The following is a 115,343-nucleotide window of genomic DNA, read 5'->3' as shown; positions in this document are numbered from 1 at the left end:
GGATGCGGTTGATGATCAGTTTAGGCGGTTCGATGTCCTCTTTCTCAAGCAGTCCGATGATGCGGTCTGCATCACGCACTGCGGAGATTTCCGGAGTTGTGACGACGATTGCACGGTCCGCTCCCGCTACCGCATTCTTGTAGCCCTGTTCGATTCCTGCCGGACAGTCGATGATGATGTAATCATAATCCTGTTTTAGATCCAGGACCAGTTTCTTCATCTGTTCAGGATTCACCGCTGACTTATCACTTGTCTGTGCGGCTGGCAGAAGGAACAATTTGTCTTCAAACCGCTTATCCTTCACAAGCGCCTGATGAATTTTGCAGCGCCCTTCCACGACATCGACTAAATCATAAATGATTCGGTTTTCGAGGCCCATGACCACATCGAGGTTTCTGAGACCGATATCCGTATCAATCAGACAGACTTTCTTGCCTTGTAGAGCTAATGCTGTACCAACATTGGCAGAAGTAGTCGTCTTACCCACTCCACCTTTACCTGAAGTAACAACTATGGCTTCACCCACATTAGCTTCCTCCTTTAAAACTCGTAATATTTGGTCTAAGATGCTTTAATACCTGAAGACGGTCAACCACGATCTGCCCGTGCTCATCAATGTAAGCACATTCCATATCATGCTGATCTTCATCGAGCGGCTGATCAGGGGCTCGATTCACACAGTCGGCGATACGAAGCTGTGTGGGGAGCATTTTCGAAGCGACGATGACCGCTTCTTCTTTCCCTGTGCACCCTGCATGGGCAATTCCTTTCAAAGCACCTAATATGTAGATATTCCCTCCTGCAAGGATCCTTCCCCCAGGGTTCACATCCCCCACGATCAGGAGATCCCCCGGTGTTTCAATCACTTGACCTGAGCGAATGACACCCGTTAAGGTTTCTATATTTCTTTCATTCATTAATTTCTCTGCTTCATTTTTTGTGACGACATTACTCCATACTTCATTTACTACGAGATTGCGTTTTTGCCTGACAATTTCCTTCAGCTCTTCAACTTGATCTTCTGTCAGATAACGGTTCCCCGTTTGGATATTTACAGTGAGCAAAGGGGTTCCCTCAGTTTCACGGTAATGTGCTGACAGCTTTTCGTCCAACTCTTTCTTAAGTTCATCAAACGAACATTGATCATTGAGATGAAGGGTGAGTCCTTCTTTAGTACCCTTGATCATTACATTTGGTTTCTTTTTCATGGCGCAATTTTTCACCTCAGTCGTCTATAAATTCGACATAAGCATGGTTATATCCTTTTTTCATAGGACAATTTTCGCGAATATCAAGCACAAATACGAATTCTCTTTTTCTTTCAAAATCCTTCTATCAATCTTCAAGAAGCTGCTTCTGTTTCCGTTGCAGAAACACTTTGAAGGGATAGGCAAAGATAATATAAAAAATCGCGTTCAGCGCGAGTGTCGGCCACAGGCGCAAATCGGCAAACTGAATGATCGTCATATCTGTGCGCTGTATGATGACATTGATTTGATAGACAAGGAACTCAAGCACCGACAGATTCACCAGTACAATAAGTGCGAACACGAACAAATTATTATGCAGGACCTTCATCATGGCATGCGCAAGAAAAACGACGAATGGAAAGAATACTAAATAAATCCCGTTGATTTCCGTGTAATAGATATCAAAAAGGAAGCCAAAGATGAATCCGTATAATAAGGCGGTTTTATATTGAAAGAAACCACATATAAATAGGATGAAAATGATCAGGAAATGAGGCACCAGAATACGCTGATCGATCATTTCCAAGTTGGGAAAAAGAATGACAAAAAGACTTTCACTGTAAAAGATAAGAAGGGTCACTAAAGGAAGGATGAGCCTGTTGATCATTGCTCTTCCTCCCCGCTATCCTCTTCCGGCGGTGCCTCGGTGACACCCTTCATTTCACGGTCGATCACCATCACATGCTCCAAATGATAGAAATCTGCTGCCGGTTTGACATGTGCTGTTTGTGTCAGGCCATATTGATCCGGCTTCACTTCTTTTACTTCACCGACTACCAGCCCTTTAGGAAATACCCCGCCCAGTCCCGAAGTGATGACCTTGGATCCTTTTTCCACTTTCAAGTCATTCGGAATCCGTTTTACCAGGATCTCTTTTTTATCACTGTCATAACCTTCAATCCAGCCATTGATATCCTGTTTTCCTTGTATGACGGTGGAGATGCGGTTCTTCGTGTTGTTGGTAGAGATGAGCTCCACGGTTGATGAAAATTCATTCACACTTTTGACCTTTCCAATCAATCCGGCAGAAGAGATGACGGCCATATCGGATTTGATCCCGTTGACTTCACCTTTGTCGATCGTTATCAGCTCCTGCCATCTGTCAGGGTTTCTGGCAATGACCGTTGCTTGAATCGTATCATAGCTTCTTAAATCTTCTTTTTTCTCTAATACGCCTCTCAGCTCTTCATTATCCTGTTTAAGGTCCCTTACCTGCGTTTCAAGCTTGACGAGCTCGTCAAGGCGGGATTTCAGTTTTTCATTTTCTGTGTATGTATTTTGAAGATCTTTTACGTTTTCGATGACTCCGCCTGTATAATTGACAGGTTTGGAGATCAATGATTGTCCGAATCCTACCATATCTTTCACGAACTGCTCGGGCCAGCTGATGCTGTCTCTTTCACGTAACGAAAATCCAATCAATGCTACGAGAACGATGATGCTTACAAGCAGGATGATTAATCGTTTGTTCAGGAAGAATTGTGGCATGCTGTACACCTCAACCTTTATTAATTCTTAGCCTGTTAAATACCGCTGTTCATTACCGTGCAAGACTCCGCTTTCCGCGGGCGGCCGGTGAGCCACCTCGTCGCTGCGTAACTGCGGGGTCTCTCCAGTCTCGCTTTTCCCGCTGGAGTCTCCGCCTTGCACTCCAATCAACAGCTAGATCGAGCTGATAACAACTGTAAGCTTTAACAGAGCCTAATTCTATTAAATACTATATCAAAATCTATTTGATATTGATATCATTCCAAATTATTTACTTTTTCGACATTCAGGAAGCGAAAAAAGAGGGGGACGCCTTAATGTACTATGGTGAAGTACTTTAAGGAACAGTCCCCACTTCATTTAAGTTGATTATTTACCACGGTTTTTAAAAAGATGGATATGGTCAAGTGCTTTACCTGTGCCGATTGCTACGCAGTCGAGCGGCTCTTCTGCGATAAGGACAGGCATTTTCGTTTCATCACTGATCACCTTGTCCATATTGCGAAGCAATGCGCCTCCGCCAGTCAGCACAATTCCTCTATCCATAATGTCAGCTGCAAGTTCAGGAGGTGTTTTTTCCAAGGTACTCTTAACGGCATCAACAATTGTATATACCGTATCATGAAGGGCAGAAGAAATTTCAGCAGCCGTCACTTCAATCGTTTTCGGAAGTCCTGTCAAAAGGTCGCGCCCGCGGATTTCCATCGATTCAATCCCTTCCGGATTTCCCGCTGAACCGACTTCCATCTTGATGGTTTCAGACGTGCGGTCACCGATCATAAGGTTATATGTTTTACGGATGTAGTTGATGATGCTGTCATCCATTTCATCACCGGCTACACGGATTGACTGGCTTGTTACGATCCCGCCAAGAGAGATGATCGCAACTTCTGTCGTTCCGCCCCCGATATCAACGACCATGCTTCCCGTCGGTTCCCAGACTGGGAGGTTGGCTCCGATGGCAGCTGCAAAAGGCTCTTCTATTGTGTAGGCATCCCTTGCTCCTGCTTGTCTAGTCGCGTCAATGACGGCACGCTCTTCGACACCTGTGATTCCGGACGGTACACACACCATCACATATGGCTTTCTGGAAAATAGACCTTTGTTTTTGGTCGCCTGCTTTATGTAGTATTTCATCATGGTAGCAGTCGTTTCGTAGTCTGCAATGACTCCGTCTTTCATCGGGCGCAGAGCCACTACGTTCCCAGGTGTTCTTCCGATCATATTCTTCGCATCGTTTCCGACAGCTACGATCTGTTTATTGTCAGTTTGAAGTGCAACAACGGAAGGCTCCCGTACAACGATGCCTTTTCCTTTAACGTACACCAACGTGTTAGCTGTGCCTAAATCAATTCCTAAATCTTTCGTTCCAAACATTAATGGTATCTCCCTTTCTGATACAAATTGGCTGGTCTCTATTTGGATAAACAGGAGAGTTGTCCAAACTCTTCATCCTCGAATTTTTTACAATAGTTGACACTTCATGACATAACGAAAAGACTCATTCTTTAGAGAACGACTCTTTTTTCAATGAGCTACGCTTAATGAATCAGCATATTGTGAGTAAAAATCATAAGCATAATTATATCGTAACCATTAAAAAAATCCTAGTGTCATAAATACCCTTTTTCTTTTAAACTGATAAATTTTTTCTCACCGATGATAAGATGATCGAGGATATCAATACCAATGATCCGCCCGCATTCTACCAATCTCTTTGTAACCTCGATATCTTCCCTGCTCGGGGTCGGGTCACCGGACGGGTGGTTATGGATGCAGATGATCGATGCTGCCGACCGGCGGAAGGCTTCTTTGAACACTTCACGCGGATGGACGATCGAAGCATTCAGACTGCCGATGAAAATGGTCTGTTTGTGGAGCACTTGATTTTTGGTATTGAGGTAAAGACAAACGAAGTGTTCCTGAGCTAAAAAACGCATGTCATTCATGACATAATTCGCTCCATCTTCAGGGGACCGGATACTGTAGCGGTCATCGAAAGCAAGGTTGCCGATCCTGCGTCCCAGTTCGACCGCCGCCATGATCTGAACAGCCTTGGCAAGTCCGATTCCTTTTGTTTTCGTGATTTCTTCCAGGGATGCATCCTTTAATAGATTAAGACCGTCAAAGCTTGTCAGGAGCCGGTTCGAAAGCTGAAGGACAGATTCCGATCTCGTACCTGTCCTGAGAAGGATCGCCAATAATTCCTGATTGGAGAGACTGGCAGCCCCGCTTTGGATGAGGCGCTCCCTCGGCCTCTCATCCTGAGGGTAATCACGTATCATCAGCTTGTTCTGTTTTTCCACTGTTTTTTCCATAGGTCCTCCTTTGTCAGTTAAAGGAGCCATTCTTATTGAAGGCAGCCCATTTCCCGGAGGGCCCGGTATACCTTGGAGATCGGCAGGCCGACCACAGAGAAATAATCCCCCGTGATTTCCTTTACCAGCTTTGCCCCGAGTCCCTGAATACCGTATCCCCCCGCTTTATCAAAGGGCTCTTCAGAAGCGATGTAATCGTCGATTTCTCCAGGTGTCAACTCCCAGAACGTAACATCTGTTTTTTCATAAAATAGAGTTTGTTTCTCACCTTTAAGAATCGCGACACCCGTATATACCGAGTGCGTTTTGCCGGACAGCATGCTGAGCATCTCTCTGGCTTCTTCCTCTGATTGAGGCTTTCCAAGGCTGGAATCCCCGTGGGCTACCACAGTGTCCGATCCCAAAACGTATGAATCAGGATGCATTGCTGAAATTTCTTTTGCTTTTCTGAGCGCGAGTTCCGTGACCACTTCGTGGGGTTTCAGATGAGACGCAACCGTTTCATCGACATTGCTGCTAATGGTGGTGAAAGAAAGTTGAAGCTGTTGAAGAAGCTGTTTTCGGCGAGGAGATTGTGAAGCAAGTATGAGGTTGGACATACCATACCAGTCCTTTCGGAGTATAGATTGGGAGATACAAAATAATAGTACCAAATCCTGCCTCCTTAAACAAGCAGAAGGCGACAAGCAGTCCGATACTTGTCGCCCCATCAATTATTTCCTAGAAAATAGTCGTAAATCAGTACTTATTGTAAACTGCTGTATGTTTCAAGGTATCCCAGCAGTTCTCCCTGGACAACCGCAGCATCCTCTGACGTCTTGAGGGAAAGTGTCTGACTAGCTGCCCTCTCAATAGATTCTTTCATTTGTACAATCGATTCATGCTTCACCTTGATCCCTTCTATTTCTTTCAGGCTGGTTTCAATGGAGCCGGCGGCAGATTCATTCACTTTCCCTTCCAATACTCCGCTGCTGCTCTCTTCGGCAAGGATGGCAAATAGGCCGTTTGCCTTTTCAAGAAACGTTTTTTCCCCATCAGTCGCCTTTATTTCTTTGACGCCAAACTGGAAGTCTTTGGCGTATACCTCGACTCCGTTTCCTTTCATGTCCTCCCCGAGAAGTTTGGCAGTCTCGACATCAGCCGATACCCCTAGCAACAGGAACCACTGACCGTCCTTTTCGATGGAGGCACTTTTGACTCCTTTGGAGGTCAGAGTGTCCTGCATCGCGGCAAGTGACTCCTGTGATGAAAAGACCCCTCCCTGCAGTACCGCCGTCGAAAGCTCTTTCAATTGAAGAGTCCCTGCCGCTTCGCTTCCTCCTGTCACGTCAGCCGCTGTATCATCCTGCAAGGTAGCAGCAGGCACAGCTCCCCCGTCTGTATTTGTGATGACCTTCAACGTTCCGAACCCAAGTACGGCACCTACAACCACCGCACCGATAATGGACATGAGAAGATTGACCGAATCATGGAAAGGATTTTTGAATGATTTCCGATTCTTCTTTTTCTTGGTCTTGCCGCCAACATAATTGATTTTTTTGTATTCCTTTGGAGGCTGAGGAGTTTCGTCCGGCAGGTTCCAATCAAAGCCCTGATCTTCCAGTCTCTCTTCACCCGCTGCCGTTTCCGCGTTTCCCAGCTTCCAATCGTGTACGCGGAAGTCTTCTTCAAACTTTGTACTCTCACCATTTATTTTGATGGAGATTTTTTTATTGCCGTTAGGTTTGTCCACCATCGCCACCCTCCTTCATCTATTTTTTTCCATGCTATCACATACCATAAAAAAAAGAACAAGACTTTTGTCGTCTCGTCCTAAGAGGTTTTCGTCAAATTTTTTAATAGAAAACTGATTTCCAATATTGTTGATTCTTGCTATAACCTAGTCCGTTTCATTGCGCTGCAGGCACTTGCTTTCCGCGGGGAGGAAGTCGAGCCTCCTCGTCGCTCGCGCTCCTGCGGGGTCTCGACCTTTCCTCTTTATCCCGTCGGAGTCAAGCGCCTTCCGCTCCATTACACTCAAGCTTTATCTATTGGTCTCCAGCTTTAAACTATTAAAAAAATTGGTTATTCTTTCTCCTTTTCCTCTGGGAATTGAGGAAAGGGATTCTTTTTCAGGGAGGGTGATGGGCTTTCGATTACTGGTAGTCCGTTTTTAAGATCGTTTAGTTCCGGGATGTAGAAGGTGGAAGCGATTACTTCAAAGGTGATGGTGTCTTCAGTATAGCCTTCCATGTTTTCTTTCAGTTCTTGTTCCCCTTCGAAATACAGCCCGTTGATTTCGACGATTCTTTCAAGGTTCTCGATTTCATCCAGGAACTTTTCCATTTCGAAATAGCTAGGTGATTCTACCATCATCGTCATCTGGATTCTTTTTAATAGAGTAGGAAGCTGGGTTTCGCCGGCTGGTGCCGCTTCTGTCTCTTCACTTTCATCTGGAGCCAGGGCTCCGTCGGTTTTTTCAAAGTTAATGGACTGAATGGTGCTCCCGGAGAGCAGTTCTGCTTTTTCGAGATCCAATATGATACGCTCGGTTAATGGTTCCACAGGGATTTTCTTTTGCAGGGAGGCGGAATCCGGTGTCTCATTTTCCTGGATGCTGTCTACTTTTGCCTCGACCGCTTCCTGTAACTTCACCTGAATCCCCAGCTCATCTTTTTTGTACTGCAGTCTTTTTTCCGCCGGCTGCAACGCAAAGAAGTTTACCCCCGCTAAGATGACCATTCCGGTGATTATCAGACTTATCAGTATTGTCCATTGTTTTTTTGTGAAATCCATTCTCATTCTTCTTCCCCCTCATCAGAAAGAATTGCTGCAAGCTTTTCTGAGTCGAAGTGAAGGGCATATACGGCGGAGTATCTCGGGAGGATCGTCTCTTCCTCTGACTCCCCTGCTTCTTCAGTCGTCATTTCAAGGATCTCGGCTTCCGCGAGCCACTCCACCATATGTAATCTCGAGAGGTAGTACGCTGCTTCCCTGGATGAATCAAACTGTACGGACAGATTGATGATCGTTCTATCACTATACTCAAATTCCTGGATAAATCCTCTCTCTGGTAATAGAGAGATCAGTTCATTTAATAGAGGAACGGTTTTCACTGGATAGTCCACCATGTCCTCGACCGCTTTGTTCAGCTCACCGATGCTGCTGGACGCTTCTGCCCCGAGGACTTTCGTCTGCTGGACCTCGATGATTTTTTTGGTATTCTCGATCTTTTCATCCGTCCTTTTCGTTTCGGTGATGGTGCCCTGCCATGACAGCATCATGAAAACGGCAAGGAGGATGATCATCCCTGCAGTACCGAGGACACTATATGTAAAAGCATTTCGTTTCGTTTCTTTTTGAGGTAATAGATTGATATCAATAAGTTTCACTGAGCTGCACCTCTTTTAAAGCAAGACCTAATGCGATGGCGTATCCTGATGGCACCTGTTCATCCTCGAGTGTCGGGACATTTTTCAACTGAAGCAATTCAACCGGTATCGGAATCCTCTCCTGCAGCTGTTCTTTGAGAAGCTGCAAGCGGGGATGACCTCCGCTGACAACCGTCTTCTCTACCGATTGCTCACCTTTATTCAAGGAGTAGCGGTAAAAATTCATTACTTTCTCGATTTCATTTATCTCATCCTGAAGCATATTCACTGGAATTCCATCCTCCGGTGCACGGTCTTCCAATTCACTTTCCAACACGATCGGTCTTGTGAAAATGGGTTCATGTTTATGAAAGATCGAGACCGTCAGAAGCTGCTCATCCATGTGAAGCAGCATCGTGTGTTCGTGAGGCGATGCCTTTCCTTCATGGAGAACAGAGCGATATAAGGCAAGAGGCGCAATGTCGGCGGCGACAGGCTTCACCTTCACTTCCTCAAGCAAATCCTTATAGCTGTCGACGATTTCTTCCTGTGATGCAACCAATAACACTTCTTGTTTCTCCCCTGATTTCCCCAATATGGAATAATCAAATACCGGATCTTCAAACGGCAAGTGTATGCTTGATCCTATTTCGAGGAAGAGATAACCTTCCATTTCATCTTCTCTTATATCAGAAGGGATCGATACTTTCCTCAGGACGACAAACGGATCCGGCACCACGAATCGGACAGAACGGCGCTTGATTTTCCATTCGTCGATACACTCTTCCAAAATGAACAGAAGGGTTTCCTCATCGACGATTCTCCCCCCTTTGATGACACCATCCGGGAGCGCACGCTCATCCATCGAAGCCACCAGCGGAGGGGAAGTCTGTTTCAACTCGAGAAATCGAATGCAATGGTCGGTGAATACAATATTTGCGGTTTTATGAGAACTTGAGAGAAACGATAGAAAACCCATGGATGAGATCCTTTCTTTGCATTACTTTAATAGAATAATGATAGATAAATAGAAATAATGGCGTCACCGAATAGATAAGCCAGAATTGTCCCGGCAGCGATGAAGGGGCCGAAGGGAATTGGCTTTCCTTTTTCGATCAGCTTGAATGCAAGAGCCGTCAGTCCGATGACCGCTCCCAGGAATGTGGCGATCATAAAGGAGAGGATGGTTACCTTCATCCCGACTGCCAGACCGATGACTCCGTAGAGTTTGATGTCTCCTCCGCCCATCCCGCCTTTGCTGATGATTGCGATAAGCAGAAGCAAGCCGAATCCGAGCGCCCCGCCTGCCAGGCTGTCCCACCATGGCGAAAGGGGGATGAAGAGGCGTTCAAAAATGATCAGTACCAGGAAAAAGAGAAGGACTCTGTCCGGGATGACCATGTATTTCAGGTCGGACACTGTAATGATGACGAGCATAGAAATCAAGGTCCATGCGACCAGGAGTTCCCACTGCATTCCCAGCTGCAGAAAAGCTAGTACAAATAGCCCAGCGTTCAAAGCTTCCATAAATGGATATAAAGGAGAAATGCGCCCTTTACACTGGCGGCATTTCCCCTTTTGGATGAGATATGAAACTACAGGTATGAGCTCCATCGCCGTTAATTGGTGACGGCAGTATGGACAGCTCGACCTTGGTTTTACGATTGATTTCTTTAACGGCACCCTCAGGCCGACTACGTTGTAGAAGGAGCCTAGGAGGAGTGCGTATATCAATATAAGTGTTATCATCTAATTATCGATAATTACCTATTCCGTTGGAACAGGAACAGTATGTGTTTCATCATCTGAATCATACTCATATTCATTAATTTGTGAAATTGTTGCATCATTAAAATTAATAACTACACTACCTTTGGTTCCAGCGCCATTTAACTGTAGTGTATTTGTATCTGGCACCTTAACAATTGTTGCATCAGACCAAATACTATCAGTAACATTTTCTGTAAGATAGTTTTCTAAATCATCAATAGTTAATTGATTTGCTGTGGTAGCATTATCAGTGGTTGGAACGCCTTCAGATGCAACAAATAATTTTGCAGCATTTAAAACCTGAAGTCCTTCTGCCTTTACTGCATCCGCTCTAGACTTCTCAATTATACTCCCAATACTCGGCACCGCAATCGCCGCAATAATCCCCAAAATCACAATAACAGCAAGCAATTCGACAAGGGTCAATCCTTTATCATTTTTCAAAAACTTTTTCAACATCTTTCTTCCTCCCGTTTTTGTTTTATGTAGTACTTTAGTACTCTATCAATCTACTTTCATTATACAGCAGAACCATCAAAAAAATAGTAAGAATGTGTAAAATTTTATCAGAAATGCTAGAAATTTTGAACATTGTTAAACATTTCAAACATCGGCACCATGATGGCTGTGACAATAGTCCCTACCAGGCCTGCGAGCACGACGATCATCAGCGGCTCGATCAGTGATTTCAATTGATCAGTGGTGTTTTCCACTTCTTTTTCATAGAAGTCGGCGACTTTTGAGAGCATGCCGTCGAGCGACCCCGTCTCTTCCCCTATGGAAATCATATGTGAAACGAGGGGCGGTATCGCCCAATGATCTTTCATCGGTTCAGTGAGCGATCCCCCGCTCTCAAGGGAGTCCCTTGATTCCATGATCACTCGGGCAATCACTTCATTCCCCACGACTTTCTCCAAGATCACCATGGATTGAAGGATGGGGACGGAGCTTGAAAATAATGAACTGAACGTCCTTGTCATCCTTGCAAGCACCGCTTTTTGAATGAGGCTGCCGAAAATCGGAATCCGTAAAATCGCATAATCCAGATAATATTTCGTTTCCTTCTTGCGCCTTAGCAAGGTGATCCCGACAGCTGCCAAAATCACGAGCAGTAACAAGATATACCAATACTTCTGCACCATCTCACTGGCGCCAAGAACTGCCCGTGTGATCAACGGCAGCTCGCTTCCCATATCGGCGAACATGTCAACAAAGGTCGGGACGACGGCAAGCAGCAGGAAGATGACGACGCCGATTGCGATCATCCCGACCACTGCAGGATAAGAGAGTGCTGCAATGACTTTCTGCCGGGTCGTATGCTGCTTCTCGTAGTGATCGCCGAGGCGTTCGAGCGTTTCATCGAGGCTCCCCGTTGCTTCACCGGCCTTCAGCATATTGATGAATAAAGGCTCAAAGACCTTTCGATGCTTGGCAAAAGCTTCTGACAGCGGATTCCCCTCTTTCAATTCCAGCTCCACTTCACCAAGTACCTTTGCTAGGGCTTTACTGCTTGTTTGAGCGGAAAGGATCCTCGTTGCATCAACGACGGTCACGCCTGCTTTTAAGAGCGTGGAAAACTGCCTTAAAAATACGACCATCTGCTGAAGCTTCACTGGGTTTCCAAGTGTGATTTCTTTCGTAAGAAGCGTCTCCGGAACTTCTTCGGCAGAGATGACCCGGATACCCTGATTCTTCAGTCTCATCATTGCTTCTTTTCTTGAAGGGGCTGTAATGACTCCCCGCTTCCTGCCGCTCCGGTCTCTTCCTTCATATTTAAACCGCGTCATACAGAAACGGTCTCCTGCATGTATGGCTGAGCGGCTTCACGTGAGACCATCCCCATGTCCACGTATCTCTTGACGGACGAATGAAGAAGCTCCATTCCCATTGCCTTCGAGGTCTGCATGACGCTTGGGATCTGGTGGATCTTTTCAGAACGGATCAGGTTTGCGACAGCTGAATTATTCAGCAGCACTTCGGTTGCAGCCACCCGCCCCTGCCTGTCTGCAGTCGGCAGAAGGCGCTGGGCGATGATCCCCTGAAGGACCGATGCGAGCTGCACCCTGATTTGCGACTGCTGGACGGAAGGGAAGACATCGATGATCCGTTCAATCGTAGACACCGCACTGGATGTATGCAGTGTACCGAGGACGAGGTGACCGGTTTCAGCGGCCGTGATCGCCGTATGGATCGTCTCGAGGTCACGCATCTCCCCAACCAGGATGACGTCTGGATCCTGCCTCAAAGCACTGCGAAGTCCATTTGCGAATGAGTTCGTATCAAAGCCGACTTCCCGCTGATCGATGATCGAAGAGCCGTGCTTGTGGAGATACTCGATCGGATCTTCAAGTGTGATGATATGCTTTCTCATCGTTTGATTCATGTATTGAATCATTGAAGCCAAGGTGGTCGATTTCCCGCTTCCCGTCGGTCCCGTCACGAGCACCAGACCTTGAGGCTTTTCGGAAATCCTCATCAGTACATCCGGAAGATTCAATTCTTCAAGCGTGGGAATTTTCGTCGGAACGACACGCAGTGCGATGCTAATGCAGGAGCGCTGATGGTACGCATTCACCCTGAAACGCGAGACTCCCGGAATCGCGTAAGAAAGATCAAGCTCTCCCCGTTCTTTGAAGTCACCCCAAAGCTCTTCTGGGATGACGGCCCTCGCCATTTGTTCTGTATCATGGGGCTTCAGGACATCCTGCCCGTACCGTTTCAAATCACCGTGTATGCGGAACACGGGAGAGGATCCGACGGTAAGATGGATGTCGGAAGCTTTTAATTCAAATGCTGCTCTTAACAATTGATCGATGCGTTCTTTCATCGTGATCACCTTCTTTACTCGATTGCAACCCGGAGAATTTCTTCTGTCGTGGTAATCCCCTGCTTCACTTTCAGCAAGCCATCATCCAATAGAAAGATCGTTTTCGATCTGTACGCTGCTTCCCTTAAAGCTGACAGCGGTTCATTGTTCATGATGATTTTTTTCATTTCTTCATTGATGACCAGCACTTCATGAATGGCAAGCCTGCCTTTATAACCGGTCATATTACAGGCAGCACAGCCTTGTCCGCGGTTGATTTTCTCGACAGTCAATCCTCTGCGTTTGAAAATATCGAATTCCCTCCTCGTCGGAGTTTCTTCAACTGCACAGTCACGGCACACCTTCCGGACCAGACGCTGAGCAACGATCCCGCTGAGCGAAGTCGCCACCAGGAACGGCTCCACCCCCATATCGAGAAGCCGGGTGACCGTCGTCAGCGAGTCATTGGTATGAATCGTACTCATGACCAAATGACCTGTCAATGACGCACGGATGGCCACTTCCACCGTTTCTTTATCCCGGATCTCCCCGACCATGATGATATTCGGATCCTGTCGCAGGATCGAGCGCAGTCCTTTGGCAAATGTCAGTCCTACATTTGCATTCACCTGGATCTGGTTGATTCCCTCAAGCTGATACTCGACCGGATCCTCGACGGTGATGATGTTGACTTCTTCACTATTCAGCTTGTTCAAAGCTGCATAAAGAGTTGACGATTTACCTGATCCCGTCGGCCCGGTGATGAGGACGATGCCTGTCGGCCGTTCGATCAGGGACTGGAATCGTTTCATATTCAGCGTATTGAAACCGAGCTGGGTCAGGTCATTAAGCGAAGAGCTCAAGTCCAGGATCCTGAGAACCATCTTTTCGCCATAAATAGTCGGCAGCGTCGAAACCCGCAGATCGATCGGCCGGAAGTCGATATTCGTCTTGATCCGTCCATCCTGGGGCACCCTGTGCTCAGTGATATCCAGCTGGGACATAATTTTTATCCTGGCTGTCAGCATGCTCTGCATATGTTTCGGGATCGCCCGTTCCGTCCGGAGGATACCGTCAACACGATAGCGTATCACGACCCTCGTTTCCTGTGGGTCGATATGTATATCACTTGCTTTCTGGGTCATCGCATTCGAGAGGATCTGATTTACGAGCCTGGCAATCGGCGAATCCTGATCCATGATCGTTTCATCCTGGTCGCCCTGGGGTTCGTTACCCAATCCTTTCAGCTCTTCAAAACTCTCATCCATGTCGTAGAATTTATTGATCGACCTGAGAATGTCATCTTTGGTTGCAATCGCTGTTTCAATGAAAAAACCTGTGGACAGCCGAAGATCTTCTATCACATAAAAATCCATCGGGTCTGCCATCGCGACAAACAGCTTGTCCCCTTCCTTTTTCAAGGGGATGATCAAGTTCCGCTTCGCCATATCTTTAGGAATCAGGTGAAATAGCTTTTGATCAAACGGATATCGGAATAAGCTTACATGAGGGATTCCCAGCTGAAACTCGAGCACCTCGATCAATTGATGCTCCGTGATGTACCCCTTCTGAAGGATGGCATCACCGAGTTTTTGATCCTTGCTCTTCTCTTTAAGAGCCTGCTGAAGCTTTTCCTCGGTCAAGAGTCCTGCTTCCACTAATAAGTCACCCAATCGTTTCCGTACTTGTGCCATTTTCATTACACCCTCTTCTTATGACTGTTACTTCATATTTGGATTGTGAATTTCGCCGTCTGTTGAAGGCTCCGTATCAGGACTTGCCTGCTGCGGATCTGTTTGTACATCCTGGTCTGTTTCATCGCTGACAGTCTCATCTTTCTCCTGGTGATTGGAATTCCCTGACTCTCCTTCACTCGTTACAGGTGAACCGGCGGCAGCCTCCCCTTCTGTTCCACGGGCCACATTGCTGCTGTCGGTATAGTCTTGGAGGCTGGCGAGCTCCTCCCTGTGTACAGGCGGATAATAATCACGTGAAATCAATTCTTCCTTCAACACTGCACCAGTGGAATCGAGCATGCTCTTCCATACCTCAATTTGGACACCCGCTTTCCCCTCGGTCTTTGTTTTAGTCTGACCCTTGTCGAGGTAAGGGGTGTATTGCTTGATCACCCGCGGTTTGACCGTTTGCTTATTCTGCAGCGAAATTTCCACTTCATACGGGAGTGTTCCTTCTAACACAAATAATAGAGAATCCCCAGTCATCTGAAAGCGTATTTTGTAGGATTTGCTGTCCGGATTTGCAAATATGAAATCCTGATTCAGCTCCCTGTCCACTCTTGCTTCATAGCCAAGTTCAGCAAAATCAGGCAGTGTATGGCCATGATGACGCTGTACGATCTCCATGTCGGAGTGAAGCAGGATTTCATATAATCCAGTGGAAATCAAGCTCAGTTCCTGATTTGTCAGGCTGCTTATATGCTGGTCTTCAACGAATTTCAAGATTGAAAAGGTTGAGACGGGTTCGATATCGATTTCTGAAAAAGAAGAGAAAAAATCCTCAAGTTCCGGAGTTGCTTCAACGGACCCAATCTCATTCTCAGCCAATACCTGCATTTTTTCAGGGCTGTTCAACTTGTCTTCGAGCTCCGGTTCCTTCTCCTCAACATTCTTCGTTTCTTTTGAGGTACCATCTTCCGAAGAGAAAACACGGTCATACAAATAGGTCCCTGCATACGCAAAGCCGAATAGATATACTGTGCATAACACTAAAAAAACGCTAATGGTATAAATTGATGTTTTCAATGAGGGACCTCCTCTCCGACTGTGATTTACCTTTTTATCCCGGAAAATAAGCGGTTATATTCTTCTTCCTCTTCATCCCTTTGAAAAGAAGAAGGATCGTTTACAGGACCAGGTGTCCTGTCCGTGATTGCCGGCAGTTCTTTTTCCGCGGCCGACTCTTGATTTTCAAATGCGTCTGGCACCTTCGCTTCATATGTAACCACGGGCTGTATGTCTTCCCAGTCCAATTCTTTTATGTAGTCCTGCTGATCTTCCTGAATAAAACCCTCCTCTTTCTCCTTATCGAGGTTTGCTTCTGATTCTGTTTCAGCCACAGACTCATCGGGATTATGTTCTTTGGTAGTTTGATAGATTTTGGGTTCACGATCCTGGGCGGCTGGAGGAAGAGGTTCTGGGTATGGTTCATCGTGCCGGGAAGGGTTCCCGTCCTGAATTCTTGACTGTGCTATATAGGCAGTCAGGCCTATTAATAGAACCACTATAGCAAGCACACTAATAAACGGAAGAAACTCACTTCCCAATAAAGCAAGTGTGGTTACGCAAAAGGCGGTGAAAGACAATGTTACTTTCTGTTTAAACGTTAGATTTACAGGGATGAATATCAGGAACGGAAGCAAGAGGAGATAGGCACCGGCAGCAAATAGTAAAGCGTTCATCACAGACCTCCTACTTTCAGACTAAAATCGCTGAATTCGTACAAATTTCGACTATTACTAGTTTATTACAAAGTAATTAAAATTGAAACAATATGATTGCATTAGGAGTGAGAAAAATAGGAATTTCGTCATTGTTTATACAAAAATACGAAATCAGCCAGGAAAAAACACCTTCCCCTGCAAAGGAAGGTGTTTCTATTTCACGTATTCAGCCACACGATTGCGTCCGGCCTGCTTTGCACCTGTATACAGCGCCCTGTCGGCATGGCGGATCAGGGCCATTGTATCATCGGCATCTTGAGGGGCTGTTGCGACTCCAATACTAGCGGTGATCCTGACCATTAATTTCCTGTTGGATGCCTGCAGCGAATCGTGGAGGACAAATGGTCGGTTGGCGATGATCTTTCTCACACGTTCCGCAAGCGGAAGGGCTTCCTCTCTTTCTGTATCCGGGAGGAGAATGACAAATTCCTCACCGCCATACCGAGCCACCGTGCCTTTTGTTCCGATCAGCTTGCACAATCGGTCAGCGAGCTGGATCAGGATTTCGTTTCCGCTCTGATGACCGTAGTTATCGTTGATGACTTTGAAGTGATCGATGTCGAGCATGATCAGGGATAAGGATGATCTTCCACCCTTTTCAAGCTCATTGAACTCAAGGGACAGCATGTCTTCGAAGTAACGGTAATTATAAAGTTTCGTGAGCGCACATCTTTCACTGTTTTGCTTTGTTTTTTCATGATGCCTTGCATTTTCAATGGCGACACCGAAATAAGAGCACAGAATTTCTACGATCATCAGTTGGAATTTTTCATAAGCCTTTTTTTTCGAAGAAGCCAGGAGGAGGATCCCCCTTACCTTCTGGCTTCTTACAATAGGCACGCACAGGACGCTTTCCACCCCTTCAGGCATATAGCCGTCTGCGAGTGCTCCCCATTCAGAGCGCGAATCATATATGACCGACTTCCCTGACTCCCATACCATGCCGCTGATGCCGCGGCCCTTTTTCAGTGCTGGAAACCTGTGCACGTTTTTCTCCTTGCTTTCGACCCTTCTTAAAAGGACCAGCTCATCTCCTTTACAATCCAATATGTATGCATATTCTACAGGCAAAGTTTCGATGATCTTTTTCAAAAAGATATCGAGAACCTCGTCCACCTTCAGACTCTCTGTCAGCTGATGCCCGATTTCCCCTGCTTTTTGCAGGTATTCATTAATTTTTTCAGACGAATTATACATTTTCAATATCATCGATAAGCTTATGAATGGAATACCTATCAAAAGCGAGGCGAATGGACCTATTTGGAATGTGAGGAAGTACAGTGAAAGCGACATCGGGAACATGATCATATTCGCAATGAAATCCCAGATGAAATCCTTGCTGTAAAAACGGATATCATTTACGACAACAAAACGCTGATAGGCTAATAGTACAAATTGATTGATCATGATGGATACAACCTGGTAGCTTAAGGCTGCCGGCAGGATTTCACCTATATTTCGCGCTCCGATTTCTCCGCCCAGCAGAAAATAAATCAAACCGCTTGAAACGGAAACGATAAAAAACATCAGAGAGTTCAAAGGCACTCTGTGCCAATCAGACCTGGCCATCCTGATGCGCAGAAGCAAAGGAATAATCGAAAATTGCATTAAAACGATTTCCACAAACAATCCATATTTCAAAAATCCCACAAGGGTCACCCATTGTATAAAGAAGATGGTGGACCCATTGATGACGATCGGCATGAGCGGGATGAATGTGGCGAATATTACGAGTGTGATCAGTTCCCAACCGTTTCCTTCCACATTTTGAGGAGGATAGAATTGATATGTATAATACAATCCGGCAGGCACAATCGCCAGCCATGCAAATAGGAGCCAAAGTCTCTTTTTAAGTGAAAGCTGCATATCTATCCCCCTTCATCTGCGGCATATACTAAAAATAGTTAAATAGTCACAAGTTTAAGAATATTTTATCAGAGTAAAAGGATAAAGTCACTTGTTTTTTCTAGAATTTTCTAACTTTTGAAGAAGCACTGGTTTGACCTCTGATAAAAAGTAGAGCGACCCTGTGATAAACACCACTTCATCTTCATCCATCGACATCAGTTTTTCTTCTATATAAAGCTGCCAGTCCCCTGCTTTGTGTTTTTCGGGATGATCGGACAAGGCAAATAATTCATCTGCACGAGCTACTCTCGGAAAAGAAAAAGAGGTGAAGCTTATCGCCGAAGCAGCTTCTTCCAGCATCCCTATCATGTGTTTCAATTCTTTATCCTTCAAAGCGGAAAAAAGGATCGTCACTTTTTTGGTTGAAAATCGTTCCTTGATCGTCGTCACCAGGGCTTTGATCCCTTCCGGATTATGTGCACCATCCAGAATGACAGCCGGCTTTTCGCTGACCACTTCCATCCTGCCCGGCCAGTAGGCTTTTTTTAATCCGTCAGTTAGGTGCAGTTCAGTATAAGTGATTTCATTTTGGGTTCGAAGTAACTCCGCTGCTTTTAAGGCAAGCGCTGCATTTTGTACCTGATGCGCCCCCAACATGGAAATTTCAAAAGTACCACTTTGTGCGGAGGATTCGAAATGAAATCTTTCTCCATGATCCAAAGCCGCCTCCCTGTGAACTAGAAAGTCCTTCCCTGATTGATAAACGGGACTTCCATTTTCCCTTGCCGCTTTACGAATGACCTTTATTGCTTCAGGCTGTGAAACCCCGGATACCACCGGAACACCTCTTTTGATGATCCCGGCCTTCTCGTACGAAATTTTCTCAATCGTATCCCCTAAAAAGTTCATATGATCCATTCCGATACTTGTAATGATTGAAACAAGGGGAGTGATTACATTGGTTGAGTCCAGCCTTCCTCCAAGTCCTACTTCATATAAAACAAGATCCGGCCTTGCAGTCTCAGCAAAATATACCATGCTCATCGCCGTGATCACTTCAAATTCGGACGGTTCTCCCCACTCGCTGTCTTTCATCCCCTCTGCGATCGGTTTTATAAGGGAAACAAGTGAAGTGAGGTCCTCATCGGGAATGGGAATTCCATTTACAGAGATCCGCTCATTGAAACGTTCGAAGTAAGGGGATGTAAATGTACCGACCGTATAGCCTGCCTCTTGAAGGATATTGCGTAAATACGTGACCGTTGATCCTTTCCCGTTTGTTCCGGCGATATGGACGGATTTTATTTTCTCTTGGGGATTCCCGAGCTCTTCTAATAAAGAATTCATCCGCTGGAGCCCGGGCTTGATTCCCAATCTCAGCCTGGCATGGATCCACCCTACTGCTTCTTCATATGTCATCATGTTTGCTTCACTCCCATCAAAAAAAGGCCGGAGGGGAGCCTAGCTGCTTAAGGGGTGGTTCCCTTTACAATTAGACTCCTGCTCCTTAGCCTTCTACATTTCTTTCTTATACGGTTTTCAATTCTTCTATTCTCGATTTAACCGTTGCCTGCTTTTCAAGATAGTCTTTTTCTTTGGCTTTTTCTTCGTCTACGACTTTTTGAGGAGCTTTGCTTACAAACTTTTCGTTATTCAGCTTCCCTTGTACACGCGCTACCTCTTTTGACCACTTTTCAAGTTCTTTTTCAAGACGGGCGATCTCTTCATCGATATTGATGAGTCCCTGTAATGGCAGGAATAACTCTACTCCTGTCGCAACTGCAGTCATCGCTTTTTCAGGAGGGGTGATATCCGTCCCCATATCCAACTGCTCCGGATTACAGAACCTTTCGATGTATGCTTTATTTTTATCCAGCATATTCAGGATCTTTTCATCTTTCGCTTTGAGGATGAGCTTGATCTGCTTGCTCATCGGCGTGTTCACCTCTGCACGGACATTACGTACGGCACGGATGATTTCTACAAGGAGCTTCATTTCTTCTGAAGCACCGGCGTCGGTCAGGTCTTCATTCACTTCCGGCCATGCTGCCGTCGTGATTGATTCGCCTTTATGCGGCAGGTTCTGCCATATTTCCTCGGTAATAAACGGCATGAATGGATGCAGAAGTCGCATTGTGTTGTCGAGTACGTATGCCAGAATCGAGCGGGTCGTCTTCTTGGCCGCTTCGTCTTCCCCGTATAAAGGAAGCTTCGCCATCTCGATATACCAGTCACAGAAGTCATCCCAGATGAAGTTATAAAGAATTCTTCCTACTTCACCGAATTCATAACGGTCGGCAAGACGCGTCACGTTTTCGATCGTTTCATTCAAACGGGTAAGGATCCATTTATCTGCAACGGATTTTTCTCCGCTCAAATCGATTTCCTCATAGGTCATACCGGCCATATTCATCAATGCAAATCGGGATGCATTCCAGATCTTATTGGCAAAGTTCCAAACAGATTCCACTTTCTCAAATGAGAAACGCAGATCTTGACCAGGTGAACTGCCTGTTGATAAGAAGTAACGAAGTGAATCGGCACCATATTTCTCGATGACATCCATCGGATCGACTCCATTGCCGAGCGATTTACTCATCTTTCGTCCGTCTTCTGCACGGACAAGACCGTGAATCAGGACATCTTTGAATGGACGTTCACCGGTGAACTCAAGTCCTTGGAAAATCATGCGCGATACCCAGAACCCGATGATATCGTAGCCAGTTACGAGCGTGTTCGTCGGATAGTATCTTTTGAAGTCTTCCGCTTCCGTATCCGGCCAGCCCATTGTTGAGAACGGCCACAGTGCTGAACTGAACCAGGTATCGAGGACGTCTTCTTCCTGGGTCCAATTTTCACTGTCTGCTGGTGCTTCGTTTCCTACATATACTTCACCGGTATCCTTATGATACCATGCCGGGATTCTGTGTCCCCACCATAATTGACGGGAAATACACCAATCGCGGGTATTTTCCATCCAGCGCATATATGAAGTCTCGAAACGGTCGGGAACAAAATTCACTTTTTCCCCTTCTTTATCCTGCAGCTTGACTGCTTCCTGAGCGAGTGGATCCATCTTGACGAACCATTGAGTCGATAGATACGGCTCAACTACCGCTCCGCTTCGCTCGGAGTGTCCTACTGAGTGCATATGCTCTTCGATCTTGAACAATACGCCAGATTCCTGAAGGTCTTTGACGATCTGCTTGCGGCAGTCAAAGCGGTCCATGCCGTTGTATTTGTCTGCCTTTTCATTCATGCTGCCGTCTTCATTCATCACAAGGATGCGTTCAAGATTGTGGCGGTTCCCGATTTCAAAGTCATTCGGATCGTGTGCAGGGGTGATTTTCACTGCCCCAGAACCAAATTCCATATCTACGTAATCGTCACCGACGATCGGGATTTCGCGTCCAACGATAGGAAGGATGACCTTTTTACCGATCAGGTGCTTGTAACGATCGTCTTCAGGATGTACAGCAACAGCCGAATCACCAAGCATTGTCTCAGGACGTGTTGTCGCGATTTCGATATGTCCGCTTCCATCTGCCAGCGGATATCTCATGTGATAGAAGGCACCCTGGACATCCTGGTGAATAACCTCGATATCGGACAGGGCAGTCTTCGTCGCGGGATCCCAGTTGATGATGTATTCACCGCGGTAGATTAAGCCTTTATTATATAGATCGATGAAAACTTTCTGAACGGCTTGGGATAAGCCTTCATCAAGCGTAAAGCGTTCCCGGCTGTAATCAAGGCCAAGGCCGATCTTTGACCACTGCTTGCGGATATGCTCAGCGTACTCTTCTTTCCATCTCCAAGTCTCTTCAACGAATTTCTCACGGCCCAAGTCATGGCGTGAAATTCCTTGGCTGCGCAGCTTTTCATCCACCTTTGCCTGTGTGGCGATACCTGCATGGTCCATTCCTGGGAGCCATAATACATCGTAGCCCTGCATACGCTTCATTCTCGTCAGGATATCCTGAAGCGTTGTATCCCATGCATGGCCGAGATGGAGTTTCCCTGTTACGTTCGGCGGCGGAATGACGATCGTATACGGTTCCTTTTCTTTTTCGCTTTTCGCTTCAAAAAACTTTCCTTCCAGCCACCATTTATATCTTCCCTGCTCAATGGCATTGGGATCATATTTAGTCGGCATCGATAATTGATCTTGAGTTTCCATTGTATATCCTCCTTAATCGATATAGGTTTTTAATCAAGTGATTTTATAGAACACAAAAAATCCTTCGCCCTGTAAAAGGACGAAGGATTCGTTTCGCGGTACCACCTTTTTTCTCAGAAGCCATACAGACCCCTGAACTCTCAATGAACAATAACGGCTTTTAACCGGCTTCTACTACTGTCTTCATAGAAGCAGCTCTTCAGGCGACCTTCCATCGTCTTCGCTTGGAAAATCTCTCAGCAAACGATTTTCCTCTCTGAAAGCGGGGGGCAATGTACTCTTCCTGTTCAACGCTTTTGAAAATATTTATGTACTCATTATAGTATAGGATTCATTAAACTTTCGTCAATCATTATCGCCCATTTTCATGAAAAATATTCTTCTTTATTCCTCTATGGTTAACACAAGAACCAATTTTCATTCTTTTCATAGGATATAGTAGTGAATCTACCCAGAAAGGTGAGTGAAACGCATGCGAAAGTACAATCCATACACCCTGCCTCCATGGCTGCGTAATGTTCGCTTGATCTGTAAGCAATTCATCATCCCTTTTTCTGTGTTTCAAGCCATCCGGACCATTCTGCTCCCCACCACATTTGATGTTCTTCTCTTGACCCTTTTCATCGGCATCGCCCTTGCCATCTACTTTGATTGGATTTAAGGACTGACGAAACATGGACTTTCGATTTTCGTCAGTCCTTTCTTTATGCCTCAGCCTCCGCCTCGGCTGCTTCTTTTTTCTTGCGCTCGATTTCGTCGAGCCGCATGACCACATATTCCGTGTTTTTCAGCAGCCAGTAATGACGCTGGAGTTTTTTCAGAGATTTACGCTCATTCCTTTTGCCTTTCGGAGTATGAAAATATTTTTCTACAATGGCGATCACGGAGCTTGGGTAGGCTAAATAACACATAAACAGGAGCCTCTCTTCGCTGCGGGCAGTAAAATGCTGAAAGTATGTCTCAAGCCACTCTACACACTCCTCATAATACTTGGGATATGTTTTCAACGTTCTTGAAAGGAACGGCAGCAAGTCATGAAAAGGAGAAGCGACTTTAGAGTTTTCGAAGTTATTAAAATACCCCAGACCCCTGTCATCGTATAAGAAATGCTCTGTTGACAGCTTGCCGTGAATGATGACCGTTCTGACCTTCTCAAGATCCTTCGTATTTTCATACCATTCATCCAGCATTTTTCTTGAAAACTTTAGAGCCTGGGACACATCCTTATAAAACATACAAAAGTGATATTGAAACGGTGACATATAAACAGCTTTCTCGCATTCCTCAACGTATTCATCCAGAAACTGTTGTTCCTTCTCCCAGCGTGAAGTCAGCTGTTCATAATGCGATTCTCTTTCTTCTTTGTTAATTTTCACATCCTGTGAAGAAATTGTATGCAGCCTGGCAAGTTCACGGAACAGCTTCTGATGTTTTTCGAATCGGTTTTCCTTCTCCTGGTTGTTCAGCCATGGCATCACATAGTATAGTTCCCCCTGATGCCAGACAGCATAACGGCCGTCCATTGTCGGATAGATGGGCACGATCCGGTTGTACCCCCGTTGAAACAGAGTTTGGACGTTCCGGACGAAATCAACTCCGGTCTGGGCGGATATATGCTTTACTGCAAGGGTCCCTTTGTTTGAGTACACTTTGCTTACTTTCCCTGTGTCTTCCACAAAAAAAGGCTCTACACCATACGGCTGCAGCACAGGTCTTAGACTATCGATGGTTTGCATGATTTTTTGCACCTCCCCGTTTTACTAAGTATCAACACCCGTTTCTTTAAAAGAGTACTATATTTCTACTGCAAATATTCGTTGGCATTCCACTGGTTTTACACCATAAAATCCTCCGAGTAAAAAAAGAACGGACTGGCGCCAGTAGGTTGGTGTCAGTCCTGATTCATCGTCATTATTCAATCGTTCTGCTTCATTTTTATGTTATACCTTGAATACCGGCTCTTCATTCGGGATGTAAAGAACCTGGCCGCTGTAAACATCCTGATTCGCTTCTAAATGATTGACCCGCAACAGCTGGGCAATCGTCAGATCATATTTTTCCGCGATGTTATCAAGGGTCTCCCCTTCTTGAACAATGCAGACTCTGAGCTTTGCGGCCCGTTCCTCTTCTTTACGTGCGAAGAAATCGGTCAGGGAGATAGATTCATATTTCTTTTTGCCTTTGAATTTTTTCTTTTTATCCGCCGCTTCTTCACTTTCAGCTTCCATTTCCATTTCCATCGAGGAAGATTCTTCTTCCTCCTGTTCTTCCTGGACCGGCGCCGGTTTTTGCATATTCATTTGTTCACTGGCAGGCTGCGTCACTTCCTGCTCCTGCGATGACTCGCTTAATTCATGCTCAGGAAGTTCAAACATATTTTCCTTCCTGTAGTAATTTTCTTCCTGTGCAGAATGTGAATCATACTGGATGTGAACAGGAATTTCATCTTCTTCCCCGGCAGGAGGGGTCCTTCCTTCAAGCGAGAATGGCTGATACTCGTCATCCTCAGGAGCATCTGCTGATTCATCTTCAGCGAGATCATATTCATAATCGTCCTGCTCATAAGATTCATTCTCATCATCATCATTATCGTAATATGGAGGCCTATCTTCTTCCTCTTCTTCAACAGGTGCATCCAGGACGTCAGCGGAGCGGTGCAGAGGGGCATAGAGCTCTTCTTCGCTGTATTCCACTTCAAGTGGTGTATGCGTCTGCTGTTCACCGTAGATGCCTGTGATGGTCAAATCTGCATTCAGTTTTAAACAGGCATTTTCAGGGACGACATAATCAAATGATTCCACATACACATCAATGTCCCCTAAATTGGCAATCCGGTTTTTAGGGATTGTCACATCTACAGGGAATCGGTGGACAAACTCATTCTCGCCTTTTTCCCTTTTTTCTACTGCCTGAACGAATTTACCGCTCGCTTCGAACTCATCTACACCTTCACCATCCCTGAGGGTGCTCGGCAGGTATTCACCGGATAAATCAAGTGTCCCCCTGATGAGTACATATTGTTCCTGTTCTTGAATCGTTATATGTGGATCTAAGGAGATAGATAGCAATTCTTCAACTTCCTGTCCTTTTTTGAACCAAATTGATTCTTCCAAAGAAAATCGCAGGCACGATTGTTGATCTTGTGACAAAGAAATTCCTCCTTTCAAGTTCCAAGCCAAAGAAATATATGACAATGTCATTATCACTTTATGATTTGGATTGGAGAAATATGATAAGGATGCAGAAGTTTTGATAAAAAGGGGGTTGAGTTTCAAACACCGCTTTTGATTTCCGTGTATGACTTCGCTTTCCGCGGGTAGCCCGTGAGCCTCCTCGGCTTTGCCTGCGGGAAGAAAAGCGGAGGGGCTTTGAAGAGAGGCGGGTGGCATAAGACGAATCGGCCTGGAAGGCGCTCTTTGCCTTCTTGGTCGGTTTGGCTTATGACATGTGCCTCTAAGGCCTGGAGCTGGACACGTCTCACATAAGCTACTCTTCCCGCAGGAGTCTTCGTCTTGCACTACAATCAATAGCTGGATAGTTCCTTTACGTAGGCATTACATGCATGCTAAAAAGTCATCAAGAATATTGTGTTTCATAGTGGCATATTCCATCATTTCTGCCCATTTCCTAATAAAAAAAGCCGACCTTCTAAAATCAAAGGTCGGCTTTCTCGTTTTATTTTTTTTCACTAATCTTCTCAAATGCCTTCTCAGCAGCTTCAATCGTCTTAGTGATATCTCCGTCGCTGTGGGCGGTGGAGAGGAAGAGTCCTTCGAATTGGGAAGGCGGCAGGAATACTCCTTGGTTTGCCATTTCGCGGTAGTAGTCTGCGAACATTTCCAGGTCGGAGGATTTTGCCCCTTCGTAATTCTTCACTTCTTCATTTGTGAAGAATAATCCGACCATTGAGCCTGCACGATTGATCGTGTGAGGGATTCCGAATTTTTCAGCCGCTTTCTTCAGGCCGTCTTCAAGAAGATCCGCTTTGCGTCCGAATTCTTCATAGCTTTCAGGCGTCAGTTGACTGAGTGTCTCGTAACCGGCCGTCATCGCCAGCGGATTCCCCGACAGGGTTCCCGCTTGATAGATCGGACCGCTCGGTGCAATCTGTTCCATGATTTCGGCTTTTCCGCCATACGCTCCCACAGGCAGGCCGCCGCCGATCACTTTACCAAGGCAAGTCAGGTCAGGGGTCACATCGAAATAGCCTTGTGCACAGCCGTATCCTACACGGAATCCTGTCATGACTTCATCAAAGATCAAGAGGGAACCGTGCTGCTCCGTGATTTCACGCAGACCTTCAAGGAAGCCTGGCTGAGGTGGGACGACTCCCATATTTCCGGCAACAGGCTCGACGATCACTCCTGCAATATCGTCACCGAACTGTTCGAAGGCATAACGGATGCTTTCTAGATCGTTGTATGGAACGGTGATGGTATTTTGCGCGACTCCTTCAGGTACTCCCGGACTGTCAGGGAGACCAAGGGTTGCTACACCGGAACCGGCTTTGATCAGCAGCGAATCGCCATGGCCGTGATAGCAGCCTTCAAATTTGATGATTTTATTCCGGCCCGTATACCCGCGGGCAAGGCGGAGTGCACTCATGGTTGCTTCCGTTCCTGATGACACCATACGGACAATCTCTATGCTCGGAACACGGTCGATAACCAGCTGAGCCAGTTTATTTTCGATTTCAGTGGGTGCACCAAAGCTTGTCCCGCTTTCCGCCACCTTCTTGATCGCTTTCACCACACGGTCATTGCTGTGACCGAGAATAAGCGGCCCCCATGAAAGTACATAATCGATATATTCATTTCCGTCGATGTCATAGATCTTGGATCCTTTTCCTCTTTCCATGAAAATGGGGTCCATCTTGACTGATTTAAATGCCCTGACAGGGCTGTTTACTCCGCCTGGCATTAACTTCTTTGCCTCTTTGAACGCTTCTTGTGATTTTTCAAATGAACGCAAGTCCGATCTCCTCCTTTAAGAATATTCAGGAATGTTGAACTGGTTTTTAAGACAGCCAGCCTGCAACGTCTTTTGCGAAATACGTGATGATCAGGTCTGCCCCGGCACGCTTCATGCTTGTCAGTTTTTCCATCACGATTTCCTGTTCGTTGATCCAGCCATTTTCTGCTGCAGCTTTGACCATGCTGTATTCTCCACTTACATTATAGGCAACAACAGGTGCATTGAAACGGTCTTTTACTTCTCTCATGATATCCATGTAGGAAAGAGCTGGTTTGACGATCAGGAAGTCTGCTCCTTCTTCGATATCGGATTGTGCTTCGCGCAATGCTTCCAATCGGTTTGCCGGATCCATTTGATACGTTCGTCTGTCACCGAATTGAGGTGTGGAATGCGCTGCATCACGGAAAGGTCCGTAGAAGCTTGAAGAGTACTTCACTGCATAGGACATGATCGGTACTTCCGTGAAACCTGCTTCATCCAAGCCATGACGGATTGCAGCCACAAAACCGTCCATCATATTCGAAGGGGCAATGATATCCGCTCCCGCTTCCGCCTGGCTCACGGCTGTTTTTGCAAGCAGGTCAAGAGTCGGGTCGTTCAGGATCTTTCCTTCTTTTACGATGCCGCAGTGACCATGGCTTGTGTACTGACATAGGCAAGTGTCTGCGACGACAACCATTTCAGGATAATGTTCTTTTACAAAGCGGGTCGCTCTTTGAACGATTCCATGCTCATGATAAGCCTGTTGCCCAAGTTCATCTTTTTCAGCAGGAACACCGAACAGGATGATGGATTTAATTCCCAATGAGACGATCTCATCCATTTCCGCTTTCAGATTATCCATGGAAATATGGAATACTCCAGGCATGGAAGGAACTGCATTCCGGATATTTTCGCCTTCTACAATGAATAAAGGATAAATTAAATCTTCTTTTCTAAGATGTGTTTCCCTTACTAAGGAACGCATATTTTCTGATTGTCTTAAACGACGATGGCGATTAAATGTTACTTCTTTCATTTTAATACCTCCAGTGGGATCGGTATGATCATGATTTATCATTGGCTGCAGCCGCATACTGTATGATTTCTGCGACCATATCATCTACAGTATACGTGTTTGGACAAATTTTTACATGAAATCCGTACTCTTCTGCCGTCTTTTTGGTGAGAGGGCCGATGCATGCTGCCGGAAGGTTCCGAATATACGCATGAAGGGAATATCTTTCAATCACCTTCATAAAATGATGGACGGTGGATGAACTGGTGAAGGTAAGGATGTCAACGCTTCCTTCCGAGATCACTTCTTTAAGATTTCCGATGCTTTCCTGCGGTAAGATCGTTTCGTACACGATCCACTCATCACAGTGGATCCCCGACGCGTTCAACTCTTTTGCAATGACATCTCTCGCCAGGTTCCCTTTTGGAATCAGCACTTTACCGCCAGGCTTCCCCTTGGTAATGAACGGCTGCACAAAGTCATCCCCTGTAAAATCTTCCGGCACAAATGAAACGGGCAGACCGCGGTTTTCACAGTACCTTTCTGTTTTAGTCCCGACTGCAGCGAATTTGGCAGACAGCGAAGATGATTTTATATTGTGTTTTTCTAATTGATCCAGAAAAAATGACACTCCATTTTTACTGGTGAATATGATCCATTCATAGTTATGTATTGATGATAACAGCGACGTTCCCCGTGGATCATCATATGATTTGAAGTCCAGGAGGGGGATCACTACAGGAACCCCTCCATTGCCCTCAATAAGGGAGCTCAAATCCTTGGCTCCCTCTTTTCCCCTGGTGATGAGTACCTTTATTTGATCTAAAGGCTTTTCACCGTTCATTATTGATCAAGCTCCTCTTTCACTTTGTCAATGAGTGCTTTGGCACCAAGCTCCGTCAAGCTTTCCGCTACTTTTTCACCAACAGTTTGAGGATCTGTCCCTGTCATATATTCCTTATAGATTGTGTGGCCGTCAGGAGAAGCCACAAGGCCTGTCAGCGCCACTTCACCGTTGTCTTTAAGCTCCGCATATCCGGCAATAGGAACCTGGCATCCGCCCTCCATCTTATGCAGAAAGGCTCTTTCGGCCGTAACGGTCTGAGTTGTTTCCTCATCAGCAAATTGATTCAATAAATCCAGAAGCTCCTCATCATCTTCTCGGCACTCGATTGACAGTGCCCCCTGACCGACAGCTGGAAGACAAAGATCCGGATCAAGGAATTCAGTCACGACATCACTTGTCCAGCCCATGCGTGAAAGCCCTGCAGCCGCCAGGATAATGGCATCATAGTCTTCATTTTGAAGCTTGGAAAGACGTGTGTCGATATTCCCGCGAATCCATTTGATTTCCAGGTCGGGACGCACGGAAAGAATCTGTGCCCCTCTTCGCAGACTGCTTGTGCCGACAATGGCACCGGAAGGAAGGTCCTTCAGGGCAACATGGTTTTTACTGATGAACGCATCACGGTGATCTTCACGTTCTGGTATACATCCGATCGTAAGGCCTTCAGGCAGAACAGCCGGCATATCTTTCATGCTGTGGACAGCCATGTCGATTTCTTTGTCCATCATGGCCTGCTCGATTTCTTTTACAAACAAGCCTTTTCCGCCTACCTTGGAAAGTGTGACATCCAGGATTTGATCCCCTTTTGTCACGATTTCCTTTACTTCAAAGTCATAAGAGGGATCGATTGCCTTCAGCTGGTCGATCACCCAATTTGTTTGTGTAAGTGCTAATTTACTGCGTCTTGAACCTACAATGATTTTTCTCATAATAACCTCCTGAAAGCTTATGAATACCAGAAATGAAAGGATGAAAGCCGGCTCCCCAAAAAGAAATTGATCAAGATGATCAAGAAAGCCGCTACATTAAGCATTGCCAGTGATTTTCCAAATACGTTCTTCTTAATTCTCAGATATAAGTAAGTACTGTATAAAATTAATAGAATGAATGATCCTATAATTTTCGGGTCATACAAAATGAAGTTTGGTAATTTAATAAAGGCCCACTGCATGCCCAGGATCAGACTGAGAAGAAGCATGGCGACCCCGATCGAGTTCGAAATATAAGATATCTTCTCAAGTTTGGACAAATCACTGATCCTCCATAATCTCTCCCCCCACTTTTTTTCTTTCAAAAGTTTGAATTGCAATAAGTAGAGAAGCGAAAAGACAAAGGACAATGAAAAGGCCCCATACGAAAGGATCGCCATCGTGATGTGGATCAAAAGCAGTTCCGACACCAGCTGTTCAGCCATCGCGCGTGACTCCACCTGCACGGGTGCAAACGTATGTATGGCCATGATGATGAATCCCAGTACATTGGTGAAGAAGACAGTGAAATCAACCCGCAGCAGCCGGTTGATCACCAATGACAGCGTAATCAATACCCAGGCATAAAAATAAAGCCCCTCAAAGATCGTGAGGACTGGGAACCTGCCGGTATTGATCATGTATAGAAATAAAAAAATTGTTTGAAGGACCCAAACAATTGCAAGTAACCAGAAGGCAAAAAGGTTTGCCTTCCGGTTTTTGTTTAAGAAATCTATAAAATAAAACAGGATACTAATAGCATACAGAACAATCATCAGTTCGTGCAGCCTAGTCATCGTTTGTTCAAACATAGACAATAACCTCACTTACGCATGAAAAGAAGGTTGTGGAGTGAAGCTCTCTTTGCTCTCACTCTTTTCATTGGCTGCTTTAAGTTGTGTCTGTTCCTGCACTTGTTGCTCGATGTTGAAAATCGAAACGAATAAATCCAATTTATCCTCGGCATCAGGCAGGGCAGCAAGTTCTTTCACTTGTGAAATCGGATCTTTCAGCAATTGATTAATGATGCTCTTCGTATGTTTGCTCAATACTTTCCGTTCCCTGTCGGTCAAGTCCGGCATTTTACGCTCGATGCTTTCCATCGTCTCCGCCTGGATTGACAATGCTTTTTGTCTAAGAGCCGAGATGACAGGTACGACCCCAAGCATATTCAGCCAGTCTTTAAACGAAACAATCTCCGCTTCGATCATCAATTCGATCTGTTCGGCTGCTTTTTTACGCTCAGCAAGATTGGCTTGGACAATGCCTTCCAAGTCATCGATGTCATAAAGGAATACACTTTCCAGTTCACCGATGGAAGGATCTAAATCACGGGGCACGGCAATATCCACCATGAAAAGTGGACGCCCTTTTCTCATGCGCTCCACGTAAGACATCGTCTCTTTTGAAATGACGAAGTCCTTTGCGCCTGTGGAACTGATCAGAATATCAGCTTCAACGAGTGCACAATTCAATTCCTGGAGCGTCTTCGCCTTTCCTTCAAAGCGGCCGGCAAGCGTCTGGGCTTTTTCAAAGGTCCGGTTGATCACGGTGACCTTTGTAGCTCCGCTGCCGTGTAAGTTCTTGATTGCAAGCTCTCCCATTTTACCTGCCCCAAGAATCAGTACGTGCTTGTTTTCAAGACTGCCAAATACCTTTTTGGCAAGCTCGACCGCTGCATAGCTGACTGACACAGCATTCGAACCGATTTCAGTCTCTGAATGGGCTTTTTTCGCCACGGTCACAGCCTGCTTGAACAAATGATTGAATACCGTTCCTGTTGTTCCAGCTTCCTGTGCAGTCAAAAAGCTTGTACGGATCTGGCCAAGTATCTGCGTTTCACCAAGGACCATCGAGTTCAGACCGCAAGACACTTTAAAAAGGTGTTCGACCGCTCCTTCTTGTTCATAAATGAACAAATACGGGGTGAACTCCTCTTTATCAATATCAAACCATTGTGATAAGAAATCTTTTATATAATAACGACCTGTGTGAAGCTGATCGACTACTGCATATACTTCCGTTCTATTACAAGTGGAAACGATCACATTCTCCAGAATGCTTTTCTTTTCCTTCAATGCTCTCATAGCAAATGGCAGATCAGTTTCATTAAATGATAAACGCTCACGAATCTCAACAGGGGCCGTTTTATAATTTAAGCCAACGACAATCGTATACATGCTATGCACTACACCCCCAATAAAATCATTACCCTTATTATAACATGTCCTTAAAGTTCATTTACCCGTAAATGTGAACAGAAATTGAAACATGGCTGTGTTATGATGTACCATATAAAAATCAACGATTGTTGACCATACATAAGGTCATCACATGAAAACCGTTTCATTTCTCTTAAAATTCGACATTTCCTACTAATGTAGGTTATCAAAACAAGCTGAAAGAATCAAGTAATGGAAAGGATTCACACTATTTTCGGCGTATATAGTATGAGGAAAGCTCTTATCTTTCATTTTTCCTCAATCCCGATAAAATAAACCTTAATCCTCACTCTGGATCGAGGAGAATATGATTTAATAACATTATTGGCTCTCATCCCCCAACTCTTATGTTGTTCATTGCGAATGAGAACGGGGAACCTCTAACTGTTTTTTTACGCAGATCTGCAAACTGGATTCAGCTTTCCTTGCAATTGGCAGGGTTGAAGTAACACCAGTTCATATAGCTTCCTTTGTACCATGTTCTACACAGAAATACTGCTTTAATGGAGGAATAACATGAAACAGCAAAGAATTTTCCCTGGTTTAATCTTGATAGGATTCGGATTATACTTTTATCTTCAGCAGGCGAATATTGTCTTATTTCAGCATTTTTTTACATGGCCTACACTTCTGATCATCGTAGGGATTGCATTTCTCGGGCAGGGATATAAGGGGCGTGAAAATGAAGCCATACTTCCGGGAACGATCCTTGTCGGCTTCGGACTTCATTTTCACGTGGTGAATAAATTGGAGATATGGCCTGATCATATGGGGACTTTCATCCTGATCATAGCACTAGGTTTTTTACTGCGTTACCAGAAGACAAGAAACGGCTTGTTCCACGGCATTCTTTTTCTCGTCCTTTCTATTATTCTCCTATTCTCTGATAAGGCAGCTGGCTGGCTTGGGCTGATTGAGGGAAGCGTCGGTTCAGCTTGGGAGTTCTGGCCGATTTTCATCATTGCGATTGGAGTATACCTCTTATTTATAAGAAAAAAATAGCGCTTTATCCATCATTCATCTCATATTCGGTACTAAAGTGGCTGACCCTTCGTTGTTAAGGGGAGGGGACATGCTGGCTGCAACATTAATGGGCCCTCCCTCAGTATTTACTCACTTTGATATCCTTTAATTTTTGTTTTTGATGGTCCGGCCACCATGCACCACATTCATTGGAAACGACACACGCGGCACATGTTTCTAAATCGAAAACCTTCATTCCTTCTATAGGGGGAGCATACAAATGGAGCGTGACAAGATTTTCAACATCTCCCCTCTGCATTTTATGAATTCCCCTTTTCGGTGCAAAAAAGCATGAACCTTTTTGATAGGTTCGGGTAAATAACTCTCTCGGCAGAAAACCTTCCTTCACTTCATAGACTATATTCAATGCCCCTCCATCCATGACTCTAATCCAGCCTAAGGAGCTTCCGTGATCATGCGGGGCACATTCGATATCCGACCAATTCATGACCAGCAGCTCTGCCTCTTCATTCTTATACAATAAGCGGCGGTAATATGGTTTTCCTTCCGGTGACTGAAGAAACGGCCTCAAATCTTCAAGACTGATTTCCAACGATTCCAGTGCTTCCTTCAGCTGCAGTGCGGAAGGGGACTTTATTCCATCCAAAATACTCACATTACGTTCATTCAATGTCATAGATATTCTCCTCTCATACATAGATGGATTGAGCTGAAAACTCCTGCATACTGCTCACTCTTCAGGGTGAACATGGATTACTTCCTTGCCCAAATGAAGCGGCGAATAACGGATACAAATTGACCATTCACCATGATCACTCCTAATATGATTATGAGTCCTCCCAATATACTTATGAAAAGAATCTTTTCATGCAGCAGAAGGACTGCCGCAATGAACGTGACCAGCGGCTCCAAATAAAGAAACATAGAAACCCTCGATGCTTCCATCACTTCAAGTGCTTTTGCCCAGTACCAATATCCGACACCTGAGACAAAAATCCCAAGAAACAATATATGTGCCCATTCTGTATTAGTAAGGAAAGTCATGTTTTCCCACCCCTTGCTCCTCAGCAGAAAAGGGACGCTCAACAGACATCCTAGCAGACTCATATAAAAAGTGACGATGAGCGAAGGCAGAGGAACTCTCAACCTTTTTAACAAGACGGAATATACAGCCCAATTCAACGTGCTGAGGACCATCAGTATATAGCCGAAATTCACTTCAAAACCCGGAGACTGGCCGCTTCTTGCACTTGTGACCATCAATACCCCGATGATGGCAATAAGCATACCCGCCGACCGGAGCCACGACATTTTTTCATGTAAAAAAAGCATCGACAGGATGACAGTGAAGACAGGCGAAAAAGATATCATCCATCCGGCAGCAGATGCATCTATGGATAATAAGGCCGTTGCCTGTATGACCTGATGTATAAAAACCCCCAATACAGAAAGCACAATCACATGCGGGATATAGCGTAATGGAAGGGTCAAAGGATAACGTTTTATGACAAGTACTGCTAATAAAAATAGTGCACCGATTGCAAACCGGAGTGCGAGAAGGGTATATGGCTCAATGGTATCGACTACAGCTTTGGTTGATACAAACGAGATTCCCCAGAAACTAATTGAAATCGCTGCATAGAAAGATGCGGCGATAGTCGCCTTATTCATATTCAATATTTCCTTTCAGGTATTTATACCATCTTATGCATGTCCACTTAGAAAATGAGAGTAAGACGAAGTATGAGTCACCTAAGACCGATGTTCCATATCCCAGGGATTAGGCATTGTTTTATTCCATAGAAAAAACGCCTCAATTTAATTGAGGCGCTTCTCTTCAATCGCGTTATAGTACAGAATCCAAAAATTCTTTGGTTCTTTGTTGTTTAGGATTGGAGAACATTTCTTTCGGATATCCTTCTTCCACGATTCTCCCGTCATGCATATATACAACTCGATCTCCCACTTCCCGGGCAAACCCCATTTCGTGGGTGACGACGACCATTGTCATCCCTTCAAGGGCAAGCTCTTTCATTGTAGCCAGCACCTCGCCGACCAGTTCAGGATCGAGTGCGGATGTGGGTTCATCGAACAGCATGATATCAGGTTTCATCGCAAGGGCCCTTGCGATGGCAACACGCTGCTTCTGTCCCCCTGAAAGTTTAGAAGGATAGACATTTTCTTTTTCTGCCAACCCAACTTTTTTCAATAATTCCTTCGCGCTCTTCTTCGCTTCTGCTTTCGGCACACCCTTAACGTGAACCGGGGCTTCCATTACGTTTTCCAAAACAGTCATATGCGGAAAAAGGTAGAAGTGCTGAAACACCATACCCACTTTCTGACGGATCTTGTTTAAATCATGTGTATCCTGATTGACTTCTTCCCCTTCAAAAACCACTTTGCCGTTGTCCTTCAGTTCCAGGAAGTTCAGGCAGCGAAGCAGGGTGCTTTTGCCTGATCCACTCGCACCGATCAAGCAGACAACTTCACTTTCCCTCACACTCATATCGATATCCTTCAGTACGTGCAAGTCCCCGAAGGATTTATTCAACTTTTCAACCTTGATCATTTCCTGACTCATATTCATCCCTCCAGAATCGATTTAATCACTGACAGACATACGTTTTTCGATGATGTTCACAATCGTTGAGAATACCAGGACAAGAACCAGGTAGTAGACTGCAACGATCAGCAGGTATGTCATGTAATCGAAGTTATTTGAACCCAATGTCGTGGCGACACTGAAGAGCTCAAACATTCCGATGAAGGAAGCAAGTGATGAATCCTTCAGCGCGATGATAAACTGATTCCCCAAAGGAGGCAGGGCTCTTCGGAAGGCCTGCGGCAGGATGATCCTTCTCATTGTCAGACCATTGGACATCCCGAGGGAACGGCCCGCTTCCATTTGACCGCGGTCAATGGATTGAATGGCTCCCCTGAAGATTTCCGCAATATAGGCCCCGTTATGGAAGGCAAGACCTAACACGACGGACCAGAATCCTGAAATGTGCAGGGCGGTCAGTCCGAAATAGAAAATAAAGATTTGTACGATCAACGGCGTACCGCGGACGACGAAAATGTATAAATCCGCCAAAAGCTCCAGCGGCTTCACCTTGGAAATCTTTAAAAAGGCAAAAAATAGTCCGATTACAATGGCGATCAGTACTGATACGATCGTCAATTGGAATGTCAACAGCATCCCTTTTAAAAATATGTCATATGTATCTGCAAAGGTTTCGAGAAAATGCATGAATGTCCCTCCATTCAACTATTTGCGGTATCTTAAGACCAAGCAGCATGGGATAAAAAAAGCGAATGTGCACACGAAGCACATTCGCTTTCCATCATGCTGCGCTTACTCTTCCGGGTCTGTTGTGATGTCTGTATTAAAGTACTTTTCACTGATTTTCTTCAGTGTTCCATCTTCTCTCAGCTTTTCAAGTGCTTTATTGATATCTTCCAGCAATGCTTCGTTTTCTTTTCCAACAGCGATTGCCTGTTCACTGCGCCCGATCAGTTCGCGTGCTTCCAGCTTCAATCCCGAAGCAATCGCTTCTTTACCTGTGACGAAATCGGTGATGACGGCATCATGTTTGCCTTTATTCAATGCTTCAAGTGCGACTACATCACTGTCGTATTGTTGAATACTGTCTGTTACTTCCTTCGCAGTATCTGCATAAGTAGAACCTTTGGAAACAGCAATTTCTTTCCCTTCAAGGTCAGATAGCGTCTCTACTGAACTGTCTGGACGAACGAAAATCTGCGGTCCGGAATAGTAGTAAGGAGTAGAGAAATCTACTTCCTTCAGACGGTCTTCTGTGATCGTATGACTTGCTACTGCTACATCAAATCGGCCAGACTTGACCCCTTCAACGATTCCGGCAAATTTGAATTTCTTCTGTTCAGGCTCGAGCCCAAGTTCCTTTGCAACCGCCTCAGCGACCTCGATATCAAACCCTGACATCGTACCGTCACCCTCGGTTACACTGAACGGCTTAAATTCTCCTGAAGCTGCATAAACCAGCTTTCCTTCTTCAACTAGCTCTGCTCCGCTCTCGGTTGTCGCTTTCCCTCCGCATGCAGAAAGGATAAGCACGAGTACCAATACTAATAAACCTGATAATTTCTTCACTCTTTGAAGTCCCCCTTTAGTATGTATTGTGTATATCTTTCACAATTGTATCAACAAAAGAGAAAATTCTCAAAATTCAAATATCCTTATAATTATTAATAATGACGCATAATTAAAGGTGACATGAACTGAGCTTGGGTATAAACAAGTATGCGTCATATTCCTTTTATATGCTTTATAATACTCCGATCACTTAGGTACTTCTGCCCTCTTAATGCTCTATAGACAAAAAAGAACTGCTTCAATAGTTTGTCTTTCACTATTGAAGCAGTTCTTTTTTATTAGACAAAGAGTTGATGGCTGTGATACACCGCTATTGATTTCCGTGCAAGACTTCGCTTTCCGCGGGCGGCCGGTGAGCCTCCTCGTCTTGCACTCCAATCAACCGCTGGAGAGGATTAAATATCAACAAGTGCCTTTAACAAAGTTTATGTTATAGGATCATTTATAAAACGATTTGATTGCTGACCATGCTTTGTCTTTTCCTAAGCCCGTTTCTGAGGAGAATAAGACTAATTCGTCCTCTTGATCCATTTCGAGTGTATCTCTTGTTACCTTAAGGTGCTTTTGCCATTTCCCTTTTGGAATCTTATCAGCTTTTGTGGCGATCACGATACAGGGAATGCCATAATGCTTTAGAAAGTCATACATGACTATATCATCATTTGTCGGCGGATGGCGAAGGTCGACGATGAGGATGACCGCTTTCAATTGTTCCCGTGAAGTGATATACGTTTCGATCATTTTCCCCCATGCTTCACGCTCTTTCTTGGATACTTTCGCATAGCCGTATCCAGGAACGTCCACATAGTAGAGCGTTTCTTCAATCTTATAAAAGTTAAGCGTCTGGGTTTTACCCGGCTTGGAAGATATCCTTGCCATCCTGTTCCGGCCGATCATTTTATTAATGAAGGATGATTTCCCTACATTCGAGCGTCCCGCCAGTGCAAACTCAGGCAGGTCTCCCTCCGGGTATTGCTCCGGACGGACGGCACTGATTACTAATTCAACTTGATTTACTTTCACTTCTTTTCACCTACTAATGCTTTCTCTAAGACCTCATCTATATGGGATACAAGAATGAAAGTTAATTCTTCCCTTACACTTTCAGGAATATCTTCAATGTCCTTCTCGTTATCCTTCGGCAGGATAATCGTTTTGATTCCAGCACGATGGGCGCTTAATGATTTTTCTTTTAGACCTCCGATTGGAAGGACTCTTCCGCGGAGGGTAATTTCACCTGTCATTCCCACTTCTCTGTTTACATATTTACCTGTAAGGGCAGAAACGAGGGCTGTAGTGATCGTGATTCCTGCTGAAGGGCCGTCTTTCGGGACCGCTCCTTCAGGCACATGAATGTGGATATCCCATTTCTCATGGAATTCTTCATCGATTCCGAGGTCTTTCGCTTTCGAACGTACATAACTGAAAGCTGTCTGTGCAGATTCCTTCATGACATCCCCAAGCTTCCCTGTAAGGACCAGCTTTCCTTTCCCTGGGGCGAGCGACACTTCAATTTGAAGCGTATCTCCTCCCACGGATGTATAAGCAAGACCGGTAGAAACGCCGATCTGATTTTCCACTTCCGCCTGTCCGTAGCGGAATTTTTTCTTTCCTAAGAAGTCTTCTATATTGCTGCTTGTAATCACGACGCGTTTCTTGTCGCGCGATACGATGATTTTTGCCGTTTTTCTGCATATGGAAGCCAGCTGCCGCTCCAGGCTTCGGACACCTGCTTCACGCGTATAATAACGGACGATATCGACAATTGCTTCATCCCTTACCTGCATCTGATTCTTGGTCAGACCATGGTCCTTGATCTGTTTGGTCAATAAGTGATGCTTTGCGATATTCATCTTCTCAAGCTCGGTATATCCGGCAATCGTAATGATTTCCATACGGTCTCTGAGCGGGCCTGGGATCGTGGACAGATCATTCGCCGTCGCAATGAACATGACTTTCGATAGATCATACGTCTCTTCGATATAGTGATCACTGAAATTGGAGTTCTGTTCAGGATCAAGGACTTCGAGCATCGCAGAAGAAGGGTCGCCCCTGAAATCACTGGACATCTTATCGATTTCATCCAAAAGGAAGACCGGATTGACCGTGCCTGCTTTTTTCATCCCCTGGATGATCCTTCCCGGCATGGCGCCTACATAAGTACGGCGGTGGCCTCTTATTTCAGACTCATCCCTGACTCCCCCAAGTGAGATCCTGACGAAATTTCTTCCGAGTGACTCAGCTACAGAGCGTGCAAGACTCGTTTTTCCGACGCCGGGAGGGCCTGCAAGACAGAGAATCGGTCCTTTTAATGATTTCGTCAGCTGCTGAACAGCCAGATACTCCAATACTCTCTCTTTTACTTTCTCCAGTCCATAATGGTCGCGGTTCAAGATGGCTTCTGAACGTTTGATGTCCAGCTGATCCTTTGTTTCTGTCGACCATGGCAGTGAAACCAGCCATTCGATGTAGTTCCTGATGACAGAGCTTTCCGCAGAACTTGAAGGAACCTTTTCATAGCGTGCCAGCTCTTTTAGAGCCGTCTTTTCCACTTCTTCCGGCATATCGGCCTGTTCGATCTTCGAGGTCAGGTCATCAATTTCACCGGCTTTACCTTCTTTATCCCCAAGCTCTTTTTGGATTGCTTTCATCTGTTCACGCAGATAATATTCTTTTTGGGTGCGTTCCATTGAACGTTTTACCCGCTGGCCGATCTTCTTTTCCAGGCTTAATACTTCTTTTTCATTATTAATGGTTTCGATCACCATCTGAAGGCGCTTCTTGATATCCAGCGTTTCCAGCACAGATTGCTTTTCCTTCATTTTCAAAGGCAGATGCGAAGCGACGATATCGGCAAGCCTGCCTGGTTCATCTATATCAGAGACCGTCGAATATGTTTCTGCCGATACTTTCTTCGATAACTTTATGTATTGCTCGAAATAATTCAAGAGTGTTCTCATCAATGCATCCGTTTCGGATTCTTTCTCGACAGGATCATGAAGCTCTTCCACTTCTACTTCATAATACTCTTCTTCCTCTGTGAATGCGGCAATCGAAGCACGATTCAACCCTTCCACAAGAACCCGGATCGTCCCGTTAGGCAGCTTAAGCATCTGCTTTACCTTGGTCAGTGTTCCCATCTCATAAAAATCTTCTTGTTCAGGTTCATCTATATTCATATCTTTTTGGGTTGTTAAGAAAATTAAATGGTTATCCATCATGGCTTTTTCCAAAGCCTGTACGGAGCGCTCACGTCCTACATCTAAATGCAAGACCATTGTCGGATATACGAGTAAGCCTCTTAATGGAAGGAGGGGAACCGTTATTTTATTTTGCTTTGCCAAATCTAACACCTCCAAAATTAGGCTCTTAGCCTTTGTACAATTCTAACTTATTTACTAGGTAGTGTCTATTAAATAGGTACGTCACAAGGCACATTATACTCAAAGACAAACCGATTCGGATAGACCCGAATCGGCCATAGTCTATACGCTTTTCTTATTCGATTCGTTTAACAATGCTGTCTCGCTTGTGCTTAATTGATCTTTCAGTAAAGCCAGATCCAGCACTTCCTTCAAGTGTTTAACCGGAATGACTTCAATTCCTTCGATTTCATTCATCATGGATTGCTGATTTTCATCTGGAATGATTGCGACCTCGGCACCTGCTAATTTCGCCGCTTTCACCTTCGGATAAACTCCTCCGACAGGTTTAACAAATCCATGGATACTGATCTCCCCGGTCAAAGCAAGATTGTGTTTGATCGGTATTCGGTAAATGGCCGAGTAAATACCGAGTGCCATCGCGATTCCAGCAGATGGTCCATCCACAGGGATCCCACCCGGAAAGTTCACGTGTATATCATATTGATCGGCCGGAACCCCCATAGAGCGAAGGACGGTGATGACATTTTCAATCGATCCTTTTGCCATACTTTTGCGGCGGATGGATTTACTCCGATCCCCGATGCTTTCTTCTTCTACGATACCAGTCACATTGATTTGTCCTTTTTCCTGTGCAGGAATAACGGTCACTTCGATTTCCAGCAGCGACCCGGTATTCGGACCCGTTACAGCCAATCCGTTCACAACCCCGATTGTTGCCTCTTCATTCTTGATTTTCTTTTCATAGCGCGGTGTCAACTGACTGGACTGAATGATCCATTCCAGTTCATGATCATACATTTCATTTCTATTTTCATTGATGGCAACCCCTGCTGCTATCTGAACCATATTGACTGCTTCACGTCCGTTACGGGAATAAGAGGCAAGGGTATTCAGACCTTTATCACTGATTTTCATATTGATTTTATCCACTGCCCGCGCAGCCACCTTCTTTACTTCTTCCTGCTCAAGCTCCCTGAAAAACACTTCCATGCAGCGTGAACGAATCGCAGGAGGAATTTCATTTGGAGTCCGGGTAGTGGCCCCGATCAATCTGAAGTCGGCTGGAAGGCCATTTTTGAAGATATCATGTATATGTGTGGGTATCTGATGATTCTCTTCGTTATAATAAGCACTTTCCAGGAAAACTTTTCTGTCTTCCAATACTTTTAATAGTTTATTCATTTGAATAGGGTGTAATTCTCCTATTTCATCAATAAATAGTACACCGCCATGTGCATTCGTTACCGCTCCTTGCTTCGGCTGCGGGATCCCGGCCTGCCCCATGGCACCGGCACCTTGATAGATGGGATCATGGACAGAACCGATTAAAGGATCGGCAATGCCTCTTTCATCAAACCGGGCAGTGGTAGCATCCAATTCCACAAATACTGCACTTGATTTGAAAGGGGATTTAACATTCTTTTTGGCTTCTTCCAACACCAGGCGGGCAGCTGCCGTTTTCCCAACCCCCGGAGGGCCATAGATAATCACATGCTGGGGATTCGGGCTGCACAGGGCTGCCTTCAATGCTTTTATTCCATCTTCCTGCCCGATGATATCATCAAAGCTCGTCGGTCTTACCTTTTCAGCCAGGGGCTCTGTAAGAGAGATGGATCTCATTTTTCTCAGTTCTTCCATTTCCTTTTTCGATTCACGGTCGATGGTCACTTTTTGATTACGTTGATTTTTGAGAAGGTTCCAGAAGTACAATCCAATGATGATTCCGAAGAACAATTGGATAAATAATGCGATGCTAGTAAAGCTCATTCGTCTCCCTCCAAGTAGATACAAGTTGTTACGGGTTAGTATCTCCTTGAGGTTGTGGGAATAAACAAAAAAATTTATGACTTAAGGCTGAGAAAAATGCATTATCGTTTCTACAAAGTCCGTTGATTTCCGCTCAACTCCGTACTACTATTTATACATCGAGTATAACTCACTAATTTTTTTGTTATTTCTCATTTATTTAACAGGAAATTATAAATACATAAAACAAAGCCCGGAATGATAAATCATTCCGGGCTTTGAGAAGCTATTAAGCAGATGTTTTTTCTTCGTTTGGATCGATGACTGTGCCGTCTTCGAGTACGAGCTGTGGAGATGCATCTTCAAGAATCGTTTCTTTTGTGATGATACATTTTTTGATATCGTCACGTGAAGGAAGATCGAACATCACATCAAGCATCATCGTTTCGATGATGGAGCGAAGTCCGCGGGCACCCGTTTTTCGCTCGATTGCTTTCTTCGAGATTTCAAGAAGGGCATCCTCTGTGAATTCCAATTCCACATCATCGAGTTCAAGCATTTTTTGATATTGTTTCACCAATGCATTTTTAGGCTTCGTCAAGATCTCAACCAATGCCTCTTCATCAAGCGGCTCAAGACTTGAAATGACCGGAAGACGCCCGATGAATTCAGGGATCAGACCGAATTTCAATAAGTCTTCTGGTACCACTTTGGATAGAAGTGACTTATCTTCTTTTACTTCAGCATTTTTAGGATCGGAACCGAATCCAATGACCTTCTGGCCAAGGCGGCGTTTGATGATTTGCTCGATCCCATCAAAGGCACCTCCGCAAATGAACAGGACATTCGACGTATCGATTTGAATGAATTCCTGATGAGGATGCTTACGTCCGCCTTGTGGAGGCACGCTCGCAACTGTCCCTTCAAGAATTTTCAATAACGCCTGCTGTACACCTTCTCCTGATACATCTCTTGTGATGGAAGGATTTTCTGATTTTCTTGCCACTTTATCGATTTCATCAATGTAGATGATGCCTTTTTCGGCTTTTTCCACATCATAATCGGCAGCTTGAATCAGCTTTAAGAGGATGTTTTCAACATCTTCACCTACATAACCTGCTTCCGTAAGGGATGTAGCATCCGCAATTGCGAATGGAACATTAAGGATGCGGGCAAGTGTTTGAGCAAGTAAGGTTTTACCACTTCCTGTAGGCCCGATCATCGCAATGTTACTTTTAGACAATTCTACATCATCCACTTTGCTGCTTGAGTTGATTCGTTTGTAATGATTGTAAACAGCAACGGCAAGAGATTTTTTAGCCTGATCCTGTCCGATGACGTATTCGTCGAGGATTTCACGGATTTCCTTTGGTTTTGGAACATCCTTAAACTCAACTTCTTCTTCGGTACCGAGTTCTTCCTCTACGATTTCAGTGCAAAGCTCGATACATTCATCACATATATAAACACCTGGTCCTGCTACTAATTTACGCACTTGATCTTGCGTTTTTCCACAAAAAGAACATTTTAATTGTCCTTTTTCATCATTAAATTTAAACAATGCATTTCACCCCTTCATAAATACTGCTTCAATCAATCATAAATTGATTATGGACGACCGAGTACTTGCTTCTTCTCACCACTAAGTTATGTATTGCATTTTAGCACAGTATATGTTTGTAAAAAAATTATACGATTCTTAAGAATCATCTTATTATGTATCGGACATTTTAGCAAATATTTTACTTAGATGTTTTTATGTATTGGTCAGTAAAAGAAGAGTTGCAAGTATGTTTTTGAAAATTTGTCCCTGCTATTAAGGTTTATCCATATTTGCAGGTTATTATTCTCTTACTGTGTGTGAAAAAAATTTTGTCCTTCTAATGCCGCTTTTGATTTCCGTGCAGGACTTCGCTTTCCGCGGGTGACCCGTGAGCCTCCTCGGCTTTGCCTGCGGGGTCTCACTTTGGCCACTTCTCCCGCAGGAGTCTTCGTCCTGCACTCCAATCAAAAGCTAGTAAGGCTAAATAACAATCAGATGCTTCAAAATATGTTATGTATGAAATACACCTTATTTTATCTCATACTATCTAAAGATGACTTCTTTTAATTGTACAAAACAAGGCGCGAATCGCGCCTTGTTTCTATTTATTATTATGCTTCTTTGCTGTTATCAACAAGAAATTCTACTGCTTTGCGTACTTTCAGGTCCGCTTTGAGTGTGTCAAGTCCGCCTAGGGCTTGCTTGATGTTGTCAGCAGACATGTTGTACTGTTCAGCCATTTTACTTACTTCTTCTTCTGCTTCTTCATCAGTCACTTCAAGATTTTCAGCTGCAGCGATTGCTTCTAACGTAAGGTTCGTGCGTACGCGCTTGCCTGCATCTTCTGTCATTTGACCGCGAAGATCTTCTTCTGTTTGACCAGAGAATTGGAAGTATAGGTCAAGGTTCATACCTTGCATTTGAAGACGTTGACCGAATTCCTGCATCATACGGTCTACTTCGCTGTTTACCATTACTTCAGGGATTTCAACTTCTGCATTTTCAGAAGCTTTTTCTACAAGCGTTTCACGAACTGCAGTTTCAGCTTCGTTCTTCTTGGATTCTTGAAGACGCTTTTCGATTTTTTCTTTTAGCTCTGCTAATGTTTCAACTTCTTCATCAGCATCTTTCGCGAATTCATCGTCCAACGCTGGAAGTTCTTTTGTTTTGATTTCGTGAATTTTCACTTTGAATGTTGCAGCTTTTCCTGCAAGCTCAGCAGCATGGTATTCTTCAGGGAATGTAACTTCTACTTCCTTCTCTTCACCCGCAGCCGCTCCGACTAATTGCTCTTCGAATCCAGGGATGAATTGTCCTGAACCAAGTTCTAGAGAATAGTTTTCAGCTTGTCCGCCTTCGAATGCTTCACCGTCAACGAATCCTTCGAAATCCATTGTTACTGTGTCGCCTTCTTCAGCTTTTCCATCTTCTTTCACAACAAGCTCAGCTTGCTTTTCTTGAAGTGAAGTAAGTTCAGCTTCTACGTCTTCAGCAGTTACTTCAGTATCCACTTTTTCTACTTCAAGACCTTTGTAGTCTCCAAGTTTCACTTCAGGCTTTACTTGTACTTTCGCAGTGAAGATCAACTCTTTGCCTTTTTCCATTTGCTCCACATCGATTTCCGGACGATCGATTGGCTCGATGCCAGTTTCTTCGATAGCTTGTGCATAAGCTTCTGGTAAGATGAAGTCTAATGCATCTTGGTAAAGAGATTCTACACCGAAGCGCTTTTCGAACATACCGCGAGGCATTTTTCCTTTACGGAATCCTGGTACATTGACTTGCTTTACAACTTTTTTGAACGCAGCGTCTAAACCTTCGTTTACTTTCGCAGCTTCTACTTCAATTGTAAGTACTCCTTGGTTACCTTCTTGCTTTTCCCATTTTGCAGACATACTGTTCCCTCCAACAATCTATATTTGATTCTAATTTTTTACGCATAGTAGTAGATAGTCCTGTGTGAATCTAGCACTATCATCGTAAATATATAAAAATCTATTCTATTGCAACCATTATATTATAACATACAGCCTCATTCTTTCAACAGAGAGCATTTAAATTATCGGTGAAGAAATTTCCTCTAGCTCTTTCAGCTGCGCAAGCAGGCTTCGGCGTTCCTCACTTTCCTCGATTTCCCCCTTCAATTCCTCCTGGTGGATCGTGTCGGCAAACATTTCCGCTGTATAGTACGCATACACGATGGAAGCACTGTGAGGGCTCCCCTGCAGTTCCAAAGGATACAGAAGGAAAGAATGCCTTTTTACCAATTCGAGGGCATGTTGATATAAGGTTGGATTCCGCTGTGATAATAGGTCTTCAAGCTCTTCTGATACTTCCATAAAAAAGTCTGTTTCAAATACATCCTGCAGGGAGGATGGAGTGACCGGCACCTCTTTATTCAGCTTCGTTATTAAAATCTCCTTATCATATCCATGTTCACGTAATACATTCAGAATCATGGACTGCAGAAAAGGATGAGAATCCCTGTCCCCTAAATAAGAAAGGAGCTCAGGCAGATAAGGACGGATATTTTGATGGACCAACTGAGCTGCAATCAGGGTCTGTTCCTCGAGGCTCTTATCTCTCAAGATGGAAGTCACCGGACTGTCAGCAGTTCTTTTCGTCTCGATATCGGGTTCTTTTCCATCTCTTACCTTTTCACTGAAGTGCAGAAGCTTCTTGAAATGCTCTTCCTTTTCAATGGGCACCTCTTTTTCGTCAAAAAGTGCGTGTATCGTATCAATCACGTCTTGATGCTGATGAAGCTGGATGAGGATCATCAGGTACATATCGACCACCTCGAAATACTCCCCGATCCCTTCAAGAAGCATTTCTTTGCAGATGACTTTTGCTTCATCATATTGTTTATTTTCATAAAGGGAAAGTACCAACGCCGTGTTGATATCAGGATTCTTCGGATCCATTTCATACGCTTGAGTCAAAAGGTCGGCCGATTCCTGAATATCGCCGTTTTCAAGGGACTGAACCCCTTTTTCAAGGAGCCTCTCCTTCAATCCCGGAAATTGCAGGATCTTTCCTTTTTCCTCATTGTTTTTCTTTGTCATGTTTTGTCCCCGCCTATACGTATTAAAGATGGTAATAGTGTAGCATGAGAGGTTGGAGAAAACAAAGATTATAAGGAGCCGCTCTATACTTCAATAATATGAAGAACGAAAAAAAGCCTGCCGATTGGCAGACTCGATGTATGTAGGTTCAATGGCGTCCCAGGAGAGATTCGAACTCCCGACCTACAGTTTAGGAAACTGTTGCTCTATCCTGCTGAGCTACTGGGACATAGTCTATTAAACAGGATAACTCAGTGTCTGTAAGTTATCAAGCAATATATTTATAAAAAAGAATACTCCCACAGGCTGATTATTAAAATTCATTGGTAAGAGTTCAATGTCAGAAGCACCTTTTGAGTCGCTGGCTGTGATCGGTACTATATCTTCACTGCTACAAGTTAGACATTTGTATTTTCTATGGAATATCACGATAATCCAAAGCATAATGAATATGTTCTTTTTGATTATTCTTCGGGACATCCACCCTTAAAGTCAGTGATTTCAGAAAGGATTTCGGGTCAAAGTAATAGCATTCATCTGTTTGAGGACAATATATACAATAGATATCAATCTCGTCTTTATTAACTTCTTTAGATTTAACACCTTTAGCAGTTGAATAATTAGAGCGAAATCTCACTTCCAGTGTCCCTTTACTATTAAGGTCTCTGTATTTCACTTGAACCCTTTTAAACACCCCACCTTTATAGACAACGATGTCGAACGGTGCATGTTCAGTTGCGGGATTAAGGATCATATATCCTTTTTGAAATAAGTCAACTTGAGCCTTTAATATCCCTAAATCCCCTTTGTCTTTTGTGTGATGGTTCATCATTAATCACCTCACAGAAGATTTTGGCATCTTCGGTATTAGCTTTTGCATAACTTGTTGTCCATTCTAATTCTACAGGTTTCTGTTTCCCTAATAAAGCTCAAATATTTGAAAGCTTCTGGGACATTATCTAATTTCAAACTTTTTGTTTTCTTCTTAATTAAAAAGGATTGCATTATACAAATTTAAAAAGGGATACCGGCACATTTTAATTATCTGTGTCAGTATCCCTTATCTGTTCAAAACCCTGTTAAACCAAGGTATGTATGTAATGATAATGGCGTCCCAGGAGAGATTCGAACTCCCGACCGACGGCTTAGCTTACCACTATGACTTTCGGCACCAGCTTGGAGTCGCTGTTTGTGGTCTGGACTATATCTTCACCGTTTCAGGTGCGACACGTGTAGTCTCTACGGAACCTCACGATGCTATAAGCATAATACAGAATTTCTACCGTTATACCATTCGAAATTCTTTCACCAGTTGGTCGTAAGTTTCCTCGGTATTACCATCAGCATTACCTGTTAAGGCTTCACCGATATAGTGTCGTCCACTCTATAGGTTTCTGTTTCCCTAATAGAGGCTCCTATACTTGAAGGCCGTTGCTCTATCCTGCTGAGCTACTGGGACATGTTTTGTTAAGGACAATATTTATTATATTCACATAGCATAAAGAAGTCAATACATTTTCAAAAAAAGTTTTCTAGAATACTGTTAACCTGATCGCTAACTTCTCTACCAATTTATTATATCCTTTGTCTTCCTGTTTGAAAAGCAAAAGAACCCTCTAAATAGAAGGTTCTTTAAATGATCGTTCATATGCATTTAAAATCAATTTCTAAAGCGTGAACTCCTGCTCCTCAACCACTTCATGATCATGAGCCAAAAACTGCACCTTGACCATCTCTTCCGAAGCCTCCACCAAAGCATATGTCCGCTCCTGTCTTCCACGGGGCAGCAAAATGCTTCCTGGATTTAAAAACAGCGTCCCGCCCGCCATTTCCGCTCCGAGTGTATGCGAATGTCCGAAGAAGACAAATTTAGCACCGGCTTCCTCTGCTCTGTAGCGAAGTTTCATCAATGACATTTTGATGCCGTACAAATGGCCGTGTGTAATGATAATGGTGTCTCCATCTAATTCTTCTATCAAATCATCCGGTAGACGGGCATCCATATCACAGTTTCCGCGAACCGCTAAATAGTTTGACAGTGCTTCATCATCGGCACTTAGTTCTGAGTCACCGCAATGGATCATCGCGTTTACTTCACCATCATATTTCTCAGCCAGTTCTGTAATTTCCTTTTTCGAACCGTGGCTGTCGCTGACAACTAAAAGCTTCATGATTTCCTCACCCTCTTAAACGAAATCTGTAATCATTGCTCCCAATTTTTTCAGAGCGCTGCCCCGGTGACTGATGCTGCTCTTTTCTTCCGGTGAGAGTTCCGCCATCGATTTCCCAAGGGATGGAACAAAGAAAATCGGATCATAACCAAATCCATTTGTCCCTCGTCTTTCCTGAAGGATCTGTCCTTCACAGGTGCCGTTTACTGTGCGTGTTTCCACTTCTGGACCTGCAATGGCAAGTACACAGTGAAACCTTGCGCTCCTGTCGCCATTAGGAACATCTTTCAATTCCCCGAGCACCTTGTCTATGTTGGCTTCATCGCTTTTTTCTTCCCCGGCATAACGGGCGGAATAAACTCCCGGCCTGCCATCCAGTGCATCAATTGCCAAACCTGAATCGTCAGCAATCACCAGTACACCCAATTCTTTCGCTACTGTTTCAGCTTTCAATATGGCATTTTCCTCAAAAGTCGTTCCCGTTTCTTCAACATCCTCTATATGAGGCAAGTCTAGTAATGTTTGTACCTCATATCCATAGGGAGCAAACATATTTTGAAATTCCTTTGCTTTTCCCTTGTTTTTTGTCGCAATAATTACACTTCTAGTCATAACTGTGTCATCCCTTTATCGAATTCTTTGCGCCAATTCGCCAAGCGCACTTTTTTGCATTTCGAATAGTTCCTGGATTCCAACTTGACCCAGCTCCAGCATTTCATGCAGCTGGTTCATGGTGAAAGTAGCTTCTTCTCCTGTTCCCTGGAGTTCTACAAATTCCCCTTCTCCGGTCATGATGATATTCATATCCACCAGGGCTTTACTGTCTTCAATATAATTAAGGTCGAGCACCGAGCCGTGATCCTCTATGATACCTACGCTCGTTGCAGCTAAATAGCTCTTAAGGGGAAAACGTGAAATTTTCTTATTATCCTGTAATTTTCCAAGTGCCAGGGCCATTGCCACAAAGGCTCCTGTAATGGACGCGGTCCTTGTACCGCCGTCCGCCTGAATGACATCACAATCGATCCAGATCGTACGCTCCCCAATGGCGTCCAAGTCAACAACCGCGCGTAAAGCACGTCCGATCAAACGTTGGATTTCCATCGTTCTGCCGGAAATCTTCCCTTTGGAAGATTCACGGATATTTCTTGTTTCGGTGGCTCTCGGCAGCATGGAATACTCTGCTGTGATCCATCCTTTACCGCTATTTCTCATAAAAGGAGGTACGCGTTCTTCGATACTTGCGTTACAAATCACTTTTGTATTTCCTACCGTGATCAGCACAGACCCTTCCGGATGCATGACATATCCTGTTTCGATCTTCACTTCACGCAATTGATTCTTTTCTCTTCCATCAGCTCTCATATTTTATCCTCCTGTTATACTCGTTTTCATTCATATGTAAATTGTCCATCTCAAAAAGAGAAGAGGCGGCATCAGCCAACCTCTTTTTCATGATTCTATAATAGTATATCAAAAAATGATCATTTAAAAACTAATTGCATTCACATTTTCGGGACGAGTGACAGGTTCTGTGACCGGTTCTCCGTCTTTGCTTACTGTGGTGGCTTCACCATTTACCAGAACTGACACACCTTTGATCCCTTTTTGTTCCGTCAAGGATAGAACCAGTGAATTCAGCATATGCTCGGAAACCATTTTTTCTTCCAGGCTTCCATACACGGCTTCATTAAAATTGAGGGTAACAGTCCCGTCTTTCAGAGATGGGTCTTCCAATAGTTCCGCTCCGGTAAAGTCACTGGCAAGGGACGTACCGTATCCAGGTCCCTCGATAAGTTCCTGTACGACCGCTTTCACTTCATCCGCTTCGTTTGAACTTACCCTTTTTGTTACAGGCACATAGTACGTCGAAGAATCCGTCTGCGACACATAATAGACCGTTACCGGTTTTGTACTGGTTGGGTCGGCCACTCCGCTAGCATCGACGTTGATACCCATTTTTCTGGATAAGCCGGATTCGTCGATCGGCGTGCCGTTAACCGGCATTTCCGTTAACGGATAGCCGTTTACACGCAGCTCCACTTTTTCGACCGAATCGAATTGAGTCAGCGTCCATGTGACCGATTGAAGGATTTTCTGTTCATCTTCAGGCTGATAATTATTGAATTCTGGTGAGAAGTCAGCGATAGCTTTTCCATCTTGGATGTTGACTGTGACTTGGGTATCGGCCGGCAGGACTGCTCTGAATCCATTTGGAAGGACATTCTGAACAGGGCCGTTAACCACCAGATACTCAAGCGCTTGTTTGGCGACACTTTCATTATTCGGAAGAGGTAACGATTGGGAAACCACATAGCCATTCTTGTCGATCAAATAAAGCTCTGTCATCACTGTTTTTTCTACAGCTTCATCATTGCTTGCCGTCTCTTTACCTTCTTCGTTCTTTGCCGTATCCAGTTTTTCACCTTCTTTTAAATGTGAAACTTCCTGCGGCGGATCGATCTTTTCTTTATCCCCAAAACTCAACAGTCCGCAACCTGAAAGATATACTGAAGATGCTAACACCGTTACAGCAATTGACACTTTCGCTTTTTTTGACATCGCGAAACCTCCTAAAAGACAGTTTGTACTACATGTATACGAGCCTTGGCTATGAAATAGACCGAAACTTTTTAGAAAAGCAGACAAACTTTTTCAGGAAGAAATAAAAAACCATCCAGCCAAGACACTCAGTCTTGAAGCCGGATGGTTTCAGCATGGACTTTCCCTATATTCAGCCAATCAGAGGCGATTTGTGAAAATAAGAATGATGATCCTGTAGTAAAGAATCTGTGCTCTGGCACTCTGACTCCGCGGTATAGGAGGTTGTAATAGTCCAGGATCGTACTGATTTCCCTGGCAGTCTCATCGCCGGAGCTGATGACACTGACCTCACTCCCCATGAAAGCCTGTATTTTTGACTGCAGCAGCGGATAGTGGGTGCAGCCCAGGATCAGTGTATCGATGTCTGTTTCTTTCATGGAAGCAAGCGTCTCCTTTACGATCGAATCAGCCGTAGCGCTGTTATACTCCCCGCTTTCAACCAAAGGGACAAACTTAGGACAGGCCAAGGGACTTACTTCCAAGCTTCCATGCAGCGAATGCAGCGCTTCTTCGTACGCACCGCTGTTTATCGTCCCGACGGTCCCGAGCACTCCGATTTTCTTATTATACGTATGCTTGATCGCAGCTCTGGCTCCCGGGTGGATTACACCTATGACCGGGATATCCAATTGAGTCTGGATTTCATCCAGCACGACTGCGGTCGCCGTGTTGCAGGCGATGATAAGCATTTTCATATCATATTGTAAGAGATACTCCGTCATTTGCCACGTGAATTTCTTCACTTCCCCGGCTGACCGGGGGCCGTATGGACATCTTGCGGTATCACCAAGATAATAGATCGTTTCTTTTGGTAATTGGCGCATGACTTCTTTTGCCACCGTCAATCCGCCAACACCGGAATCAATGATGCCAATTGGTTGAATCACATTATTCCCTCACTCTGGTTTCATTTCTTGATGGAGTTTAGCTAAATTACTTTTCAATCCGAGTACCTCTTCTTCTGAAAAATCCCCGAGGACACTCTGCAAATAATTTTGCCTTTTTTCAATAACTTCTTCAATAATTCTTTCGCCCTCTTTTAACATATGAATGCGGACGACCCGTCTGTCATTTTCATCTTTGACCCTTTCAACCAATTCATTTTTCTCCATGCGGTCTACAAGATCCGTCGTCGTGCTGCACGCGAGATACATTTTATTGGAAAGGTCCCCGATCGTCATGTCTCCATATTCAAATAACCATTGAAGAGCAATGAACTGAGGAGGGGTAAGTGTATATTGACTAAGGATCTCGCGTCCCTTTTGTTTAATGATGGAAGATATGTATCTTAAGTCTTTTTCAATATCCGCTACCACCTGCAGATCGGATTTCAGCTGGACTTCTTCTTTATTCATATAATAATTCTCCTTTGACTGACTAGTACTTATTTAATATCATCACTTATCATGAAGTGAACGTTATCTGTTTCTTGTTATTTTCGCAACTCGACCTACTAGCATTTTCTCCTTTTTCAAGGGAAATTTCAAGAAAAGTTCAGTAATAGGTTCAATATACCAAGCAAACTAAAAGAGACTGACTCTTAATGGCACAATAACGGTTTGTGATAACCGGTAAATTGTTCTTAAGAATCAGTCCCTTACTTTAAAGCTTGAGTTCCCCCATGCGAAGAAGCTCTACAACTGCCTGTGAGCGCCCCTTCACTCCAAGCTTTTGCATGGCGTTGGAAATATGATTTCGAACTGTTTTCTCGCTGATGAATAAATCACTTGCTATCTCTTTCGTTGTTTTATCTTGGACTAACAGTTCGAATACTTCTTTTTCTCTCTTTGTGAGCAACGGTTTGTGTGTAAAATCATTGTCCTTCAATTATGGTAACCCTCCTTGCCTTCGCCAGCTTTAAACCGCGGGGATGGGTATTGTCGGTCGTCAGAATATCATATGTGAAGGTACGGTTTAGAGTGACATAGAGAAGAAGTAAATTAAAAAATAGGCAGTGATTCATTCACACACGATTTAAGATGATGGGGACATGACTGAAGGACAGTCAAATTTCTTTCTCATCTCTTCTGTCCAAGGAACACCTTTACCCGTCTTACGTGAAATCTGTACCATCGTTCCTCTGCCAACGAAGCAGACATCTTGCTTTTCATTTACGCCCATATAATGCAGATCAACTGAAGAATTACCCACACTGGCTGCTTTGACAAATACATTCAGTCGTTCGCCGAAGTATACTTGTTTCATGAAGTCGCACTGCAGATCTGCTACAACCGGAATCGTATCATGATCAGGGCTTACCCAATCCTGCATGAATCCTTTGTATTTAAAAAAGTCGGTTCTCGCTTCCTCAAAATATGTAAATGGAATCGTGTTATTCAAATGTCCAAACATATCCGTCTCGGAAAAACGAACCTTTACCTCTATGGAGAAATGAAATTCTTTTTGCCATGTGTCTATATCTTTAATGTATGTAATATGTTTCAAAATGGGTCCTCCTTATGAGCAGTTTTTAAATGAATGAATATTCATTCTTTTTTGTTTATTATAATTGTTTTTTCTCGATTTAGAAACCGTTAAGCTCGAAAAACTTCTCAATGGGTTGATCCATTTATACCGCTTATTGATTTCCGTGCAAGGCTTCGCTTTCCGCGTGGTTAGCGGAGAGCCGCCTGAAATGAACGAAACCGTCAAGATACTCACTCCACTCTGATTTTGGATTTGTTTTTAGGCAACCCTAAATAGAGAAGCTTATCTCGACTTCTAAACTTATTTGATTCCATTCATCACCGCTATTGATTTCCGTGCAAAACTTCGCTTTCCGCGGGCGGTTGGTGAGCCTCCTCGCGGAAAGCAAATGCCTGCAGCGGAAAGAAACGGTCTGAGATTTCGAACAGACTATATTAAAGACCTGTTTAATTTAAACGAAAGAAAAAAGCACTTCCCCGAAGGAAAGTGCTTTTGTTATTAGTCTACCATATGGTCGCTTCCGAAGAAGTTTTTGAACATTTGGAAGGATGTTTCGCGGTTCAGTGCTGCGATTGATGTTGTCAAAGGGATACCTTTTGGACAAGATTGCACGCAGTTTTGTGAGTTACCGCAGTTGGCAAGACCTCCGTCTCCCATGATCGATTCCAGACGTTCGTCTTTGTTCATGGCACCTGTTGGATGCGCATTGAAAAGACGGACTTGGGAAAGCGGGGCAGGCCCGATGAAATCGGATTTGCTGTTTACGTTAGGGCATGCTTCCAAGCATACACCGCACGTCATGCATTTGGATAATTCATACGCCCATTGACGTTTCTTCTCCGGCATACGCGGACCAGGTCCCAGATCGTATGTGCCGTCGATTGGAATCCAAGCCTTTACCTTTTTCAGGCTGTCAAACATCCGGCTGCGGTCGACCTGCAAGTCGCGCACGACCGGGAATGTCTTCATAGGCGCCAGGCGGATCGGCTGTTCAAGCTGATCGACAAGAGCCGTACAAGATTGTCTCGGCTTCCCGTTAATGACCATTGAACAAGCACCGCAGACTTCCTCGAGGCAGTTCATGTCCCAGTTGATCGGCGTAGTCGCTTCCCCTTTTGCATTGACAGGGTTACGGCGGATTTCCATAAGAGCGGAAATCACGTTCATATTCGGACGATGAGCTAAATCAAACTCTTCTTCATAAGGGGCTGTTTCCGGGCTGTCTTGACGAGTAATGATAAAACGGACTCTTTTATTTTCACTCATCATTTATTTCCCCCTTTACTCTTAGAATAGTCGCGCTTACGAGGTGCGATCATGGATGTATCGACATCTTCATAATGGAATTCAGGTGAATTCGTGGATGCGTTATATTTTGCCATAGTCGTTTTCAGGAACTCCTCATCGTTACGATCAGGGAATTCCGGCTTATAATGTGCGCCGCGGCTTTCATTACGGTTAAGTGCCCCAATCGTGATGACACGCGCAAGCTGCAGCATATTCCACAGCTGACGGGTAAACATAGCCCCTTGGTTACTCCATTTAGCCGTATCATTGATATTGATATTTTTATAGCGCTCCATCAGCTCAACAATTTTGGCATCTGTTTCTTTCAGCTTGTCATTATGACGTACAACCGTTACGTTATCTGTCATCCATTCACCAAGCTCTTTGTGGATCACGTATGCATTTTCAGTACCATTCATGGACATGATGTTATTCCACTTTTCTTCTTCTTGCTTAACATAGCGGTCGAATACAGAAGAAGGTACGCTTTCGACTGATTTCTCAAGTCCGGAAATATACTTCACAGCGTTAGGGCCTGCAACCATACCTCCATAAATTGCTGATAGTAAGGAGTTAGCCCCCAAACGGTTTGCACCATGCTGGGAATAATCGCACTCACCAGCTGCAAACAGACCAGGTATATTAGTCATTTGATCGTAATCAACCCATAGTCCACCCATTGAATAGTGAACGGCAGGGAAAATTTTCATCGGTACTTTACGCGGGTCATCACCCATGAATTTTTCATAGATTTCAATGATTCCGCCAAGTTTGATGTCAAGTTCTTTGGAATCTTTATGAGATAAATCAAGGTATACCATGTTCTCACCATTGATACCAAGCTTCTGATTTACGCAGACGTCGAAGATTTCACGCGTTGCGATATCACGAGGTACCAGGTTTCCATATGCCGGATACTTTTCTTCAAGGAAGTACCAAGGCTTACCATCTTTATACGTCCATACCCGTCCGCCTTCACCACGTGCAGATTCACTCATCAGGCGCAGTTTGTCGTCTCCCGGAATTGCTGTCGGGTGAATTTGGATGAACTCCCCGTTTGCATAGTAGGCACCTTGCTGATAAACGATGGATGCCGCAGATCCGGTATTGATGACAGAGTTGGTGGACTTACCGAAGATAATTCCTGGTCCACCTGTCGCCATGATCACAGCGTCTGCTGCAAATGATTTAATTTCCATGGTTTGAAGGTTTTGGGCAACGATTCCTCGTGCAACTCCCTCGTCATCGACGATCACTCCGAGGAATTCCCATCCTTCATATTTGTTCACAAGACCTGCTACTTCATGACGGCGGACCTGCTCGTCCAACGCATAAAGAAGCTGCTGCCCTGTTGTCGCACCGGCAAACGCAGTACGGTGATGCTGAGTTCCTCCAAAACGACGGAAATCAAGCAGTCCTTCCGGTGTACGGTTGAACATAACCCCCATACGGTCAAGCAGGTGGATAATTCCCGGTGCTGCTTCTGTCATCGCTTGAACCGGAGGCTGATTCGCTAAGAAGTCCCCTCCGTACACAGTATCATCAAAATGTTCCCAAGGAGAATCCCCTTCCCCTTTCGTGTTTACGGCTCCATTAATACCACCTTGAGCACAGACAGAGTGGGAACGTTTAACGGGTACAAGTGAGAATAAATCTACTTCCGCTCCAACTTCTGCTGCTTTGATTGTGGCCATCAAGCCGGCTAATCCGCCGCCGACTACAATGATTTTGCCTTTACTCATCGTGACTCACTCCTTTTCCTACCAAAGTTGCCAGCTGATTTCTATCAGACTTCTATATTTTCTTCTCTTATACGAATGCGAAGATTGCGCGCATACCAACTACTGATAACGCTACAAATATTCCGATCGTTACATATGTAGCTATTAATTGAGAACGCGGTGAAACGGTGATTCCCCAGCTTACCAAGAATGACCATATGCCATTGGCAAAGTGAAAAATCGTTGAAAGTACACCAATAACATAAAACACAAGCATGAATGGATTAGATAAAATGTTCTCCATCATTTGAAAGTTCACTTCCGCTCCAAATGCGGCAGCAACCCTTGTTTCCCATACATGCCAGGTCACAAAGATAAATGTGATTACCCCTGAAACACGCTGAAGCAGGAACATCCAGTTACGGAAATAACCGTACTTGGTGGCGTTATTCTTAGATGTGAACGCAATGTAAATTCCATAGATCGCATGGAAATACAATGGTAGGAAGATGATAAAGATTTCAAGGAAATAGCGGAAAGGCAGACTTTCCATAAAATGTGCCGCTTGATTAAATGATTCTTCCCCGCCTGTTGCAAAATGGTTCACGACTAAATGCTGAGTTAAAAATAATCCAACTGGAATAACACCTAGTAATGAATGAAGCCTGCGATAATTGAATTCTCGATTTCCAGCCATGATTTACCCCCCTTAATCATAAAATATGAGGCCGTTTTCTAACCAACATATTCATTAGACTACGATACATATTTTATGTTGTAACAATTATGTGACAAGTTTCATTTTACTCCCATAGAGTGTAAGCGTCAAGAAAACGTATACATAAATTCGACAATATCGCTAAAATATTTTTAATATAAAGATAAAGAAAAAAACTGACTAAATATGTGTTTAAAAGTTTGAAAATTCTAATTATTAAACAAAAACATTATACCGCCAAAATATCCCAACTTTCATTTTACATGTTTGGGATGATAATTCTTCCTTTCATGTATATAATAGTTTTATAGAAAGAGGGGATTTACTTGGAACAGAAAAAAGAAGAAATCTATGAACCAACCGTTCCAATTTTCGGCTATGAAATGATAAGGGACATCCTGCTTCCGGATATTTTAGGAAAGCACACTCCCGAGATTTTATATTGGGGAGGCAAGCAGCTCTCCAGAAAATTTCCCCTTCAATCAATGGATGAATGCTCATCCTTTTTTGATGAGGCAGGCTGGGGAACGCTGACGGTTGTCGAACAAAAGAAAAACGAAATGACCTTTGAATTGCGCGGTTCGTTTGTTGAGAGACGCTTATCACTTAAGTCAGATGTTACATTTAAATTGGAAGCCGGTTTTCTTGCTGAGCAGATCCAGCTCCAAAAGAAATGCACGACTGAAGCTGCAGACGAGATACATAAACGTAATCAATCCGTGAAGATCACCGCTCGCTGGGATGAAAAAGATAAAGTAGAATAGCTGGGCACGAACGAAATAGATGAATGAAAAGGGTTGACTCCGGATGAGGAGTCAACCCTTTGTTGGTTAAAGCGTCACTTCTTCAACTTGGACGGCATCCAATTTGAACGCCGTATGTAAGACTCCGGCAGCTTTCTGCATATTTTCCTGATCGACCACAGCCGACACTTTGATTTCAGACGTACTGACCATTTTGACGACAATATCATTTTGAGCCAGGACCTCGAACATTTCTGCAGCCACTCCCGGGTTTGAAATCATCCCGGATCCGACAATGGATACCTTGGCAAGGTCGCGTTCATGTTCGATATGAGTGAAGCCCAGTTCTCCCTGGTTCTTTTCCAATACAGCCAATGCATCATCCAGGTCATGTTCCTTGATTGAAAAAGATAGATTCGTGGTATTACGGTCTGTCTGGCTCTGGATGATGATGTCCACGTTCAAATGATTTTTAGCAAGGGTGGTGAATACTGATGACAAGCCTGTCAGGGCATTTCCGAGTCCAAACACAGTCACCCGTACAATTTCGTCTTCGAATGCGACACCTCTTACCACTAAATTCTGTTCCATGCTTGCTTCCTCCTCAATATACGTACCTTCCACTTTTTCAAGGCTCGATCTCACTTCTAATGGGATTTGATAATTCTTTGCAAATTCAACCGCCCGCGGATGCAGGACACCTGCACCTAAATTGGCGAGTTCCAGCATTTCATCATACGAGATGGAAGGCAGTTTTCGTGCACCTTCAATATAACGCGGGTCAGACGTATAGACGCCGTCGACGTCCGTATAAATATCACAGCGGTCAGCTTTCAACGCAGCAGCGATTGCCACAGCTGTCGTATCGGATCCCCCGCGTCCTAGTGTGGTGATTTCACCGGATGGCGTCATTCCTTGGAACCCAGCTACAATCACGACTTTTCCGCCTTGAAGCTGTGTTGTCATTTTCTCGGTATGGATATTGGTGATGCGTGCATTGCTATGAACGGATTCTGTCTCGATCCCGGCCTGCCAGCCAGTATACGAAATGGCCTCCTGACCGGCTTGCAGCAATGCCATCGTCAAGAGAGAGATTGTCACTTGTTCGCCCGTGGATAAAAGCATATCCATTTCTCTTTTGCTTGGGTGAGAAGTGATTTCCCTTGCTAAACCGACTAATGTATCAGTTGTTTTCCCCATTGCGGACACGACAACCACCACATCATTTCCCCGATTCTTCTCCTCCAAAATTCTTGACGCAACATTTTGAATTTTTTCAACAGAACCTACTGATGTTCCACCGAATTTTTGAACGATAATACTCACAGCTTCTCCTTCTTTCTCTTTGAGTGTAGAAATGGAATCTTTTTTCTGAAGAGAATCATCTGACTACTGCACAAATCCCGCTGCCGGCTGAATGATCTAAACACCTGCAGTCTCATGCCTGATAACAAAAAAAGCAATGAGACGGATATCTCATTGCTTTATGAACTTAGAGTAATAATACTGAGTCGTTCATCGGCATTGTGAGATAGCTCTCCAAGATTGATTCATCTTGACAATCCTGCATTTCTTAAACGCAGGACCAGCGGAATTAGTATGAGCCTAACACCACTTCGGCGAATCTCCCCTTTCCAGACATCTCAACAGAGCCCATACTCCTCTTTGCCTGTACTCTTGAAGCTCGCACCTCTATCACCACTATTTAAAGTGATAATGTTTTAAATTATCGATAATTATAGCACACGAAAAAAATGGAAGCAATGAGTTTTTTCAAGAATTTTTCCTTTTAATTTTTTGCTCATTTCCTGGAAAAAAGAAGAGAGGCGGAACCAAGCAAGCTTGGGACTGCCTCTCTTCTTTTTTCCGGGACTTTTCAGCTTCAGCTGAAAAGCAAGTGAAACGAACTTTCACCCGAATGAGCCAAAAATTATCCTGGGGACCCTATTCCTGCAGTTTCTCACGCAAAACCTTCGCCACTGCTTCCGGAATCCCGATATCCTGAAATTCTACCACCGTTGCTTCCTTCATCTTCTTCATGGAACCGAAATGCTTCAGAAGCTGCTTCTTCCGCTTCGGTCCGATCCCGTCGATTTCATCAAGAATGGACTGGAATGCACCCTTTCCGCGGAGCTGGCGGTGGAATGTGATGGCAAACCGGTGGACTTCGTCCTGGATCCGCTGCAGCAGGTAAAATTCCTGGCTGCGTTTTTCGAGCGGCACGATCTGCAATGGATTCCCGTATAGGAGTTCCGATGTCTGGTGTTTATCGTCCTTCGCGAGACCGCCCAAGGGTATATCAAGTCCCAATTCATTTTCCAGCACTTCACGGGCCGCTTCGATTTGGCCTTTCCCTCCGTCGATGATGATGAGGTCAGGAAGCGGGAGTCCGTCTTTCAATACTCTTGAATACCTTCTTCTCACCACTTCGCGCATGGATTCATAATCATCCGGACCTTTGACGGTCTTTATTTTGTATTTACGGTATTCTTTCTTTGCAGGCTTTCCGTCTATGAATACAATCATTGCCGACACAGGGGCCGAGCCTTGTATATTTGAGTTGTCAAAAGCTTCGATCCTGAATGGGGTGTAAATCCCCATCTGTTCGCCCAGTCTTTCGATCGCTTTGATCGTTCTCTCTTCGTCCCGCTCGATCAAGGCGAATTTCTCATCAAGCGCCTGCTTGGCATTTTTTTCCGCTAATTTCACCAGCTCTTTCTTCTTGCCTCTCTTTGGCTGCGTGACCTTCACTTCAAGGAGTTTCATAGCGAGTTCTTCATCGATTGATTCGGGCAGAAAGATTTCTCTCGGTTTGAAATGGTTTGCTTTTGAATAAAACTGGCCCAAAAACGTAAGAAATTCATCTTCCGGTTCGTTGTACAGCGGAAACAGAGAAACGTCCCGTTCAATCAACTTCCCCTGCCTCACAAAAAACACCTGTACACACATCCATCCTTTATCAACCGCAAAACCGAACACATCACGGTCGGTAAAATCCGTCATCGTCATCTTCTGTTTTTCCATCGTTGCTTCTATATGAAGGATTTGATCACGGAATTCCTTTGCCCGCTCAAACTCAAGGTTTTCAGAAGCTTCCTTCATTTTTTCGGAAAGTTCATTCTTGATTTCTTTGTATCCCCCGTTTAAGAATCTGGCAATTTCATCGGTCATTTCCCTGTACGTATCCTTGCTCACTTCCTTCACACAAGGGGCGAGGCATTGACCCATATGATAATAGAGACAGACTCTGTCTGGCATGGTTGTACATTTTCGCAATGGATAAAGGCGGTCGAGGAGTTTTTTCGTTTCATTTGCTGCACCGACATTCGGATATGGCCCGAAGTACTTCCCTTTTCCCCGCTGCACCTTCCGGGTCGTAATTAAGCGGGGGTGACGTTCATTAGTCAATTTTATGAAAGGATAGCTTTTGTCATCCTTCAGCATCACGTTGTATTTCGGATCATATTTTTTAATCAGATTCATCTCGAGCACAAGAGCTTCCAGGTCCGAGGAAGTCATGATATATTCAAAGTCTTCTATTTCCCCCACAAGCCTCTGTGTTTTTGCATCATGAGAACCTGTGAAATAAGAACGGACCCGATTTTTCAACACTTTTGCCTTACCGACATAAATAATTGTACCCTGCCTGTCTTTCATCAGGTAGCATCCAGGCTGGCTGGGCAGTAAAGCCAATTTATTAGTTATGACTGAATTCACGGTATCCCCCCTCTCTCCTTCTATATTAACTGATGGAATAAGAAAAGCCGAGGCACCATGCCTCGGCTTTATAATCGATTAATTCACATTAAGCATGTTTATTTAATAATTCAGCAAGTGCTTCTTTCGGCTGGAATCCGATTACTTTATCCACTACTTCTCCGTCTTTAAGGACAACTAGTGTCGGAATGCTCATTACACCATATTTTCCAGCTGTTTCTTGGTTTTCATCTACATCAACTTTGACGATTTTTACTTTGTCGCCCATTTCACTGTCAAGCTCTTCTAATACCGGAGCGATCATTTTGCATGGTCCGCACCAAGGTGCCCAGAAATCTGCCAATACTAGTCCAGAGTCCGTTTCACTTACGAAATTTTGGTCTGTCGCGTTTGTAATTGCCATAAGTATATGCCTCCTAATTTCAATGAATATAGCGTAAGTATATCACCGATAACAATGCTATGCTATAAATCTGCTCGTAGGTAATATACCCTTCCGTTTACGTTCTATTCAAACCTTCAAAAAAATAAGGAGTAACCATTTTGGCTACGCCCTTATTTTATTCTTATAGTATTCAATTACCCGTTCATCTGCTTTTTAAACGAATCGATTAAGATGAAGCGACTTTAAGCTTCTTGAATTCTTCTGTCAGCATCGGAACGACTTCGAATAGGTCACCGACAATTCCGTAATCAGCAACATTGAAGATGTTTGCTTCGGGATCTTTATTGATGGCCACGATCACTTTAGAGTTGGACATACCTGCGAGATGCTGGATAGCTCCAGAAATTCCGCATGCGATGTATAAGTCAGGAGTGACAACCTTACCAGTCTGACCGATCTGTAAAGAGTAGTCACAGTAATCCGCGTCGCAGGCACCGCGTGAAGCACCTACAGCTCCTCCAAGGACGTCAGCCAATTCTTTCAGCGGCTCAAATCCGTCTTCACTTTTAACTCCGCGTCCGCCCGCAATGATGACTTTCGCTTCGGATAAATCTACCCCTTCACTTGCTTTACGCACGACTTCCTTGATGATCGTACGTAAGTCTTTGACATCAACAGACAAAGAGGAAACGTCTCCTGAGCGGGATTCATCTTTTGCCAAAGGTTCAATATTGTTTGGACGGATTGTAGCAAAGATCAAACCGTCTGTTACGATTTTCTTTTCAAATGCTTTTCCGGAGTAGATCGGACGTGTGAAGACAAGGTTTCCACCCGCTTCTTCCAGGTGAGTCGCATCCGAAATCAGTCCTGTGCTCAGTTTGCTCGCAAGCTTTGGTGACAGATCCTTACCTAATGCAGTGTGACCGAAGATGATTCCTTCCGGCTTCTCCTGCTCGATGACGGCCAGCAATGCCTGTGAATATCCATCCGAAGTATATTGTTCAAGCTTATCGTTTTCAACAACGATGACTTTATCTGCACCGTATTGGATCATTTCCTGTCCTAAAGCGCTTACACTTTTGCCGGCTAATACTGCGATGACTTCGCCGCCTTCTGCAACTGTTTTCCCTGCAGCAATCGCTTCAAAAGATACATTACGCAATGACCCGTCTCTGACTTCTCCTAGTACCAATACTTTTCTTGCCATGTTAAATACCCCCTGAGTGTTAGTTGATTGTGATTAGATACGTTACTAAAGACTTGATCCGGAATTATACTACTTTCGCTTCGTTGCGAAGAAGCTGTACAAGCTCTGAAACCTGTGCATCCAGCTCGCCTTCTAATACTTTTCCTGCTTCCTTCTTAGGCGGTAAGTAGATTTCGATCGTCTTTGTCTTCGCTTCTACATCATCTTCATCCAGATCTAAATCATCAAGTTCTAATTCTTCAAGAGGCTTCTTCTTTGCCTTCATGATTCCAGGAAGAGATGGATAACGAGGCTCATTCAACCCTTGCTGAGCTGTCACCAATAAAGGCAGTGAAGTTTCGATTACTTCAGAGTCACCTTCTACATCACGTGTGACCGTTACCGTTTCACCATCGATTTCAAGTTTTGTAATCGTTGTAACATATGGAATATCCAATTGTTCCGCCACGCGTGGTCCAACCTGACCGGATCCTCCGTCGATTGCTACGTTTCCGGCAAGAATCAGGTCTGCTTCCTGTTCTTTTAAGTATTGAGATAGAACCGATGCAGTTGTGAATTGATCTCCATAATCAAGATCATCTTCTGTATTGATCAACACAGCTTTATCTGCTCCCATTGCCAAAGCTGTTCTTAATTGCTTTTCACTTTCTTCTCCGCCGACAGTCACGACTGTCACTTCCCCGCCATGGGCATCGCGGACTTGAATGGCTTCCTCGACCGCATACTCATCGTATGGATTTATAATAAATTCAGCCCCATCTTCTGCGATTTGACCGTTTTGGATCGAAATTTTCTCCTCAGTATCAAACGTTCTTTTCAAAAGTACATAGATGTTCATTCCTAAGTCCCTCCTAATAATTGAAAACATTCTTTCCCTTAAAAAGATTTTGAAAATTTAACCCTTTTGAAGGGGCAGTGCATAAAATGATAACGTTTTCACACTGCCCTTATCTTGATTTTACTATATTAATAGAATGTTTACTACCCTTTAAAATCAGGTTCTCTCTTTTCTATGAAAGCGGAAATACCTTCTTTGGCGTCATCGGACACAAAGACATCTCCGAAAAGGTCGGATTCCCTCATGACCCCTTCATAGAATCTGTCATCTTTTGTATAGCTCAGCAGCTCGATTGCAGCTTTCATGGCGCCAGGGCTCTTCTTAGCGATTTGATTCGCCATTTCTTCCGCCTTGGCGAATAATTCGTCTTCCTTGTATGCTTTGTTGGCAAGTCCCCACTGGACTGCTTCCGTACCGCTGATCGGTTCACTCGTCAAAAGCATTTCTGCTGCTTTTGCCCTGCCGACAAGTTTAGGAAGACGCTGCGATCCTGCAAAACCAGGGACAAGTCCTAATTGCAGTTCTGGAAGGCCAAGTTTTGCGTTCTCTGTGACAAGCCGGATATGACAGCCCATCGCGAGCTCCAGGCCGCCTCCCAATGCAGCACCGTGAATGGCTGCGATGATAGGTTTCGAGAAGTTTTCCATCCGCTCGAAAACATCTTGTCCTTTTTTGGCAAGCTGAGAAAATTCTTCTCCTGTTTCAATCGTTGTGAATTCTTTTATATCCGCTCCGGCAGAGAAGAATCGGCCTTCGCCTTTCAGCAGGATGACCCGGACTTCCGGATTTCCTTCAAGTTCGTCAAGGATGGCATCGATTTCTCTTATCAGACCGCTTGCCAGTGCATTCGCAGGCGGCCTTTGAATGGTAACATGCGCTACCCTTCCTTCTAATGTCAATGATAAATTTTCCATCTCTCATCCCCCTAAACGTGTTTAGTTCCTGCCGCCACATCCATGAAGTAATAGCTTGTGTATAGCAGGGACTTGAGCCACTATATCATATTTTTGATCATTCATTACCCAGGTTGTGACCACTTCGTCCAGTGTCCCAAAGATCATTTGACGGGCAAGCCGCACTTCGAGGTCTTCGGGAAGCTCACCTGCCTCAATTCCGCTAATCAGGATTTTATCAACCAATTGAAGATATCCTTTTAACACATCGTTGATTTTCACCCGGATATCTTTATTGGACTGGCGGAGCTCGAGCTGCGTGACAATGGCTAAATGATGATCTTCTGATAGAAGCTTACAGTGATTTTCCACCATCACATATAACTTCTCTGAAACCGTCTGTTTTCCTGCTATAACTTCTTCAATTTTTTCAACGAAGATGGACATCTTCTCCCTGAATAAAGAAATCAGAATGTCTTCCTTGTTTTTAAAATAAAGATAAATGGTGCCATCGGCGACGCCGGCTTGTTTGGCTATCTTCGAAACTTGCGCCTGATGATATCCATTTTCCGCTATAACGACGACGGCAGCATCAATGATTTGTTTGTATTTCGGTTTATTTCGTTTCATAGATAGTTGACCTGCCTTATTGAAATATGAATGAATGGTCATTCATATTTTTATAATAAAATGGTTGAGTTTAATTGTCAAGAAGGACCCTTGTCCAATTCTGTTAAAAAAGAAAGCGAATCTATTTGAAGATTCCCTATTTAATATTAACTTAATTTCTGTTCTTCTTCTATCTTTTTCCGTTCTTCATCAACAAGCGCTCTTCGCAAGATTTTTCCGACCGCGGTTTTAGGTAGTTCTTTTCTGAATTCATAGATCCTTGGTACTTTATAAGCTGCTAGATATTTCCTTGAAAACTCATCCAGCTCTTTTTCTGTGAGGGTCTCCCCTTCTTTAAGCACCACATAAGCTTTGACCGTTTCTCCCCGGTATGGGTCAGGAACTCCCGCTGCCACCACTTCTTGAATGGCCGGATGTTCATATAGAACTTCTTCTATTTCCCTCGGATAGATATTAAAGCCTCCTGCTATGATCATATCTTTTTTACGGTCCACGACGTAGAAATACCCTCTTTCATCCATATACCCAAGATCCCCGGTCAATAGCCAGCCGTCTTTTAACGTCTGCTCGGTTTCTTCGGGACGGTTCCAATATCCTTTCATCACTTGCGGACCTTTTACAACGATCTCACCTATCTCATTTGGGGGCAGTGGTTCGCCTGTTTCAAGCGAGAAAACTGCACTGTCAGTACTCGGCCATGGCAGTCCGATGCTTCCTTTGATTCTTTCTTTATCCCAAAGAAAGTTTGCGTGAGTGACAGGTGAGGATTCAGTCAAACCGTACCCTTCCACCAGTTTCCCTCCGGTGACTTCTTCAAACTTCTGCTGCACCTCTACTGGAAGTGGGGCACTGCCGCTGAGACATGAATCAATGGATGACAGATCATATTTTTTCAGTTCTGGATGATTCAAGATACCGATGTAAATCGTCGGGGCACCCGGGAACAGTGTGGGTTTCTGTTTTTGAATTGTTTTTAATGTCGTTTCAACATCGAATTTCGGCAGCAATATCATTTTATATCCCTGCATGATGGATAGAATCATTACGGCTGTCATTCCGTACACATGGAAGAAAGGAAGGATGCCGAGGATTTTCTCTTCGCCTTTTTTACACTTATACAGCCATGCATCACACATCGCAGCGTTTGCCACGAGGTTTTTATGGGTGAGCATGACCCCTTTTGGAAATCCTGTTGTTCCTCCCGTGTATTGCAGAAGGGCTATATCATTCTCAAAATCAAATTCACCCGGAATCGGTTCAGATGAAGAAGAAGCCATGATGTCCGGAAATAAATGATTCTGCTCGGACGGTTCCACTTTAACGACGATTCCGTACTGCTTCTTTTGAATGAATGGGTAAATCATATTTTTAGGGAATGGAAGATATTCTTTGATAGCGGTTACAATAATGTGCTCAAGATCTGTTTCTTTCATGACCTTTGATACCCTCGGATAAAGAATGTCCAATGTGAGGATCGCTTTAGCACCCGAATCCTTCATTTGATATTCTATTTCCCTTTCCGTATACAGCGGATTGGTTTGCACCACCACTCCCCCTGCATAAAGGACACCGTAATATGCGATGACTGATTGAGGTGTATTCGGAAGCATGATCGCGACCCGGTCCCCCCTTTCAATTCCCAGTTTTCTCAAGTAATTGCCAAACTTCAATGCCGATTCGTAAACTTCCCGGTACGTCAATTCTTTCCCCATGAAATGGATGGCCGGTTTGGATTCATAAAGCCCTGCGGCCTCAGTCAAAAAAGAATGCAATGGCTTTTCCGGCAAATTCAATTCACCGGGAATTTCATCAGGGTACTCTGTAAGCCAAGGTTTAGTCATTTGTAATCCCTCCTCCAGAATTTTTAGAAAATTTAGTTCTTTTTACTATTATAATATAAGGGGACAACAGTTACAATTTGAATTACCTTTCAACCACGACTTAATTACTACTCAATGGTTAGAGGATGTAAGGACAAGTTTTGAAAAGTTCCTTTCATTTAAAGATATGATGAAGGGCTTTTCCCACATGCCTGGCACGCATTTTATCATTCCCCCTGCCTAATTACCTACCAAACTGCAGGTTCCTGTACCATATGACCGAATATTTAGAAATCGGCTTTTTTTTGAGGATAAACATGTTACACTGTTGGTGAAACGTTTCGATTCCAATTCTGAAAGGGGTATGAAGTTTGAAAAGGAAAATTAGTCTGTTCACTGTTTTATGTCTGATAACGAGTCTCCTGTACACCCCTGCTGTCTCAGCACAAGGAGTAGATGGCAAGGATATTGCTCTGCGGGCAGAGTTGAAAGCGATTGCAAAGAAAACATATACATTTTATGAGGACCACACAGATCCAGATACCGGTCTTACGTTCGATGAAACCCGCTACACCGAAGAAGGTAAGAAAAATGCAGCACATACCTCACCGACAAATATCGGTATGTACATGATGAGTACGGTATCTGCCCAGGAGATGGGGATCATTTCTAAAGAAGAAGCGGTCGACCGCATCCAGGTTACGTTAAAAACACTGGAATCATTGAAAAAATGGAACGGCTTATTTTATAACTGGTACTATACTGAAGACGGTTCCCTGAAAACTGATTGGGGACAATTCATCTCCCAGGTCGATAATGGATGGCTGTCTGCAGGCTTGATCGTAGTCGGACAGGCATATGATGAATTGAATGACCAGACAAGCGAATTGGTTGAGAATATGGATTACAGCACCCTTTATGATCCTGAAGTCGGGCAATTCCGCGGAGGATATGATGCGGTGCAGGGAAAATTGACTGATCATCATTATGGTCTCCTCTATACAGAACCACGTGTGGCAAGTTATATTTCAATCGGTAAAGGCGATGTCCCAAGCGAACACTGGTGGAAAATGTATCGCACAATGCCAGAGACATGGGACTGGCAGGCTCAAGTCCCAGAGGGTGAGTATGTTGAATATGATGGAGTTTCCGTCTTTGAAGGCCACTATGAATACAATGGTGTGAAATTCGTTCCTAGCTGGGGAGGAAGTATGTTCGAAGGGTTGATGCCGGGCATCGTATTAAAAGAAAAAGAACTGGGCAAACAGGCTCTGGGGCTGAATAATCAACGCCACGTCGAACTTCAGATCCAGTATGCCAAAGATAAAGGGTACAAAGCATGGGGGTTCTCACCAGCTGCCACTCCGGACGGCTACAGCGAATTTGCCGCTACGCCGCTTGGTACTTCCGGATATGCTGACAAATCAACCGTCACAGCTCATGCAACATTCCTGGCTCTAGATTATGCTCCGGATGAAGTGCGGAAAAACATCAAAGCGCTAAAAGAAATGAATACTTACGGAAAATACGGTTTCTATGATTCCGTCAACGTCGAAACAGGTGAAATCGCAAAAGCCTACCTTGCTCTCGATCAAGGCATGATCATGGTCTCAATCGCAAACTACCTAAAAGACGGAGTCATCCGCGATTACTTCCATCAGGATCCAATTGGAAAGAACCCTGAGGAGCTGCTTGAGAAGGAAGTTTTTTCAATTCAATAAAGTAATTGAACAAAAGTGTTTGAGTCTAAGTAATCCCCGAACTAATTTACATCCTAGGATTCAAATTAGTTCGGGGTTTTTATTTGTTTTGTTCTTATGTGAGTTTAGTTTTTTGCTTGTTCCAGCGGTTGATTGGAGTGCAAGGCGTAGACTCCTGCGGGAGAAGTGGCCAATTAGAAAAGCGGAAGGGCTTTGCTCAGAGGTGGGTGGCATAAGTCAAATCGGCCTGGAAGGCGCTCTTTGCCTTCTTGGTCGGTTTGGCTTATGACATGTGCCTCTAAGCCCTGCAGCTGGACAAGTGAGACCCCGCAGGAGCGTAGCGACGAGGAGGCTCACGGGTCACCCTTGGAAAGCGAAGTCTTGCACGGAAATCATTAGCGGTAATAAAAGCCTGCACTTAAAAGACTGCCTCATCCAACGAGACAGCCCTCCTGCTAAGCAAAAAACACCATATAAATAACACCGACCAGAATGAATCCTGCACATAAAACGAGTAATACTTTCGCTAATGTTTCCATAATTTCTCTCCTTAAGAAATCCCTGCTCCTATGACAAATGATAATCCGACTGAAATGACGAGTGAAATGAATCCGACCGCCCTATTATCATTTGCAATTTCTTCATCTATTTTGAACTTCGGGGTTAAAAACTCGTAAATGAAATAGCCGATCAGCAGCAGGAAAAAACCAAAGACTCCCCATCCGATCGTTGCGAGGATGGTTTCATGCTGCTGAATGGAATGCCGGAAAATATTCGCAATCCCGAATATTTTCCCTCCCGTAGCCATTGCCACGGCCAGGTTGCCTTTTTTGATTTCTTCCCAATTTTTATATTTAGTGACCAGTTCGAATACCGTTAAGAAAAGGATGAGACATAGTATGACAACACTATAATTCCCGGCCGTTTGAATGTATTCATTCTCCCAAAAATTCTCCATTGCTCCGCTCCCTTTTCTTCCTTATTTGAACATCACTACCGTGACACCTGTACCGCCTTCTCCGGCGTCCCCGAAACGTATTCCTTTGACAGCCCGATGATTTCTTAAGTATTCCTGTACGCCCTGCCTCAGAGCCCCGGTTCCCTTACCATGGATGATTGACACTTGAGGATAGCCGGCGAGAAGGGCATCATCGATATACTTTTCGACCTTGGATATCGCATTATCGAATCGTTCCCCTCTTAAATCAAGCTCGACACTCACGTGAAAATCCTTTCCTTTAACCACAGCCAGCGGCTTGGTTTCAACCTTTTGCTGGGTTTGGATGAATTCGAGGTCGGATTCTTTTACTTTCATTTTCATGATGCCCATTTGAACCTGCCACTCTTTGTCGGATACCCGTTCAACAAGGTGGCCTTTCTGGTCAAAGCTGAGTACCTTCACTTCGTCACCCGGATGCAGTTCACGTTTTGCGCTCTGAGCTGCCTTCCTTTTTTGTCGGGATGACTGAGGAAGGGACGGTGCTGCTTCCTCGAGTTGTTTCCTTGCCTCAATCAGTTCATGCTCTTTGATTTGAGCCGATTTTTTCTTCTGCATCCTTCGTAAGTCTTTAATGACCTGCTCCGCTTCTTCTTTCGCTTTTTCAACCACTGATTCGGCTTTTTGCTGAGCTTTCTCAAACATGTGGTCTTTCTTTTCGTAGTACTCCATCATTTGCTTCTGCATGTCTTTATGCATCTTCTCTGCTTGCTTTAACAGCTCATGAGCTTCTTCCAGTTCTTTTTCACCCTGGCGTCTGCTCTCTTCCAAAGAGGCAATCATATTTTCAACTTCTTTGCTGTCTGTACCGATATGTGATTTAGCCCGATGGATGACCGTTTCTGGCAAACCTAACCGTTTGGAGATCTCAAACGCGTTACTTCTTCCAGGGACACCCAATAAAAGTTTATAAGTCGGGCTCAATGTCTCGACGTCAAACTCAACGCTTGCATTGACGACACCTTCCCGGTTGTAGCCGTATGCCTTTAGTTCAGGATAGTGAGTCGTCGCCACCACTCTTGCCCCTTTGCCGTGGACTTCATCAAGGATGGAGATGGCAAGTGCGGCACCTTCCTGGGGATCGGTACCTGCTCCGAGCTCATCAAATAAGACAAGGCTCTCATGATCCACTTTATTTAAGATCTCCACGATGTTGACCATGTGGGAGGAGAATGTACTAAGACTTTGTTCAATCGATTGTTCATCTCCGATATCTGCATAAATGGAACGGAAGATACCCACCTCTGAGCCATCCAGCGCCGGAATCGGGAGTCCTGCCTGCGCCATAATGTTCGTGAGCCCCAGCGTTTTAAGGGTGACTGTTTTCCCTCCCGTATTCGGACCTGTAATGACGATGGATGAGAATTCAGTTCCTAATTCGATATCATTGGCCACTGCTTCCTCTATCGGCAATAACGGATGTCGGGCTTTATTTAATCTGATACGCCTTTCGTTATTGATGACCGGTTTCGTCCCCTTGATGGATTGGCCGAATTTTGCTTTTGTAAACATAAAATCTATATCCGATAAGACTCTTACGATTAGTAGTAATTCTTCCCCTGATTCCTGTACTTTTTGAGAAAGGGCAAGAAGGATTTTTTCAATCTCATTTTGTTCTTTCAACCGCAGCTCTCGAAGTTGATTGTTTAGTTGCACAATCGCCTCCGGTTCGATGAAGAGCGTCTGTCCGGAAGACGACTGATCATGGATGATCCCTCCATAGTGTCCTCTGTATTCCTGCTTTACAGGTATGACATAACGGTCATTTCGGATGGTGATGATGGCATCTGATAACATCTTGGCCGCATTGGAAGAACGGATCATGCGTTCGAGCTTCTCCCTGATCCTTCCTTCATTCGCACGCAGCTGTGTACGGATCGTGCGCAATGTGTCGCTCGCCGAGTCAAGGATTTCACCGTTATCATCCACGACATTGCGAATTTCCTGTTCTAAATGAGGCAGGGGGATTACCGTATCCAACTTAGCCTGCAGAAGGGGGATGGAAACTTCTTCATCCACTAATTCTTCAACAAACGTCTTTAGCTTCCTGCTCGCGCGGATTGTGCTGCCTACCTGCACCAATTCCCCCGGAGACAGCATGCCTCCGATTCCGGCCCGCTTCACGTGGGGACGGATATCAAAGATCCCCCCTAAAGGTGCATGGCCCTTTAAGCGGAGTATGGTCATCGCTTCATCCGTTTCCTCATGCATGCCCGTGATTTCTTCAAAGTCAATCGATGGAGCCAGGGCTGTTACCCTTGCATGACCGAGTGCGGATGCAGCAAACTCTTTTAACAATTCCTTTATTTTATCAAATTCCAGTGTTTTCAGTACTTTAGAATTCACAAGCTTCTTCCACCTTTTTTAAAAATCAATCATTCCGTGTTAAAAAGTTCAGTAGTTTATCTTTGTCCCATGTATTGATGACGGTTTCTTTCTTGATCCAGCCTTTTTTTGCCGCAGCCACACCTATATTCATGAACTCAAGATGCTCATGACTGTGTGCATCGGTATTGATAAATAGTTTCACGCCGCTATCCTGCGCTTTCCGGATATTTTCGGCAGAGAGATCGAGCCTGTTTGGATTCGCATTAAGCTCCAGCGCCGTATCCGTTTCTTTTGCCAGTTTGATAAGCAGATCCATGTCTACATCGTACCCTTCTCTCCGACCGATGATTCTGCCTGTCGGATGGGCGATGATATCGACATGCGCACTACGGAGCGCATTTGTTAGGCGTTCCATGATTTTTTCCTGTGATTGTGAAAAACTTGAATGGATGGATGCGATGACCACATCGACTTTTTCAAGGATTTCATCGCTGTAATCAAGGGATCCGTCCGGAAGGATATCCATTTCGATGCCGGAAAGTACTTCAATCTCGTCATATTTCTTATTGATTTCCTTGATTTCCTCTATTTGTTTCAACAGGCGTTCATCCGTCAGGCCGTTTGCCACACGTAAATATTTTGAGTGATCGGTGATGGCCATGTACTGATAGCCTTTGGCCATGCATGCCTGTACCATTTCTTCTATGGAATAGGCTCCATCCGACCATGTGGTATGCAAGTGCAGATCACCTTTGATATGCTCAGGATCTATCAAGTCATAGCCCTTATGATACTCATCGACTTCCTTCCCGTCTTCCCTTAATTCAGGTGGAATCAACGGAAGGTTGAAGTGAGCATAAAATTCTTCTTCTGTCTCGAATGTTTTGACCTCTCCGGTTTCACTATTTTCTACTCCGTATTCACTTATTTTCTCACCGCGTTCTTTTGCCAGCTGCCTCATACGGACATTATGCTCTTTAGATCCGGTGAAATGGTGGAGCGTAGTCGCGAATTCTTCCGGTTTTACGATGCGGAAATCGATGCTTACATCCCATCTGTATTGAAGGGTCAGCGAAACTTTTGTCTCTCCGGCTGCAATCGTTTCAACAATATTGGGCAGCTTTAATAATTCGTCCTTTACCTTCTTCGGTTCATCTGTTGAAATGATGAAATCCAGATCTTTAATGGTTTCCCGCATCCTTCGTAAACTTCCCGCTCTTGAATAGGTGCAGATTTCTTTTATAGTGGATAAATGTGCTTCGATTTCTCCAGCTATGCCCGTCATGAACGCAATAGGCAGACGATCCGGACGTTTACCGGCCTGAGCGATAGCAGCCAGTATCTTCTCCTCTGTCTTCTTGCCGAAACCGGGGAGTCCCTGAACTTTCTCCGATCGGCAGGCTTCTTCTAAATCCTCGATCCCTTCCACGCCAAGCTCACTATAAAGCTTGGCGATCTTCTTGCCTCCGAGTCCGGGAAGCTGAAGAAGGGGAATCAAACCCTCCGGTACTTCTGACTTCAGTTCCTCCAGCACAGAAGACGAACCTTCGTTAATGTACTCTTCGATGACCCCCGCTGTTCCTTTGCCGATTCCGTTCAGTTTGGTAAAGTCACTGATGTCAGTTAAACTGCGGTCGTCATTTTCCAGCGCAAGGGCCGCTTTTCTATATGCTGATATTTTAAAAGAGTTTTCACCCTTAAGTTCCATATAAATCGCAATCGTTTCCAATAATTTGATAATATCCTTCTTATTCATCCCATTCACCTGCTTCTCTCTATATAAATAGGTAATCCCGTCATACTTCTCTTATTATATAGTAGCAAAATAACCAAAAAAAGAAAGCGATGCACCTGGAATCCGTTTGATTTTGGCTTATCGAGTGAAACGATCGTTTCACTCGATTTTCAGCTTTGCTGAAAAGTCGCCAGTATGGAAAGAACCTGAAGCATAAATGCATTTATGCTTCAGGTTCTTTCCATACTGGCGGAATAAGCCAAAAATCAGGACTCATACAGTAAAATAGCTGACTTAATAAGGACGATAGGTTAAGGTCTCTCCTTAACATCAATCATATAACCTTCTCAAGTCAGCTTCTATAATCATCCTGCGTTTTCAATCCACCAGTCTTTAACCATTTCAGAGAATACAGGAGTATGCTTGACCATCGCCTGTGCAATAAATGAATCGTTAATGAAAGACTGTACCGTATCGATTGGCAGCAGTACGGCAATAAATAATAGTATAAAAATGATAAGATACGTTTCAATCAACCCCAGGACTCCACCGCCAATAACATTCAATTGTTTCAGGACGGGAAGATGTGCGACGAAGTCGAGCATTGATCCAAAAATATGAACGATGATCTTAACCGCAAAGAAAATCATGGCAAATGCAATCACGCGGTAATACGCCTGATCCATATTGGTCATTTCAAAGATCATATTTAATTTTGATTGTTCATCAAGCACCGGATATGGAATCCAGAGTGTGAGTTTCGGTGCAAGCTGATCATAATATATGTATGCTACAATAAAAGAAACGATAAAACCTGTCATATGGACAGCCTGCAGGATAAAACCGCGTTTTAGACCGGTGAAGAATCCCGCTAACAGGATAATCAGTAAAACTAAATCAAGCATGTCATTTTCAACCCTTTAAGCGTTTAATTTCTCTTTCCAGCTCCTCAAACTGCTCTTTCAGTTTGATATAATCATTGACTGCATTAACGGCTGTCAACACAGCGAGCTTACCAGTATCAAGAGATGGATTCATAGATTTGATTTCTCTCATTTTGTCATCGACTCTCGAACAAACAAATCGAATTTGACTTGTCGACTCAGTACCGACAATAGTATATTGTTGACCATATATGTCTACATTGGTGCGATTTTTTTGTTCATCTGACAATACGAGTACCCCCTGTTCATAAGAATCCTAAACAATATCATACCATGAAATCTTTTTGTTTTGAAAAGAAATTGTCAGTTATAGTCTAATTTTTTGTTATATCATAGAATTTTGTCTTGAGGAGAGGTTCATTTGGCGAATACAGTCATTCAAGCAAACAGTGGATTAACAGCAAAGATGAAAGATTACTATAAGGATACACTTGTCAGCAAGCTTCCACCCGGTGCCGTTTTTTCTGCAAAACCGGCCGGCTGCACAGTGACGGCTTACAAATCTGGAAAAGTCCTGTTCCAGGGAGCGAACGGGGAAGTGGAAGCAAAGAAATGGGGCAGTGCCCAGGCACCAAAGGTGAAGTCACCTTCCAAAGGAACAACCACCCTGCCTGAAAACTTTGCAGATTGGTCCGTAATAGGATCGGATGAAGTCGGAACAGGTGACTTCTTCGGTCCCATCACAGTAGTAAGTGCCTTTGTAAAGAAAGAGCAAATCCCTCTAATGAAAGAGCTCGGCGTGAAGGATTCCAAGAATCTGAACGATTCACAGATCATCTCGATTGCGAAAGATTTGATCGAGACCATACCATACAGCTTACTCGTTCTACATAATGAAAAATACAATTCCCTCCAGAGCGGAGGGATGACACAAGGAAAGATGAAGGCCATTCTCCATAACCAGGCCATCCTTCATTTACTCGATAAAATGGCGCCGGAAGAGCCTGAAGGCATTCTGATCGATCAGTTTGTCGAGAAAAACACATATTTCAATCATATCAATGCCCAAAAGAAGATCCAGCGTGACCGTGTCTACTTCAGCACAAAAGGGGAAAGCATTCACATTGCGGTCGCTGCGGCATCCATCATTGCAAGGTATGCTTTCCTGAAGGAAATGGATAAACTTAGTGCCCGGGCAGGTGTCGAGATTCCGAAAGGGGCGGGCAAGCAGGTTGATGTAGCCGCTGCTAAAATCATCAAGCGAAAAGGGATTGGAGAACTGAAGTCAATGACGAAGTGGCATTTTGCTAACAGCGAAAAGGCAATCAAGCTTGCCGGAAAATAGGAAAGAACCCCCGCATTTTAAATCACGGCGGGGGTTTTTATTTACGATTGTCCATGTGAGTACAGGTGAAGATATGCTGGGCAGATATTTAGGCGGAGGGAAGCCACTTTTAACGATTTTTCGACAAAAGGATCATAAATTTCTGATCAGGATCGTATTTTTGAAATTAGGATCATAAATTCCTGATCAGGATTGTATTTTTCGAATTAGGATCATAAATTTCCATATAGGATCATAAATGGTAAACCAGGCCCTCATCTGACCCTTCCAGCCCCTGGCTGCACCCAGATTACCATATAATTTGCCCATCCCCCTGTACATTCCTATAAAAACCACCAAAAACATCGGAGTATTTCCAGAAAAACAAAAAAAGATGCCAGACCATATCCCAGGTCTGACACCCTATCAAATTTCTTCTGTCATTATCCGCGTAATTCAGCCCCGGCTTTATCCTTCACTGCTGCAAGGACGCCGTCATGTACTTTAACGACTTCTTCATCAGTCAGGGTCTTCGCAGGGTCGAAGTATTTCAGCGAGAATGCAAGTGATTTCTTGCCAGGTTCCATATGTTCGCCTTCATAAAGGTCAAATACAGATACCTCTTTAAGAAGTTTGCCTCCAGCTTCTTTGATCACGGCCTTCAGTTCACCTGCTTTTACTTCCGTGTCTACAACAAGTGCGATATCCCTTGTGATGGACGGGTGACGCGGAATCGGCGAGTAGCTTAATGCCGGCTTTTCATAATGGAAGACCGGCTTCGCTTTCAGTTCGAATACATACGTCTCATTCAGGTCAAGCTCTTTTTCCACTTCTGGATGAATCGCACCGATAATCCCGATTACTTCTCCGTCCAGGAGGATTTCAGCTGTTCTTCCAGGATGCAGGCCGTCAGCTGCTGCCTGGCGGAACGATACAGCTTCGGTGACACCCAGTTCCTCGAACAGACCTTCGAGAATGCCTTTAGCCACATAGAAATCGACCGCTTTCTTTTCCCCTTGCCAAGGATGCATATACCATAAGCCAGACAGCGCCCCTGCGATATGCTCCTCTTCCAATGGAAGCTCTTCACCGGATTCCTTCAAGAAGACAGATCCCACTTCATAGAAAGCAAGAGAATCATTCTGGCGTGCTTTATTATATGAGACCACCTCCAGAAGCTGAGGGATGATGCTTAAACGAAGATTGCTGCGCTCTTCACTCATCGGCATCAATAGACGAACCGGGTCTTTCACATCAAGTGCATATTTAGCGGCTTTTTCATCATTCGTCAATGAATACGTGATCGCCTGCAGAAGACCTGCACCTTCAAGGTAACGGCGGACTGTACGGCGTTTCAATTGATGACTATTCAATCCACCCGGTGTGCTTTCACCCTTCGGAAGTGTAAGCGGAAGATTGTCATAGCCGTATAGGCGGGCGACTTCCTCAAGCAGATCTTCCGGAATGGTGATGTCTCCCCTTCTTGTCGGGGCAGTGACTGTGAAAGACGTTCCATCGACACTTACATCGAATTGAAGACGGAGGAAGATATCTTTCACTTCTTCAACCGAAATCGCGGTGCCCAATGAAGCATTGATCTTCTCAAGAGTGATTTCCACGACAGCAGGCTCGACGTTCAATTCATCGAATAGAACCGTTCCTTCAAGGACTTCCCCGCCTGCGTATTCTGCCATCAGTGCAGCTGCACGCTCGCCTGCTTTCAGCACACGGTCCGGGTCTACACCTTTTTCATAACGGGTGCTCGCTTCACTTCTCAGGCCGTGATCCTTGGACGCACCTCTTACAATGGCACCTGTGAAGTATGCGGCTTCCAGAAGCACAGTCGTTGTATCATTTTGGACTTCGGAATCGGCTCCCCCCATTACCCCGGCAAGGGCAACCGGCTCTTCTCCGTTCGTGATCACCAAATGATTTGAAGATAAAGTTCTTTCCGTATCATCAAGCGTGACAAATTTTTCACCGTCTTTGGCACGGCGGACAAGGATTTCCTTAGATCCGAGACGGTCATAATCAAATGCATGAAGCGGCTGGCCATACTCCAGTAAAATATAATTCGTGATGTCTACCACATTATTATGAGGGCGGATCCCTGCAGCAATCAGTGCATTCTGCATCCAAATAGGTGAAGGACCTATTTTTACATTTTTAATGATTTTCGCACCATACAGCGGATTATCTTCTTTTGCTTCCACGTTCACGGTGATGTAATCGGATGCTTTTTCGTTTCCGTCTGTCTCCTTGACTTCAGGAAGCTTCACTTCACGGTCCAGGATGGCAGCCACTTCATAAGCGACTCCAAGCATGCTCAAGCAGTCAGAACGGTTCGGCGTTAAGCCCAATTCAAGGATTGCGTCATCCAGGTTCAGCAGTTCAACGGCATTGCTGCCGACCTCTGCACCTTCAGGGAAGACGTAGATCCCTTCTGCATGTTCTTTTGGTACAAGCTTTCCTTCGACGCCCAGCTCTTGAAGTGAACAGATCATCCCATGGGATGCCTCTCCGCGAAGTTTCGCTTTTTTGATTTTAAAATTGCCCGGAAGCACGGCGCCCACTTTAGCGACAGCCACTTTTTGACCTTTACCGACATTCGGAGCACCGCAGATGATTTGAACCGGCTCTTCTTCGCCAACGTCAACTTTGCATATATTCAGTTTATCCGCATCCGGATGCTGTTCACACTCCAGTACGTGCCCGACTACGACATTCTTGATTTCTGCACCGATTCTTTCGATGCCTTCAACCTCGATTCCGCTTCTTGTAATTTTTTCTGCCAGGTCTTCAGGAGTGACTCCTGACAGGTCTACATAATTTTCTAACCATTTATATGAAACAAACATGTTTTTACCTCCGCTCGATAATAGTGTTGCCTTACTCGGTCACGTTGAATTGTGTTACAAATCGGGTATCGTTCGTATAGAAATGACGGATATCATCAATACCGTATTTCAGCATCGCGATACGTTCAGGCCCCATTCCGAATGCAAAACCTGTGTATTCTTTCGGATCGAATCCTGCCATTTCGAGAACGTTCGGGTGAACCATCCCCGCTCCAAGAATTTCAATCCAGCCGGTTCCTTTACATACGCGGCAGCCCTCTCCCCCGCAGATCTTACAGGAAATATCCATTTCGACGGAAGGCTCCGTGAATGGGAAGAAGCTAGGGCGCAGACGGATTTCACGGTCTTCGCCGAACATTTTCTTTGCGAACACATTCAGCGTCCCTTTCAGATCACTCATGCGGATGTCTTTATCCACGACAAGGCCTTCGATTTGCATAAACTGATGCGAATGCGTCGCATCATCCGTATCACGGCGGTATACTTTACCCGGGCAGATGATTTTAATAGGCCCTTTGCCTTTTGCATGCTCCATCGTTCTAGCCTGAACCGGTGAGGTATGGGTCCTGAGCAATGTCTCTTCTGTAATATAGAAGGAATCCTGCATATCCCGGGCAGGGTGTCCTTTCGGAAGGTTCAGTGCTTCGAAGTTGTAGTAATCCTTTTCAACTTCAGGGCCTTCTGCAACCGTATACCCCATCCCGATGAATAGGTCTTCAATTTCTTCGATGATCATCGTAAGCGGATGATGATTCCCTTTTCTGACAGGTCTGCCCGGCAGTGTCACATCGATCGTTTCTGATTGAAGTTTCTTCTCCACTGCTTCTTTTTCAAGCTTCTCCTGCTTCGCTTCAATTTTTTCGGTGATGGCACCGCGTACTTCATTCGCAAGTGCACCCATTTTAGGGCGTTCTTCTGCGGAAAGTTTACCCATTCCTTTTAATACTTCGGTTACAGGACCTTTCTTTCCTAAGTAGGCAACACGAATGTTGTTCAGTTCTTTTAAATCCTGTGCTTCGTTAATCTTTTCAATTGCTTCGGTTTGAAGGGATCGTAATTTATCCTCCATGTTTCTTCCTCCTTTATGGTCGGTAGTAAAGTGTTAATACAAGCACCGTTCTTTTCCGTTGCAGGCATAAGATTCCCCGGGGAGGAAGTCGAGCCTACTCGGCTTTCCACCTGCAGGGTCTCAACTTTTCCTCTATTTCCCGTCGGAGTCAAGTGCCTTCCGCTCCATTCCACTCTGTGCATTAGCATCGAGCATCAGGGAGGAACATAGAGCCCAGCTATACTCAGCCAATGCAACGAGCAAATTGACCCCTAGCCAAACGGAAATAACAGATCCTTCTAAAAAACAAAAAAACCCCATCCCTGGAAAGGGACGAGGTTGTGATCGCGGTACCACCCTTATAAGCGTATCTAATAGCGATACACTCACTTGATTCGGATAACGGCTTTGCCGGTGCATCTTTACATTTCATGATGAAATGGTCCCGATGCCAACTCGAGAGGTGAAATGTTCACGTCATGTTTTCTTAAGAATGCTTGCAGTCCTAATGGCATTCTCTCCCTTGAAGAATCATCATGCGCTACTTTCCTCTGTCTTCGTTTTTAAAAGTATATGTGCATAATTATAGTGAATTATTCCCGATAATTCAAACCTTTTAAGAAAAATTATTGCCCATTTTTAAAATAATATAACAAGATGCCTGCCGCAATCGCGACATTCAATGATTCGCTCTTCCCATATATAGGAATATACAGATTCTGATCGGTTTGTGAAAGGATTTCAGGACTCATCCCGTTTCCTTCATTCCCGACGATCAGTGCGTAGGAATCCCTCGGCTTGACGGTCGTATACTCTTCGCCATTCTCGAGTGCCGTCCCATATACAGGTATCCCTTTTTCTTTAAGTAAAGAAATGACTTCTGTCAGGTCACCTTTGATGATCGGCAAGTAAAAATGACTTCCCTGTGCTGATCTGAGTACCTTCGGATTATATAGATCAACGGTTCCTTTCCCAAGGATGATTGCATCGATACCGGAAGCTTCTGCCGTACGGATAATGGTACCGATATTTCCCGGATCCTGAAGCCCATCGAGCAGTAAAAAGGTCTTGCTTTCTTCAATGGATGCCCTATTTTTCTGCCTGCATACCGCAAACACTCCCTGAGTCGTTTCTGTATCAGCCAGTTCTTTTCCCGCTTCCTGTGAAACCTGTATCAGCTCGACGCCATCAAGATTCCATTTATGTGGAACTTCGACGCCTTCGACAAAAATCAGCTCCATCACCGTATCGTCTTGCTTTAATGCTTCTTCAACCAGATGAAAGCCTTCTACAATATATGTAAGGGACTGATCTCTTCCCTTTTTGGTCAATAACTTTTTCCACTGCTTCACGACAGGGTTCTTAGAGGATTGAATATACTTCAATCGTACCCGCTCCTTCATTTTACATTTCAAGTTTTCATTATACCCTAACTTACATACATAATAAATTCAATTTGAGACAAGATAACAATGAATTCCTCATCCTAAAGCAAAAGGAGAAATGCGTAATGAACCTTAACTTGAGAAAAGCGATTATACACAACGTTTCTGGAAACAGCCAGGAAGAAATTAAAGATACAATCGTCGATGCCATTCAAGGCGGAGAAGAAAAAACACTTCCGGGTTTAGGCGTGCTGCTTGAAGTCTTCTGGCAAAATGCCGATCCTCAAGAACAGCAAATGCTGCTTGAAACGTTAGAAGAGTCATTACAGCAACAACAGCAATAATGAAGCGGGTGACCCAGCAGGGTCGCCCGTTTTTCTTTATTATTGTTTTACCTCGCGTGATTAAGTGGTAAAGAAAAGAATAAATCGTTTATGAAGAAAGGTGAAGGGGGCAATGAGTAATAAGAAGGCATTATTAATCATCGACATGATCAATACATTCGATTTTAACGGGGGAGAAAAATTACTTTCAAATACAGAAGACATCGTGGATCCCATCAGGGAGTTAAAGAAGAAAGCGAAAAAAGCAGATATACCTGTCATTTATGTCAATGACAACTACGGTCTTTGGCAGGATAATATGAATGATATCATCAACAAGTGTAAAGACGGGAAGGGTAAGTCCATCATTGAAAAAATCCATCCTGATGAAGATGATTTCTTCATTGTAAAACCGAAGCATTCCTGTTTCTTTGGCACCCAGCTTGAAATCCTCCTTCATCAGCTGGATGTCGACCATCTTATCCTGACTGGAATCGCGGGTGATATATGCGTCCTATTTACGGCAAACGATGCCTATATGAGAGAATACGGGGTGACCATCCCGAGTGACTGTATCGCCTCCGAACGAAAGGAGGATAATGACAGCGCCATTCATATCATCAATAAAACGATCGATGCCGATATGACCGAATCGACCGGGATAGAATTTTAATTGTATAAAAAAGACCCTGCAGCCAGGGTCTTTTTTTAATGATCAATCAAAAGTGATTTTAGCAACTGTGTCTTTATCCAACTTTTTAATTACTTCTGTAATCAATTTAACTGCATTTTCGTAATCATCACGATGAAGCATTGCAGCGTGTGAATGAATGTAGCGAGTGGCGATGGTGATTGACAAGGCAGGTACACCGTTCGCTGTTAAGTGGATGGCACCTGAATCCGTTCCGCCGCCTGCAATCGCATCGAATTGATAAGGGATATTGTGCTCGTCCGCCGTATCCGTCACAAAATCACGAAGTCCTTTATGTGAGACCATGCTGGCATCATAAAGGATGATTTGCGGGCCTTCACCCATTTTGCTCTGTGCTTCTTTCTCCGAGATACCAGGTGTATCCCCGGCGATGCCGACGTCGACACCAAATGCGATATCAGGCTGGATCTTGGCTGCAGACGTTCTTGCCCCGCGCAGGCCAACCTCTTCCTGAACTGTACCCACGCCATATACGACGTTTGGATGCTGTTCATCTTTAAGGTTTTTCAGGACGTCTATCGCAATCGCACAACCGATCCGGTTATCCCAGGCTTTGGCAAGGAGCATCTTTTCGTTGTTCATCACTGTGAATTCGAAATATGGAACGACCATATCCCCCGGCTTCACGCCCCACTCCTGGGCTTCTTCTCTGCTTGATGCGCCGATATCGATGAACATATCTTTAATATCAACAGGCTTTTTGCGTGCTTCTGCAGGCAGGATATGAGGAGGCTTGGAACCGATCACTCCGGTTACATCCCCTTTACTTGTCACGATTGTCACACGCTGTGCCAGCATGACCTGTGACCACCAGCCGCCGACGGTCTGGAAACGCAGGAAGCCTTTGTTGTCAATTTGTGTGATCATGAAGCCGACTTCATCAAGGTGGCCTGCCACCATGATTTTAGGGCCGTTTTCATCCCCCACTTTTTTCGCGATAAGACTGCCTAAATTATCAGTAGTAATTTCATCTGCAAATGGTTCTATGTATCGTTTCATTACGTCCCTTGCTTCTTTTTCATTACCCGGGACTCCTTTTGCATCTGTCAGATCTTTAAGCATGGTTAATGTTTCGTCTAACTTTGTCATTCTTTCGACCCCCTAAATGTTTAAACTATTCCCATTATACTAAAATCTTGCCAATACTTCAAAATCAATCTTAATATCCTTCTTTTTGACGCTCGTAATTCACGTTGTTCTTTTCCACGTAAGCATCAAATACCTCTCCGCTGGAAAAGCCCAAAATTTCCCCGAGGGATAAATACTGATTAAACAACGTAAAAAAGTGCCGGACCGAGCGCTCTTCCCTCAAATCGATAATCGCTTTGTACACCTTAAGAAACTGCTCATTCAAGTCTCCGCTTGGAGTATGATTTTCTTCCAGGTCAATCTCCTTCAGACCCATTTCGAGACCCAGGGACAAGATGAAGTGAATGCCATCAACGTATTCTTCCAAAATGACATCCTTTTCAGATGGTGACTTCTTACTCCAGAACTTGAAGCTTCTCGTTTCATTTGCAAGCTCTCCTGTTTCCACCAATAAAGCCAATATCTTTTTATCGACTAAATCCTCATTTTCGAGTCCATGCTCACTTTCAATATGTTGATCCAGTTGTTTTTGCATATGTAATAGCTTTTCAATATTCATGATGATTTCCTCTTCCTTTCGTTTCTGCCTTCTTAGTTTAGTATGACAAACTTTTTCATATTTTTTAAATAAAAATGAAACCTTTTTATTTTTATGCCGTAAATAATATTAGAAGATCTATGCCTATGGAGGTAATTTACATGCTATGGCTCATTCGCTTATTCATTCTTGTCCTTATCCTCTACCTTTTTTACCGCAGTATAAAGTATATCATCGATCCAAAACGGAAGCTTGAGCTTGCCCAGGAACAGAAGCGTTTCTATTTCCTCGATGATCAGGAAAACGTCAGAAAGAATTTTTATGTAACGTATAAAGGCGTTTTATTTGAAGGTGAAAAATATCTGGGGACAACGGAGAGGTCCTTTGAAGTGGTGTCGATCTTTGTATGGGCCAATGATATTTCATCATTGAAAGGTCTAGGGTATGAAGATTTTCATTACGTCCAAAACGAAATTAAAGAACGCTACCCAAACGCAAAAATCGACTGGAAGAGCCCGATTCATGAGTTCATGAGAAAATCCAATCAATGAGTTGAGTAGGTATGACCGCTGTTATTAATAAAGACGCACACGATAAAAGGGAACCCCGGGAGGTTCCCTTTTTGCATGCTTGTTAGATACTCAGTGATATATTGATTACATGCGGCTTCTTTCAGGAAAAAACTCATTCCACCCAATGACTCTTACTTTCTCTCTTAACAGATAAAAAAGTACAACCAAAGCCAGGAGAATCATGACAAGGATGGGAGGGGAGAATTGCTTGATATATTGGCCGAACACTGTGTAGAAAAAAGCGAGAGGGATATTGGAAATGACAGTGGCGCGAACGAAAGGCTTGAACTGTGGATTTTTCTGCATCAAACAGAGATTGAGTAATTGGTAGTGTATAAAGGGAATCAGCCGTAATACTGCAATCTGCCCCGTTGTCAAATCTGCGCTTCTCCCGAACCACTTTTCTTTTAATCTCAACAGGCGTTCATAAAATGACGTGAAACTTTTAATGGCAAAGTAAAAAATGATGGATAAAAGCGTTAATCCAATCAGCGAGTACAACGTACCGAGAATACTGCCGAAAAGAATACCTCCAGCCATACACACCAGGGCGACAGGAATGAAAAGAAACTGCCTCAATACATGAAACAATATAAACAGAACAGGAGCGATATACCCACTAGCTTCCATGATGGCGAATGCTGCTACTAATCGGTCGTCCATAGCTAATGCAGACCTCCTTCTGTTACCTCTATTCTCTACAGTTTATACATACTGTCTACACTGTATGACAAAAGGAGAATATTTAGGGCGGACCGGAGTTTGTCCACCTTAGGGAAGGTACAGAAGGAAATCACATTCACACCTTCATTAAATCCCTTGATTGACCCATATAAACAAGACGCTGTGAACGATGACAAGGAACGGAAAGCCCATCGCAAATAATCTGTGCTTCGTTTTATGTCTGTAGACTTTCATGGCGATATACGAACCGATGCTTCCACCTATGATGGCGACGGTCCATAATGTCCGTTCACTGATCCTGTACTCTTGCCTCTGCGCCTTCTTCTTATCCCTTCCCATGAGACCGAATCCGATGATATTGATTACCAGGATATATATGTATAGGAGATTTAGTATGGACTCCATTGGATACCTTCTTTCAATCAAGTTGTGTTATTAAATATTTCTCTTTAAAAATTGATTATAGTTTCAATACTTTCCGTTCCTTTTCGCTCCAGGCACTTGCTTTCCGCGGGGAGGAGTTGAGCCTCCTCGGCGTTCCGCCTGCGGGGTCTCAACTTTTCCTCTATTTCCCGTCGGAGTCAAGTGCCTTCCGCTCCAATACACTCAGTATCTTTCAATAAATCTAAACAAAAAATTTGTTGTAGTGGCTGATATTCAGGCGAAAAGGTTCAACTAAAAATAATACTTAATTTAGTTCTTTCTTAGTATTCGAATGTCACCAGCGGTTGATTGGAGTGCAGGACGAAGACTCCTGCGGGAAAAGCAGCTTATGTGAGACTTGTTCAGCTCCAGGGCTTAGAGGCACATGTCATAAGTCAACTCGCCCAAGAAGGCAAAGAACGCCTTCGTGGACGATTCGCCTTATGCCACCCGCCTCTGAACAAAGCCCTTCCGCTTTTCTTCCCGCAGGCTTGCCGAGGAGGCTCACCAACCGCCCGCGGAAAGCGAAGTCCTGCACGGAAATCAATAGCGGTAATTAACAGTCACATACCACAATATGTTTTTTATAAAGAAAGGACTGACCCAGAAGGCCAGTCCTTTTAATCTGTTTGCACGAGGCAAGCAGATATTATTTGTTAAGTTGAGCTTTAGCAGCTTCTGCTAATTGGTTGAATGCTTTTTCGTCAGCAATCGCAAGCTCAGCAAGCATCTTACGGTTAACTTCGATACCAGCAAGCTTCAAACCGTGCATTAAACGGCTGTAAGAAAGACCGTTCATACGAGCAGCCGCATTGATACGTGTGATCCATAATTTACGGAAGTCACGTTTCTTCTGGCGACGGTCACGATAAGCATACATGTATGATTTCATGACTTGTTGGTTTGCTACTTTATATAAAGTGTGTTTTGAACCGAAATAACCTTTTGCTAACTTAAGAACTTTTTTACGACGTCTGCGTGTTACTGTTCCGCCTTTTACGCGTGGCATAATAATTCCCTCCTATTTCTTACGTGCTTTTTATTTAAGGTTGTCAAGCATATGACGAATGCGTTTGAAATCTCCTTTAGAGACAACAGCTGCTTTACGAAGTTTACGCTTCGCTTTAGTAGATTTGTTTGCGAATAAGTGGCTTGTGTAAGCGTGAGAACGTTTAAGTTTACCAGAACCTGTTTTCTTGAAACGCTTAGCTGAGCCGCGGTGAGTTTTCATTTTTGGCATGTGCTTTTCCTCCTCGGGTCCTTTATTTTTCGTTAACTGGTGCTAGCACCAAGAACATGCTGCGACCATCCATTTTCGGCTTTGATTCAACAGTTGCAAGATCTTTACACTCTTCAGAGAAACGATCGAGTACACGTTGACCAATTTCTTTGTGCGTGATCGCACGGCCTTTAAATCGGATCGACGCCTTTACTTTGTCTCCTTTTTCAAGGAACTTGCGGGCGTTGCGAAGCTTAGTATTGAAATCATGCTCATCAATCGTAGGGCTTAAGCGCACCTCTTTAAGATTGATGATCTTTTGATTTTTACGCGCTTCTTTTTCTTTCTTTTGCTGTTCAAACTTAAACTTTCCGTAGTCCATGATACGGGCAACGGGTGGTTTAGCATTTGGAGCAACAAGAACAAGATCAAGATTTACACGTTCAGCGATTTCAAGGGCTTCATTCTTGGATTTGATTCCAAGCTGCTCGCCATTTTGATCGATAAGACGTACTTCACGGGCACGAATGGTTTCGTTTAAGATCATGTCTTTGCTAATAATTAGCCACCTCCAAGGTTTATTAAGAGAATACAACGGCTTTGGTCTCAGGCACCCGCACGTTTTTGTTTGCACAAAAAAAGATGCGGGTGTCGAAACACCCGCATCTGATTATAAAGCATCTATAAAAAAGCTTTAATAGTCATTATCATACCTGGCAACTGCTTTAAAAGCGTCATTCAGGTGAGAAGCGGGTAGCTTCTTCTTGTACCAAACTGTATTCAATTCACCTTAGATAATATATCATATGACATATGCGATGTCAAACAATCGTTCTGATGTCACAACGTTTCTTATAATAGCAGACATAGGTGTGGAGTGCAATAGTTTTTTTAATGATTGTTCTCTAGAAAAAGAACGGACCTGAAACCAGGTCCGTCCCTCAACTATCTATTATCGCTTTGCTTCTTTCACAATGTTTTCTACGAATTGATCCAGTGAAATGGTTTCTGATTTCTGTTCGCCGTATTTGCGGACATTGACAGCACGGTCCGAAATCTCATTATCACCAAGTACAAGCATGTATGGCACTTTGCTCATCTGTGCTTCACGGATCTTGTAGCCCATTTTTTCATTGCGGTCATCGATTTCAACGCGAAGGCCTTCACCCTGAAGCTTCTCTTTCACTTCTTTTGCATAGTCGAAGTGAACATCAGGGGAAACAGGGATCAGCTGAACCTGTACAGGTGCAAGCCAAGTCGGGAATGCCCCTTTGTATTCTTCGATCAGGAAGGCAACGAAGCGTTCCATTGTCGATACAACACCGCGGTGGATAACGACCGGACGATGCTGTTTACCATCTTCTCCGACGTAAGATAAGTCGAAACGCTCAGGAAGAAGGAAGTCAAGCTGAACAGTGGATAACGTCTCTTCTTTACCAAGAGCTGTCTTCACTTGTACATCAAGCTTCGGTCCGTAAAATGCCGCTTCCCCTTCTGCTTCAAAATAGTCAAGATCCAGTTCATCCATCGCTTCCTTGATCATTCTTTGTGCACGATTCCACATTTCATCGTCATCGAAGTACTTCTCTGTATCTTCCGGATCACGGTACGATAAGCGGAAGGAATAGTCCTTCAAGTCAAAGTCTTTGTATACTTCTTGAACCAAGCGGACAACACGCTTGAATTCTTCCTTGATCTGATCAGGGCGGACGAAGATATGAGCATCATTCAATGTCATGCCCCGAACGCGCTGAAGTCCAGAAAGTGCTCCGGACATTTCGTAGCGGTGCATCAAACCAAGCTCCGCGATACGGATCGGCAATTCACGGTAGCTGTGGATATCATTTTTGTAAATCATCATATGGTGCGGACAGTTCATCGGACGGAGAACGAGGTCTTCGTTGTCCATTTCCATTACCGGGAACATGTTTTCCTGATAGTGATCCCAGTGTCCGCTAGTTTTATAAAGGTCCACGCTCCCCATGACAGGAGTATAAACGTGATCATAGCCAAGGCGCTCTTCTTTATCAACGATATAACGTTCGATGATGCGGCGGATGGTCGCTCCTTTTGGAAGCCACATCGGAAGGCCCTGACCTACTTTTTGAGAATTCATGAATAAGTTCAGTTCTTTACCGATTTTACGGTGATCACGCTCTTTCGCTTCTTCCAAAAGGCGAAGATGCTCGTCCAGATCCGCTTTCTTGAAGAAAGCAGTCCCGTAGATACGCTGAAGCATCTTATTGTCGCTGTTTCCGCGCCAGTAGGCACCGGCAATGCTCAACAGCTTGAATTCTTTAATTTTATTCGTGGATGGGATATGGACACCACGGCAAAGGTCAAAGAACTCTCCCTGTTCATAAATCGAAACCTGTTCACCCTCAGGGATGGCTTCTAGAAGTTCAAGTTTGTATTCGTCGCCGACTTCTTCATAAATTTTCTTCGCATCATCACGGCTTACTTCTTTTCTAATCACTTCAAGATTTTCACCTGTAAGCTTCTTCATTTCTTTTTCAATAAGAGGAAGATCTTCAGGAGTAAAAGTATGTTCAGAATCGACGTCATAGTAGAAGCCGCCCTCAATGACAGGACCAATTCCAAGCTTTGTTTCCGGATACAGGCGTTTGATCGCCTGAGCCATTAAGTGAGCCGTACTGTGTCGCAGAACTTCCAGTGCGTCTGAGCTGTCCGGCATGATGATTTCAATTTTTCCATCTTCCTCGATTCCAGTACGCAGATCAATCAATTCGTCATTTATTTTACCGGCGATCGCCTTTTTCTTCAGGCCCGGGCTGATTGATGCAGCTATGTCCTCAGTACTTGTCCCTTTGGGAAACTCCTTCACATTTCCGTCAGGGAACGTAATTTTAATCTGTTCAGACATTTGTGTTCACTCCTTTGAATTTTTCGGGAAAGATAAAAAACCCCGCCCCTTCATAATTGAAGGGACGAGGTTAATAGATACACTCGTGGTTCCACCCAACTTCTCATCCGCTGCAAAAAATGCAGGAGGATGACTTCATTGAAAAAGAATAACGACATTTAGCCGTCAACCCTTAACGAGGCACTGCTGCCTTTTCAGGATTGAAGTTCCGAGGCGGTAAATATTACTGTCGAATTAGGAAGCTTGCAGCCGTGACTTCCCTCTCTGTGAATCGAATAGGAATATTGTTGTCCTCTTCATAACCTTTACCTTATAGACTTATTATGTAGGTATTATAATCGGTTATGCTGGCAAAAGCAAGGGCTAAAAGGCAAAATTAGACTTCCTATTCATTTGCGATATCAATAGAAGGATACAGGATTGTTTCAGGAAAATAGTGGAGAGGAAGAAGGTCGATCCGCTCCTCAAAAATATTTTGAAGTGTTCTTACCAGATTATGCTCCCCGCTCCCATAGACATATATTTTTTCAGGCGCAATGGACAAGAGCGGCGCAATCGTATAGGAATCCACATACAGCGGATGATTGGACAAAAGCCGCTTATCAATGAACTGTGTGAGTTCTTTTCTTGAGACTTCCTTCATATTTTCATCAAAAAATCGAAATCCGAAACCTGTGGAGTAAAGATGAATCGTATCCAGCTTCTTCTCTCTTGATGCTAAATATTCCCTGAGCATATGAATGAACATCTGATATTCTTGTTCCATTTTATATTCATCAATCGCAAGTTCCACCATTTCCGTTATCCGGAAGTGCAGCTTTTTCAGTCTGAATGTACTGAAGGAATCAAATGACACAGGTGTATTCCCATCAATTAACAGATCAAGACTCTCAAAGACAAAGGACGGTTCGTCCCATTCTTCCAGGAGCTGATCCAGTTCGGGCCGTTCCCCCATTCTCATGTCGGAAACGATTTCGAGTATCTGTTCAATCTCATGGACATCTTCGTAATAGAATTGGTTCCGCAGAATATCTTCTGCCCAGTCGATGCACTTATCAAAAAGAATGAAATCTGTTGTTCCTTTCGTCAGCCGTTCTTTTCCGTTATACGGAGTTGAAATATCTATAGTAAGGTTATAATGGGTTTTATGTTGAAATAGCGTTTCATGAAACCATGATTGCAGATCATACTTGGTCAGGCATTGTTGAAGCTTTAATGCATCATTTTTCTGTCTGAAAATGAATTCAATCAAACTTGCTCCCCTCCTTAAAGCCGGAATCCCTGCTTTATATATATGGGGGGCTTGTATGAATTAGAAGTTTGTTTGTGAAATTAATTGCATTAGTTTTGTTCTTTATCACCGCTATTGATTTCCGTGCAGGACTTCGCTTTCCGCGGGTAGCCCGTGAGACATTGGATGTTTAAATAAGGGGAGAAATTTCCCTTAATGAAGAAATGGAACTGAAAACCGTTAAAATAAAGGGAAGTTTTACTTCTATTTACTTGAAAAACATTAAAATTGGGGATCTGTGCAAGATTAAAAGAAAATTTTCCCCTTATTTACCCCTATCCAAGCGAGTTTCAGCAGATTAACGGGAAAATTTCCCCTTATTTATATATTTAGTTACTCTATAGAGGCTAAGGTATCCTATGCATCCAAAATCTTGTTATATCCAATAAAAAAAGGGCTGCAAAATCATGACGATTTGCTACCCTTTTTCCATTGTTTTTTATAGTTTTCACCTTAAAACAGAACCCGTTACTCGCGCCTTTTCTTTTATTAAACCATTCTATTCTCTTCTATTCCGGCCGTCGATGTGGACGGGTTTGGCGAGGTATTTTATTCTTTCCATGATTCTAGCAGCTTTCAGTTTCTCTTCTTCGCCACGTTGTGTGTAGGTCAAGTGGTGAGTGAGCTCGTCGAAGTTGAAGTTTGATGTGAAGAAGGTAGGCAAGTTTTCAAGCATTCTGTACTGCAGGATGGTCCCGAGGATTTCGTCCCTGCCCCAGCTGGACATGGTTTCCGCTCCGATGTCATCCAGCATCAACACAGGTGCCGCTTTGACTGCCTCAAGTTTTTCGTTAAGCGAGTTATCTCCAAGTGATTGCTTGATTTCACGGAAGAACTCGGGAACATATACAATCATGGAAGCCACTTTATTCTGAGCGAGCTCATTTGCGATCGCACCCAGGATATAGGATTTCCCTACACCGAACTTTCCATAAAAATAATACCCTTTCAACCGCACATCAGGTGAATAATTTTCCACGAAATTCTTCGCCAGCCGCACGGCTTCCAGCCGGCTCTTCGAATCAAGATCGAGAGTGGAAAATGAAGCTTGCAGAATATCTTTCGGTACATATAGACTCTTTATCAGTTTTTGAGAACTTGTTCTTTCATCGTGCACAACTTTTCGCGGGCACCGGTGGTATTCGATATCAATCGTGTTTCCACGAATGACGAGATGAGGATCATAGCCCTGCATCATATTTTTACATTCCTGAAGAGAGGGACAATCCCTGCACTCCTTACTTTGGGAAATGTATTCATACAGTTTCATCAGACTTTCATTCACCATGTCGGATGTGACTTGATCTCGATGCTTGCTGATGAAATCTCTCACATCCTGATTTTCAAGGATTTCTTTTTTCATTTTTTCATAGCGCTGCTGAAATGAACTCGAAGCCGCCAGTTTTTTAAGCGTATTATTGATTTTTTCCATCTTGTCATTCACCTACTTCCTGAATTTTTTCAATTCTTCTTCAAGCTTTTTCTTTTCGGCTTCAAAATCGTAATCATCATTGTCCGAAGAAGCAGTTTTTTCACCCGTGCTTCCCCCTTCCTGGAACCACTCAGGAAGCTTCTCTGTACGAATCGGTTTTCTTCTCTTCGTTTTGTTTTCTTTTTTCCCCTGTGCCCATTCAAGGTATTGCTGATGCTCTCTTTTCGCGAGCTCCATTGCTTGTCCGGCTGTCGTCACTTTCTTGCGCGCCCAGTGTGAAGCAATTTTCTCCATATACCCTTTGGTGAGCTTCATATCAGTTTTCAACAACACATACTGGATGAGTACATTCATGACCCCGATCGGTAGTTTCTGTGACATCAATACTTCTTCCACTGCTTGAAGATCGGACTTGGAAGGATTGCTTCCGTTTGAAATATCGGCCAATACATCCTTGGGTGAAGTCGTTTCAAGATATTCGAGAAGCTCATCTTCCTTAGAAAGCGGCTTGTCCGTTTTTTTAACCTCTCTTGCAGACGAAACGCGTGCAGCCAAATCTGGAAGCTGATCCCCTGTTTGAAGCTGATACCAGTCCCTCGCTGCTTTTCTTAACATTTCGAGGTCAATTTCATCTTCCGAATCCATGGAGCTTAATACAAGGTTCTTCATTTGAATTGGATCGATCCCGTATAAATAACTTAGCTTAATGACCGTTTCTTTAACCTTCACAGTAAAAGCCTTTCTCGGTACCATTGCTTCTGAAAGGCCCGAGAGCAGTAATTGAAAATCAAAATCCACCTCATCCAGCGGCAGCCCGGATCCTTCCTGATATTGTATGAACTGCCTGCTTGAGTCAGTTTCAGCATCCGCATTTGCATCATGCTGAAGGAAATTTATATTTTGTTCTGAAGTGAAAACATCCTGAAATGAACGGGTGATCTCACTGTATTGATCCTTTTCGACAGTCTGATCGGTAAAGAAGTTCTTTAAACGCATATAATGGGTTCTGCCGATTTTTTGATAAAGATACACATTCAGCATTCCATCATGAAAGAACTCCTGGGGTGATAGCGGTCTCTGCAATTCATACACAAATCTGCGCTCCCCGCCGCTTTTTTTCTCATATACCTTTAAAAGACCGATACCCTCCAGCTTCAGCCTTGCCTCATATACTTCCTGGAGATTCACGGATAGAACGTTCATTAAATGATAATGAGCAGATTCCATGGACCACAGCCTATTTTCCTCTACCTCACCCCACAGACTCATGAACAGGCTGTAGGGGGCTGCACCGATTAACGGCTGATAAAGAAACGTGACAATCTTCCGGTCATAGTCCTGAAGCATTCCATTTGTCGCTACGGTGTAGTGATCGATCGGCTGTATTTCATTCCAATGCTTCTTCATCATCTGATTCTACCTTTCAAAATAATAAGTGTATGTAAAAGAGCCAAAGAATAAGAGAAAAAGAGCTAAAGAACGACTCTTCAGCTCACCACTTTACTCTTTTTTTATTAACTCTTTTAATTCATCTATAAATACGTTGATGTCCTTGAATTGTCGATAAACAGATGCAAAACGCACATACGCCACTTCATCGACTTTTGCAAGCTCATCCATCACCATTTCGCCGATTTTGACAGATTCCACTTCGGACGTTCCCTGGTTTCTGAGCTCCTTCTCAATATTCATCGAGATTTTCTCCAAGCTCTCCAGAGGTACAGGCCTCTTTTCACAAGCCTTGATTAATCCCCTGAGAATCTTTTCGCGGCTGAACTCCTCGCGAACGCCTTCTTTTTTTACGACAATCAACGGAAGCTCTTCCACTTTTTCAAATGTCGTAAACCGGAAATTACAGTCTTCGCATTCTCTTCGTCTTCTGATCGAGCGTCCTTCGTCAGCGGGACGGGAATCGACAACACGGGTCCCATTATGCTGGCATGACGGGCATTTCATAATATCAGCTCCGTTTTAACAAACTATTACTTTTATCTTATTAAAAAGCTGCCATTTAAACAAGCAAATGACGGTATTACCGTTATTTTACCTTTGTCAAATGACTGTTCAGTCTTCCGTAATAATGTCTGATTTGGGCTTTCAATACCGTATATGTACCAAAAATCTTTCCCTTATCCGCACTCACCTTGAAGTCGACTGCTGTTTCAAGGGGCCGGACAGTGATGACGGTTGCGACGATAAAAAGACGCGGAGTCCCGTTTTTACGGACCGTGATTTCTCCTCGTTCTTTTGATTCTGAAATGACCTCGTACTCTGAAGAAGAAAATAAGTCAAGAACAGCATTATATGCAGCGCCATGCATTGATTTATAATAGTGTGAACGTAATTCCGGATCTTCATGCTGATCGGATGTTTCACATTCTGATTGGAATCTTTTTAACAGGGTTTTCAATCCACTCATTTAACTGCCTCCCTTTATTTATCCTTATTTTACACGAAAAATGGTGAGATGGAAATTGGTGATGTGAAAGGCGGGGTGCTTTGAGGGTTTTGAAGGATGTGTGTGAATACATCAAAAAAGAGATGCACCATCATGCATCTCTTTACGTTATCGCTATTAAAGTGCTTGAGCCTGTGATTTTTTCACTTGAACAGGACCCATTCCCCGAGGCAGCTCGATTGTTTCACGAGTATCTGCGCCAAGAGCTTCTGCAATATATTCAGCAGCAATATTAGGGTCTAAATCACCGCACGTATAAACATCAATACTTGCATAACCATGTTCAGGAAAGCTGTGGATGGTTAAGTGTGATTCAGAAATGATCACAACACCGCTCACACCTTGAGGAGCAAATTTATGAAAGGCTACCTCACGGATTTCAGCACCTGATTTAAGTGCAGCATCTACAAACGTTTTTTCGATTCCTACAACATCGTTTAGCTTTTCGAAATCACAGCCCCATAGTTCTGCGATTACATGACGACCCATTGTTTCCATTGATCGTTTCCCCCTTTGACATAGTTTTTTTCGTCAAAATGAACGAATCCCTCAGCAAAATCTTAACTACCACGGGGGAAAGTTAGTCCGAAGAGGTCCTAACCCTTTAAGTAGCTAAATCAGTATTCATCTGCCATTAAGAAGTTCACGAAAAATAGTATACTTTGTTTAATATTCTTTTGCAATAAATTTATTAAAACTTTTTTGGAACCTTTTCCGCCGCTTTTGATTTCCGTGCAAGACTTCGCTTTCCGCTGGCGGCCGGTGAGCCTCCTCGTCGCTGCGCTCCTGCGGGGTCTCACCTGTCTCGCTTGTCCCGCAGGAGTCTTCGTCTTGCACTCCAATCAACCGCTGGAACCACCTAAATCCATTAACCTTTTATAAATGCTAACTCTAAATATTTTGGTCATTTCAAAACATAAATGGAAATAGCTAATCAAAAGAAAAGAACGCCCCCGGGAGGACGTTCGAGTGATTTTACTTATTGTTTTTCTTGGTTCTTTCAAACATTCACTTCAGTTTTGACATCCATTTTTGATGCCACATATTTAGCGAGGTCTACGACGCGGCAGGAATAGCCCCACTCGTTGTCGTACCATGCAAGAACCTTCACTTTGCGGTCGCCCATCACCATCGTCGATAATCCGTCAATGATGGCAGAGTGCGGGTTAGTATTGAAGTCAATGGATACTAATGGTTCAGTCGTGTATTCCAAGATTCCTTGCAGGGAACCTAGTGATGCTGTGATAAATGCTTCGTTGATTTCTTCTGCTGTCACATCTCTTTTCACATCCACTACAAGGTCAACAAGTGACACATTCGGAGTAGGGACACGGAGAGCCATCCCGTGCAGCTTTCCTTGTAATTGAGGAAGCACGAGCGATAATGCTTTTGCAGCTCCTGTGGTAGTAGGAATGATTGATTGTCCGCAAGCTCTTGCTCTACGCAGATCTTTATGTGGATTATCGATATTTTTCTGATCATTTGTATATGCGTGAACGGTTGTCATCAATCCATTTTCAATTCCAAATTGCTCATCCAGTACCTTTGCTACCGGAGCCAGGCAGTTAGTGGTACACGATGCATTGGAAATGATTGAATGCTCTTCAATATTTAATGCGCTTTCATTTACTCCCATGACAATCGTAACATCTTCATCTTTTCCTGGAGCTGTAAGGATCACTTTTTTAGCGCCGGCTTCCAGGTGAAGACTTGCTTTATCCTTGGAATTGAATTTCCCGGTTGCTTCGATGACAATATCGATGCCCAGTTCATTCCACGGTAATGCCTTTGGATCACGATTACTTAATAGTTGAACTTTCTTTCCATTTACGATGATGGCATCGTCTTCTGTCAGTACTTCTGCATCGAACGTGCCATGATTTGTGTCATACTTAATCAAATGAGCCAGTGTTGCAGCCGGGTAACTTGCGTTAATCGCTACAACCTCTAAGTTTTCTTCCAAAATCGCTTTTCTGAAAACCATTCTTCCAATACGTCCAAAACCGTTAATCGCAATTTTCGCCTTCATAAATCCGGCTCCCCTCTATATTAATGTTATACTTATATGTTTATTAACTAAAAATAGTATAACATATTTAGAGAAATAGTTAATAAGTAATTTGCGGATTTTAAATGTTTTATTATTCTGACAAATATATATTCCGTTTTCTATTGAAAAATGACGTTTACGATAATAAATACCACTTCAATACCGCTGTTGATTTCCGTGGAAGACTTCGCTTTCCGCGGGCGAGCGTGGGGCCTCCTTTCCTTATTCCCAGGAAAGGAACTGTCCAGCTGCAGGGCTTAGAGGCACATGTCATAAGCCAAACCGACCAAGAAGGCAAAGAGCGCCTTTCAGGCCGATCCGTCTTATGCAGCACGCCTCTCTTCAAAGCCCTTTCGATTTTCTGATAGGAGTCTTCGTCTCCCAATCCAATCAACAGCTGGAACTAGTTACAATGATAAGAAACTTTATTTGAAAAACAAAATACAAAACAAAAACCGACAGGATTAACCCATCGGTTTAACGTTAAGTATTATGGTCTCAAATCCCAATCATTTATAACCTTCTCGAGCTGCCTTTCGGTTTCTTCTATTGTTCCGTTGTTGTCTATGACGGCGTCGGCGAGACCTACTTTGTCTTTGAGCGGGAATTGGGAAGCGATTCGGGATGATGCTTCTTGTTCGGTGAATTGGTTTCGTTTCATCAGCCTCGATAATTGGGTTTCTTCATTTACATATACGACGATCGTTCGATCCACCATCCATGTCAGGTCACTTTCATATAGAAGTGGAATATCCATGATGATGGTATGTTTTCCTGACTCGATGGCCTGATCCTTTTCTGAGAGCATCATGCCGCGTACTGCTGGATGGACGATTCCATTCAGTTTTCTTCTCATTTCTTCATTATGAAAGACGATATCGCCAAGTGTTGCACGGTCGATTGTTTCGTCTTCTTTGTGAAGAATGCTTTTCCCGAATTCTTCGATGATCGCGAGGTACGCCGGCTGCCCGACCTCGACCACCTTGCGGGCGGCAAGGTCGGCATCGATCACTGTGTACCCGTTTTCTTTGAGCATACTTGATACGGTACTCTTGCCGCTCGCGATCCCGCCTGTTAAACCTATAATGATTGCCATGATTGCTACACTTCCTATTCTCTTAAAAACGTAAAATCCCTATAAGTATCAATAAAACACCCGGCAGGAAAGAGACCCGTTGGACCCACTTTATATGGGAAAAGAACTGCCCCATTCTCAAGCCTGAAGATAAGAAAATAAAGCTCATGCAAAGAATCGCCACGGCTAATACAAGAGGGGAGAAATCCAATAGAGCCGCTCCGATTCCAGCTCCGAATGCATCCAGTGAGAGTGCGATCCCGAGCATGAATGCTTCGATTCCGGTAATCGTCCCTGAACGGTCAAAGTCCGCTGTCAATGGCCTTCTCAGAATTTGAATGACCAATCCGATGGACTTGATTTCAAAATTGATCAGTGTTTTCTCTTCCGAAGGGTGATGTTCAAAATCTTTTTGCGGTCTGAAAAACTGATACAGGACAGCTACTCCAATCGCGACAAGGATGAGCCCGCCTATTCTGCCGGCCCAAACCGGGGTAATGAATGATTGAATGGCCCTGCCCACCATCATGGCCGCCAGAAGGGAACTTGCCGAACAGATGGAGATGATACTGATTGATTTTAAAGGAATTTTCACTTTTCGTAATCCGTACGTTAAACCGGTGCTAAAGCTATCAAGACTTACAGCAAATGCAAGCAGTAACAAGGAGAATGTTTCAGTCATCTAAAAGCCCTCCCAAAAATCATTACAATACTATATGGCAAGGGCTTATCAGATGTTAAATGTCTTTAGGCTTATTTAGCTTGCTGGCAGCGGGGACAATAGTGTGTCCCTCTGCCCGCTGACACTTTCTTTTCAATGGGAGTGCCGCAAACTCTGCATTCCTCGTCTTTTCGGCTGTATACAAACAAGTTTTGCTGAAACATCCCCATTTGTCCCTGTGAATTCACATACGACCTGATCGTGCTGCCGCCCATCTCGACAGCTTCCTTGAGCGTCTCTATGATGCAGCGGTGTAACTCAGTCACTTCTTTTTTCTTAAGCGATTTTGCTTTTCGATCGGGATGAATCCCCGCACGGAACAATGCCTCATCCACGTAAATATTCCCTAGGCCCACCAATACCGACTGGTCCAGCAGGGCAGCTTTTACAATCCGCTCCGTTTTCTTTAGTTTCTGCTGGAGGTATTGAGCGGTAAATTCCTTATCAAAAGGTTCAGCCCCCAATTGGAGCAGGGGCCGGTGCAGGAGTTCTTCTCCTTTTTTAAAAAGATGCATCGTTCCGAATTTACGGACATCCCGGTATCTGAGCTCTGTGCCATCGGTAAAATGAAAAATGACATGGGTATGTTTTTCTATTGGATCACGCTCATCATACAGGCCATATTTGCCTTCCATTCTCAGGTGGGATACGAGTGCCACTTCGTTCATATCGAAAATCAAAAATTTCCCTCTTCTCCTCATTTCAAGTATTTCTTGTCCCGTGAGAGCATGTATGAATTCTTCGGAAGCTTCTGGATGTTTGATCATTTTTGGCCAGAAAACAGACACTTCCTTTATCTTTTTTCCGTTGACAAGCATCTCCAATGTTTTTCTGACGGTTTCAACTTCAGGAAGCTCAGGCATATCGGGCACCTCCTAAGACTTGGTTATTTGGCATCGTACCAGGTAGGGCCATACGAATAATCGACTTTGAGAGGGACCTCGAGTTCCATCGCATTTTCCATCACTTCCGGTACAATTTTTTTCAATGTTGCAATTTCATCTTCCGGAGCTTCAAAAATCAGTTCATCATGCACTTGCAATAAAAGACGTGATTGAAGGTTTTCTTCCTTCAGACGGGCTGCCATATCAATCATCGCCTTTTTGATGATGTCAGCTGCGCTGCCCTGAATCGGTGTATTCATGGCTGTCCGCTCTGCAAAACTTCGCAGATTAAAGTTTCTGCTCGTGATTTCAGGCAGATAGCGGCGGCGGTTCAGCAGAGTCGTAACATACCCCTTCTGCTTTGCCTCCTGAACAATATCATCCATATACTCTTTTACTCCAGGGAAACTTTCTAAATATTTCTTGATGAATTCTCCGGCTTCCTTACGTGTGATGTCAAGACTCTGTGAAAGTCCGTAGTCACTGATACCATATACAATGCCGAAATTGACCGCTTTCGCATGACGCCTCATATTGGATGTCACTTCATCCTTTGAAACACTGAACACATCCATCGCTGTTTTCGTATGGATATCCATGTCATTCCGGAACGCTTCGACGAGTTTCTCATCTCCTGCGATATGAGCAAGCACCCTGAGCTCGATTTGAGAATAGTCTGCCGCGAACATCACCCAGCCTTTTTCGGATGGGATGAAGGCCTGACGGATCTTCCTTCCTTCCTCAAGCCTGATCGGGATATTTTGAAGGTTCGGATCGATCGAACTTAGTCTCCCTGTTTGTGTCAATGCCTGATTGAAACGTGTATGAATCTTGCTTGAGTCTTCATGCACTACCTTCAAGAGCCCTTCAAGGTATGTGGATTGAAGCTTTCCTAATTGACGGTAGTGAAGAATATAGTCAATGATTTCATGCTTTGATTGGAGCTTTTCAAGTACATCCGCGGATGTTGAATATCCTGTCTTCGTTTTCTTGACTACTGGCAGTCCCAGATTCTCAAAGAGGATGACGCCAAGTTGCTTCGGTGAGTTGATATTAAAACTTTCACCGGCCAACTCATGAATCTTCTTCTCCAGCTCTTCAATCCGGTTTCCAAGTTCTTCTTTCATATCGGTTAAGCGCTGTTTGTCCACTTTTACTCCTGTATGCTCCATTTCAGCAAGGATCAGAGCCAAAGGAAGCTCAAGTTCCGTAATCAGTTCGAATTGTCCATTTTCCTCGAGCTCATTTGTACATACGGATTTCAGTTCGTAAAGGGCAGCCGCTTTTCTTGCCAGGTGCTCGGAAAGGATATCTTCTGAAGGCACTTTTTGTTTAGCCCCTTTACCGTATACTGCTTCATCAGTATCCACTGCTGGAAGTCCGTGTGCTTTCGCGATTGCTGCAAAATCGTCGCCTGAAGAGGATGGATTCAGGATATAGGAGGTCAATAATAAATCGAATTCGATTCCTTTCACGTCAATCCCGAATCTTTTTAAAGAAACGACAGTCTGTTTCGAATCGTACACATATTTGATATTCTCATCGCTTTCCGCCCATTTTTTAAAGTCTTCCGAATCAAGTGCTGTATCCAGTGAAAAGTAGAAAGTACCTTTATCGTTATGAAGACTCATTCCAATGATGGTACCGAGATGGTAATTGTCCTCGAGCATCTCGATATATAATGAACTTTCTTTTGCCAGGTGTTTTTCTTCCACTTTCTGAAGTGTTTCATAGGAAATCGCATCCAGATCCTTTGCTTCTTCCTGAGGTGAATCCCCCATTTTTTCAAGCAGTGAATTGAACCCTAAGTCTTTGAACACTTCTTTCAGCTTGGCTGTATCCATGCCGGCATAGTCGAGCTCGTCCACTTTGATTTCAATAGGTGCTTCCCTGAGAATGGTGGCCAGTTCCTTGCTCATGACGGCTGATTCTTTATTTTCCTCGAGCTTTTCTTTCAACTTTTTCCCGCTTACCTTGTCGATGGATTCAAGCAGGTTTTCAACCGAACCGAATTCCTTCAGGAGTTTGATCGCTGTTTTTTCACCGACGCCGGGAACGCCGGGAATATTATCGGAGCTGTCCCCCATCAATCCTTTCATATCAATGATCTGATCCGGTGAAATCTCCCACTTTTCCTTGATATGGTCAGGAGTATAGATTTCAAGGTCGGTGATTCCTTTTCTCGTGATGCATACCGTCGTCTTATTCGTACTGAGCTGCGTGAGGTCTTTATCACCTGAGAAGATCTTTACTTCATAGCCGTCTGATTCAGCTTGAAGGGAAAGCGTCCCGATGATGTCATCAGCCTCATAATTTTCCTTTTCGTAGCGTTTGATGCCGTAAGCATCAAGGAGTTCCCTGATATATGGGAATTGCTCTGACAGCTCAGGGGGAGTTTTCTGTCTTCCTCCCTTATATTCTTTGAATGTCTTATGTCTGAAAGTGGTTTTCCCTGCATCGAAGGCAACCATAATGTGGGTGGGCTTTTCATCTTCCAGGACCTTTTGCAGCATCGTTGTGAACCCGTACACTGCATTTGTATGTACACCTTTATCATTATTCAGTAATGGCAGGGCAAAAAATGCCCGGTAAGCAATGCTGTTTCCGTCAATCAAAACTAACTTCTTCGTCATAAATGAACCTCCTGTAAAAAGGGTTGAGTAAACATTAACGTTTTATTTATGCCGGCCTGAGATTGGCCGAATATTTTCTATGTCATCCTCTTTTATTCTATCATGTCGAAGGAAGAAAGGAAAAAGAGGGAAACGAGAGAAAAAATTAAGCCCTTCCGGGGAGGGTTCTCCTTGCCGGAAGGGCTCACTTGTCATTCCGTATAGCCCATCAGCAATCTGGCATACGGTGAATCTGATGGTAAAATGATCACGGTCTTATCATCTACCGTCTTCTTATAGGTTTCTAACGTTTTAAATAAGTCATAGAAACCCGGGTCTTTCGAGAAGGAATTGTTGTAGATCTTGGCTGCTTCAGATTCTCCCTCGGCCCGGATGACATTTGCATCGGCACCAGCTTTGGCAAGGAGCTCTTTCACTTCCCTGTCGGTATCGGCTGTTATTCTCTGTTTCTCTGCGTCTCCCATCGATAGATATTCCTGGGATTTTGATTCACGCTCTGAGATCATACGGGTATAAACAGAGTTTTCATTGGCTTCCGGCAGATCGGTCCTCTTCATCCGGACATCTTTTACAACGATTCCATATCCATCCTTTGAGAGCAGTTCATTCACTTGCTTCGTGATTTGATCATTCAGGCTTCCCCGCGAGGACTTTTCATCATCGATGATCTCATCATATTTCAAGCGGCCAAGCTCTGAGCGGACAACCGAATATATAAACTCTTCCATCTTTGTTTCAGCATTGACCACCGTTCTTGCATTCTTGATCATTTTCAAAGGATCTTCTATGCGCCATACAGCAAAATTATCAATCAAGATCCGCTTTTTGTCCTTCGTATTGATTTCCGCTTCGGTTACATCGTAGGTCATTTGATGTTTTGGCAGCGTGGTGACAGATTGAATGAACGGGATTTTCACCTTCAAACCTGGTTCTTTGTCGATTCTCACAACCTCACCAAATTGCCTTACGACCTTATATTCACTTTCTTTCACAATGTACAGACTGGTGAAAAGAAGAAGAAGAGCCGCGAGAAGGATGACCAGGAAGATGCCCAGCTTCTTATATCTTTTCCATTCAACCGGATCTTTCTTTTTTGAATGAATATCAAAGACATTTTGATCAGACATTATTCCTCACTCCCTTCCTGTTTCACCGGCGTTTGATTTTCAAGCTGTCTGATAGGGAAATATTTAAGTGTGTCCCCATTATCCTTCATGATATAAATTTCAGCATCAGGCAGGACGTTTTCAAGCGTTTCGAGGACCAAACGTTTCCGGGTGATTTCAGGATTGCTTTTGTACTCCGTATATAGCTTATCAAAGACCGCCACATCACCGCGTGCTTGCTCTACGCGGGCAATTTTGTCACCTTTCGCTCTTGATATAATGGCGTCTTTTTCACCCTGTGCTTCATTTGTACGCTGATTACGGTACTTTTTGGCTTCATTGATCTTCGTATTCATCGTTTCCCGTGCATCGGTAACAGCGGTAAAAGCGCTTCGCACCTCTTCATTCGGCAGCTCCACATCCTGCAGTTTGACTGCCAGTATGGAGATGCCGATATCATACTTATCGATTAAGTCCGTTAATAAATCCCTTACATTGGCTTCGATTTCTGCTTTACCGGAAGTCAAAGCATCATCAATCAGAGAACTTCCGATAATACTTCTTAAAGAAGCCGAAGTTGCATCATACAAGATTTCCTTGGGATCATCCGAGTTGTACAGGTAACTTTCGGGATCCGTGATCTTCCATTGGACGACAAGATCGGCAAGGACGATATATTCATCACCCGTAATCATTTTCGTTTCTTTCGGAAATTCCTTGATTTCCCCATCCTTTTCTTCATAGCCGAACTGAAGACTGAATGTTTCTTTAGATAGCACCTCTACAGACTGCATCGGCCAGGGCATTTTAAAATGCAGACCGGGCTCCACTACCGGTTCGCCCGCTTCACCGAATGTCAACACGAGCGCTTGCTCAGATTCATCAACGGTGTACCAGGATGTGATTAATACAAGAATTAATATGAGAGCGGCAATGACCATTCCGGTAATCATATAAATGCGTTTCAGACTCATAAACTCCCTCCCCTTTCTTTTAAAAACAACCTATCTCTATACTATTGGTCGATTAACAATATATACGATTGGAATACAGAAAGGTTTCAAATTTATGACAGAAAGAGGGTTGGCGGAGAGAAAGTGGAACCAATGCGAAAAGACGAGAACGGGGTTGGTTCTCGCCTTTTCTTAACTCCTTGGATGAAGGGGTTTCATCTATTATAGTAGCAACACATTATTAAGCCCGGTTTAACCTTTTGTAAATAGATTGTAAAAAATGAGGATGAGACTGGATTATTTTCTACTATTTTCACCAAAGGAGTGTTCAGGAAATTTTTTATGAAGGCAGACTGTGAATGTTGTACCCTTGTTCACTTCACTCTCCACTTCAATCTTTCCTTCATGAGCTTCAATTATATGTTTAACAATGGCAAGGCCCAGTCCGGTCCCTCCTGAGTTGCGGCTTCTTGCTTTGTCTACCCGGTAGAAACGTTCAAAGATCCTTGGCAGTTCTTCTTCGCTGATCCCGATTCCATTGTCCTTGATGCTGACATGCACCTTTTCTTTATCTTCCGTAATGGCAATGGTGACATCCCCGCCCTTCGGTGTGTAAACAATGGCATTGGAAATCAGATTGATGAATACCTGCTTCAGCCTATAGGTATCAATCTCCGCTTCTCCATTAGATTCAAACCGGGTGTGGATGGTTATACCCTTCTTCTCAGCCCTGTCTTTCAGAATCGGGAGCACCTCTCCAACAAGCTCAGAAACCTCTTGTTTTTCCAAAGAAAGCTCAAAACCATGTTTTTCTATTTTCGATAGTTCCAATAAATCTTGTATCAGGGATTGGAGGCGATCACTTTCTGTCAGGATGATTTCAAGGAATGACTTTAACGTCTCCTCGTCCTTCATCGCACCATCAAGCAGCGTCTCCGAAAATCCCTTTATTGAAGTGATGGGCGTCTTCAACTCATGGGATACGTTGGCTACGAAATCTTTTCTCATTTGCTCAAGGTTCTTCAGCTCGGTGATGTCATGGAAAACCACGACAATCCCTTTCCATTCATCATTTTGACCGATGATCGGCGCACCATACACTTCATAATGCTTTCTTTCAATCCGATGTGGAAGGAGAATCTGCCTTCTCACGCGGTCTTCCGTCATGAAGATTTCTTCAACGAGCTTATTGACCTGCTGGTAGTGTATGACTTCATGATAGCGCACTTTCTTCAACTGACTTTCTTTCAGATTAAAAAACTCCCTGAATGTCCGGTTCGTCAAAACGACAAAGCCGCGCTGATCGATGAGCAGCATTGCACTTCCCATATTTTCAATCAAAGTAGTCAGCCGGTCCTGCTGCATCTCTTGTGAAGTCACCATCTCCTGTAAATTACGCGCCAATATATTAATCGATGTACTCAGCATGCTCGTTTCATCCAATCGATCCTCATAGGTCCTTGCCCTGAAATTCCCTTTAGCAAGTTCAATTGCCACTTTGGTTGCAGACTCGATGGGTCTGGTATAGCGCACCGTGATCCTTGAACCGAGTATGATGATGAGGATCAGCGCAAGGCCAAGGGAAACCGTCAGGACAAACCAAATCTGTCCTGTTCCTTTTTCCAATGCATCTACTTCAGCACTCATAATCAGAAGCCCGTTAATTGTATCGTCTTGTTTTCTGAGAGGATACCAATAATACCGGTATTCCTTTCCGGATAACACAAGTTTTTTATTTTTATCTTTTACATCCCAGTTCTCACCGATTTCATTGATCATCCGCTTCTGATGGACATCAAGCAGTGAATCAGCCGATTCTGTATCATGAATGACTTTGCCGGAATCATTGAGGATGGTAATCCGGACATCCAGTATATCGCTGAGTTCTTCAATCATGGAAGGGTTGATGTCACGTAAGCTGCCGTTCTCTTCTATTGAGCTTGCCAATAATCTGGATTCCTTTTGAATCCTTGAATTGAAGGTGTCCAAATAAAAGTTCTTGAAAATCTGACCCAATACGAGGCCAAGACCGATCAAGACGAAAATGATTAGCGTAATCAATGCAAAAAGAAGCTTTGTTCTGAACTTCGTCATCGACCCTTTGGCTCCTCCAGCTTATAACCGAGTCCTCGGATCGTTTTAATATATACGGGTTTCTTTGTATTGGATTCAATCTTTTCACGCAAGTGGCTGATATGGACATCGACGATTCTGGTATCACCTGCGAAATCATAATTCCAGACGGCACTAAGAAGCTGATCGCGGGTCAGCACTCTTCCTTTGTTATTCGTCAAATAAAGGAGTAGTTCAAACTCTTTGGGGGTCAATTCTAATAATTGACCCTGGAAATACGCTTCATATTGCTCAGGATATACTTTTAATTCTCCTACTTCTTTATAATCAGCAGGTTCTTCTTCGACGTCCCCGGCATCCTTAATCGTTTGACTGCGCCGCAGAATCGCCTTTACTCTCGCCACCACTTCCCTTGGGCTGAATGGCTTTGTCATATAATCATCCGCCCCAAGCTCCAAGCCAAGGACTTTATCAAATTCATCATCTTTTGCTGTCAGCATGAGGATGGGAATATTCACTTTTTTCTGTCTTAATTCCTTACAAACTTCGATTCCATCCATTTTTGGGAGCATGAGATCCAAGATCATTAAGTCTGGGAGCTGATCGACAGCCATATCTCGTCCCTCTTCACCATCATGTGCGGTAATGACCGAATAGCCTGATTGCTCCAAGTTGTACTTTAACAATGTGGCGATCGATTGTTCATCTTCTACTACCAGGATTTTTTTGCTCATTTAAAGTGCCTCCATACAAAAGAAATTAACCCCATCATCCAACGATATTATGTAATTATATTTTCATTATAATACAATTGTATGCCCTGACCATACCTTAAAGATAGTTTTAGTATATGCATATAAAAAAAAAGCTATAAAATCCAATTGGATTTTATAGCTTAGCGGCCATTTCCGTATTAAAAATTCTCCAGTGCATGACTGTTCATTTTTTCAAGCTTGTGAGGAGGACATACTTTGATTAATCCATTTATGACTTTCTCATCTTCTTCATTTACTGCTGTCACTCTGATTGTGACGGTATGGGATACCGGTTCTACTTCTGTGACTTCAAAGAGGAACTGAATGGTTGCATAATGATAAACGGGTTTTGGAAAGTCGATGTTCTGTTCAATGATATGTGAACCAGGTCCTGGCAAGTACTTTGAAACGGCAGATGTAATAATCCCTGTAAGCATGATGGATGGAACAATCGGTTTTTTAAATGGGGTCTGTGAAGCATAGTCATGCTGGATGTATAAAGGATTGGCATCATTCGTCAAGCCAAGATACAGGAGCAGGTCATTATCTTCAATTTTTTCTGTTAATGTTAATTTTTCTCCGATCGACATTTCCTCAATTTTTCTACCAAGTTTTCTTTTTTTACCTAATAGCATAAGGTGCACCTCCGTATGTAAACGCATACATTTTAAAATAATAGAAATAATCTTTATTATCTGTATATTACTATAATATCATTTATAGGCTTTCCATACAAAGGGATTTTACGCGGTTATTGGGATAATATTTATTTGCCTTCTAATACCGCTGTTGATTTCCGTGCAAGACTTCGCTTTCCGCGGGCGGTTGGTGAGCCTCCTCGTCGCTGCGCTCCTGTGGGGTCTCACCTAACGCGCTTCTCCCGCAGGAGTCTTCGTCTTGCACTCCAATCAACAGCTGGGTTCACTCAATCATATCTTTTTGATATTGAACTTCTTTTCATAAAAAGCATAAAAAAGCCAGTTCACTCAAATAATGAATGGAACTGGCTTTTATTATTCTCTACGCCAATGATGACATGACATTCTTTACGGAGTCGGCTGATTTTGCGAGTGCTGACTGCTCTTCTTCTGTCAGTTCTAGTTCGATGATTTTTTCGAGGCCGTTGCCTCCCAGGATGGTTGGAACTCCAAGGTAGATCCCCTCGAAGCCGTATTCGCCTTCCAGGTAAGCAATTGCCGGGATTACGCGGCGTTGATCTTTAAGAATCGCTTCGACCATCTGGACCAGTGAAGCAGCTGGTGCATAGTATGCCGATCCATTGCCTAACAGTCCGACAATCTCCCCTCCGCCTTTACGGGTACGTTCAACGATTGCATCGAGACGATCTTTCGGGATCAAGGTTTCTAAAGGAATTCCTCCTGCGTAGGAGTAACGGATTAATGGAACCATGTCATCTCCGTGTCCGCCAAGTACAAAACCTGTGATGTCTTTGACAGACAGATTCAATTCCTGTGCAACGAACGTACGGAAACGGGCTGTATCAAGGACGCCGGATTGACCGATGACCCGTTCTTTCGGGAATCCCGATGCTTTGAAGACCGTGTAGGTCATGGCATCAACAGGATTAGTCAGTACGATGATATAGCAGTTTGGAGAATATTTGACAATTTGCTCTGTTACAGACTTCATGACCTTTTGGTTTGTCTGAACCAAGTCGTCACGGCTCATTCCAGGCTTGCGTGCGATACCGGCTGTAATCACGACAATATCAGAATCCTTCGTGTCTTCATAGTTTGACGTGCCGGTGATGTTTGCATCAAACCCCTGAACCGGACTTGCTTCAAGCATATCCAAAGCCTTGCCTTTTGTTGGATCTTCCATTTGGGGAATATCAACCAGCACTACATCACCAAGTTCTTTTTGCGCCAGCATAAGGGCAGTCGTTGCACCTGTAAAACCTCCGCCGATCACCGAAACTTTTCTGCGTTTAATTGTCATTCATGGTTCCTCCTGTTCATCAATTGTATTTTACGTAAGACAGAAGCATCCCTATTGAAGGAATGCTTCTGATGTTTACATTATTCCATGTTTTCGATCAATGCTGTACCGAACTCTGAACATTTCACTTCAGTAGCTCCATCCATCAGACGGGCAAAGTCATATGTCACGACTTTAGAAGCGATTGTTTTTTCCATTGATTTAGTGATTAGATTAGCTGCTTCCGACCATCCAAGGTGCTCAAGCATAAGCACTCCGGAAAGGATGACTGAAGAAGGGTTAACCTTATCCATTCCTGCATATTTAGGAGCAGTACCGTGAGTTGCTTCGAAAATGGCATGTCCTGACTCATAGTTGATGTTCGCACCTGGTGCAATACCAATTCCGCCTACTTGTGCAGCCAGCGCATCAGAAATGTAGTCTCCGTTCAAGTTCATTGTAGCAACGACATCGAACTCAGCCGGACGTGTAAGAATCTGTTGTAAGAAGATATCAGCGATTGAATCTTTAACGATGATCTTACCTGCAGCTTCTGCTTCAGATTGTGCTTTGTTAGCTGCTTCAGTGCCTTCAGCGTCTTTGATCTTATCGTATTGAGCCCAAGTGAATACTTTATCGCCGAATTCTTTCTCAGCAAGCTCGTAACCCCAGTTCTTGAATGCACCTTCAGTGAATTTCATGATGTTCCCTTTGTGTACAAGCGTCACTGATTTACGTCCTTCAGTGATGGCATAGTTAATAGCCGCACGAACCAATCGTGAAGTACCTTCTTCTGATACAGGCTTAATACCAATTCCTGAAGTTTCTGGGAAGCGGATTTTGTTAACTCCCATTTCATCTTGAAGGAAACTGATCAGTTTCTTCACTTCATCGGAACCGCTCGCATATTCAATACCAGCGTAGATATCTTCTGTATTTTCACGGAAGATCACCATGTCAGTATCCTCAGGGCGCTTTACTGGAGAAGGAACACCTTCAAAGTAACGCACAGGACGCAGGCATGTGAATAGGTCAAGCTCTTGACGAAGCGCAACGTTCAATGAACGGATTCCGCCGCCTACAGGAGTCGTAAGTGGACCTTTGATGGCGATGAAATATTCACGGATTGCTTCAAGTGTTTCATTTGGAAGCCATTCACCTGTTTTATTGTAAGCTTTTTCACCTGCGTAAACTTCTTTCCACTCGATTTTACGCTCACCTTTATATGCTTTTTCAACAGATGCATCTAATACGCGCTGAGCTGCAGCCCAGATATCGGGACCTGTACCGTCACCTTCGATAAAAGGAACGATTGGATTGTTTGGAACATTCAGCTGGCCGTTTTGGTTTGTAATCTTTTCACCTTGTGTCATTATGTAACCTCCATTTTCATTCATTATCAAAGGGGATGACCATAATTCCAAAGTCATTCCCCTTCTTATTTATTACACCAATATTTTTACTATTTGTAAATATTGATATTAACCTCTTTGATCAACCGGCACGTATTTCTGTTTGCCAGGTCCAATATAATCAGCACGAGGGCGGATTAAGCGGTTATTTGAATATTGCTCCAGGATATGGGCAAGCCAGCCGGATACACGGCTTACAGCAAAGATCGGTGTGAATAGGTCATGATCGATGCCCAGGCTGTGATACACAGATGCTGAATAGAAATCAACATTTGGCGGAAGCCCTTTATTTGCTGTGAAGACTTCCTCGATCTTCGCAGACATTTCATAATATTTGCTTTCTCCTCTAAGCTCAGTCAGCTTTTTGGACATTTCTTTTAGATGCTTCGCACGAGGGTCCCCTTGACGGTAAACACGGTGACCGAAGCCCATGATTTTCTCTTTCTTTTCAAGCTTGTCCAAAATATAGGATTCAGCTTTATCAACAGATCCGACTTCAGTAAGCATCTTCATGACCTGCTCGTTTGCTCCACCATGAAGCGGTCCTTTCAGTGCTCCGATTGCAGCTGTTACTCCAGAGTAAACGTCTGAAAGTGTAGCCACACATACACGTGCAGTGAACGTGGAAGCGTTTAATTCATGGTCCGCGTGAAGGACAAGCGCCTTGTTGAAGGCTTCGATTTCGATAGGCTCAGGATCTTTACCTGTCAGCATATACAGGAAGTTAGCAGCAAAACCGAGGTCCTTACGAGGTGCAATCGGCTCCTGTCCGTTACGGATTCTCGCAAAACTTGTTACGATCGTAGGGATTTTCGCCTGCAGACGAACGGCTTTCAAGTAGTTTGCTTCCTCTTCCATCACATCTGCCTCTTCATCATATAATCCAAGTAAAGATACGGCAGAACGCAATGCAGCCATAGGATGCACTTCCTTGATATTGTACATCTTGAAGTGATCCAGGACCTCCTGAGGAAGAGCCATGTTTTCCGCCAATTGGTCTGTCAGCTCCTGAAGTTCTGATTGAGTAGGTAATTTCAAATGCCATAGTAAATAGATTACCTCTTCAAATGTAGCATTGTTTGTTAAATCATCAATGTTATAACCGACATATGTAAGAGTGTCATCAATGATTGAACTGATGGATGAAGTAGTAGCTACAACTCCTTCTAGTCCGCGAGTCGCTGTCATAATAATCTCTCCTTTGAATGTATTTCCCTTTTACCCATTTTCATATGAGCTTAAAACCCTGCACGAAAATTTGTAGCGGGCTTGTTTAATAGAAGCAAGTAAATTACCTGTTGAGGGCATTTAATCATTCTGTTTCGTATGTTGAGCGATTGCTCAATCCCTGCACAAAAAATGATTCCCTGTACGATGAATAACCAGCAGGGAAATAGAGCTTGGGATGCGCTTACATTTTCTATTATAAACAATTATCTGACATTTGTGAATGATAACGCTCGAATTTATCTAAAATTATTTTACTAGAAAAATAAACCTGACTGACTTTTGGGTGCTGAAACTGGGCGTCCACTTGTAACCCCCCCTACTAAACTACTGCTACAAATAGAACAAATTTTATTGAAATTAGAACTTTCTTTCATTTCCAGTCTCTTATAAAATAGGTAGTAATAGACAGGTCAGGGGGAACTCAGTTGAACTTGGAATATGTGTATAGGACCATTCGCTTTCTTATTGTGATTGCCATCATCCTTCTTTCTTTATTCGCATTGTATTACATATGGAAACTCGCTTATCCCTTCGTCATTGCCGTCGGAATCGCATTACTGATCAATCCTTTCGTTAATTGGCTTGAAACGAAGGGCAGACTGCCGAGGGTATGGGCAGTAGTCGTTTCGCTGTTTCTGATTGTGGGGATGTTTGCCGGGCTGATCACCCTTTTGATTGCTGAAATTGTGTCAGGAGCAAACTATCTATCAGAAGTGCTGCCTGAACACGTCCGGACTCTCGTAACCTATGCAGAGAACTTCATTGTAGGGCAAGTGATTCCTTTTTATCACCAGATTGCTGGACTCTTCAAAAATCTCGATGCGGGACAGCAGAGTACCATCCTGGAAAACATTGAAACAGCTGGCAGCAAAATCGCCCAATCGGCAGGTGATTTTCTTCAAAACTTCTTCCAGAGGCTTCCTCAGCTTATTTCGTGGATACCGAATGCTGCATCTGTACTCATCTTTGCAGCGTTAGCAACATTCTTCATCAGCAAAGACTGGTATAAATTGTCCGCAAAAGCAGAAAGAATCGTACCAGGAAAAGCAATGTCGAGCGGAAGAACCGTGTTCATGGACCTGAAAAAAGCACTGTTCGGTTTTATAAGGGCCCAATTCACCTTGATTTCAATCACGGCCATAATCGTATTGATCGGGTTAATCATTCTGCGCGTTGACTATGCCATAACCATTGCCCTTGTAAGCGGCTTGGTGGATATCCTCCCTTACTTAGGAACAGGAGCGGTATTTGTTCCATGGATCGCATATGAATTTATTACCGGTAATGCAGGACTCGGTATCGGGCTCTCCGTGTTATATTTAGTAGTCGTCGTTCAGCGCCAGATCATGGAACCAAAGGTGCTATCCTCCAGCATAGGACTTGATCCCCTAGCTACGCTGGTCGCTCTCTTCGTCGGGTTCAAGTTGATCGGATTCCTAGGCTTGATCGTGGGACCTGTCGTCCTTGTCATCCTTTCGACTCTAAGGCGTGCAGGAGTATTTGAAGATACTTGGAAATTTATAATGGGTACTAAATAAAAGTGGAAAATCGACAGCTTTGATTAACAGATTTGAATAAAAAAAGCACTGCTTCGGTCCATGGGCCGAGGCGGTGCTTTTTCAAATTATCGATAAATAATGAGGTTCCCTTTATTGAACCATCTTTTAAATAACTTATAAATAAATGGTTTAAATAGTTTTCGTGTCGGGGGAAGCAGCAGCAAAAAGCCGGTTGCATCGGTAACGAATCCCGGGGTCAACAACAGCACTCCACCGACCAAAATGCATAGACCGTCGATGATTACATCACCAGGGAACTGTGCATATTGCATGTCCTGCTGAGCCCTCCTGATGGTTTCAAGTCCTTGTCTCTTCGCCAAATATGCACCGGCAATCCCCGTCGCAATGATCATCAAAACGGTCGGCAGCACACCGATGGTTTGTCCGGCAAGTATAAGGATCCCGATTTCCAAAGCAGGAACTACAATTAAAAACGGCAGAATATATCTCACGAGGAATTCCTCCTGTAATGTATGACTTGCTTCTTTATTATAACATATCGGGGGTGGACGGGTATTATTCCGGTTTAGGGGGATTGGGGCGCGGGATTGGACTCAGGTTTGGGGCATGGT

General features: G+C 43.9%; 105 protein-coding genes, 1 tRNA gene, 1 riboswitch and 2 other annotated features (1 of these 109 running past the window's edge). Of the genes, 9 read left to right on the top strand and 97 right to left on the bottom strand.

Features of this window, described 5'->3' with window-relative positions:
• The 21 genes from minD to HWX64_RS17685 form a co-directional block, all read right to left on the bottom strand.
• Positions 1–526: the 5' portion of a septum site-determining protein MinD gene (gene minD, locus HWX64_RS17785; protein ID WP_175990880.1), read on the bottom strand. 278 nt of this gene lie to the left of the window's left edge; 526 of the gene's 804 nt are visible here — the first part of the coding sequence; its start codon is at positions 524–526; the stop codon falls past the left edge of the window.
• Between the two features lies 1 nt (position 527).
• Positions 528–1,208: a septum site-determining protein MinC gene (gene minC, locus HWX64_RS17780; RefSeq protein ID WP_175990879.1), complete on the bottom strand. Its 681-nt coding sequence runs from the start codon at positions 1,206–1,208 to the stop codon at positions 528–530.
• A gap of 127 nt (positions 1,209–1,335) precedes the next feature.
• Positions 1,336–1,857: a rod shape-determining protein MreD gene (gene mreD, locus HWX64_RS17775; RefSeq protein WP_175990878.1), complete on the bottom strand. Its 522-nt coding sequence runs from the start codon at positions 1,855–1,857 to the stop codon at positions 1,336–1,338.
• Positions 1,854–2,738, bottom strand: coding sequence for a rod shape-determining protein MreC (mreC, locus tag HWX64_RS17770; protein WP_175990877.1), 885 nt, complete (start codon positions 2,736–2,738; stop codon positions 1,854–1,856). The genes mreD and mreC overlap by 4 nt, the downstream gene beginning before the upstream one ends.
• A 369-nt stretch (positions 2,739–3,107) precedes the next feature.
• Complete coding sequence (locus HWX64_RS17765; protein ID WP_175990876.1) at positions 3,108–4,115, bottom strand: rod shape-determining protein; 1,008 nt, start codon at positions 4,113–4,115, stop codon at positions 3,108–3,110.
• 236 nt (positions 4,116–4,351) lie between these two features.
• A complete protein-coding gene (gene radC, locus HWX64_RS17760) occupies positions 4,352–5,056 on the bottom strand; it encodes a DNA repair protein RadC (protein WP_303049494.1) in 705 nt (234 codons plus the stop codon).
• A 32-nt stretch (positions 5,057–5,088) separates the two neighbouring features.
• Positions 5,089–5,655, bottom strand: coding sequence for a nucleoside triphosphate pyrophosphatase (locus HWX64_RS17755; protein WP_175991573.1), 567 nt, complete (start codon positions 5,653–5,655; stop codon positions 5,089–5,091).
• Positions 5,656–5,801: 146 nt separating this feature from the next.
• The gene (locus tag HWX64_RS17750) at positions 5,802–6,791 is read right to left on the bottom strand and encodes a hypothetical protein (RefSeq protein WP_175990875.1); all 990 of its coding nucleotides are present in this window, start codon (positions 6,789–6,791) and stop codon (positions 5,802–5,804) included.
• A gap of 329 nt (positions 6,792–7,120) precedes the next feature.
• The gene (locus HWX64_RS17745) at positions 7,121–7,837 is read right to left on the bottom strand and encodes a hypothetical protein (protein WP_175990874.1); all 717 of its coding nucleotides are present in this window, start codon (positions 7,835–7,837) and stop codon (positions 7,121–7,123) included.
• On the bottom strand, positions 7,834–8,427 hold the full coding sequence (locus HWX64_RS17740; RefSeq protein WP_175990873.1) for a PilN domain-containing protein: 594 nt from the start codon (positions 8,425–8,427) through the stop codon (positions 7,834–7,836). The genes HWX64_RS17745 and HWX64_RS17740 overlap by 4 nt, the downstream gene beginning before the upstream one ends.
• Entirely contained in the window at positions 8,414–9,385 is a 972-nt protein-coding gene (gene pilM, locus HWX64_RS17735; protein ID WP_175990872.1) for a type IV pilus biogenesis protein PilM, read from the bottom strand. The genes HWX64_RS17740 and pilM overlap by 14 nt, the downstream gene beginning before the upstream one ends.
• A 26-nt stretch (positions 9,386–9,411) precedes the next feature.
• Positions 9,412–10,155, bottom strand: coding sequence for an A24 family peptidase (locus tag HWX64_RS17730; RefSeq protein WP_175990871.1), 744 nt, complete (start codon positions 10,153–10,155; stop codon positions 9,412–9,414).
• Between the two features lie 18 nt (positions 10,156–10,173).
• Positions 10,174–10,635, bottom strand: a complete 462-nt coding sequence (locus HWX64_RS17725; RefSeq protein WP_175990870.1) for a type IV pilin protein — start codon at positions 10,633–10,635, stop codon at positions 10,174–10,176.
• A gap of 116 nt (positions 10,636–10,751) precedes the next feature.
• On the bottom strand, positions 10,752–11,963 hold the full coding sequence (locus tag HWX64_RS17720) for a type II secretion system F family protein (RefSeq protein ID WP_175990869.1): 1,212 nt from the start codon (positions 11,961–11,963) through the stop codon (positions 10,752–10,754).
• Positions 11,960–13,003 (bottom strand): type IV pilus twitching motility protein PilT, encoded by a 1,044-nt coding sequence (locus HWX64_RS17715; protein ID WP_175990868.1) that lies wholly within the window; start codon positions 13,001–13,003, stop codon positions 11,960–11,962. The genes HWX64_RS17720 and HWX64_RS17715 overlap by 4 nt, the downstream gene beginning before the upstream one ends.
• 14 nt (positions 13,004–13,017) lie before the next feature.
• Positions 13,018–14,682 (bottom strand): GspE/PulE family protein, encoded by a 1,665-nt coding sequence (locus tag HWX64_RS17710; RefSeq protein ID WP_175990867.1) that lies wholly within the window; start codon positions 14,680–14,682, stop codon positions 13,018–13,020.
• 21 nt (positions 14,683–14,703) lie between these two features.
• The gene (locus HWX64_RS17705) at positions 14,704–15,744 is read right to left on the bottom strand and encodes a VanW family protein (protein ID WP_175990866.1); all 1,041 of its coding nucleotides are present in this window, start codon (positions 15,742–15,744) and stop codon (positions 14,704–14,706) included.
• 26 nt (positions 15,745–15,770) lie between these two features.
• Complete coding sequence (locus HWX64_RS17700; RefSeq protein ID WP_175990865.1) at positions 15,771–16,400, bottom strand: hypothetical protein; 630 nt, start codon at positions 16,398–16,400, stop codon at positions 15,771–15,773.
• Between the two features lie 195 nt (positions 16,401–16,595).
• Positions 16,596–18,308, bottom strand: coding sequence for a sensor domain-containing diguanylate cyclase (locus HWX64_RS17695; protein ID WP_175990864.1), 1,713 nt, complete (start codon positions 18,306–18,308; stop codon positions 16,596–16,598).
• 87 nt (positions 18,309–18,395) lie between these two features.
• Positions 18,396–19,712, bottom strand: coding sequence for a folylpolyglutamate synthase/dihydrofolate synthase family protein (locus HWX64_RS17690; RefSeq protein ID WP_175990863.1), 1,317 nt, complete (start codon positions 19,710–19,712; stop codon positions 18,396–18,398).
• Between the two features lie 106 nt (positions 19,713–19,818).
• Positions 19,819–22,470, bottom strand: a complete 2,652-nt coding sequence (locus HWX64_RS17685) for a valine--tRNA ligase (protein WP_175990862.1) — start codon at positions 22,468–22,470, stop codon at positions 19,819–19,821.
• Between the two features lie 72 nt (positions 22,471–22,542).
• Positions 22,543–22,770: a binding site (T-box leader), on the bottom strand.
• Positions 22,771–22,942: 172 nt separating this feature from the next.
• On the opposite strand from HWX64_RS17685, the gene HWX64_RS17680 reads away from it, so the two are divergent.
• Entirely contained in the window at positions 22,943–23,131 is a 189-nt protein-coding gene (locus HWX64_RS17680; RefSeq protein WP_175990861.1) for a hypothetical protein, read from the top strand.
• Between the two features lie 43 nt (positions 23,132–23,174).
• Here HWX64_RS17680 and ysxE read toward each other — a convergent pair whose 3' ends face one another.
• The 8 genes from ysxE to hemA all read right to left on the bottom strand — a co-directional run bounded on the left by ysxE (position 23,175) and on the right by hemA (position 32,436).
• Positions 23,175–24,206 (bottom strand): spore coat protein YsxE, encoded by a 1,032-nt coding sequence (ysxE, locus tag HWX64_RS17675; protein WP_175990860.1) that lies wholly within the window; start codon positions 24,204–24,206, stop codon positions 23,175–23,177.
• A gap of 204 nt (positions 24,207–24,410) precedes the next feature.
• Positions 24,411–25,619, bottom strand: a complete 1,209-nt coding sequence (gene spoVID, locus HWX64_RS17670; protein ID WP_175990859.1) for a stage VI sporulation protein D — start codon at positions 25,617–25,619, stop codon at positions 24,411–24,413.
• 526 nt (positions 25,620–26,145) lie between these two features.
• Positions 26,146–27,441: a glutamate-1-semialdehyde 2,1-aminomutase gene (gene hemL / locus HWX64_RS17665; protein ID WP_175990858.1), complete on the bottom strand. Its 1,296-nt coding sequence runs from the start codon at positions 27,439–27,441 to the stop codon at positions 26,146–26,148.
• A 46-nt stretch (positions 27,442–27,487) separates the two neighbouring features.
• On the bottom strand, positions 27,488–28,462 hold the full coding sequence (hemB, locus tag HWX64_RS17660; protein ID WP_175990857.1) for a porphobilinogen synthase: 975 nt from the start codon (positions 28,460–28,462) through the stop codon (positions 27,488–27,490).
• Positions 28,463–28,490: 28 nt separating this feature from the next.
• Positions 28,491–29,285: a uroporphyrinogen-III synthase gene (locus tag HWX64_RS17655; RefSeq protein WP_175990856.1), complete on the bottom strand. Its 795-nt coding sequence runs from the start codon at positions 29,283–29,285 to the stop codon at positions 28,491–28,493.
• Positions 29,285–30,217, bottom strand: a complete 933-nt coding sequence (gene hemC / locus HWX64_RS17650) for a hydroxymethylbilane synthase (protein WP_175990855.1) — start codon at positions 30,215–30,217, stop codon at positions 29,285–29,287. Before hemC ends, HWX64_RS17655 begins: the two co-directional genes overlap by 1 nt.
• 17 nt (positions 30,218–30,234) lie before the next feature.
• Complete coding sequence (locus HWX64_RS17645) at positions 30,235–31,068, bottom strand: cytochrome c biogenesis protein (protein WP_175990854.1); 834 nt, start codon at positions 31,066–31,068, stop codon at positions 30,235–30,237.
• Between the two features lie 15 nt (positions 31,069–31,083).
• Positions 31,084–32,436, bottom strand: coding sequence for a glutamyl-tRNA reductase (hemA, locus tag HWX64_RS17640; RefSeq protein WP_175991572.1), 1,353 nt, complete (start codon positions 32,434–32,436; stop codon positions 31,084–31,086).
• A gap of 558 nt (positions 32,437–32,994) precedes the next feature.
• On the opposite strand from hemA, the gene HWX64_RS17635 reads away from it, so the two are divergent.
• Positions 32,995–33,480 (top strand): LiaI-LiaF-like domain-containing protein, encoded by a 486-nt coding sequence (locus HWX64_RS17635; RefSeq protein ID WP_175990853.1) that lies wholly within the window; start codon positions 32,995–32,997, stop codon positions 33,478–33,480.
• A 100-nt stretch (positions 33,481–33,580) separates the two neighbouring features.
• Here the strand turns inward: HWX64_RS17635 and HWX64_RS17630 are convergent, their stop codons facing one another.
• From HWX64_RS17630 to HWX64_RS17515, 24 genes are all read right to left on the bottom strand, one after another.
• A complete protein-coding gene (locus HWX64_RS17630) occupies positions 33,581–34,138 on the bottom strand; it encodes a cysteine dioxygenase family protein (protein ID WP_175990852.1) in 558 nt (185 codons plus the stop codon).
• A gap of 77 nt (positions 34,139–34,215) precedes the next feature.
• A complete protein-coding gene (locus tag HWX64_RS17625; protein WP_175990851.1) occupies positions 34,216–35,133 on the bottom strand; it encodes a DMT family transporter in 918 nt (305 codons plus the stop codon).
• A gap of 175 nt (positions 35,134–35,308) precedes the next feature.
• On the bottom strand, positions 35,309–36,043 hold the full coding sequence (locus tag HWX64_RS17620; RefSeq protein WP_303049493.1) for an amino acid ABC transporter ATP-binding protein: 735 nt from the start codon (positions 36,041–36,043) through the stop codon (positions 35,309–35,311).
• A 21-nt stretch (positions 36,044–36,064) separates the two neighbouring features.
• Positions 36,065–36,712, bottom strand: coding sequence for an amino acid ABC transporter permease (locus tag HWX64_RS17615; protein WP_175990850.1), 648 nt, complete (start codon positions 36,710–36,712; stop codon positions 36,065–36,067).
• 105 nt (positions 36,713–36,817) lie between these two features.
• On the bottom strand, positions 36,818–37,594 hold the full coding sequence (locus HWX64_RS17610; protein WP_175990849.1) for a transporter substrate-binding domain-containing protein: 777 nt from the start codon (positions 37,592–37,594) through the stop codon (positions 36,818–36,820).
• Positions 37,595–38,035: 441 nt separating this feature from the next.
• Positions 38,036–38,620, bottom strand: a complete 585-nt coding sequence (gene yihA, locus HWX64_RS17605; protein ID WP_175990848.1) for a ribosome biogenesis GTP-binding protein YihA/YsxC — start codon at positions 38,618–38,620, stop codon at positions 38,036–38,038.
• A complete protein-coding gene (lon, locus tag HWX64_RS17600) occupies positions 38,617–40,941 on the bottom strand; it encodes an endopeptidase La (protein ID WP_175990847.1) in 2,325 nt (774 codons plus the stop codon). The genes yihA and lon overlap by 4 nt, the downstream gene beginning before the upstream one ends.
• 141 nt (positions 40,942–41,082) lie before the next feature.
• Positions 41,083–42,750 (bottom strand): ATP-dependent protease LonB, encoded by a 1,668-nt coding sequence (lonB, locus tag HWX64_RS17595; protein ID WP_175990846.1) that lies wholly within the window; start codon positions 42,748–42,750, stop codon positions 41,083–41,085.
• A 268-nt stretch (positions 42,751–43,018) separates the two neighbouring features.
• Positions 43,019–44,290 (bottom strand): ATP-dependent protease ATP-binding subunit ClpX, encoded by a 1,272-nt coding sequence (gene clpX, locus HWX64_RS17590; RefSeq protein WP_071619108.1) that lies wholly within the window; start codon positions 44,288–44,290, stop codon positions 43,019–43,021.
• A 593-nt stretch (positions 44,291–44,883) separates the two neighbouring features.
• Entirely contained in the window at positions 44,884–46,167 is a 1,284-nt protein-coding gene (gene tig, locus HWX64_RS17585) for a trigger factor (protein ID WP_175990845.1), read from the bottom strand.
• Between the two features lie 159 nt (positions 46,168–46,326).
• Positions 46,327–47,337 carry a tetratricopeptide repeat protein gene (locus HWX64_RS17580; RefSeq protein WP_175990844.1) on the bottom strand — a complete coding sequence of 337 codons (1,011 nt, stop codon included), beginning with the start codon at positions 47,335–47,337 and terminating at the stop codon, positions 46,327–46,329.
• A gap of 152 nt (positions 47,338–47,489) precedes the next feature.
• Positions 47,490–47,566: transfer RNA gene (locus HWX64_RS17575), tRNA-Arg, on the bottom strand.
• A gap of 186 nt (positions 47,567–47,752) precedes the next feature.
• A complete protein-coding gene (locus HWX64_RS17570) occupies positions 47,753–48,166 on the bottom strand; it encodes a group I intron-associated PD-(D/E)XK endonuclease (protein ID WP_175991570.1) in 414 nt (137 codons plus the stop codon).
• An 838-nt stretch (positions 48,167–49,004) separates the two neighbouring features.
• Positions 49,005–49,508: a metallophosphoesterase family protein gene (locus tag HWX64_RS17565; protein WP_175990843.1), complete on the bottom strand. Its 504-nt coding sequence runs from the start codon at positions 49,506–49,508 to the stop codon at positions 49,005–49,007.
• A 15-nt stretch (positions 49,509–49,523) separates the two neighbouring features.
• Positions 49,524–50,120, bottom strand: coding sequence for an XTP/dITP diphosphatase (locus tag HWX64_RS17560; RefSeq protein ID WP_175990842.1), 597 nt, complete (start codon positions 50,118–50,120; stop codon positions 49,524–49,526).
• Between the two features lie 15 nt (positions 50,121–50,135).
• A complete protein-coding gene (gene rph / locus HWX64_RS17555) occupies positions 50,136–50,873 on the bottom strand; it encodes a ribonuclease PH (RefSeq protein ID WP_175990841.1) in 738 nt (245 codons plus the stop codon).
• Positions 50,874–50,996: 123 nt separating this feature from the next.
• On the bottom strand, positions 50,997–52,070 hold the full coding sequence (locus HWX64_RS17550) for a GerMN domain-containing protein (RefSeq protein ID WP_175990840.1): 1,074 nt from the start codon (positions 52,068–52,070) through the stop codon (positions 50,997–50,999).
• Positions 52,071–52,198: 128 nt separating this feature from the next.
• On the bottom strand, positions 52,199–52,999 hold the full coding sequence (racE, locus tag HWX64_RS17545; protein ID WP_175990839.1) for a glutamate racemase: 801 nt from the start codon (positions 52,997–52,999) through the stop codon (positions 52,199–52,201).
• Positions 53,000–53,008: 9 nt separating this feature from the next.
• On the bottom strand, positions 53,009–53,467 hold the full coding sequence (locus tag HWX64_RS17540; protein WP_175990838.1) for a MarR family winged helix-turn-helix transcriptional regulator: 459 nt from the start codon (positions 53,465–53,467) through the stop codon (positions 53,009–53,011).
• 247 nt (positions 53,468–53,714) lie between these two features.
• On the bottom strand, positions 53,715–53,939 hold the full coding sequence (locus HWX64_RS17535) for a response regulator transcription factor (RefSeq protein ID WP_032087424.1): 225 nt from the start codon (positions 53,937–53,939) through the stop codon (positions 53,715–53,717).
• Between the two features lie 147 nt (positions 53,940–54,086).
• Entirely contained in the window at positions 54,087–54,557 is a 471-nt protein-coding gene (locus HWX64_RS17530; protein WP_175990837.1) for a thioesterase family protein, read from the bottom strand.
• 480 nt (positions 54,558–55,037) lie between these two features.
• Positions 55,038–55,805, bottom strand: coding sequence for a succinate dehydrogenase iron-sulfur subunit (gene sdhB / locus HWX64_RS17525; protein ID WP_175991569.1), 768 nt, complete (start codon positions 55,803–55,805; stop codon positions 55,038–55,040).
• Positions 55,805–57,568: a succinate dehydrogenase flavoprotein subunit gene (gene sdhA / locus HWX64_RS17520; protein WP_175990836.1), complete on the bottom strand. Its 1,764-nt coding sequence runs from the start codon at positions 57,566–57,568 to the stop codon at positions 55,805–55,807. Before sdhA ends, sdhB begins: the two co-directional genes overlap by 1 nt.
• A 67-nt stretch (positions 57,569–57,635) precedes the next feature.
• The gene (locus HWX64_RS17515) at positions 57,636–58,244 is read right to left on the bottom strand and encodes a succinate dehydrogenase cytochrome b558 subunit (protein ID WP_175990835.1); all 609 of its coding nucleotides are present in this window, start codon (positions 58,242–58,244) and stop codon (positions 57,636–57,638) included.
• Between the two features lie 347 nt (positions 58,245–58,591).
• On the opposite strand from HWX64_RS17515, the gene HWX64_RS17510 reads away from it, so the two are divergent.
• Positions 58,592–59,029, top strand: a complete 438-nt coding sequence (locus HWX64_RS17510; protein WP_254871205.1) for a YslB family protein — start codon at positions 58,592–58,594, stop codon at positions 59,027–59,029.
• A gap of 66 nt (positions 59,030–59,095) precedes the next feature.
• Here the strand turns inward: HWX64_RS17510 and HWX64_RS17505 are convergent, their stop codons facing one another.
• The 8 genes from HWX64_RS17505 to HWX64_RS17470 form a co-directional block, all read right to left on the bottom strand.
• Positions 59,096–60,334, bottom strand: coding sequence for an aspartate kinase (locus HWX64_RS17505; protein ID WP_175990834.1), 1,239 nt, complete (start codon positions 60,332–60,334; stop codon positions 59,096–59,098).
• Positions 60,335–60,532: 198 nt separating this feature from the next.
• A riboswitch (Lysine riboswitch) is annotated at positions 60,533–60,711 on the bottom strand.
• A 241-nt stretch (positions 60,712–60,952) separates the two neighbouring features.
• Positions 60,953–62,725, bottom strand: coding sequence for an excinuclease ABC subunit UvrC (gene uvrC, locus HWX64_RS17500; protein ID WP_175990833.1), 1,773 nt, complete (start codon positions 62,723–62,725; stop codon positions 60,953–60,955).
• Between the two features lie 88 nt (positions 62,726–62,813).
• Positions 62,814–63,128, bottom strand: a complete 315-nt coding sequence (gene trxA / locus HWX64_RS17495; protein WP_175990832.1) for a thioredoxin — start codon at positions 63,126–63,128, stop codon at positions 62,814–62,816.
• A 208-nt stretch (positions 63,129–63,336) separates the two neighbouring features.
• Complete coding sequence (locus HWX64_RS17490) at positions 63,337–64,317, bottom strand: electron transfer flavoprotein subunit alpha/FixB family protein (protein WP_175990831.1); 981 nt, start codon at positions 64,315–64,317, stop codon at positions 63,337–63,339.
• Positions 64,318–64,381: 64 nt separating this feature from the next.
• A complete protein-coding gene (locus HWX64_RS17485; RefSeq protein ID WP_175990830.1) occupies positions 64,382–65,155 on the bottom strand; it encodes an electron transfer flavoprotein subunit beta/FixA family protein in 774 nt (257 codons plus the stop codon).
• 143 nt (positions 65,156–65,298) lie between these two features.
• Positions 65,299–66,069: an enoyl-CoA hydratase gene (locus tag HWX64_RS17480; RefSeq protein ID WP_175990829.1), complete on the bottom strand. Its 771-nt coding sequence runs from the start codon at positions 66,067–66,069 to the stop codon at positions 65,299–65,301.
• Between the two features lie 21 nt (positions 66,070–66,090).
• A complete protein-coding gene (locus HWX64_RS17475; RefSeq protein ID WP_175990828.1) occupies positions 66,091–66,678 on the bottom strand; it encodes a TetR/AcrR family transcriptional regulator in 588 nt (195 codons plus the stop codon).
• 146 nt (positions 66,679–66,824) lie between these two features.
• Positions 66,825–68,519: a long-chain-fatty-acid--CoA ligase gene (locus tag HWX64_RS17470; protein ID WP_175990827.1), complete on the bottom strand. Its 1,695-nt coding sequence runs from the start codon at positions 68,517–68,519 to the stop codon at positions 66,825–66,827.
• A 350-nt stretch (positions 68,520–68,869) separates the two neighbouring features.
• Between HWX64_RS17470 and HWX64_RS17465 the strand changes: the two genes are divergently transcribed.
• Entirely contained in the window at positions 68,870–70,219 is a 1,350-nt protein-coding gene (locus tag HWX64_RS17465; protein ID WP_175990826.1) for a glucoamylase family protein, read from the top strand.
• Positions 70,220–70,748: 529 nt separating this feature from the next.
• Here the strand turns inward: HWX64_RS17465 and HWX64_RS17460 are convergent.
• The 5 genes from HWX64_RS17460 to zapA form a co-directional block, all read right to left on the bottom strand.
• Positions 70,749–71,156, bottom strand: a complete 408-nt coding sequence (locus tag HWX64_RS17460) for a DUF350 domain-containing protein (RefSeq protein WP_175990825.1) — start codon at positions 71,154–71,156, stop codon at positions 70,749–70,751.
• A gap of 21 nt (positions 71,157–71,177) precedes the next feature.
• Positions 71,178–73,541 (bottom strand): endonuclease MutS2, encoded by a 2,364-nt coding sequence (locus tag HWX64_RS17455; protein ID WP_175990824.1) that lies wholly within the window; start codon positions 73,539–73,541, stop codon positions 71,178–71,180.
• Between the two features lie 25 nt (positions 73,542–73,566).
• The gene (gene polX / locus HWX64_RS17450; RefSeq protein ID WP_175990823.1) at positions 73,567–75,279 is read right to left on the bottom strand and encodes a DNA polymerase/3'-5' exonuclease PolX; all 1,713 of its coding nucleotides are present in this window, start codon (positions 75,277–75,279) and stop codon (positions 73,567–73,569) included.
• Between the two features lie 344 nt (positions 75,280–75,623).
• Positions 75,624–76,163: a CvpA family protein gene (locus tag HWX64_RS17445; protein ID WP_175990822.1), complete on the bottom strand. Its 540-nt coding sequence runs from the start codon at positions 76,161–76,163 to the stop codon at positions 75,624–75,626.
• A gap of 7 nt (positions 76,164–76,170) precedes the next feature.
• Positions 76,171–76,431 (bottom strand): cell division protein ZapA, encoded by a 261-nt coding sequence (gene zapA, locus HWX64_RS17440; protein WP_175990821.1) that lies wholly within the window; start codon positions 76,429–76,431, stop codon positions 76,171–76,173.
• Between the two features lie 132 nt (positions 76,432–76,563).
• Here zapA and rnhC point away from each other — a divergent pair, with 132 nt between their 5' ends.
• Complete coding sequence (gene rnhC / locus HWX64_RS17435) at positions 76,564–77,487, top strand: ribonuclease HIII (RefSeq protein ID WP_175990820.1); 924 nt, start codon at positions 76,564–76,566, stop codon at positions 77,485–77,487.
• Between the two features lie 422 nt (positions 77,488–77,909).
• Here rnhC and pheT read toward each other — a convergent pair whose 3' ends face one another.
• The 3 genes from pheT to HWX64_RS17420 form a co-directional block, all read right to left on the bottom strand.
• A complete protein-coding gene (pheT, locus tag HWX64_RS17430; protein ID WP_175990819.1) occupies positions 77,910–80,324 on the bottom strand; it encodes a phenylalanine--tRNA ligase subunit beta in 2,415 nt (804 codons plus the stop codon).
• A gap of 31 nt (positions 80,325–80,355) precedes the next feature.
• Positions 80,356–81,393, bottom strand: a complete 1,038-nt coding sequence (gene pheS / locus HWX64_RS17425) for a phenylalanine--tRNA ligase subunit alpha (protein ID WP_175990818.1) — start codon at positions 81,391–81,393, stop codon at positions 80,356–80,358.
• 605 nt (positions 81,394–81,998) lie between these two features.
• Positions 81,999–82,757, bottom strand: coding sequence for an RNA methyltransferase (locus HWX64_RS17420; protein ID WP_175990817.1), 759 nt, complete (start codon positions 82,755–82,757; stop codon positions 81,999–82,001).
• 125 nt (positions 82,758–82,882) lie between these two features.
• Between HWX64_RS17420 and sspI the strand changes: the two genes are divergently transcribed.
• On the top strand, positions 82,883–83,101 hold the full coding sequence (sspI, locus tag HWX64_RS17415) for a small acid-soluble spore protein SspI (protein WP_175990816.1): 219 nt from the start codon (positions 82,883–82,885) through the stop codon (positions 83,099–83,101).
• Positions 83,102–83,213: 112 nt separating this feature from the next.
• Positions 83,214–83,753, top strand: coding sequence for an isochorismatase family cysteine hydrolase (locus tag HWX64_RS17410; protein WP_175990815.1), 540 nt, complete (start codon positions 83,214–83,216; stop codon positions 83,751–83,753).
• 42 nt (positions 83,754–83,795) lie between these two features.
• Here HWX64_RS17410 and HWX64_RS17405 read toward each other — a convergent pair whose 3' ends face one another.
• Together HWX64_RS17405 and HWX64_RS17400 are read right to left on the bottom strand one after the other, a co-directional pair.
• Positions 83,796–84,881 carry a M42 family metallopeptidase gene (locus tag HWX64_RS17405; protein WP_175990814.1) on the bottom strand — a complete coding sequence of 362 codons (1,086 nt, stop codon included), beginning with the start codon at positions 84,879–84,881 and terminating at the stop codon, positions 83,796–83,798.
• Between the two features lie 70 nt (positions 84,882–84,951).
• Positions 84,952–85,440, bottom strand: a complete 489-nt coding sequence (locus tag HWX64_RS17400) for a dUTP diphosphatase (RefSeq protein WP_175990813.1) — start codon at positions 85,438–85,440, stop codon at positions 84,952–84,954.
• A gap of 140 nt (positions 85,441–85,580) precedes the next feature.
• On the opposite strand from HWX64_RS17400, the gene HWX64_RS17395 reads away from it, so the two are divergent.
• Positions 85,581–85,970 (top strand): sigma-w pathway protein ysdB, encoded by a 390-nt coding sequence (locus HWX64_RS17395; protein WP_175990812.1) that lies wholly within the window; start codon positions 85,581–85,583, stop codon positions 85,968–85,970.
• A 105-nt stretch (positions 85,971–86,075) separates the two neighbouring features.
• Here the strand turns inward: HWX64_RS17395 and HWX64_RS17390 are convergent, their stop codons facing one another.
• The 25 genes from HWX64_RS17390 to citZ all read right to left on the bottom strand — a co-directional run bounded on the left by HWX64_RS17390 (position 86,076) and on the right by citZ (position 113,170).
• Positions 86,076–86,654: a TVP38/TMEM64 family protein gene (locus tag HWX64_RS17390; RefSeq protein WP_175990811.1), complete on the bottom strand. Its 579-nt coding sequence runs from the start codon at positions 86,652–86,654 to the stop codon at positions 86,076–86,078.
• A gap of 147 nt (positions 86,655–86,801) precedes the next feature.
• Complete coding sequence (locus HWX64_RS17385; RefSeq protein ID WP_175991567.1) at positions 86,802–87,071, bottom strand: DUF1294 domain-containing protein; 270 nt, start codon at positions 87,069–87,071, stop codon at positions 86,802–86,804.
• Positions 87,072–87,747: 676 nt separating this feature from the next.
• Positions 87,748–88,107 (bottom strand): 50S ribosomal protein L20, encoded by a 360-nt coding sequence (gene rplT, locus HWX64_RS17380; protein WP_032087388.1) that lies wholly within the window; start codon positions 88,105–88,107, stop codon positions 87,748–87,750.
• Between the two features lie 30 nt (positions 88,108–88,137).
• Positions 88,138–88,338 carry a 50S ribosomal protein L35 gene (gene rpmI / locus HWX64_RS17375; RefSeq protein ID WP_032087387.1) on the bottom strand — a complete coding sequence of 67 codons (201 nt, stop codon included), beginning with the start codon at positions 88,336–88,338 and terminating at the stop codon, positions 88,138–88,140.
• 22 nt (positions 88,339–88,360) lie between these two features.
• Positions 88,361–88,879 carry a translation initiation factor IF-3 gene (gene infC / locus HWX64_RS17370; RefSeq protein ID WP_071619322.1) on the bottom strand — a complete coding sequence of 173 codons (519 nt, stop codon included), beginning with the start codon at positions 88,877–88,879 and terminating at the stop codon, positions 88,361–88,363.
• A gap of 68 nt (positions 88,880–88,947) precedes the next feature.
• Positions 88,948–89,089: a sequence feature (ribosomal protein L20 leader region), on the bottom strand.
• A gap of 180 nt (positions 89,090–89,269) precedes the next feature.
• Positions 89,270–91,201 (bottom strand): threonine--tRNA ligase, encoded by a 1,932-nt coding sequence (thrS, locus tag HWX64_RS17365; RefSeq protein WP_175990810.1) that lies wholly within the window; start codon positions 91,199–91,201, stop codon positions 89,270–89,272.
• Positions 91,202–91,586: 385 nt separating this feature from the next.
• Complete coding sequence (locus tag HWX64_RS17360; protein ID WP_175990809.1) at positions 91,587–92,453, bottom strand: putative sporulation protein YtxC; 867 nt, start codon at positions 92,451–92,453, stop codon at positions 91,587–91,589.
• A 538-nt stretch (positions 92,454–92,991) separates the two neighbouring features.
• Complete coding sequence (dnaI, locus tag HWX64_RS17355; protein WP_175990808.1) at positions 92,992–93,924, bottom strand: primosomal protein DnaI; 933 nt, start codon at positions 93,922–93,924, stop codon at positions 92,992–92,994.
• A gap of 12 nt (positions 93,925–93,936) precedes the next feature.
• Entirely contained in the window at positions 93,937–95,334 is a 1,398-nt protein-coding gene (locus HWX64_RS17350; protein WP_368495598.1) for a replication initiation and membrane attachment family protein, read from the bottom strand.
• Positions 95,335–95,424: 90 nt separating this feature from the next.
• Positions 95,425–95,880, bottom strand: a complete 456-nt coding sequence (gene nrdR / locus HWX64_RS17345) for a transcriptional regulator NrdR (RefSeq protein WP_175990807.1) — start codon at positions 95,878–95,880, stop codon at positions 95,425–95,427.
• Between the two features lie 82 nt (positions 95,881–95,962).
• A complete protein-coding gene (locus HWX64_RS17340) occupies positions 95,963–96,343 on the bottom strand; it encodes a cytosolic protein (protein WP_175990806.1) in 381 nt (126 codons plus the stop codon).
• 156 nt (positions 96,344–96,499) lie between these two features.
• The gene (speD, locus tag HWX64_RS17335) at positions 96,500–96,880 is read right to left on the bottom strand and encodes an adenosylmethionine decarboxylase (protein ID WP_175990805.1); all 381 of its coding nucleotides are present in this window, start codon (positions 96,878–96,880) and stop codon (positions 96,500–96,502) included.
• A gap of 502 nt (positions 96,881–97,382) precedes the next feature.
• Positions 97,383–98,411 carry a glyceraldehyde-3-phosphate dehydrogenase gene (locus tag HWX64_RS17330; RefSeq protein ID WP_175990804.1) on the bottom strand — a complete coding sequence of 343 codons (1,029 nt, stop codon included), beginning with the start codon at positions 98,409–98,411 and terminating at the stop codon, positions 97,383–97,385.
• Positions 98,412–98,922: 511 nt separating this feature from the next.
• Positions 98,923–99,528 (bottom strand): dephospho-CoA kinase, encoded by a 606-nt coding sequence (gene coaE / locus HWX64_RS17325; RefSeq protein ID WP_175990803.1) that lies wholly within the window; start codon positions 99,526–99,528, stop codon positions 98,923–98,925.
• Between the two features lie 22 nt (positions 99,529–99,550).
• Positions 99,551–100,189, bottom strand: coding sequence for a sporulation membrane protein YtaF (gene ytaF / locus HWX64_RS17320; protein ID WP_175990802.1), 639 nt, complete (start codon positions 100,187–100,189; stop codon positions 99,551–99,553).
• 71 nt (positions 100,190–100,260) lie between these two features.
• Positions 100,261–101,091 (bottom strand): DNA-formamidopyrimidine glycosylase, encoded by an 831-nt coding sequence (mutM, locus tag HWX64_RS17315; protein WP_175990801.1) that lies wholly within the window; start codon positions 101,089–101,091, stop codon positions 100,261–100,263.
• 23 nt (positions 101,092–101,114) lie between these two features.
• Positions 101,115–103,745, bottom strand: coding sequence for a DNA polymerase I (polA, locus tag HWX64_RS17310; protein WP_175990800.1), 2,631 nt, complete (start codon positions 103,743–103,745; stop codon positions 101,115–101,117).
• 191 nt (positions 103,746–103,936) lie between these two features.
• Positions 103,937–104,872: a protease modulator HflC gene (hflC, locus tag HWX64_RS17305; RefSeq protein WP_175990799.1), complete on the bottom strand. Its 936-nt coding sequence runs from the start codon at positions 104,870–104,872 to the stop codon at positions 103,937–103,939.
• Positions 104,872–105,825 carry an FtsH protease activity modulator HflK gene (gene hflK, locus HWX64_RS17300; RefSeq protein ID WP_175990798.1) on the bottom strand — a complete coding sequence of 318 codons (954 nt, stop codon included), beginning with the start codon at positions 105,823–105,825 and terminating at the stop codon, positions 104,872–104,874. The genes hflC and hflK overlap by 1 nt, the downstream gene beginning before the upstream one ends.
• 276 nt (positions 105,826–106,101) lie before the next feature.
• Positions 106,102–107,898 (bottom strand): two-component system histidine kinase PnpS, encoded by a 1,797-nt coding sequence (gene pnpS, locus HWX64_RS17295; RefSeq protein ID WP_175990797.1) that lies wholly within the window; start codon positions 107,896–107,898, stop codon positions 106,102–106,104.
• Entirely contained in the window at positions 107,895–108,611 is a 717-nt protein-coding gene (locus HWX64_RS17290) for a response regulator transcription factor (protein WP_175990796.1), read from the bottom strand. Before HWX64_RS17290 ends, pnpS begins: the two co-directional genes overlap by 4 nt.
• Positions 108,612–108,790: 179 nt before the next feature.
• Positions 108,791–109,267 carry a MaoC/PaaZ C-terminal domain-containing protein gene (locus tag HWX64_RS17285; protein WP_175990795.1) on the bottom strand — a complete coding sequence of 159 codons (477 nt, stop codon included), beginning with the start codon at positions 109,265–109,267 and terminating at the stop codon, positions 108,791–108,793.
• Between the two features lie 385 nt (positions 109,268–109,652).
• Positions 109,653–110,591: a malate dehydrogenase gene (mdh, locus tag HWX64_RS17280; RefSeq protein ID WP_175990794.1), complete on the bottom strand. Its 939-nt coding sequence runs from the start codon at positions 110,589–110,591 to the stop codon at positions 109,653–109,655.
• Positions 110,592–110,671: 80 nt separating this feature from the next.
• The gene (gene icd, locus HWX64_RS17275; RefSeq protein ID WP_175990793.1) at positions 110,672–111,943 is read right to left on the bottom strand and encodes an NADP-dependent isocitrate dehydrogenase; all 1,272 of its coding nucleotides are present in this window, start codon (positions 111,941–111,943) and stop codon (positions 110,672–110,674) included.
• 108 nt (positions 111,944–112,051) lie between these two features.
• On the bottom strand, positions 112,052–113,170 hold the full coding sequence (citZ, locus tag HWX64_RS17270; protein WP_175990792.1) for a citrate synthase: 1,119 nt from the start codon (positions 113,168–113,170) through the stop codon (positions 112,052–112,054).
• A gap of 467 nt (positions 113,171–113,637) precedes the next feature.
• On the opposite strand from citZ, the gene ytvI reads away from it, so the two are divergent.
• Positions 113,638–114,750 carry a sporulation integral membrane protein YtvI gene (gene ytvI, locus HWX64_RS17265; RefSeq protein ID WP_175990791.1) on the top strand — a complete coding sequence of 371 codons (1,113 nt, stop codon included), beginning with the start codon at positions 113,638–113,640 and terminating at the stop codon, positions 114,748–114,750.
• An 86-nt stretch (positions 114,751–114,836) separates the two neighbouring features.
• Here the strand turns inward: ytvI and HWX64_RS17260 are convergent, their stop codons facing one another.
• Positions 114,837–115,223 (bottom strand): FxsA family protein, encoded by a 387-nt coding sequence (locus HWX64_RS17260; protein ID WP_175990790.1) that lies wholly within the window; start codon positions 115,221–115,223, stop codon positions 114,837–114,839.
• Positions 115,224–115,343: the final 120 nt, after the last annotated feature.

This window comes from Bacillus sp. Marseille-Q1617 (genome assembly GCF_903645295.1).
Lineage (GTDB): Bacteria > Bacillota > Bacilli > Bacillales > Bacillaceae_B > Rossellomorea.
Note: the sequence above shows the minus strand (reverse complement) of the source record. Positions and strands in the feature narration are given on the sequence as shown.

Excerpts from the sequence above, each read along its gene's own strand:
- mreD (WP_175990878.1), bottom strand. The coding sequence starts at position 1,857 with ATGATCAACAGGCTCATCCTTCCTTTAGTGACCCTTCTTATCTTTTAC.
- HWX64_RS17405 (WP_175990814.1), bottom strand. The coding sequence starts at position 84,881 with ATGACAAAGTTAGACGAAACATTAACCATGCTTAAAGATCTGACAGAT.
- HWX64_RS17460 (WP_175990825.1), bottom strand. The coding sequence starts at position 71,156 with ATGGAGAATTTTTGGGAGAATGAATACATTCAAACGGCCGGGAATTAT.
- HWX64_RS17620 (WP_303049493.1), bottom strand. The coding sequence starts at position 36,043 with ATGAGTCAGGAAATGATCAAGGTTGAAAAGTTGAATAAATCCTTCGGG.
- HWX64_RS17710 (WP_175990867.1), bottom strand. The coding sequence starts at position 14,682 with ATGAAAATGGCACAAGTACGGAAACGATTGGGTGACTTATTAGTGGAA.
- rph (WP_175990841.1), bottom strand. The coding sequence starts at position 50,873 with ATGAGAGCTGATGGAAGAGAAAAGAATCAATTGCGTGAAGTGAAGATC.
- trxA (WP_175990832.1), bottom strand. The coding sequence starts at position 63,128 with ATGGCAATTACAAACGCGACAGACCAAAATTTCGTAAGTGAAACGGAC.
- HWX64_RS17695 (WP_175990864.1), bottom strand. The coding sequence starts at position 18,308 with ATGCAGCTTTCACTTAAAAAGAGACTTTGGCTCCTATTTGCATGGCTG.
- mdh (WP_175990794.1), bottom strand. The coding sequence starts at position 110,591 with ATGACAATTAAACGCAGAAAAGTTTCGGTGATCGGCGGAGGTTTTACA.
- HWX64_RS17470 (WP_175990827.1), bottom strand. The coding sequence starts at position 68,519 with ATGACTAAACCTTGGCTTACAGAGTACCCTGATGAAATTCCCGGTGAA.
- HWX64_RS17630 (WP_175990852.1), bottom strand. The coding sequence starts at position 34,138 with ATGACATTGAATGAACGTAATGTGAGTATTTTGGATGGAATAAAGTCC.
- HWX64_RS17700 (WP_175990865.1), bottom strand. The coding sequence starts at position 16,400 with ATGAACGCTTTACTATTTGCTGCCGGTGCCTATCTCCTCTTGCTTCCG.
- HWX64_RS17625 (WP_175990851.1), bottom strand. The coding sequence starts at position 35,133 with ATGAATAAGGCGACTATCGCCGCATCTTTCTATGCAGCGATTTCAATT.
- speD (WP_175990805.1), bottom strand. The coding sequence starts at position 96,880 with ATGGAAACAATGGGTCGTCATGTAATCGCAGAACTATGGGGCTGTGAT.
- polX (WP_175990823.1), bottom strand. The coding sequence starts at position 75,279 with ATGAATAAGAAGGATATTATCAAATTATTGGAAACGATTGCGATTTAT.
- ysxE (WP_175990860.1), bottom strand. The coding sequence starts at position 24,206 with ATGCAAACCATCGATAGTCTAAGACCTGTGCTGCAGCCGTATGGTGTA.
- HWX64_RS17445 (WP_175990822.1), bottom strand. The coding sequence starts at position 76,163 with ATGCTTGATTTAGTTTTACTGATTATCCTGTTAGCGGGATTCTTCACC.
- HWX64_RS17560 (WP_175990842.1), bottom strand. The coding sequence starts at position 50,120 with ATGACTAGAAGTGTAATTATTGCGACAAAAAACAAGGGAAAAGCAAAG.
- citZ (WP_175990792.1), bottom strand. The coding sequence starts at position 113,170 with ATGACAGCGACTCGCGGACTAGAAGGAGTTGTAGCTACTACTTCATCC.
- hflK (WP_175990798.1), bottom strand. The coding sequence starts at position 105,825 with ATGAGTCTGAAACGCATTTATATGATTACCGGAATGGTCATTGCCGCT.
- hemC (WP_175990855.1), bottom strand. The coding sequence starts at position 30,217 with ATGAGAAAAATCATTGTAGGTTCAAGACGCAGTAAATTAGCACTTACA.
- HWX64_RS17655 (WP_175990856.1), bottom strand. The coding sequence starts at position 29,285 with ATGAACGGTGAAAAGCCTTTAGATCAAATAAAGGTACTCATCACCAGG.
- HWX64_RS17395 (WP_175990812.1), top strand. The coding sequence starts at position 85,581 with ATGCTATGGCTCATTCGCTTATTCATTCTTGTCCTTATCCTCTACCTT.
- HWX64_RS17490 (WP_175990831.1), bottom strand. The coding sequence starts at position 64,317 with ATGGCAAGAAAAGTATTGGTACTAGGAGAAGTCAGAGACGGGTCATTG.
- nrdR (WP_175990807.1), bottom strand. The coding sequence starts at position 95,880 with ATGAAATGCCCGTCATGCCAGCATAATGGGACCCGTGTTGTCGATTCC.
- HWX64_RS17290 (WP_175990796.1), bottom strand. The coding sequence starts at position 108,611 with ATGAGCAAAAAAATCCTGGTAGTAGAAGATGAACAATCGATCGCCACA.
- coaE (WP_175990803.1), bottom strand. The coding sequence starts at position 99,528 with ATGGCAATCATTATAGGTTTAACAGGCGGGATCGCGAGCGGCAAGAGT.
- lonB (WP_175990846.1), bottom strand. The coding sequence starts at position 42,750 with ATGAGCTTTACTAGCATCGCATTATTTATCCAATTGTTCTTCGGAATC.
- pnpS (WP_175990797.1), bottom strand. The coding sequence starts at position 107,898 with ATGACGAAGTTCAGAACAAAGCTTCTTTTTGCATTGATTACGCTAATC.
- tig (WP_175990845.1), bottom strand. The coding sequence starts at position 46,167 with ATGTCTGCAAAATGGGAAAAGCAAGAAGGTAACCAAGGAGTACTTACA.
- rplT (WP_032087388.1), bottom strand. The coding sequence starts at position 88,107 with ATGCCACGCGTAAAAGGCGGAACAGTAACACGCAGACGTCGTAAAAAA.
- HWX64_RS17565 (WP_175990843.1), bottom strand. The coding sequence starts at position 49,508 with ATGAAGCTTTTAGTTGTCAGCGACAGCCACGGTTCGAAAAAGGAAATT.
- HWX64_RS17715 (WP_175990868.1), bottom strand. The coding sequence starts at position 13,003 with ATGAAAGAACGCATCGATCAATTGTTAAGAGCAGCATTTGAATTAAAA.
- sspI (WP_175990816.1), top strand. The coding sequence starts at position 82,883 with ATGAACCTTAACTTGAGAAAAGCGATTATACACAACGTTTCTGGAAAC.
- HWX64_RS17330 (WP_175990804.1), bottom strand. The coding sequence starts at position 98,411 with ATGAAGGCGAAAATTGCGATTAACGGTTTTGGACGTATTGGAAGAATG.
- dnaI (WP_175990808.1), bottom strand. The coding sequence starts at position 93,924 with ATGGAAAAAATCAATAATACGCTTAAAAAACTGGCGGCTTCGAGTTCA.
- HWX64_RS17635 (WP_175990853.1), top strand. The coding sequence starts at position 32,995 with ATGAAACAGCAAAGAATTTTCCCTGGTTTAATCTTGATAGGATTCGGA.
- mutM (WP_175990801.1), bottom strand. The coding sequence starts at position 101,091 with ATGCCTGAGCTTCCTGAAGTTGAAACCGTCAGAAAAACATTGGAGATG.
- HWX64_RS17645 (WP_175990854.1), bottom strand. The coding sequence starts at position 31,068 with ATGTTTGAACAAACGATGACTAGGCTGCACGAACTGATGATTGTTCTG.
- HWX64_RS17720 (WP_175990869.1), bottom strand. The coding sequence starts at position 11,963 with ATGACGCGGTTTAAATATGAAGGAAGAGACCGGAGCGGCAGGAAGCGG.
- HWX64_RS17755 (WP_175991573.1), bottom strand. The coding sequence starts at position 5,655 with ATGTCCAACCTCATACTTGCTTCACAATCTCCTCGCCGAAAACAGCTT.
- HWX64_RS17550 (WP_175990840.1), bottom strand. The coding sequence starts at position 52,070 with ATGTCAAAAAAAGCGAAAGTGTCAATTGCTGTAACGGTGTTAGCATCT.
- HWX64_RS17400 (WP_175990813.1), bottom strand. The coding sequence starts at position 85,440 with ATGAATATTGAAAAGCTATTACATATGCAAAAACAACTGGATCAACAT.
- HWX64_RS17725 (WP_175990870.1), bottom strand. The coding sequence starts at position 10,635 with ATGTTGAAAAAGTTTTTGAAAAATGATAAAGGATTGACCCTTGTCGAA.
- HWX64_RS17340 (WP_175990806.1), bottom strand. The coding sequence starts at position 96,343 with ATGAGTGGATTGAAAACCCTGTTAAAAAGATTCCAATCAGAATGTGAA.
- HWX64_RS17515 (WP_175990835.1), bottom strand. The coding sequence starts at position 58,244 with ATGGCTGGAAATCGAGAATTCAATTATCGCAGGCTTCATTCATTACTA.
- pheS (WP_175990818.1), bottom strand. The coding sequence starts at position 81,393 with ATGGAGGATAAATTACGATCCCTTCAAACCGAAGCAATTGAAAAGATT.
- HWX64_RS17410 (WP_175990815.1), top strand. The coding sequence starts at position 83,214 with ATGAGTAATAAGAAGGCATTATTAATCATCGACATGATCAATACATTC.
- radC (WP_303049494.1), bottom strand. The coding sequence starts at position 5,056 with ATGGAAAAAACAGTGGAAAAACAGAACAAGCTGATGATACGTGATTAC.
- ytaF (WP_175990802.1), bottom strand. The coding sequence starts at position 100,189 with ATGACTGAAACATTCTCCTTGTTACTGCTTGCATTTGCTGTAAGTCTT.
- HWX64_RS17350 (WP_368495598.1), bottom strand. The coding sequence starts at position 95,334 with ATGATGAAGAAGCATTGGAATGAAATACAGCCGATCGATCACTACACC.
- HWX64_RS17570 (WP_175991570.1), bottom strand. The coding sequence starts at position 48,166 with ATGAACCATCACACAAAAGACAAAGGGGATTTAGGGATATTAAAGGCT.
- thrS (WP_175990810.1), bottom strand. The coding sequence starts at position 91,201 with ATGTCTGAACAGATTAAAATTACGTTCCCTGACGGAAATGTGAAGGAG.
- sdhB (WP_175991569.1), bottom strand. The coding sequence starts at position 55,805 with ATGAGTGAAAATAAAAGAGTCCGTTTTATCATTACTCGTCAAGACAGC.
- icd (WP_175990793.1), bottom strand. The coding sequence starts at position 111,943 with ATGACACAAGGTGAAAAGATTACAAACCAAAACGGCCAGCTGAATGTT.
- pheT (WP_175990819.1), bottom strand. The coding sequence starts at position 80,324 with ATGTTTGTTTCATATAAATGGTTAGAAAATTATGTAGACCTGTCAGGA.
- HWX64_RS17685 (WP_175990862.1), bottom strand. The coding sequence starts at position 22,470 with ATGGAAACTCAAGATCAATTATCGATGCCGACTAAATATGATCCCAAT.
- HWX64_RS17745 (WP_175990874.1), bottom strand. The coding sequence starts at position 7,837 with ATGAGAATGGATTTCACAAAAAAACAATGGACAATACTGATAAGTCTG.
- hemA (WP_175991572.1), bottom strand. The coding sequence starts at position 32,436 with ATGTATACGATTGTCGTTGGCTTAAATTATAAAACGGCCCCTGTTGAG.
- HWX64_RS17690 (WP_175990863.1), bottom strand. The coding sequence starts at position 19,712 with ATGATGACATATGAAGAAGCAGTAGGGTGGATCCATGCCAGGCTGAGA.
- HWX64_RS17540 (WP_175990838.1), bottom strand. The coding sequence starts at position 53,467 with ATGAATAAAGAAGAAGTCCAGCTGAAATCCGATCTGCAGGTGGTAGCG.
- minC (WP_175990879.1), bottom strand. The coding sequence starts at position 1,208 with ATGAAAAAGAAACCAAATGTAATGATCAAGGGTACTAAAGAAGGACTC.
- HWX64_RS17475 (WP_175990828.1), bottom strand. The coding sequence starts at position 66,678 with ATGAAACGAAATAAACCGAAATACAAACAAATCATTGATGCTGCCGTC.
- HWX64_RS17680 (WP_175990861.1), top strand. The coding sequence starts at position 22,943 with ATGCGAAAGTACAATCCATACACCCTGCCTCCATGGCTGCGTAATGTT.
- pilM (WP_175990872.1), bottom strand. The coding sequence starts at position 9,385 with ATGGGTTTTCTATCGTTTCTCTCAAGTTCTCATAAAACCGCAAATATT.
- hflC (WP_175990799.1), bottom strand. The coding sequence starts at position 104,872 with ATGTCTGATCAAAATGTCTTTGATATTCATTCAAAAAAGAAAGATCCG.
- HWX64_RS17750 (WP_175990875.1), bottom strand. The coding sequence starts at position 6,791 with ATGGTGGACAAACCTAACGGCAATAAAAAAATCTCCATCAAAATAAAT.
- mreC (WP_175990877.1), bottom strand. The coding sequence starts at position 2,738 with ATGCCACAATTCTTCCTGAACAAACGATTAATCATCCTGCTTGTAAGC.
- polA (WP_175990800.1), bottom strand. The coding sequence starts at position 103,745 with ATGACGAAGAAGTTAGTTTTGATTGACGGAAACAGCATTGCTTACCGG.
- HWX64_RS17485 (WP_175990830.1), bottom strand. The coding sequence starts at position 65,155 with ATGAACATCTATGTACTTTTGAAAAGAACGTTTGATACTGAGGAGAAA.
- rpmI (WP_032087387.1), bottom strand. The coding sequence starts at position 88,338 with ATGCCAAAAATGAAAACTCACCGCGGCTCAGCTAAGCGTTTCAAGAAA.
- HWX64_RS17390 (WP_175990811.1), bottom strand. The coding sequence starts at position 86,654 with ATGGACGACCGATTAGTAGCAGCATTCGCCATCATGGAAGCTAGTGGG.
- sdhA (WP_175990836.1), bottom strand. The coding sequence starts at position 57,568 with ATGAGTAAAGGCAAAATCATTGTAGTCGGCGGCGGATTAGCCGGCTTG.
- HWX64_RS17285 (WP_175990795.1), bottom strand. The coding sequence starts at position 109,267 with ATGCTATTAGGTAAAAAAAGAAAACTTGGTAGAAAAATTGAGGAAATG.
- HWX64_RS17615 (WP_175990850.1), bottom strand. The coding sequence starts at position 36,712 with ATGCATTTTCTCGAAACCTTTGCAGATACATATGACATATTTTTAAAA.
- HWX64_RS17580 (WP_175990844.1), bottom strand. The coding sequence starts at position 47,337 with ATGACAAAGAAAAACAATGAGGAAAAAGGAAAGATCCTGCAATTTCCG.
- HWX64_RS17480 (WP_175990829.1), bottom strand. The coding sequence starts at position 66,069 with ATGGAAAATTTATCATTGACATTAGAAGGAAGGGTAGCGCATGTTACC.
- HWX64_RS17765 (WP_175990876.1), bottom strand. The coding sequence starts at position 4,115 with ATGTTTGGAACGAAAGATTTAGGAATTGATTTAGGCACAGCTAACACG.
- HWX64_RS17730 (WP_175990871.1), bottom strand. The coding sequence starts at position 10,155 with ATGATAACACTTATATTGATATACGCACTCCTCCTAGGCTCCTTCTAC.
- hemB (WP_175990857.1), bottom strand. The coding sequence starts at position 28,462 with ATGAAAGAAGTAACATTTAATCGCCATCGTCGTTTAAGACAATCAGAA.